Annotated in this window: 108 protein-coding genes, 1 other RNA gene and 1 riboswitch (1 of these 110 only partly in view); of the genes, 69 read left to right on the top strand and 40 right to left on the bottom strand. The window is 57.4% G+C overall.

Annotation, left to right across the window (positions count from 1 at the left end; genetic code table 11):
- On the bottom strand, positions 1–382 hold the 5' portion of the coding sequence (locus GS630_RS14305) for a DUF3576 domain-containing protein (RefSeq protein WP_171180282.1). It extends 104 nt beyond the left edge of the window; the window shows 382 of its 486 coding nt (coding positions 1–382); it begins with the start codon at positions 380–382; its stop codon lies off the left edge, out of view.
- 282 nt (positions 383–664) lie between these two features.
- Between GS630_RS14305 and GS630_RS14300 the strand changes: the two genes are divergently transcribed.
- Positions 665–1,687, top strand: a complete 1,023-nt coding sequence (locus GS630_RS14300; RefSeq protein ID WP_171620067.1) for a porin — start codon at positions 665–667, stop codon at positions 1,685–1,687.
- Positions 1,688–1,788: 101 nt separating this feature from the next.
- Complete coding sequence (locus GS630_RS14295) at positions 1,789–2,448, top strand: YggS family pyridoxal phosphate-dependent enzyme (protein ID WP_171620065.1); 660 nt, start codon at positions 1,789–1,791, stop codon at positions 2,446–2,448.
- On the opposite strand, the gene GS630_RS14290 is transcribed toward GS630_RS14295, so the two are convergent.
- Together GS630_RS14290 and ribA are read right to left on the bottom strand one after the other, a co-directional pair.
- Complete coding sequence (locus GS630_RS14290) at positions 2,432–2,932, bottom strand: L,D-transpeptidase (RefSeq protein ID WP_171180275.1); 501 nt, start codon at positions 2,930–2,932, stop codon at positions 2,432–2,434. The two genes, GS630_RS14295 and GS630_RS14290, sit on opposite strands and share 17 nt — an antisense overlap.
- Complete coding sequence (gene ribA, locus GS630_RS14285; RefSeq protein WP_171620063.1) at positions 2,929–4,020, bottom strand: GTP cyclohydrolase II; 1,092 nt, start codon at positions 4,018–4,020, stop codon at positions 2,929–2,931. The genes GS630_RS14290 and ribA overlap by 4 nt, the downstream gene beginning before the upstream one ends.
- A gap of 162 nt (positions 4,021–4,182) precedes the next feature.
- On the opposite strand from ribA, the gene GS630_RS14280 reads away from it, so the two are divergent.
- The 6 genes from GS630_RS14280 (at position 4,183) to GS630_RS14255 (ending at position 8,624) form a co-directional block, all read left to right on the top strand.
- On the top strand, positions 4,183–4,869 hold the full coding sequence (locus GS630_RS14280; RefSeq protein ID WP_171180271.1) for a response regulator transcription factor: 687 nt from the start codon (positions 4,183–4,185) through the stop codon (positions 4,867–4,869).
- A gap of 263 nt (positions 4,870–5,132) precedes the next feature.
- Entirely contained in the window at positions 5,133–5,873 is a 741-nt protein-coding gene (locus GS630_RS14275; protein ID WP_371809140.1) for a hypothetical protein, read from the top strand.
- Positions 5,874–5,994: 121 nt separating this feature from the next.
- Positions 5,995–6,783, top strand: a complete 789-nt coding sequence (locus GS630_RS14270) for an exodeoxyribonuclease III (RefSeq protein WP_171180266.1) — start codon at positions 5,995–5,997, stop codon at positions 6,781–6,783.
- 75 nt (positions 6,784–6,858) lie between these two features.
- Positions 6,859–7,773, top strand: a complete 915-nt coding sequence (trxA, locus tag GS630_RS14265) for a thioredoxin (RefSeq protein ID WP_171180264.1) — start codon at positions 6,859–6,861, stop codon at positions 7,771–7,773.
- A gap of 27 nt (positions 7,774–7,800) precedes the next feature.
- A complete protein-coding gene (locus tag GS630_RS14260; protein ID WP_171180262.1) occupies positions 7,801–8,442 on the top strand; it encodes an LON peptidase substrate-binding domain-containing protein in 642 nt (213 codons plus the stop codon).
- Positions 8,439–8,624 carry a Trm112 family protein gene (locus GS630_RS14255; RefSeq protein ID WP_171180252.1) on the top strand — a complete coding sequence of 62 codons (186 nt, stop codon included), beginning with the start codon at positions 8,439–8,441 and terminating at the stop codon, positions 8,622–8,624. The genes GS630_RS14260 and GS630_RS14255 overlap by 4 nt, the downstream gene beginning before the upstream one ends.
- On the opposite strand, the gene GS630_RS14250 is transcribed toward GS630_RS14255, so the two are convergent.
- Positions 8,621–9,883, bottom strand: a complete 1,263-nt coding sequence (locus GS630_RS14250) for an FAD-dependent monooxygenase (protein ID WP_245222917.1) — start codon at positions 9,881–9,883, stop codon at positions 8,621–8,623. The two genes, GS630_RS14255 and GS630_RS14250, sit on opposite strands and share 4 nt — an antisense overlap.
- A 52-nt stretch (positions 9,884–9,935) precedes the next feature.
- Between GS630_RS14250 and GS630_RS14245 the strand changes: the two genes are divergently transcribed.
- The 4 genes from GS630_RS14245 (at position 9,936) to GS630_RS14230 (ending at position 16,117) form a co-directional block, all read left to right on the top strand.
- Complete coding sequence (locus tag GS630_RS14245) at positions 9,936–11,264, top strand: amidase (RefSeq protein WP_171620059.1); 1,329 nt, start codon at positions 9,936–9,938, stop codon at positions 11,262–11,264.
- Positions 11,265–11,372: 108 nt separating this feature from the next.
- Positions 11,373–12,554, top strand: coding sequence for an aminotransferase class I/II-fold pyridoxal phosphate-dependent enzyme (locus tag GS630_RS14240; RefSeq protein WP_171712070.1), 1,182 nt, complete (start codon positions 11,373–11,375; stop codon positions 12,552–12,554).
- 14 nt (positions 12,555–12,568) lie between these two features.
- Positions 12,569–15,481: a DNA translocase FtsK gene (locus tag GS630_RS14235; RefSeq protein ID WP_171180246.1), complete on the top strand. Its 2,913-nt coding sequence runs from the start codon at positions 12,569–12,571 to the stop codon at positions 15,479–15,481.
- A 39-nt stretch (positions 15,482–15,520) separates the two neighbouring features.
- The gene (locus tag GS630_RS14230) at positions 15,521–16,117 is read left to right on the top strand and encodes an outer membrane lipoprotein carrier protein LolA (RefSeq protein ID WP_171180238.1); all 597 of its coding nucleotides are present in this window, start codon (positions 15,521–15,523) and stop codon (positions 16,115–16,117) included.
- A gap of 16 nt (positions 16,118–16,133) precedes the next feature.
- Here the strand turns inward: GS630_RS14230 and GS630_RS14225 are convergent, their stop codons facing one another.
- Entirely contained in the window at positions 16,134–16,715 is a 582-nt protein-coding gene (locus tag GS630_RS14225; RefSeq protein ID WP_171180236.1) for a lytic transglycosylase, read from the bottom strand.
- A gap of 61 nt (positions 16,716–16,776) precedes the next feature.
- Positions 16,777–17,658, bottom strand: coding sequence for an AEC family transporter (locus tag GS630_RS14220; RefSeq protein ID WP_171180233.1), 882 nt, complete (start codon positions 17,656–17,658; stop codon positions 16,777–16,779).
- An 80-nt stretch (positions 17,659–17,738) separates the two neighbouring features.
- On the opposite strand from GS630_RS14220, the gene hspQ reads away from it, so the two are divergent.
- Positions 17,739–18,065, top strand: a complete 327-nt coding sequence (gene hspQ, locus GS630_RS14215) for a heat shock protein HspQ (protein ID WP_171180231.1) — start codon at positions 17,739–17,741, stop codon at positions 18,063–18,065.
- A gap of 35 nt (positions 18,066–18,100) precedes the next feature.
- Here hspQ and GS630_RS14210 read toward each other — a convergent pair whose 3' ends face one another.
- From GS630_RS14210 to GS630_RS14200, 3 genes are all read right to left on the bottom strand, one after another.
- Positions 18,101–19,678, bottom strand: a complete 1,578-nt coding sequence (locus GS630_RS14210) for a gamma-glutamyltransferase family protein (RefSeq protein WP_171620055.1) — start codon at positions 19,676–19,678, stop codon at positions 18,101–18,103.
- 212 nt (positions 19,679–19,890) lie between these two features.
- Positions 19,891–20,340, bottom strand: a complete 450-nt coding sequence (locus GS630_RS14205; RefSeq protein ID WP_371809139.1) for an ATP-binding protein — start codon at positions 20,338–20,340, stop codon at positions 19,891–19,893.
- A gap of 21 nt (positions 20,341–20,361) precedes the next feature.
- Positions 20,362–20,700 (bottom strand): STAS domain-containing protein, encoded by a 339-nt coding sequence (locus tag GS630_RS14200; protein WP_171180223.1) that lies wholly within the window; start codon positions 20,698–20,700, stop codon positions 20,362–20,364.
- Positions 20,701–20,803: 103 nt separating this feature from the next.
- Between GS630_RS14200 and GS630_RS14195 the strand changes: the two genes are divergently transcribed.
- From GS630_RS14195 to rarD, 13 genes are all read left to right on the top strand, one after another.
- A complete protein-coding gene (locus GS630_RS14195) occupies positions 20,804–21,976 on the top strand; it encodes an acetyl-CoA C-acyltransferase (RefSeq protein ID WP_171236065.1) in 1,173 nt (390 codons plus the stop codon).
- Between the two features lie 73 nt (positions 21,977–22,049).
- Complete coding sequence (locus GS630_RS14190) at positions 22,050–22,505, top strand: GAF domain-containing protein (RefSeq protein WP_171180220.1); 456 nt, start codon at positions 22,050–22,052, stop codon at positions 22,503–22,505.
- A gap of 99 nt (positions 22,506–22,604) precedes the next feature.
- A complete protein-coding gene (locus GS630_RS14185; RefSeq protein ID WP_171180218.1) occupies positions 22,605–23,147 on the top strand; it encodes a GNAT family N-acetyltransferase in 543 nt (180 codons plus the stop codon).
- Positions 23,148–23,292: 145 nt separating this feature from the next.
- On the top strand, positions 23,293–23,862 hold the full coding sequence (locus GS630_RS14180; RefSeq protein ID WP_171180216.1) for an XRE family transcriptional regulator: 570 nt from the start codon (positions 23,293–23,295) through the stop codon (positions 23,860–23,862).
- The gene (locus GS630_RS14175) at positions 23,862–24,485 is read left to right on the top strand and encodes a LysE family translocator (RefSeq protein ID WP_171620051.1); all 624 of its coding nucleotides are present in this window, start codon (positions 23,862–23,864) and stop codon (positions 24,483–24,485) included. The genes GS630_RS14180 and GS630_RS14175 overlap by 1 nt, the downstream gene beginning before the upstream one ends.
- Before the next feature lie 4 nt (positions 24,486–24,489).
- Positions 24,490–24,870, top strand: a complete 381-nt coding sequence (locus tag GS630_RS14170) for a GFA family protein (protein WP_171620049.1) — start codon at positions 24,490–24,492, stop codon at positions 24,868–24,870.
- 16 nt (positions 24,871–24,886) lie between these two features.
- Positions 24,887–27,334: an FAD-dependent oxidoreductase gene (locus tag GS630_RS14165; protein ID WP_171620047.1), complete on the top strand. Its 2,448-nt coding sequence runs from the start codon at positions 24,887–24,889 to the stop codon at positions 27,332–27,334.
- A gap of 18 nt (positions 27,335–27,352) precedes the next feature.
- On the top strand, positions 27,353–27,829 hold the full coding sequence (locus GS630_RS14160; protein ID WP_171180209.1) for a cupin domain-containing protein: 477 nt from the start codon (positions 27,353–27,355) through the stop codon (positions 27,827–27,829).
- Between the two features lies 1 nt (position 27,830).
- A complete protein-coding gene (locus tag GS630_RS14155; RefSeq protein ID WP_171180207.1) occupies positions 27,831–28,898 on the top strand; it encodes an alcohol dehydrogenase family protein in 1,068 nt (355 codons plus the stop codon).
- Positions 28,895–29,788 carry a homocysteine S-methyltransferase family protein gene (locus GS630_RS14150; protein ID WP_171180205.1) on the top strand — a complete coding sequence of 298 codons (894 nt, stop codon included), beginning with the start codon at positions 28,895–28,897 and terminating at the stop codon, positions 29,786–29,788. Before GS630_RS14155 ends, GS630_RS14150 begins: the two co-directional genes overlap by 4 nt.
- Before the next feature lie 8 nt (positions 29,789–29,796).
- Entirely contained in the window at positions 29,797–30,774 is a 978-nt protein-coding gene (locus GS630_RS14145; protein ID WP_171236059.1) for a GlxA family transcriptional regulator, read from the top strand.
- Between the two features lie 90 nt (positions 30,775–30,864).
- Positions 30,865–33,318 carry an FAD-dependent oxidoreductase gene (locus GS630_RS14140; protein ID WP_171620045.1) on the top strand — a complete coding sequence of 818 codons (2,454 nt, stop codon included), beginning with the start codon at positions 30,865–30,867 and terminating at the stop codon, positions 33,316–33,318.
- A 265-nt stretch (positions 33,319–33,583) separates the two neighbouring features.
- Positions 33,584–34,489, top strand: coding sequence for an EamA family transporter RarD (gene rarD, locus GS630_RS14135; protein WP_171620043.1), 906 nt, complete (start codon positions 33,584–33,586; stop codon positions 34,487–34,489).
- On the opposite strand, the gene GS630_RS14130 is transcribed toward rarD, so the two are convergent.
- Both GS630_RS14130 and GS630_RS14125 read right to left on the bottom strand, forming a co-directional pair.
- On the bottom strand, positions 34,480–35,190 hold the full coding sequence (locus GS630_RS14130; protein ID WP_171180197.1) for an SGNH/GDSL hydrolase family protein: 711 nt from the start codon (positions 35,188–35,190) through the stop codon (positions 34,480–34,482). The two genes, rarD and GS630_RS14130, sit on opposite strands and share 10 nt — an antisense overlap.
- Positions 35,191–35,192: 2 nt before the next feature.
- A complete protein-coding gene (locus GS630_RS14125) occupies positions 35,193–35,603 on the bottom strand; it encodes a nuclear transport factor 2 family protein (protein ID WP_171180195.1) in 411 nt (136 codons plus the stop codon).
- 92 nt (positions 35,604–35,695) lie between these two features.
- On the opposite strand from GS630_RS14125, the gene GS630_RS14120 reads away from it, so the two are divergent.
- The 3 genes from GS630_RS14120 (at position 35,696) to GS630_RS14110 (ending at position 37,824) form a co-directional block, all read left to right on the top strand.
- Positions 35,696–36,343 (top strand): RluA family pseudouridine synthase, encoded by a 648-nt coding sequence (locus GS630_RS14120; RefSeq protein WP_171620041.1) that lies wholly within the window; start codon positions 35,696–35,698, stop codon positions 36,341–36,343.
- A gap of 134 nt (positions 36,344–36,477) precedes the next feature.
- Complete coding sequence (locus GS630_RS14115) at positions 36,478–37,149, top strand: OmpA family protein (RefSeq protein ID WP_171620039.1); 672 nt, start codon at positions 36,478–36,480, stop codon at positions 37,147–37,149.
- A gap of 132 nt (positions 37,150–37,281) precedes the next feature.
- A complete protein-coding gene (locus GS630_RS14110) occupies positions 37,282–37,824 on the top strand; it encodes an NADPH-dependent FMN reductase (protein WP_171180188.1) in 543 nt (180 codons plus the stop codon).
- Positions 37,825–37,916: 92 nt separating this feature from the next.
- Here GS630_RS14110 and GS630_RS14105 read toward each other — a convergent pair whose 3' ends face one another.
- A complete protein-coding gene (locus GS630_RS14105) occupies positions 37,917–38,951 on the bottom strand; it encodes an FAD-binding oxidoreductase (RefSeq protein WP_171620037.1) in 1,035 nt (344 codons plus the stop codon).
- Positions 38,952–39,006: 55 nt separating this feature from the next.
- Between GS630_RS14105 and mnmD the strand changes: the two genes are divergently transcribed.
- The gene (gene mnmD / locus GS630_RS14100) at positions 39,007–39,672 is read left to right on the top strand and encodes a tRNA (5-methylaminomethyl-2-thiouridine)(34)-methyltransferase MnmD (RefSeq protein ID WP_171180184.1); all 666 of its coding nucleotides are present in this window, start codon (positions 39,007–39,009) and stop codon (positions 39,670–39,672) included.
- Positions 39,669–40,538 carry a DMT family transporter gene (locus GS630_RS14095; RefSeq protein ID WP_171180183.1) on the top strand — a complete coding sequence of 290 codons (870 nt, stop codon included), beginning with the start codon at positions 39,669–39,671 and terminating at the stop codon, positions 40,536–40,538. Before mnmD ends, GS630_RS14095 begins: the two co-directional genes overlap by 4 nt.
- Here the strand turns inward: GS630_RS14095 and GS630_RS14090 are convergent.
- The gene (locus GS630_RS14090) at positions 40,512–42,485 is read right to left on the bottom strand and encodes a lytic transglycosylase domain-containing protein (protein WP_171620035.1); all 1,974 of its coding nucleotides are present in this window, start codon (positions 42,483–42,485) and stop codon (positions 40,512–40,514) included. The two genes, GS630_RS14095 and GS630_RS14090, sit on opposite strands and share 27 nt — an antisense overlap.
- Before the next feature lie 134 nt (positions 42,486–42,619).
- Between GS630_RS14090 and dapA the strand changes: the two genes are divergently transcribed.
- Positions 42,620–43,492 carry a 4-hydroxy-tetrahydrodipicolinate synthase gene (gene dapA, locus GS630_RS14085; RefSeq protein WP_171180179.1) on the top strand — a complete coding sequence of 291 codons (873 nt, stop codon included), beginning with the start codon at positions 42,620–42,622 and terminating at the stop codon, positions 43,490–43,492.
- A gap of 133 nt (positions 43,493–43,625) precedes the next feature.
- Here the strand turns inward: dapA and GS630_RS14080 are convergent, their stop codons facing one another.
- The 6 genes from GS630_RS14080 to GS630_RS14055 form a co-directional block, all read right to left on the bottom strand.
- A complete protein-coding gene (locus GS630_RS14080; RefSeq protein WP_171620033.1) occupies positions 43,626–44,498 on the bottom strand; it encodes a DmsC/YnfH family molybdoenzyme membrane anchor subunit in 873 nt (290 codons plus the stop codon).
- Positions 44,498–45,247 (bottom strand): 4Fe-4S dicluster domain-containing protein, encoded by a 750-nt coding sequence (locus GS630_RS14075; RefSeq protein WP_171180175.1) that lies wholly within the window; start codon positions 45,245–45,247, stop codon positions 44,498–44,500. Before GS630_RS14075 ends, GS630_RS14080 begins: the two co-directional genes overlap by 1 nt.
- A gap of 91 nt (positions 45,248–45,338) precedes the next feature.
- Positions 45,339–48,158 (bottom strand): molybdopterin oxidoreductase family protein, encoded by a 2,820-nt coding sequence (locus GS630_RS14070; RefSeq protein ID WP_171712068.1) that lies wholly within the window; start codon positions 48,156–48,158, stop codon positions 45,339–45,341.
- A 90-nt stretch (positions 48,159–48,248) separates the two neighbouring features.
- A complete protein-coding gene (gene pta, locus GS630_RS14065; RefSeq protein ID WP_171620031.1) occupies positions 48,249–49,256 on the bottom strand; it encodes a phosphate acetyltransferase in 1,008 nt (335 codons plus the stop codon).
- A 21-nt stretch (positions 49,257–49,277) separates the two neighbouring features.
- On the bottom strand, positions 49,278–51,053 hold the full coding sequence (gene xsc, locus GS630_RS14060; protein ID WP_171180169.1) for a sulfoacetaldehyde acetyltransferase: 1,776 nt from the start codon (positions 51,051–51,053) through the stop codon (positions 49,278–49,280).
- A gap of 123 nt (positions 51,054–51,176) precedes the next feature.
- Positions 51,177–52,637, bottom strand: coding sequence for a PLP-dependent aminotransferase family protein (locus GS630_RS14055; protein ID WP_171180166.1), 1,461 nt, complete (start codon positions 52,635–52,637; stop codon positions 51,177–51,179).
- Between the two features lie 133 nt (positions 52,638–52,770).
- On the opposite strand from GS630_RS14055, the gene GS630_RS14050 reads away from it, so the two are divergent.
- Positions 52,771–53,079, top strand: a complete 309-nt coding sequence (locus GS630_RS14050; RefSeq protein ID WP_171180164.1) for a helix-turn-helix transcriptional regulator — start codon at positions 52,771–52,773, stop codon at positions 53,077–53,079.
- Positions 53,072–54,103 (top strand): permease, encoded by a 1,032-nt coding sequence (locus GS630_RS14045; protein ID WP_171620029.1) that lies wholly within the window; start codon positions 53,072–53,074, stop codon positions 54,101–54,103. Before GS630_RS14050 ends, GS630_RS14045 begins: the two co-directional genes overlap by 8 nt.
- A 56-nt stretch (positions 54,104–54,159) precedes the next feature.
- Here GS630_RS14045 and GS630_RS14040 read toward each other — a convergent pair whose 3' ends face one another.
- Positions 54,160–54,549 carry a hypothetical protein gene (locus GS630_RS14040; RefSeq protein WP_171236042.1) on the bottom strand — a complete coding sequence of 130 codons (390 nt, stop codon included), beginning with the start codon at positions 54,547–54,549 and terminating at the stop codon, positions 54,160–54,162.
- 50 nt (positions 54,550–54,599) lie between these two features.
- Positions 54,600–55,361, bottom strand: coding sequence for a DUF1013 domain-containing protein (locus tag GS630_RS14035; RefSeq protein ID WP_171180158.1), 762 nt, complete (start codon positions 55,359–55,361; stop codon positions 54,600–54,602).
- 130 nt (positions 55,362–55,491) lie between these two features.
- On the opposite strand from GS630_RS14035, the gene GS630_RS14030 reads away from it, so the two are divergent.
- Entirely contained in the window at positions 55,492–56,121 is a 630-nt protein-coding gene (locus GS630_RS14030) for a ribonuclease T2 (protein WP_171712066.1), read from the top strand.
- Here the strand turns inward: GS630_RS14030 and GS630_RS14025 are convergent.
- A complete protein-coding gene (locus GS630_RS14025) occupies positions 56,118–56,606 on the bottom strand; it encodes a hypothetical protein (RefSeq protein WP_171236039.1) in 489 nt (162 codons plus the stop codon). The two genes, GS630_RS14030 and GS630_RS14025, sit on opposite strands and share 4 nt — an antisense overlap.
- A gap of 206 nt (positions 56,607–56,812) precedes the next feature.
- Between GS630_RS14025 and GS630_RS14020 the strand changes: the two genes are divergently transcribed.
- Positions 56,813–57,310: a lactoylglutathione lyase family protein gene (locus tag GS630_RS14020; RefSeq protein ID WP_171620026.1), complete on the top strand. Its 498-nt coding sequence runs from the start codon at positions 56,813–56,815 to the stop codon at positions 57,308–57,310.
- A gap of 69 nt (positions 57,311–57,379) precedes the next feature.
- Here the strand turns inward: GS630_RS14020 and recR are convergent, their stop codons facing one another.
- The 4 genes from recR to GS630_RS14000 form a co-directional block, all read right to left on the bottom strand.
- Positions 57,380–57,973, bottom strand: a complete 594-nt coding sequence (gene recR, locus GS630_RS14015) for a recombination mediator RecR (protein WP_171180150.1) — start codon at positions 57,971–57,973, stop codon at positions 57,380–57,382.
- Between the two features lie 61 nt (positions 57,974–58,034).
- Entirely contained in the window at positions 58,035–58,388 is a 354-nt protein-coding gene (locus tag GS630_RS14010; RefSeq protein ID WP_171180148.1) for a YbaB/EbfC family nucleoid-associated protein, read from the bottom strand.
- Positions 58,389–58,475: 87 nt separating this feature from the next.
- Positions 58,476–59,345: a TauD/TfdA family dioxygenase gene (locus GS630_RS14005; protein ID WP_171180146.1), complete on the bottom strand. Its 870-nt coding sequence runs from the start codon at positions 59,343–59,345 to the stop codon at positions 58,476–58,478.
- Positions 59,346–59,432: 87 nt separating this feature from the next.
- Complete coding sequence (locus GS630_RS14000) at positions 59,433–61,196, bottom strand: DNA polymerase III subunit gamma/tau (protein ID WP_171620024.1); 1,764 nt, start codon at positions 61,194–61,196, stop codon at positions 59,433–59,435.
- A 172-nt stretch (positions 61,197–61,368) separates the two neighbouring features.
- Between GS630_RS14000 and GS630_RS13995 the strand changes: the two genes are divergently transcribed.
- Positions 61,369–61,869, top strand: a complete 501-nt coding sequence (locus GS630_RS13995) for a protein-tyrosine phosphatase family protein (RefSeq protein WP_171620021.1) — start codon at positions 61,369–61,371, stop codon at positions 61,867–61,869.
- Between the two features lie 2 nt (positions 61,870–61,871).
- Here GS630_RS13995 and GS630_RS13990 read toward each other — a convergent pair whose 3' ends face one another.
- Positions 61,872–62,279: a hypothetical protein gene (locus tag GS630_RS13990; protein ID WP_171180140.1), complete on the bottom strand. Its 408-nt coding sequence runs from the start codon at positions 62,277–62,279 to the stop codon at positions 61,872–61,874.
- A 90-nt stretch (positions 62,280–62,369) separates the two neighbouring features.
- Positions 62,370–62,592: riboswitch (cobalamin riboswitch) on the bottom strand.
- Positions 62,593–62,724: 132 nt separating this feature from the next.
- Here GS630_RS13990 and GS630_RS13985 point away from each other — a divergent pair.
- Positions 62,725–63,582 (top strand): hypothetical protein, encoded by an 858-nt coding sequence (locus tag GS630_RS13985; protein WP_171620019.1) that lies wholly within the window; start codon positions 62,725–62,727, stop codon positions 63,580–63,582.
- A 36-nt stretch (positions 63,583–63,618) separates the two neighbouring features.
- Here the strand turns inward: GS630_RS13985 and rsgA are convergent, their stop codons facing one another.
- The 3 genes from rsgA to GS630_RS13970 form a co-directional block, all read right to left on the bottom strand.
- Positions 63,619–64,647 carry a ribosome small subunit-dependent GTPase A gene (gene rsgA, locus GS630_RS13980; RefSeq protein ID WP_171712064.1) on the bottom strand — a complete coding sequence of 343 codons (1,029 nt, stop codon included), beginning with the start codon at positions 64,645–64,647 and terminating at the stop codon, positions 63,619–63,621.
- A 158-nt stretch (positions 64,648–64,805) separates the two neighbouring features.
- Positions 64,806–64,904, bottom strand: an RNA gene (ffs, locus tag GS630_RS13975) — signal recognition particle sRNA small type.
- 39 nt (positions 64,905–64,943) lie between these two features.
- Entirely contained in the window at positions 64,944–66,797 is a 1,854-nt protein-coding gene (locus GS630_RS13970; protein WP_253740680.1) for a bifunctional 2',3'-cyclic-nucleotide 2'-phosphodiesterase/3'-nucleotidase, read from the bottom strand.
- Positions 66,798–66,995: 198 nt separating this feature from the next.
- On the opposite strand from GS630_RS13970, the gene nudC reads away from it, so the two are divergent.
- Complete coding sequence (nudC, locus tag GS630_RS13965) at positions 66,996–67,979, top strand: NAD(+) diphosphatase (protein WP_171620015.1); 984 nt, start codon at positions 66,996–66,998, stop codon at positions 67,977–67,979.
- Between the two features lie 37 nt (positions 67,980–68,016).
- On the top strand, positions 68,017–68,484 hold the full coding sequence (locus GS630_RS13960; RefSeq protein ID WP_171620013.1) for an SRPBCC family protein: 468 nt from the start codon (positions 68,017–68,019) through the stop codon (positions 68,482–68,484).
- Between the two features lie 155 nt (positions 68,485–68,639).
- Here the strand turns inward: GS630_RS13960 and GS630_RS13955 are convergent, their stop codons facing one another.
- Positions 68,640–69,473 (bottom strand): prephenate dehydratase, encoded by an 834-nt coding sequence (locus GS630_RS13955; protein WP_171180131.1) that lies wholly within the window; start codon positions 69,471–69,473, stop codon positions 68,640–68,642.
- A gap of 120 nt (positions 69,474–69,593) precedes the next feature.
- On the opposite strand from GS630_RS13955, the gene GS630_RS13950 reads away from it, so the two are divergent.
- The 5 genes from GS630_RS13950 (at position 69,594) to GS630_RS13930 (ending at position 75,958) form a co-directional block, all read left to right on the top strand.
- Positions 69,594–70,106: a cytochrome c family protein gene (locus GS630_RS13950; protein ID WP_171180413.1), complete on the top strand. Its 513-nt coding sequence runs from the start codon at positions 69,594–69,596 to the stop codon at positions 70,104–70,106.
- A gap of 170 nt (positions 70,107–70,276) precedes the next feature.
- Positions 70,277–72,181 (top strand): extracellular solute-binding protein, encoded by a 1,905-nt coding sequence (locus tag GS630_RS13945; RefSeq protein WP_171620011.1) that lies wholly within the window; start codon positions 70,277–70,279, stop codon positions 72,179–72,181.
- Between the two features lies 1 nt (position 72,182).
- Entirely contained in the window at positions 72,183–73,277 is a 1,095-nt protein-coding gene (locus GS630_RS13940) for a microcin C ABC transporter permease YejB (protein WP_171180127.1), read from the top strand.
- A complete protein-coding gene (locus tag GS630_RS13935) occupies positions 73,278–74,384 on the top strand; it encodes an ABC transporter permease (RefSeq protein WP_171236028.1) in 1,107 nt (368 codons plus the stop codon).
- Positions 74,381–75,958 carry an ABC transporter ATP-binding protein gene (locus GS630_RS13930; RefSeq protein ID WP_171620009.1) on the top strand — a complete coding sequence of 526 codons (1,578 nt, stop codon included), beginning with the start codon at positions 74,381–74,383 and terminating at the stop codon, positions 75,956–75,958. Before GS630_RS13935 ends, GS630_RS13930 begins: the two co-directional genes overlap by 4 nt.
- Before the next feature lie 24 nt (positions 75,959–75,982).
- Here the strand turns inward: GS630_RS13930 and GS630_RS13925 are convergent, their stop codons facing one another.
- Together GS630_RS13925 and hemN are read right to left on the bottom strand one after the other, a co-directional pair.
- On the bottom strand, positions 75,983–77,911 hold the full coding sequence (locus tag GS630_RS13925) for an elongation factor G (RefSeq protein WP_171180121.1): 1,929 nt from the start codon (positions 77,909–77,911) through the stop codon (positions 75,983–75,985).
- Positions 77,912–78,122: 211 nt separating this feature from the next.
- Positions 78,123–79,478 carry an oxygen-independent coproporphyrinogen III oxidase gene (gene hemN / locus GS630_RS13920; RefSeq protein ID WP_171180119.1) on the bottom strand — a complete coding sequence of 452 codons (1,356 nt, stop codon included), beginning with the start codon at positions 79,476–79,478 and terminating at the stop codon, positions 78,123–78,125.
- Between the two features lie 61 nt (positions 79,479–79,539).
- Here hemN and fnrL point away from each other — a divergent pair, with 61 nt between their 5' ends.
- Positions 79,540–80,283, top strand: coding sequence for a transcriptional regulator FnrL (gene fnrL, locus GS630_RS13915; RefSeq protein WP_171180117.1), 744 nt, complete (start codon positions 79,540–79,542; stop codon positions 80,281–80,283).
- A 72-nt stretch (positions 80,284–80,355) separates the two neighbouring features.
- Complete coding sequence (locus GS630_RS13910; protein ID WP_171620007.1) at positions 80,356–80,610, top strand: GlsB/YeaQ/YmgE family stress response membrane protein; 255 nt, start codon at positions 80,356–80,358, stop codon at positions 80,608–80,610.
- Positions 80,611–80,654: 44 nt separating this feature from the next.
- Here GS630_RS13910 and GS630_RS13905 read toward each other — a convergent pair whose 3' ends face one another.
- Positions 80,655–81,494: a universal stress protein gene (locus GS630_RS13905; protein ID WP_171180113.1), complete on the bottom strand. Its 840-nt coding sequence runs from the start codon at positions 81,492–81,494 to the stop codon at positions 80,655–80,657.
- A gap of 201 nt (positions 81,495–81,695) precedes the next feature.
- Here GS630_RS13905 and ccoN point away from each other — a divergent pair, with 201 nt between their 5' ends.
- The 10 genes from ccoN to nusG all read left to right on the top strand — a co-directional run bounded on the left by ccoN (position 81,696) and on the right by nusG (position 90,764).
- Positions 81,696–83,303, top strand: coding sequence for a cytochrome-c oxidase, cbb3-type subunit I (gene ccoN / locus GS630_RS13900; RefSeq protein WP_171095983.1), 1,608 nt, complete (start codon positions 81,696–81,698; stop codon positions 83,301–83,303).
- Between the two features lie 14 nt (positions 83,304–83,317).
- Positions 83,318–84,046, top strand: a complete 729-nt coding sequence (gene ccoO / locus GS630_RS13895) for a cytochrome-c oxidase, cbb3-type subunit II (protein WP_171180111.1) — start codon at positions 83,318–83,320, stop codon at positions 84,044–84,046.
- Positions 84,047–84,056: 10 nt separating this feature from the next.
- Positions 84,057–84,242 (top strand): cbb3-type cytochrome c oxidase subunit 3, encoded by a 186-nt coding sequence (locus tag GS630_RS13890; protein ID WP_171236024.1) that lies wholly within the window; start codon positions 84,057–84,059, stop codon positions 84,240–84,242.
- On the top strand, positions 84,239–85,102 hold the full coding sequence (gene ccoP, locus GS630_RS13885) for a cytochrome-c oxidase, cbb3-type subunit III (protein WP_171180109.1): 864 nt from the start codon (positions 84,239–84,241) through the stop codon (positions 85,100–85,102). The genes GS630_RS13890 and ccoP overlap by 4 nt, the downstream gene beginning before the upstream one ends.
- 417 nt (positions 85,103–85,519) lie before the next feature.
- Complete coding sequence (gene ccoG / locus GS630_RS13880) at positions 85,520–86,947, top strand: cytochrome c oxidase accessory protein CcoG (RefSeq protein WP_171180107.1); 1,428 nt, start codon at positions 85,520–85,522, stop codon at positions 86,945–86,947.
- Positions 86,948–86,949: 2 nt separating this feature from the next.
- The gene (locus GS630_RS13875) at positions 86,950–87,408 is read left to right on the top strand and encodes a FixH family protein (protein WP_171236022.1); all 459 of its coding nucleotides are present in this window, start codon (positions 86,950–86,952) and stop codon (positions 87,406–87,408) included.
- Between the two features lie 3 nt (positions 87,409–87,411).
- The gene (locus tag GS630_RS13870; RefSeq protein WP_171180103.1) at positions 87,412–89,589 is read left to right on the top strand and encodes a heavy metal translocating P-type ATPase; all 2,178 of its coding nucleotides are present in this window, start codon (positions 87,412–87,414) and stop codon (positions 89,587–89,589) included.
- A 5-nt stretch (positions 89,590–89,594) separates the two neighbouring features.
- Entirely contained in the window at positions 89,595–89,753 is a 159-nt protein-coding gene (gene ccoS, locus GS630_RS13865) for a cbb3-type cytochrome oxidase assembly protein CcoS (RefSeq protein WP_170596844.1), read from the top strand.
- A 91-nt stretch (positions 89,754–89,844) separates the two neighbouring features.
- Positions 89,845–90,042, top strand: coding sequence for a preprotein translocase subunit SecE (gene secE, locus GS630_RS13860; RefSeq protein ID WP_050605011.1), 198 nt, complete (start codon positions 89,845–89,847; stop codon positions 90,040–90,042).
- Positions 90,043–90,230: 188 nt separating this feature from the next.
- Complete coding sequence (gene nusG / locus GS630_RS13855) at positions 90,231–90,764, top strand: transcription termination/antitermination protein NusG (RefSeq protein ID WP_170427716.1); 534 nt, start codon at positions 90,231–90,233, stop codon at positions 90,762–90,764.
- Between the two features lie 114 nt (positions 90,765–90,878).
- Here nusG and GS630_RS13850 read toward each other — a convergent pair whose 3' ends face one another.
- The 3 genes from GS630_RS13850 to GS630_RS13840 all read right to left on the bottom strand — a co-directional run bounded on the left by GS630_RS13850 (position 90,879) and on the right by GS630_RS13840 (position 94,019).
- Complete coding sequence (locus GS630_RS13850) at positions 90,879–91,643, bottom strand: hypothetical protein (RefSeq protein ID WP_171180101.1); 765 nt, start codon at positions 91,641–91,643, stop codon at positions 90,879–90,881.
- On the bottom strand, positions 91,640–92,407 hold the full coding sequence (locus GS630_RS13845) for a hypothetical protein (protein WP_171180099.1): 768 nt from the start codon (positions 92,405–92,407) through the stop codon (positions 91,640–91,642). Before GS630_RS13845 ends, GS630_RS13850 begins: the two co-directional genes overlap by 4 nt.
- A gap of 412 nt (positions 92,408–92,819) precedes the next feature.
- On the bottom strand, positions 92,820–94,019 hold the full coding sequence (locus GS630_RS13840) for a peptidoglycan-binding domain-containing protein (protein WP_171180096.1): 1,200 nt from the start codon (positions 94,017–94,019) through the stop codon (positions 92,820–92,822).
- Positions 94,020–94,473: 454 nt separating this feature from the next.
- Between GS630_RS13840 and rplK the strand changes: the two genes are divergently transcribed.
- From rplK to rpoC, 7 genes are all read left to right on the top strand, one after another.
- Positions 94,474–94,923: a 50S ribosomal protein L11 gene (gene rplK, locus GS630_RS13835; protein WP_010440985.1), complete on the top strand. Its 450-nt coding sequence runs from the start codon at positions 94,474–94,476 to the stop codon at positions 94,921–94,923.
- Between the two features lies 1 nt (position 94,924).
- The gene (gene rplA / locus GS630_RS13830; protein ID WP_171180094.1) at positions 94,925–95,623 is read left to right on the top strand and encodes a 50S ribosomal protein L1; all 699 of its coding nucleotides are present in this window, start codon (positions 94,925–94,927) and stop codon (positions 95,621–95,623) included.
- A 204-nt stretch (positions 95,624–95,827) separates the two neighbouring features.
- Positions 95,828–96,850 (top strand): Hint domain-containing protein, encoded by a 1,023-nt coding sequence (locus tag GS630_RS13825; RefSeq protein WP_171620005.1) that lies wholly within the window; start codon positions 95,828–95,830, stop codon positions 96,848–96,850.
- 331 nt (positions 96,851–97,181) lie between these two features.
- Positions 97,182–97,700 (top strand): 50S ribosomal protein L10, encoded by a 519-nt coding sequence (rplJ, locus tag GS630_RS13820; RefSeq protein WP_170387618.1) that lies wholly within the window; start codon positions 97,182–97,184, stop codon positions 97,698–97,700.
- Positions 97,701–97,779: 79 nt separating this feature from the next.
- On the top strand, positions 97,780–98,154 hold the full coding sequence (gene rplL, locus GS630_RS13815) for a 50S ribosomal protein L7/L12 (RefSeq protein ID WP_008204003.1): 375 nt from the start codon (positions 97,780–97,782) through the stop codon (positions 98,152–98,154).
- Between the two features lie 250 nt (positions 98,155–98,404).
- The gene (gene rpoB / locus GS630_RS13810) at positions 98,405–102,541 is read left to right on the top strand and encodes a DNA-directed RNA polymerase subunit beta (RefSeq protein WP_171180091.1); all 4,137 of its coding nucleotides are present in this window, start codon (positions 98,405–98,407) and stop codon (positions 102,539–102,541) included.
- Between the two features lie 50 nt (positions 102,542–102,591).
- Positions 102,592–106,833: a DNA-directed RNA polymerase subunit beta' gene (gene rpoC / locus GS630_RS13805; protein ID WP_171180089.1), complete on the top strand. Its 4,242-nt coding sequence runs from the start codon at positions 102,592–102,594 to the stop codon at positions 106,831–106,833.
- 95 nt (positions 106,834–106,928) lie between these two features.
- Here the strand turns inward: rpoC and GS630_RS13800 are convergent, their stop codons facing one another.
- Positions 106,929–107,426 (bottom strand): DinB family protein, encoded by a 498-nt coding sequence (locus tag GS630_RS13800; RefSeq protein WP_171620003.1) that lies wholly within the window; start codon positions 107,424–107,426, stop codon positions 106,929–106,931.
- 223 nt (positions 107,427–107,649) lie between these two features.
- Here GS630_RS13800 and GS630_RS13795 point away from each other — a divergent pair, with 223 nt between their 5' ends.
- Together GS630_RS13795 and GS630_RS13790 are read left to right on the top strand one after the other, a co-directional pair.
- The gene (locus tag GS630_RS13795; RefSeq protein WP_171180087.1) at positions 107,650–108,261 is read left to right on the top strand and encodes a hypothetical protein; all 612 of its coding nucleotides are present in this window, start codon (positions 107,650–107,652) and stop codon (positions 108,259–108,261) included.
- 87 nt (positions 108,262–108,348) lie between these two features.
- Positions 108,349–109,218, top strand: coding sequence for a DMT family transporter (locus tag GS630_RS13790; RefSeq protein WP_171180085.1), 870 nt, complete (start codon positions 108,349–108,351; stop codon positions 109,216–109,218).
- Here the strand turns inward: GS630_RS13790 and GS630_RS13785 are convergent.
- Both GS630_RS13785 and GS630_RS13780 read right to left on the bottom strand, forming a co-directional pair.
- Positions 109,203–110,009, bottom strand: a complete 807-nt coding sequence (locus GS630_RS13785; protein ID WP_171180082.1) for a putative rhamnosyl transferase — start codon at positions 110,007–110,009, stop codon at positions 109,203–109,205. The two genes, GS630_RS13790 and GS630_RS13785, sit on opposite strands and share 16 nt — an antisense overlap.
- 4 nt (positions 110,010–110,013) lie before the next feature.
- Positions 110,014–110,820, bottom strand: coding sequence for a putative rhamnosyl transferase (locus tag GS630_RS13780; RefSeq protein WP_171180079.1), 807 nt, complete (start codon positions 110,818–110,820; stop codon positions 110,014–110,016).
- A 389-nt stretch (positions 110,821–111,209) separates the two neighbouring features.
- Between GS630_RS13780 and rpsL the strand changes: the two genes are divergently transcribed.
- From rpsL to fusA, 3 genes are read left to right on the top strand one after another with little or no spacing between them, the layout of a single operon-like run.
- On the top strand, positions 111,210–111,581 hold the full coding sequence (gene rpsL / locus GS630_RS13775; RefSeq protein ID WP_005621086.1) for a 30S ribosomal protein S12: 372 nt from the start codon (positions 111,210–111,212) through the stop codon (positions 111,579–111,581).
- A gap of 15 nt (positions 111,582–111,596) precedes the next feature.
- Entirely contained in the window at positions 111,597–112,067 is a 471-nt protein-coding gene (gene rpsG, locus GS630_RS13770) for a 30S ribosomal protein S7 (protein ID WP_010441203.1), read from the top strand.
- Between the two features lie 18 nt (positions 112,068–112,085).
- The gene (gene fusA / locus GS630_RS13765) at positions 112,086–114,203 is read left to right on the top strand and encodes an elongation factor G (protein WP_171180077.1); all 2,118 of its coding nucleotides are present in this window, start codon (positions 112,086–112,088) and stop codon (positions 114,201–114,203) included.
- Positions 114,204–114,318: the final 115 nt, after the last annotated feature.

The following is a 114,318-nucleotide window of genomic DNA, read 5'->3' as shown; positions in this document are numbered from 1 at the left end:
GCAGAGCAACGGACAACGACCTGGCTGCCAGCGCAGGGTCACTGATGTGAACGGTAGCCCGGTATGAACGCCCTCCACCCGGCGGTGTGCCGTAACCCGTTACAATGACACCGGTAAACGGATCGACTTCTTGCACGGGCAGGAAACTCAGCACATCAAGTGAAGCCGCCCAAAGGTAGCGATTCACATTGGTCACCTGCTCGGCTGTGCTGCGGTCGAAAATGTCCCAAATTGTCGAACGGTTAGGATCGTTCAACTCGCGTTCATCTGAATTGCCGCCGGCGAGGTTGGGCGTATAGGTCGTCGAGGCGCTTTGATTCTGTCCACATGCCGAAACAGCGGCGGTCAGCATGATCAATCCCAAAATCGTCGGCAGGCGCATTGTAAACCGGTCCTGTTTCACTTGTTCTACGGTATTCAGGGGATACTCCTAGCCAAGGACCCCCTCTGCAACAACCCTATTCTTCTGAAATCCTGGCGGGTGGCCGGTATTGGGGGGTGAGCGGACTGTGGCATCCTTGCACCAATCTGACCCCAATGACGCCGCAGCGTTTATGCCAAGCTTGCGCAAAGGGGGCAAAAAGAGCGAAACGGTGTCCGTGCTGAGACATATGCCGAGGCATGTGTCGAGTAGATAACTCTTTTTGAAACCGAGGGAAACAAGATGAAAAAAGTTCTCTTCGCATCGACGGCGCTGATCGCGACCGCAGGCGTTGCAGCAGCTGAAGTTAACTTCAGCGGTTACGGCCGTTTTGGTATTGGCTACGTTGAAGATCGTGTCGGTGCCGTTACGAACATCTCCACTTCGGGTGGCGTGATCACCACCATCAACACCGCAGTTGTTGACACCGACGACGCAATCCTGGTTTCGCGTTTCCGTCTGAACATCGACGGTATCGTTGAAACCGACGGTGGCGTTCGCTTCGAAGGTCGTGTTCGTCTGCAAGCTGACGAGGACAGCAGCACCGGTGAAGCAAACTCGGCCGGCCTGAACGGCGCGCGCTTCTCGGTCATCTACGGCGGTCTGCGTGTTGACGCTGGCAACGTTGCAGGTGCCTTCGACAACTTGGCAAACTACTACGGCAACGAAGTTGGTCTGGAACTGTTCGCAGGCCAGTATTCGGGTGTTAACTACAGCTTCCTGGGTTACTCGTCGACCGGTTCGGGTTCGAACGCCGTGTTCTTCCAGTACGCTGTTGGTGACTTCGCCTTTGGCGCGTCGTACGATCAGGCGACCATTGGTATCAACGGTGTTGCCACCGATGCTGACCGCTGGGACATCAGCGCGACCTACACCTTCAACAACATCACCGCCGCTGTGGCCTATGGTCAGACCGACGCTGGTGTTTCCGGTGTTAGCGATCCGAGCCTGACCGTTCTGACCCTGGGTGCAGAATTCGGTGACTTCTCGGGTACTCTGTTCGTTGCAGACGACGCAACCGAGATCGCAGCAACTGACGGCACCGCATGGGGTCTGTCGGCAGCCTACAACCTGGGCGCTGCAACCACCCTGCTGTTCACCTACGGTGACGGTAACGCTGATGCCGACCTGCAGCAGGTTGCAATCGGTGCGATCTACGACCTGGGTGGCGGTGCATCGCTGCGCGGTGGTATCGGTGTGAACGACTGCGACATCTGCGCAGACTCGACCATCGTTGCTGACTTCGGTGCTCAGTTCAACTTCTAAGCTGATCTGAACCGTAAGGTTTAAGGGCGGGTCTTCGGACTCGCCCTTTTCTTTTGTGCCGACTTGGTGTTTTTCTGCGCCAAAGACAGATTGAGGATCCCATGTCGCTGCAAGATATCACCGCTCGTATCGCCAAAGCCGAGGACAGGTCGGGGCGTCCGACAGGCTCTGTTAAACTCATCGCCGTGTCGAAAGTTCAGCCGAATGAACGTGTACAGGCGGTCCTGGAGCAGGGGCACAGGTGTTTCGGCGAAAATCGGGTGCAGGAAGCCGCCGGGAAATGGCCGGCCTTCAAAGAACAGTTCGATGGGGTCGATCTGCACCTCATTGGCCCGTTGCAGACCAACAAAGCTCGGCAGGCGATGGAGCTGTGCAACGCGATCCACTCTTTAGATCGCCCCAAACTGGCCAAGACGCTGGCGCGATTGGCGCAAGAGATGGGGTCATGCCCGGATATGTTCATTCAGGTCAACACGGGTGAGGAGCAACAAAAGGCCGGTATACTTCCCGCGGATGCTGACGGGTTTATCGCCGAGTGCACGGCCTTGGATTTGCCGGTTCGCGGATTAATGTGTATCCCTCCCGTAGACGAAGAGCCGACGCTGCATTTCGCTCTTTTAGCCAAAATCGCCGCGCGCAACGGTCTGGAGGGATTGTCGATGGGGATGAGTGGCGATTTCGAGCAAGCTATCGCTTTGGGTGCAACCCATGTCCGCGTTGGCTCGGCCATTTTTGGCGAACGCGTTAAACCTCAGGAATAATCAGGCGGGTTCCCAAGGCAATGCGCCCCGCGATCCAGTGCAAATGGTCCCGACGAAAAGCCACGCATCCTTCGGTTGGATAGCCCGGCCTGCGCCATTGGTGTAAGAAGATTGCTGATCCATCGCCGGGGACGGCGTTGGGCCAGTTCCAGTCTGTCAAAAGAACCAGATCATAAAGCGGGTCGGATCGACGAAGTTTTTCGTGACTAAAGGCGTATGGCGCAGCAACCATGTGGTTGTAGTTGCTGTCAGATACGTCATCCGACCATAAATCCTGCGGGCCAATCGGTCGCGCCCAGTAATTCGGTCGTGCAATCCGGTCTGCGCGGTAAAGCATTCCGATAATCCGATGCGCCCCAGTGGGTGTCGCACCATCACCTTCTCGCTTTGATTTGCTCAAACCGCCTTTTCCAATGGAACAAGGGAAGGTTCTGCCCAGAAACCGAATACCGCGCGGTGTCAGCACAAGGTCACTGGGGGTCAAAGCAGATGCCCCGACTTCGCAGCCTTTGTCGCCAGATAGCCCCGGTTATGCGCTGTTTCACCCACTTTCAGGGGCACGCGTTCGGTCACGGCAATCCCTGTCCGCTCCATCATTGCGATCTTGGCCGGGTTGTTGGTCAACAACCTGACCGAGTTGAAGCCCAGTGATTTCAAAATGTCCGAGCCCAGCCGGAAATCGCGTTCATCATCTTCAAAACCCAGCCTGTGGTTTGCTTCGACCGTGTCAAACCCCTGATCCTGCAGGAAATAGGCCCGCATCTTGTTGGCCAATCCGATGCCGCGACCTTCCTGATTGAGATACAGCAAGACACCAGCGCCTTCAGATCCCATCTGTGCCAATGCTCCGCGCAACTGCGGCCCGCAGTCGCATTTCAGACTGCCCATCAGGTCGCCTGTAAAGCAGGCAGAATGCAATCGGGCCAATACCGGCTTGTCCCGATCCGGGCGGCCAATTTCGACGGCATAGTGTTCTTCGCCACCATCTTCTGGCCGGAAAACGTGCAGGCGACCGGCCTCTGACACTTCCATCGGCAATCGGGCGGCAACCACTTCGTGCAATGCGCTACGATCTGCCAGATGCGGTGCGGCGCGCGTGTGATCAATGCAGGTCAGGCCATGCGTGGCAGCAAACGAACGACCTTCTTCTATCGAAACAACGACCGCCGCTGGAAGAATCCGCGCGGACTTTGCCAGCGCGATTGCGATACGATGCAGATTGGCATTGCCCTGCCGCTCGGTCATCAGCGGGCCTTTCATCGGCGCACTCAGGTCGTCCGAAGGGTCAGCCACTGCCTGAACCCAGGTGATATCCGCATCTGCGGGCACCACAACACGTGCTAAATCCCCGTCATAGGCCCGCGCTTTGAGCGTTTCGGCCCTACGCCCGGTTATCGCCACAACCGGTGTCCCTAATGCCTTCAGGTCAGCCAGGCGCTGCGGGCTCAGCGTCTCTGCCGACACTGCAAGCACGCTATAACCGCTGTCGTCGGTCAGTGCCACGGGAACACCCATGCGCAAGTCAGCCCGGGCTCGGGCCAGCAACTCAGTGATATCGGGGGCGAGACTCATCTAGGTTACCCTATTACGTTCAACCCTTCTCCTAGCTCTTTCGGAACGAAATGTGAAACATTTCTGCGAACTCTGACACGAAGGCGTGAGACCGTTGCAGCAAATCTTGTTGATTGCATCTTTCGCGCGCAAGTGATGGAAAAGCGTTTGGAGGACCGGGAAATGGCACAACTCAAAAAAATCCTGTTGGTGGACGATGACGAGGATCTGCGCGAGGCTCTCAGCGAGCAACTTGTAATGACCGAGGATTTCGATGTGTTCGAAGCCTCTGACGGAGCCTCGGCGATGGAACGTGCGCGTGAGGCGATCTATGACTTGGTCATTCTGGATGTTGGCCTGCCCGACACGGACGGGCGCGAGCTGTGCCGCCTGATGCGCAAGCAAGGCGTCAAAAGCCCCATCCTGATGCTGACCGGCCATGACAGCGACGCTGATACCATTCTGGGTCTTGATGCTGGCGCGAACGACTATGTCTCCAAACCTTTCAAATTCCCCGTACTTCTGGCCCGCATCCGTGCCCAGCTGCGCCAGCATGAGCAGTCGGAAGATGCCGTCTTTGTGCTTGGCCCCTATACGTTCAAACCGGCGATGAAGATGTTGATCACCGAAGATGACCGTAAAATTCGCCTGACCGAGAAGGAAACGAACATTCTCAAGTTCCTGTACCGCTCGACCGACGGCGTCGTGGCGCGAGATGTTCTGCTGCACGAGGTCTGGGGTTATAACGCCGGTGTGACAACCCACACGCTGGAAACCCACATCTACCGTCTGCGTCAGAAAATCGAGCCCGATCCGTCCAATGCGCGCCTTTTGGTCACAGAATCCGGTGGATATCGGCTGGTGTCTTAACTCGTTATGGATTGATGTGGATCAAAGTGATACTGTGAAGTCATAATTAGGTTACTCCCAACCCGCGCATGTCCGGGTCATGACATGCACCTCCCTGTTGGACTGCCGGGCCGAATGGCCCGGCTTTTTTTGTGGGGTGGTTGGCAAGATGGCTGCTTTGAGCCCAGCAGAGACATCTCCAAACCCTCACGTTACAATCGATCGCAATGGAAATGGAACGCCATACCGGAAAAGTATCTAAGATTGTCCGAAGCAGGATTGTTGTGCCGACACAACTGTCGGCCAGTGAGCGGCGAACACTGTCGCACAAACTGTATTCAGTACATCAAAAGATCTTTGCGGGTGTTTCCGCCGAAGAGTTTCATCAGCACGTGATAGAACCACCGGCAGAAACAACATCCATCCAGCTTTACTGCGCGGCAGACCAACGTGTTATTGGTTATTGTGCAGTTCACCGTTATCGACGCCAAGTGCATGGGCGCGGCGCCATAGTACTGCGGGCAGAGGCTGGGTTGGAACCTGGGTTTCGCGGGCGCGGCGCAACCTACGGCTTCGGGATCGTACGTGCTTTAACTGAAAAGCTCAGCCATCCATTCACCCCGGTGTACTATCTCGGCACGCTCGTTCACACGTCGAGCTATCACCTGTTCTGCAAGTATTTTCGGCGAATTTTCCCGCACCCGGACATTAAACAGCCCGCTGATATTCAGGAAATCGCGCGCCAGCTCATAGAAAGTTTCTCTGATCCGGCAGTTCGTCCAGAAGACCCGTTTGTGCGCGACGTCGGCTGGGTCACTATCGAAACACCGCAAGAAAAACGTCTCAATGAACAGCTTGATCCATCAGACGTGCAGTTCTTTAAGCGACGCAATCCAGGTTTCACGAAGGGTCATGGCCTTGTCGTTCTAGTTCCGATGACCTGGGTCAACCTTTTAGGAGCACTTCTTTCACTTCTTTACGAGCGCGCGCGCATCGCTTCCGGACTTCATAAACCCGACCTTTGATTGAACGGCGGCTTCGTCCGCATAGCGGTCGCTCATTGACCTGGCTTTTTGGGGCCTTTTCCCATGGCACCCCATCCCACACCACGCTAACCTCCGTCCAACCGCGACAAAGGAATCCCCCATGCCCTTCACCCTTGCCACCTGGAACATCAACTCGGTCCGCCTTCGCGAGCCTATCGTATTGAAATTGTTGCAGGAAGAAGCGCCGGATGTTTTGTGCCTGCAGGAGTGTAAATCACCTGTCGAAAAGATCCCGACCGAAGGGTTTGCCGAGCTGGGCTATACCCACATGGTTGCACGCGGTCAGAAGGGCTATAACGGCGTCGCGATCCTGTCGCGCCTGCCGATGGAAGAGGTGGGCGACAAGGACTTCGCCGGTCTTGGCCACGCCCGCCATATTGCCGGGCGGTTGGAGAATGGTGTCACCATCCACAACTTCTATGTCCCGGCAGGTGGTGACGTGCCGGATCGGGAGGTGAATGAGAAATTCGGCCAGAAGCTCGACTACCTCACCGAAATGCGCGACTGGTTCCATGCGGAGAAGCCCGAGAAATCCATACTGGTCGGCGATCTGAACATCGCACCGCGTGAAGACGATGTCTGGTCGCATAAACAACTGCTCAAGGTTGTCTCGCACACACCGATCGAGGTTGAGCACCTGGCCGAAACACAGGACGCAGGTGGTTGGGTCGACATTACGCGGCAGGATATACCTGAGGGTCAGCTGTACAGCTGGTGGTCTTATCGGGCGCGCGATTGGGACGCAGCCGATAAAGGGCGGCGGCTGGATCATGTCTGGGCCACGCCGGATATTTCCAACGCGGGCCATTCCAGCCGCATCCTGCGGGACGCGCGCGGGTGGGAAAAGCCCAGCGATCATGCTCCGGTCTTTGCGACCTTTGACGTCTGAGATGTAACTCTGCCCTTGGTTTCTGCGGCAAGCGATTGCATATAGGGCGCAAGTTCGAACGAAAGAGTGATTGCCATGGACCTTCTGAACGGCGCAGATTCCCCCGCCACCGATCTGATCAAAGACGGGAGCGAGGCCACTTTCATGGCCGACGTGGTCGAAGCTTCGCAGGAAACGCCAGTAATTGTTGACTTCTGGGCACCCTGGTGTGGTCCGTGCAAAACGTTGGGCCCGATGCTGGAAGAGGCTGTTACCGCCGCGAAAGGCGCGGTGAAGATGGTCAAGATCAACGTGGATGAGGCGCAGATGATCGCCTCGCAAATGCGGATTCAGTCGATCCCAACCGTCTATGCCTTTTTCAAGGGCCAACCGGTCGATGGGTTTCAGGGCGCGCTGCCAGGGTCCGAGATCAAGGCGTTTGTCGACCGTGTGATCGAAGCGGCTGGCGGTGAAAGCCCGGGCGGCCAGTTGGATGATGCAGTGCAAGCCGCCGAGGAAATGCTGACCGAAGGCGCGGCTGCGGACGCGGCGCAAACTTTTGCGGCCATTCTGGGTGAAGACCCGAACCACGCAGCAGCCTATGGCGGTTTGGTGCGGGCACATATCGCAACCGGCGATCTGGAACAGGCCGAGGCGATTCTGAATGGCGCCCCAGCTGAGATTTCGACATCCGCCGAGCTGGAGGCTGCACATGCACAACTTGCGCTGGCCAAACAGGCCGCGGATGCAGGCCCCGTCGCCGAGTTGACGGCTGCTGTTGAGGCTGATCCAGGCAACCACCAAGCCCGGTTCGATCTGGCCCAGGCCCTGCATGCGAACGGCGATGTGGAAGAGGCTGTGGCGCAACTGTTGGAGCTGTTCCGCCGGGATCGCGAATGGAATGACGGCGCGGCCAAAACCCAGCTTTTTACTATCTTTGATGCACTCAAGCCCAATGATCCGATTGTTCTGAACGGTCGCCGCAAACTCAGCTCGATGATATTTGCCTAATCCCCGATCAGAGCTAGAATTGGGTACATGATTCATCCCGCCGACTTGCCGGATACGGTATCCGTTTTTCCATTGCCCGGGGCACTGCTATTGCCCCGGTCGCCTTTGCCTCTGCACATCTTCGAGCCGCGCTATCTACAGATGCTGGACGATGCGCTGAAAACCAAGGAAAGGCTGATCGCGATGGTTCAGCCGAACCCATCGGTCAGCGACGAGAACAAGCTGCACCGTATTGGCTGTGCGGGGCGGGTGACGCAGTTTTCCGAAACAGAAGACGGCCGGTATCTGATCACGCTGACCGGAGTGTCCCGCTTCCGAATTGTGTCAGAGTTGGACGCGTTCACACCCTATCGCCGGTGTGCTGTCTCGTGGGATGGATTTGATCGCGATCTTGGTAAGGCCGAGAAAGACGACGGGTTCAATCGCCCGAAATTCCTGACCCTTCTGGAACGTTTCTTTTTGTCCCGGCAATTGTCGACCGATTGGGAGTCAATGAAAGACGCTGAAGATGAGTTGCTTGTGAACTCATTGTCTATGCTTTTGGATTTCGATCCCGAAGAAAAACAAGCTCTTTTGGAGGCCCCCTGCCTGCGCACCCGGCGCGAGACGCTGGTGACGCTGATTGAATTCGCCATGCGCGGCGGATCAAACGAGGAAAAACTGCAATGACTGACACTGACCACGCTTTCGACCGCCGTATGCTCGAAGCGCTGATCTGCCCGCAGACACACACAACGTTGCGTTATGACGCAGAAAAACAAGAGCTGGTGTCCAAAGCTGCCGGGTTGGCCTTTCCCATCCGCAACGGGATCCCGGTCATGTTGATCGATGAGGCGCGGCAGCTCGACTAGATAGCTCGCCCTTGCAACAGCTTGGGCAGATCTCCGGTCAATCCTGCGGCCTCACGAACGAAGCCACGGCGCAATCCGGGCAATGACCCGACAATTCCCATTCCAATATCCCGCCCGAGGCGCAGCAGGGGGTTATCGTTGGAAAACAGCTTGTTGAAGACATCCGTCGCCATCGCAAGCGAGGCGGTGTCAAAGCGGCGCCATTCCTGATAGCGCTCCAACACTATGACCGAGCCGATATCCTCGCCGCGCCGCCCGGCCAGTGTCAGAACCTCGGCCAATGCGCCGACGTCGCGCAGGCCGGCATTTAGCCCTTGGCCTGCAATTGGGTGCATCCCGTGCGCGGCATCGCCGACCAGTGCCATGCGGTCACTGATGAAGGAATTGGCGATGGTCAGGTTCAGCGGGTATGTGAAACGGTCGCCTGCCAGACGGATATCACCCAGGAAATCGCCGAACCTTGGGCGTAGCACTTGCAGATAATCTTCTTCAGACATGGCGTTGATCCGTGCTGCAGCCTCGGTACGCTCACTCCAGACGATAGAGCTGCGGTTTCCGGTCAGCGGCAGAATCGCAAGCGGACCGGGGGGCATGAAGAACTGATGGGCAATGCCATTGTGCGGCAGATCATGTTCGATGGCACAGACCAGCGCGGTCTGACCATAATCCCAACCGGTGCGTTTAATACCCGCCCGTGACGCGGTGTCACTGCGGCGGCCGTCGCACCCAACCAGCAGGCCGCCGCCCACGGTTGTGCCGTCGTCCAACGTTAAGGTCACTTCGGTGGCGTCGGCTTGTTGGGATACAACTGTCTTACCGCTTATCTGGGAGATGCGCGGCGCCTCTGCCATTGCGTCCAGAAAAGCGCGGCGCAGATGGCGGTCTTCGACCATATACCCCATCGGGCCTTCTTCGATCTCGGCATGATCAAAATGCATGAAAAACGGCGATGGCCCTGTTCCGGCATGGCCATCTGTGACCTTGATTTCCAGCATTGGCTGAGCGTGTTCAGCAACGCGATCCCATACGCCGATCGCATCCAGCAGCCGTTGCGACGCCAGGGCCAGCGCATAGGCACGACCGTCAAATGCCGCATTCTTGCGAACCTTTTCCGCCAGCGCATCAATCACCGTGACCGAGTGCCCGGTTTGTGCCAGTGCCAGCGCCAAGGCTGGGCCGTTCAGCCCGCCGCCCACAATCAGAATGTCAGATGCCTGTGTCATGCCCTGCAATATGCGCGCCCTTTCGGGATTGTCCATGTGCAGTCCTGTCGCTACCGTCACCCAAAGCCGAAAAATCAGGAGGGGTGAGATGCAGGATTGGTTGACCATGACCGCGTGTGATTTGGGCCGTGGCATTGGGATGGGTCAGATTGACCCGGTTGAGCTGACGGAAACCTACCTGTCAGCCATCGACTCTCATCCGCATCGGGACCGCATCTATGCCCGCGTCACCCACGACCGCGCCCGGTCCGAGGCTGAAGCAGCCCAGCAACGCGCCAAACTGGGCCTGCGTCGGTCTTTGCTGGACGGCGTTCCGATCAGTTGGAAAGACCTATTCGACACAGCGGGCACTGTGACCGAGGCGGGTTCGGCGCTGCTAAAAGATCGTGTGCCGGATGCGGATGCGCTGGTGTTGCGCAATGCGACTCAGATGGGCACCGTCTGTCTAGGCAAAACGCATATGAGTGAGCTGGCATTCTCTGGTCTGGGTCTTAACCCGATTACCGAAACGCCGCCTTGCGTTCATGATGAAGCCGCTGTCCCCGGTGGGTCGTCTTCAGGGGCTGCGGCTTCGGTTGCGTGGGGTTTGGCGGCTTGTGGAATTGGATCGGACACGGGCGGGTCGGTGCGTATTCCGGCGGCGTGGAATGACCTTGTGGGATTGAAAACCACTGTCGGGCGGCTGAGCCTGGAAGGTGTGGTGCCGCTCTGCTTGCGGTTTGATACGGTCGGGCCTCTGGCGCGGTCAGTCGCGGACGCAGCGCATATGCTGGCTCTGCTTGAGGGTGGAACGCCAGCCGATCTGCGCGGTGCGTCGCTGAAAGGCCGGCGCTTTGCCGATTTGCAGAACATCGCCAAGGACGATCTGCGTGACACACCGGGTAAGGCATATGAGGATGCCCTTGCAAAACTTGCGGATGCGGGGGCTGAAATCGTGCCTTTAGAGGTGCCTGCGCTGAACGAGGCCATGACCCTGACCAGCATCGTTTACACGACCGAGGCCTATGGGCTGTGGCGCGATGTGATCGAAGCCAATCCCGAAGCGATGTATCCTGAGATTCTTGAACGGTTCCGTATTGGCATGGGATTCTCTGGCCCCGACTATGTGGCCGCCTGGTCCAAGCTCAAGGCTTGCCGCACCGCATGGGACGCAGCAACCGCCGGTTTTGATGCGGTTCTGGCCCCCACGGCCCCGATTCTGCCGCCTAATCTGGAACGGTTGATGAGCGACCACGACTACTACGTGACCGAGAATCTACTGGCCCTACGCAACACGCGGATTGGCAATCTGATGGGTCTTGCAGCGCTGAGCCTACCCACCGGAACCCCCAGTTGCGGGTTGATGATGTTGGGTTATCCCGGCTCGGAAGAGGCCCTTTTGCGGCTGGGCTCAGCAGCAGAAGCGGTACTGGCCTGAATGCCACAATCCCCTGATTCGGAACCTCTTTGTCTGGACGAAGAGGGGCCCGGGCTGTAATCTGCCAAAAAAACGGGGCGTAAATGACCCCGATATTGAGGCAGTACTATGGATTTCCCCGAGCGGTTTTCGAACCTACCGGCTTATGCATTCTCGCGTCTGCGCGCCCTGTTGGATCATCACCAGCCGGGCGGTGACGTCGTTCACATGACGATTGGCGCACCCACACATGATTTTCCGGCCTGGGTGACGGATGTCATCATGGAAAACGCCTCTGGGTTTCAGGGCTATCCGCCAAACGAAGGTTCAGAAGACCTGCGTGGTGCGATCACGGATTGGATTCATCGCCGCTATGGCGTTCAGATGGACCCGGATGCCAATGTGATGGCGCTGAACGGCACCCGTGAGGGGCTTTACAACGCCGCTATGGCGCTGTGTCCGGAACAGAAGAACGGCCAGCAACCGATCGTCCTGTGCCCGAATCCGTTTTATCAGGTCTACATGGTCGCTTCGCTTTCGGTCGGGGCGCAGCCCTATTTTGTACCCGCCACCGACGCAACGGGTCATCTGCCAGATTATGCCGGCCTGCCCGCGGAGGTGCTGAATCGCACCGCTGTGGCCTATATCTGTTCGCCTGCCAATCCGCAGGGGGCTGTTGCTTCGCGTGACTACTGGGGCGAACTGATCCGTTTGGCCGAGCAATACGATTTCCGCATTTTTGCCGACGAATGCTATTCTGAGATTTACCGGGACAAGGCCCCGACGGGCGTTTTGACCGTCGCGCAAGAATTGGGCGCTGATCCTGAACGGATCACACTGTTCAACTCGCTTTCCAAACGTTCGAACCTGGCCGGGTTACGGTCGGGGCTGATCGCGGGCGGGCCGGAGACGATCAAACAGGTCAAGCAATTGCGCACCTACGCCGGGTCGCCTTTGCCGCTGCCCTTGCAGGCTGCCGCGGCAAAGGTGTGGGCAGATGAAGAACACGTCCGCGAGAACCGCGCGCTCTATCAGGAAAAATACGCAATCGCGGATGAAGTCTTCGCGGGCGTGCAGGGATACATGTCGCCTGAGGCTGGGTTCTTCTTGTGGCTGCCGGTCGACAATGGCGAAGACACCGCATTGAAGGTCTGGAAGGACACCGGGGTTCGGGTCCTGCCGGGCGCATATCTTTCACAAGGTGATCCGGGGAATAGCCCGGGCAAAGGCTTTATCCGGGTTGCATTGGTAGCCCCAAAAATAGAGTTGCAGCGTGGTCTGATCACACTCCGCGACTGTATCTATTCGTGAGGTACGAGGGCAAAATGGCATCATATAACGCGCGCAATCGCGATCCATTGTTGGACAGCACCACGCAAGCCGCCTTGGAGCGGCGCAGCAAGGAACTGATCGGCATCGCCCTGATCCTGCTGGGTTTGGCTGCGGCGGCGATGATCTGGTCCTACACGCCCGATGATCCGAACTGGATGGTGTCGACCGACGCGCCGGTGCAGAACTGGATGGGGCGTATAGGCGCATCGATCGCAGCGCCCCTTTTCATGATTGTGGGCTGGGGAAGCTGGGGTGTTGCCCTTGTTCTGATCGGCTGGGGTATGCGTTTTGCGGGTCATTTCGGTGAAGACCGCGCCATTGCCCGGTTGATTTTTGCCCCGATATGGATTGCCGTTGTTTCGGTCTACGCTGCGACCCTTGTTCCCGGTGCCGAATGGCGCGCGACGCACAGCTATGGTCTGGGTGGTCTGTTCGGCGACACGGTTATGGGCGCGTTGCTGACGCTTTTGCCGATCTCGTCGCATTTTCTGGTCAAGCTGATGTCGCTGGCCATGGCGGTCGGGATGATCGCGCTGGGTATTTTTGTTCTGGGCTTTACCAAAGCCGACGTGAAACGCGGCTTCCGTGCGTTCCTTTTGGGTTTGGTGATGGCCTACGACCTGCTGATGAATCTGCTGGGCCGTGGTGCCTCGGCTACTGCACAGGCGGCTCGGGATCGACAGGCGCAATGGAAAGAGCACCGCGCCGCGCGGGTGGAACCTGTTTTGAATGATGACATCGCCTTCGGCGATCCCGTCTTTGAAGAACTGGAAGAAGAGCCCGAACCTGCGCCCAAAACCGGCCTGCTGGCGCGTATGCCGTCGTTGATCCGCCGCCCGGAACCGATGCCTGAGCCCGAGTTGGTCGATCCCGAACCGATTGCGGGCTTTGACGAAATGCCCGGCGAAGATCGCATCCGCTCAAAAATCTCGGCTGCTGTGCGCAATCGCAAAGTAGCAACAGGTGAGATGACGCCCGAGCCGGATCCGAACCTGCCTTTGACCAAAGGCCGAGGCCGTCGGCCCGACCCGTTGATCCTGAATGCGCATCAGCCGGATGAATTGCCGGCCGAGCCACCGGTTACCGCCAGCGGGTTGCCGCCCGAACCCCCGATGACAGCAGGTGCTGCACCCGAGTGGCATGATCCGGCCCCGGTCGAGTATGCGCCCGAAGCGATCCAAGGCCATTATGCACCGGACCCCGAACTGGACGATGAACCGCTTGTTGAGGATATGGCGGAACCCGTGCCGCAGTCGCGCCCTGCGATGAAGATCCCAGTGGCGGAGCCGCGCAAACCCGTGGTCGCGCAACCGGTGCGCCGCGCACCGCCGCCGTCGCGCCGCGCACAGGCCGAGGCACAACCTGCGTTGTCTTTTGAAGAAAAGCACTCGGATTTTGAACTGCCCCCGCTGGGATTGTTGTCAAACCCAGCCAGCATTCAACGCCATCATCTGAGTGATGAGGCGTTGGAAGAAAACGCGCGGATGCTGGAGAACGTGCTGGATGACTATGGCGTCAAAGGTGAGATCGTCAGCGTGCGCCCCGGTCCCGTTGTCACCATGTACGAACTGGAACCGGCACCGGGCCTGAAGGCCAGCCGTGTGATTGGTCTGGCCGATGACATTGCGCGTTCCATGTCGGCGCTGTCGGCACGGGTTTCGACCTTGCCGGGCCGTTCTGTCATCGGCATTGAACTGCCGAACGAAAACCGCGAGATGGTGGTTTTGCGCGAAATCCTCGCCAGCCGTGACTTTGGCGACGGCAACCACGCACTGCCGCTGGCGCTGGGCAAGGACATCGGTGGTGAATCCGTTGTGGCCAACCTGGCCAAGATGCCTCACCTGCTGATCGCAGGTACGACCGGCTCGGGTAAGTCGGTGGCGATCAACACCATGATCCTGTCGCTGCTGTACAAGCTGTCGCCGGATGAATGCCGCCTGATCATGATCGACCCGAAGATGCTGGAATTGTCGGTGTATGATGGCATCCCGCATCTGCTGTCCCCTGTCGTCACCGACCCGAAAAAGGCGGTCGTGGCCTTGAAATGGGTCGTGGGTGAGATGGAAGACCGCTATCGCAAGATGTCCAAAATGGGCGTCCGCAACATCGCGGGCTACAATGGCCGTGTGAAGGACGCGTTGGACAAAGGCGAAATGTTCAGCCGCACGGTGCAGACCGGGTTTGATGATGAGACCGGCGAGCCGACCTTTGAAACCGAAGAATTCGCCCCCGAGGCGATGCCTTATATCGTTGTGATCGTCGACGAAATGGCCGACCTGATGATGGTCGCAGGCAAGGAAATCGAAGCCTGCATCCAGCGTCTGGCGCAGATGGCGCGGGCCTCGGGCATTCACCTTATCATGGCCACGCAGCGTCCGTCGGTTGACGTGATTACCGGCACGATCAAGGCAAACTTCCCAACGCGAATTTCGTTCCAGGTGACATCGAAAGTCGATAGCCGCACGATCTTGGGCGAGATGGGTGCCGAACAACTGCTGGGGCAGGGCGATATGCTGTACATGGCGGGTGGCGCCAAGATCACCCGCTGCCACGGTCCTTTTGTGTCTGACGAGGAGGTCGAGGAAATCGTCAACCACCTGAAGCAGTTTGGCCCGCCCGATTACATGAGCGGCGTGGTCGATGGCCCGGCCGAGGAAAAGGCAGAAAACATCGATGCCGTTCTGGGTCTGAATACCGGTGGCAACACGAACGGTGAGGATGCTCTGTACGATCAGGCAGTGGCGATTGTGATCAAGGATCGCAAATGCTCGACCTCGTATATCCAGCGGAAACTTGCCATTGGCTACAACAAGGCTGCCCGGCTCGTTGAGCAGATGGAGGACGAAGGCGTTGTTTCTGCGGCAAATCATGTCGGTAAACGCGAAATCCTAGTCCCTGAACAGTAAGATATTTAATAACAAGGGCAGAAGGCCTATCTGTACGGCATGAAACAGATTGCTTTTGCCCTTGCTTTGACACTCGCCGCACCTGCCGCATGGGCGGCGGATAAGCTGCCGCTGTCGCAGATTTCGAATTACCTTAATGGATTGAAAACGGTTGAGACGACCTTCACGCAAGTGAACGACGATGGATCGCTGAGCACCGGTAAGCTGTGGATGCAGCGCCCGGGCAAGATGCGGTTCGAATACGATCCACCCAACAGTGCGGTCGTGCTTGCGCGTTCCGGCAGCGTACAGATCTTTGACCCGAAATCTAACCAACCGCCCGAGCAATACCCGCTGAAGCGGACACCCCTTTCCATAGTACTGGCGCGGAATGTGAACTTGGGGCAGGCCAATATGGTCGTGGGGCACAGTTTTGACGGCACCGCCACTGTAGTCACGGCGCAAGACCCAAAGAACCCAGAAGCAGGACGGATTGAGCTGATGTTCACAAACGACCCGGTCGAACTGCGCAAATGGGTCATTCACGACAATGCGGGGGGACAGACAACTGTTCTTCTGGGTGCTCTGACTGAAGGCGGACGCCTAGATCAGGGTTTGTTCTCGAACAGTAAAAGGGTCGGGTCAGGCAATCGCTGACCCGAGCCAAACTTTGTCAGTACCGGCAGTTTGACAACTGCGCCTGATATAGCTGCGCACGCGCGTCTACATCATTCGCAACGTTCAACAGCCAGGATTTGCTGTTGTAACTGCCGCGTGCGAAACCGGTATGGCCTTCGTGATAAGCCAGGTATTGATTGCGCGTATCGGCCGGGTGAATGCCGTTACGTTCGTAGCTTTTGTTCATATACCAGCCGATAAAGTCTGACGCGTCGCGAATCCGATCCCGCTTGGCGCGGCGTTTTCCGGTTTCACGCTGGTACTGTTCCCAAGTGCCATCCAACGCCTGACCATAGCCATAGGCACTGCTTTGACGCCCCATCGGGATCACACCCAACACATATCTGTGTGGGGTGCGCGCATCGTGGCGATAGCGGCTTTCCTGATAGATCGTGGCCATCTGAACGTGTACGGGAACACCCCATTTACGTTCCGTGTTCTTGAAAGCCCTGATATAGTCGGGTTTTTCGCGCGCAATGCTGCACGCGTCATTTAATTTGCTGGGCGGCTGTTTGGAGCCGCCCCCACAGGATGCCAGAAGCAGCACCCCGAAGAGTACGATAAGAATTCTGCTCATGTGCCTCATGCCTTTTTTTGGGCATTCTAGCGCAGATTGAGCGATTTTGAAATCACAATCGTTACAGAACGATAGCAAGGATAGCGGGCAGTGCCGCAACGGAAAGTACGGTTGACACCATCACCATCCCGGCGACGGCATCCGCGTCAGCTTCGAAGCGTTCCGCCAGAAGATAAGAGGTTACCGCGACAGGGGTGCACATCTGCAGAACCAGCACACCGAAGGCAATTGCATCCAACTCAAATACAACGGCGACCCCCCAGCCGAGGATGAAACATACCAGCAGCTTGAGAAACGACAGCCATACAGCCTGACCCAAACTGCGACTGGTCAGGCGTGCGATAGCCACTCCAACGGTCACGAGCATCATCGGAACAGCCATTTGCCCTAGCAAATCCAAAGTGTTGGTCAAAAAAAGCGGAGTTTCCCAGCCCTGCCACAAAAACAGGGCCCCCAAAAGCGTTGCCCAAACCATGGGCTGACGGATGACCTGACCAAAGGCGCCTTTGCCCGCCACAAGGTAGATGCCGTAAGTAAACGAAAACAAAGCGGTCACCGACAGAAAAATTACGGCATAGCCTAGACCGGCCTGGCCAAACGCGAAAATACACAGCGGCAGTCCCAGATTACCGGTATTCCCGAATATCAGCGGAGAAAGATACGTACGCTGTTCGAGTTTCAGAACACGAACGACGCCCCAAAACACAAATGCCAGAATAATGTTTGCGACGATCGTGGCAGCGGTGAAGCGCGTCAGATCGCCTCCCGGAATCTCGGTCTGCATCAAGGCAACGAAGATCAGGCTGGGGACAGCCAGGGTCATTGCAAAGCGGGTAACAAACTGAAGACGATACTCGAATCCAAGTTTGACCCAGACAAAACCGATCCCCGCCAACAGAAAGACCGGCGCCGCAATTTCGAACACTGTCAATATTAGGTTCACAGACTGTTTCCCTGAGTTTCACATCAATGATTGGCTTTTAGGGCCAGAAACGGGTAGTAAATGCTTTGGGGGCTGAAACAATGCTAAAGACACGTGCAAAATACGGCTTAGGCCAGGTGGTTCGTCACAAAAAACACCCTTTTCGAGGGGTGATTTTTGACGTGGATCCAGAATTTTCGAACACCGAGGAATGGTATCAGGCCATTCCCGAAGACAGTCGTCCGCGGAAAGAACAGCCGTTTTACCACCTGCTGGCTGAGAACGACCAATCCTTCTATGTTGCTTATGTTTCAGAACAAAATCTGGTTGCGGACTATTCCGGAGAGCCGGTCGAGCACCCTGATATCCCCAATATGTTCGGTCCGTTCGAAGACGGAGCATACCCCCTGCATTTCCAACTGAACTGAGGTTCTCCAACCACGCGATCGTGGTTGCGCGTTTATCAGTAGCCAAGCGCGCAACCGTCCTTGCGTGGGTCGCTGGCCCCCTCCAAAATACCATCTTCGCGGATTCGGATCGACTGCGCACCCCCAAGCGGCGTTTCCGGTCTTTCGATAGTGTGTCCGATTTCCGATAATTGTTTCGCAACCCCTTCAGGGTAGCCGCGTTCCAGTTTCAGAACCGATCCGTCGAAAAACGCACGGGGGGCGTTGATGCTCTCTTGCAGTTCAAGTCCGAAATCCCTGAGGTTTGAAACAAATCTAGCGTGGCCTGTTGGCTGGTAGGCTCCGCCCATCACGCCAAATGGCATCATAATGCGGCCATTCTCGGTCAGCATCCCTGGAATGATCGTGTGCATCGGACGCTTGCCACCGCTCAGTTCGTTCGGGTGCCCCGGCTCCAGCGTGAAGCCTGCGCCACGGTTCTGAAGCAATATGCCGTATTTTTCCGAGGCGATCCCCGACCCAAAGCTGTGGAAAATCGAATAGATCAGCGAAACCGCCATCTGGTCGCGATCTACGACGGTTATATACACGGTGTCCTTGTGAACAGCCTCGGTCAGTTGAGCCGCCGAAGGCATGGCGCGTTTCGGATCAATAAGCGCGGCAAGTTTTGCGGCTAAGTCCGGGTCAAGGAAACGCTCGGCTTTGGACACATGGTCCGGGTCCGCGATGAACCGGTTGCGCGCGTCATAGGCCAACTTGGTGGCCTCAGCCTCGATATGGACCCGTTCAGCGCCAAAGGGGTCCATGTTGGCCAGATCCAAATGTTTCAGAATATTGAGCAACAAAATTGCAGTTGCGCCTTGGCCGTTTGGCGGATGCTCAACCAGTTCGATCCCGTTATAGGCCCCTCGCATGGGCTGCGTTTCTGTAAATTGCGTGTTTTGAAAGTCGTCGGCGGAATGCACACCGCCCTGCGCTGACACGGCAGCGATCATGTCTTCGGCAATTGCGCCCGAATAAAACGCATCGCGTCCTTCGCGCGCGATGCGCCGCAACACTTCAGCCTGACCAGGTGCGCGAAAAACTTGACCGACATCAGGTGCTTGCCCATCGATCAGGTAATGGTCGCGCGCGGCACCTTGCAGCGTTGCAGCTCCAATCTTCCAGTCAAACGCAACGCGGGGCGCAACCGGAATGCCGGCTTCCGCGTAGTGAATTGCGGGGGACAGGATTGCCTCCAACCCCAAACGGCCTTCGGCCTCTGCCAGATGGCAGAACGCATCCACGGCACCCGGAATTGTAACGGCGTCCGGTCCGTTCAGTGGCACAGAGGACAGACCAAGATCGCGCAAAGGCTGTGCTTGCGAGCCGGCTGGTGACCGCCCCGAGCCGTTCAGAGCGCGGACCCGGTTCTCTCCAGCGCGGTTGAACAGAACAAAACAATCGCCACCCAGTCCGGTCATTTGCGGTTCGCAAATTCCCAAAAGGACCGCTCCGGCAATTGCTGCATCCATTGCGTTGCCGCCCCGTTCCAAAATGTCGATTGCGACTTTGGCCGCCAGCGGATGAGAGGTTGCGCACATCCCTTGTGTCGCAAAGACTTCTGACCGGCCTGGTTTGTGCAAATCCCGCATGGTTTCTTTCTCCTTGGAACAGGGGAAAGCTATTCACTGATCGGGGATTGTCCAGAAATTTCAGGGGAGAAGTTCCTCGGCGCCTTTCACTGGGTGGGGGCTGTGATAATTGGCGCCGAGGGAAGCTATCTGAGCTACGAGTCACTGTATGGCGGTTGTTTGCGGCGCGACAATGTTTCGAAAATGGCGTTATTGTGACCAATTGGGCCTGATTAGGCGTTTTTGTCGAAATTAAACCGCAGCGAAAGCCGATTACACCCATCTCGGCGCTCATATTGGATGTCACTGGTGAGTTGGTGAATCAGGAACCAGCCAAACCCCCCTTCCGGCAAATCTTGCGTTGTTTTCCCCAGCGGCGCGGGCGTTCCGTCCGGCATTTGTAGGCCAGGCAGCGGGTGCCCGGTATCCGAGATCAAGATGTCCAGCCGATTCCGATCAAGTCGACAAGTCACCTGCACCTTAGCCGGAGCAATGCCCTTGTAAGCATGTTCCACCACATTGTTGATTGCTTCGGCCAATGCAATCTTCACATCGTCAGATTTATCAGGCGGCAAACCATGGTTTGCCAGACCGCTGCTAAGCCGCGCGATACCTGCGCTGGCTTCGGCGTCTGTTGCGGGGAAGCTTAGTTCCAGGCAGGTCTCGTTACAAATTGGCTTCACGCCCATTCACTCCTGCCTTGGTCACGCATCCGGGTCCGACAGTGCGTCGTCCAGTGTTTCAAACAGCCGGAAAACGGTGTCCATCCGGGTCAGGCGAAAGACTTTCTGGACCACGGGTTGCGGTCCGGCCAGATCCAGCCTGCGGTCTTTGCCCAGTTGCTTCATCGACGCCACAATCGCGCCCAGACCGCTGGAATCGATAAACTCAACCCCCGACAAATTCAGCACAACCCGATCTGCGCCGTTTTCGGTTTCCGCGCGCATGTCTTCCTTGAACTGAATGGCCATCGCGGCATCGATCCGGTCGGAATGCACGGTTATGACCTGTATTGGGCCGTGTGATGTGCTGGTCAGCCCCATGGCTCGGGCGCCCTCCAAACTGAAAAATGAGTCGTAGAAATACGCTAGACGCCAATTCTTACCATTCGGTATTCAAGAACCCGAAAGCAGGAGGAAAACCCGGATGAAAGATGTTGTGATTACAGGAGCCGCCAGAACGCCGATGGGTGGCTTTCAGGGCATGTTCGACGGCGTTGCCGCCGCCGACCTGGGGGGGGACGCAATCCGGGCTGCGTTGCGCCAGGCCGGGGCCCAGACCGTCGACGAAGTTCTGATGGGATGTGTTTTGCCTGCGGGGCAAGGCCAAGCCCCCGCGCGGCAGGCCGGATTTGCAGCTGGTTTGGGCGAAGAAGTTCCTGCGACCACGTTAAACAAGATGTGCGGCTCAGGCATGAAAGCGGCGATGGTCGCCTTTGACCAGATCGCGTTGGGCCATGCGGATACAATGGTTGCTGGCGGTATGGAGAGTATGACAAATGCTCCTTACCTGCTGCCCAAGATGCGCGGTGGCGCCCGAATTGGCCACGGTCAGGTGGTCGACCATATGTTCCTGGACGGGCTGGAAGATGCCTATGACAAAGGTCGTCTGATGGGCACCTTTGCCGAAGACTGTGCCGAAGCGTATCAGTTCACACGCGAAGCGCAGGATGAGTACGCACTGCAATCTTTGTCGAATGCCCTGACCGCACAGGAAAACGGGGCCTTTGATCAGGAAATTGCGCCTGTCACAGTTCGCACGCGTAAGGGCGAGATTGTCCAGGACTGTGATGAGCAACCGAAATCTGCCCGCCCTGACAAAATCCCGACCTTGAAACCCGCGTTTCGAAAGGACGGCACGGTGACGGCTGCCAACTCCTCTTCGATTTCGGATGGCGCCGCAGCGCTTGTCCTGGCCTCGGCCGAAGCAGCCGAAGCGCAAGGATTGGCGGTGCGCGCACGTATTCTGGGTCATGCAAGTCACGCGCAAGCGCCCGGGCTTTTTACCACTGCGCCGGTTCCGGCCGCACAGAAACTTTTGTCCCGCATCGGTTGGAGCAAGGATGACGTTGACTTGTGGGAGGTTAACGAAGCCTTCGCGGTTGTGCCGATGGCGTTCATGCATGAGATGGGTCTGCCGCGCGACAAAGTGAATGTGAATGGCGGGGCCTGTGCGTTGGGTCATCCTATTGGTGCCTCGGGCGCGCGCATCATGGTCACATTGCTGAACGCTTTGGAGAAGCGGGACCTCAAACGCGGCGTGGCGGCAATCTGTATTGGCGGCGGCGAAGGCACAGCGATAGCAATCGAACGCGTTTGACCCTTCATCTTTTTCCAAATACTTCGAGGGTGCGGGGGCATGGCCCCCGCGCGGCCCCTATGGATAAGAAACAATGAAAGTCGAATACGATACCCTGACCAAGACAATCGCGGCCTTGACTGAAGGCGAAACGGATCTGGTCGCTTTGATGGCCACGGTCGCGTGCGAGGTGCATCATTCCGATGACCGCTTTGACTGGACAGGGTTTTATCGGGTCGTTGACCCTGGCTTGTTGAAAATCGGCCCTTATCAAGGCGGGCACGGTTGCCTTGTCATCCCATTTGACCGGGGCGTCTGTGGTGCCGCCGCAAGGACAGGTGAGGTGCAGCTTGTGCCGGATGTCGACGCCTTCCCCGGCCATATTGCGTGCGCCTCTTCAACTCGGTCCGAGTTGGTTTTACCCGTTCGCAACGCAGCGGGTGAGGTGATCGCGGTTTTTGACATCGACAGCAATCAACCGGATGCGTTTTCGGTCGATGACGCGGAAAATCTGTCGACGATTCTGTCACAGACCTTCGCTTCAGCGTAGCAGTTTTTGGATGGGTTCAGACTCGTTCAATGGTGGCTGTGTTTTGGTTCTTCTCGGCATCTGATACAGTGTAGCTGCCGAATTTGAGTTGGAGCGGGCATGACACCAAACCAGTTCTCCACACCGCGCCTTTTGGTCAATCATTGGACGGAAGAACTTCAGGTCCCGTTGCTGCGGCAGAAACTCGAAAGCGAGCTCAGCACATTGCTGACACCCAATGTCTTGAAGTGCTTGCCGCCATCCATGCAGTTGCAGGATCGGGACATTTCGCACTGGATCGACGCCCGTTGCGTTGAAAGTGATGTTCTGGTGGTGCGGCAAAGACAAGATGGTCATCTGATCGGACTTACGATTCTGGCTACTGAGTTAAGTCTCAATGCAGTCCCAAATATTCATCTCGGCTATCTGATCGCAGAAAACGCCTGGGGCAATGGCTATGCCTCAGAGCTTTTGGATGGGCTGATCGCTGCGTTGACACCGGGCCCGGTCACACGCCTTGTTGCCGGGGTAGGACGTGATAACCCGGCTTCCACCCGCGTTCTTCAAAAATCAGGCTTTGTGTTGCTTTGTGAAAATGCGCCGGCAGATACCGAGATGTATGTCTGCCAAACCGGTAAACCGACAGAGCCGTCGGCTGTTTAGTTTCCAAAGGCAGATTACCTGCGATGCAAGCCCGAGTGCGCATCGATCCGGAATGAGGGGTGCATGAAAAAAGGCTTGGATTTTTCACTAAATTGCCTCATCGTGAAAAAAGGATAAAAAATTTCACGAGATTCGGAGTGTCTGTGTGAACAACCAAGCCCCACAAAGCGCGACATTGGGTGCTGACTTGCGTGCCTTGCGCAAGGCGCGTGGGTTAACCCTGACCGAGATCGCGACACGGCTGGAGCGCTCGGTCGGTTGGCTCAGCCAGGTTGAACGGGACATGTCCGACCCTTCCATCTCGGATCTGCGACAGATCGCAGAATGCCTTGGTGTACCTATGTCGATGCTGTTTGCTCATGCGGCGGTTCCGGTTGATGAGAAGGGATATGTTGTTCGTGCGGGAACGCGCCGGCCCATGGGGTCGGGGGAAGAAGGGTTGATCGAAGAACTGCTTTCGCCTGATCTGACCGATGATTTCGAAATGGTGCATTCCACGTTCGAGCCCAATTCGAAGATGCAGACGCCCGCTAATCGCCCGACGCAGGAAGTGGGCTACATGATTTCGGGCCGGTTGGATCTGACCATCGGGTCGCGCGTATTTACCGTTGGCCCGGGTGACAGCTTTCGGATCAAACACGAAACTTACCAATGGTCCAACCCCTATGATGAGCACGCAGTGGCAATCTGGGTCATTGCTCCGCCGGTGTATTGATGAGCTTTGAAGCCTGGACCATATTCGCGCTGTTTTGGGTGGTGTTCGTGACCACGCCGGGTCCGAATGCGGTTAATTGTATCTCGAACGGGATGAGTTTGCCCTTCCCAAAGGCGATGTTGGGTGTTCTGGCAATCCTGACGCAAGCAAGCGCGTTTCTGATCCTGTCGGCGCTGGGCATCACCGCACTGATCGCCGCGTCACCGACCGGGTTCTTCGCGGCCAAACTTGTGGGGGCCGCTTTCCTGATTTGGGTCGGCATCCGAGGCTGGATGAACGCTACGAAACCAGCGCCGGCCTCTGAACGACCTGCTCGGCATGTCTATTTTCACGCGCTGGCAGTGGCGACGATCAATCCCAAAAGCGTGGCCGGATACCTCGCGGCCTTTTCGCAATTCGTGCAACCTGACGTGCCGATCTGGCAGCAAATGGGGGTTATCATGCCCACCGCGCTGATCATCACCACGCTCAGCTATACCGGCTTCACCTTGTTGGGTGCGCTGATGGGCAAGGCGGCACTAGGGGCTGTGTTCAACATCTGGGTTCGCCGCGTGATGGCAACCTGTTTCATCATCTATGGCGTGTTGCTGGGGGCCAGCTCCACGCCCACAGCAAGGGGGTAGTCTAATGCATACTGGTTCCTGCCTGTGCGGCGCAGTTGCGTTTACGATCGATGGAGAGCTGTCGCCGCCCTCGGCCTGCCATTGCGGCCAGTGCCGCAGGCAGTCGGGCCATATCTGGTCCTCGACCTCGACCCAGCAGGACAACCTGAGCTTTACCGCCAGTGACACGCTGCGTTGGTTCCGTGCGTCAGATATCGCGCGGCGTGGCTTTTGCAGTGAATGTGGCTCTTTCCTGTTCTGGCAGCACAATGCCGAAGACACGATTTCGATTTCCATGGGTGCGCTCAGCGAACCTACGGGCCTGAAACTCTCAAAGCACATCTTTGTCGCTGACAAAGGTGACTACTACGACATCTCAGACGATCTGCCCCAGCGGGCACAGTAACAGAGGATCAAAACACATGAGTGACTTTCCAACCAAAGCCCGTGTTGTCATCATCGGTGGCGGCGTCGTGGGCTGCTCGTCCCTTTATCATCTGGCCAAGAAGGGCTGGACCGACTGCGTTCTGCTGGAAAAGAACGAGCTGACTGCTGGCTCGACTTGGCACGCGGCGGGCAATGTGCCGACCTTCTCGACCTCATGGGCGATCATGAACATGCAGCGCTACTCGACCGAGCTGTATTCGCGCTTGGCTGAAGAGGTCGACTACCCGATGAACTATCACGTTTCGGGTTCCATCCGTCTGGCGCATAGCAAAGAGCGGATGCAAGAGTTCGAGCGCGCCATGTCCATGGGCCGCTATCAGGGCATCCCGATGGAGATGTGGACCCCGGAACAGGCCAAGGAGCACTATCCGTTCCTCGAGACGCATGACCTTGAGGGCGTTTTGTATGATCCCACCGACGGCGATATCGACCCGGCGCAGCTGACGCAGGCACTGGCCAAAGGCGCGCGCGATCTGGGTCAGAAGATCATCCGCTTCTGTCCTGCGACCGGTGTGACGCAGCATGACGATGGCACCTGGACCGTGCATACGGACAAAGGCGACATCGCCTGTGACTACGTAGTGAACGCCGCGGGTTACTATGCACAGCGCGTGGGTGAGATGTTCAAGCCATTCGGCGGCCGAACTGTGCCTGCCATGGTGATGAGCCACCAATACCTGCTGACTGATGAAGTCCCCGAAGTTGAAGCGTGGTCGAAGGAACACGGCGGCAAGCTGCCTCTGCTGCGGGACGTCGATGTCTCCTACTATCTGCGGCAGGAGAAGAACGGCTTCAACCTCGGCCCCTACGAGCCCAACTGCAAAGGCCACTGGATGACCGAAGACGATCCGATGCCCGAGGATTTCAGCTTCCAGCTTTGGAATGACGATCTGGATCGAATCGAGGACATCGTCACCGACGCAATGGAGCGGGTGCCGCTGATGGCAACGTCGGGCGTAGGCCGGGTGATCAACGGCCCGATCCCCTACGCGCCGGATGGCCTGCCGCTGATTGGTCCGATGCCGGGTGTGAAAAACGCGTTCGAGGCGCACAGCTTTACCTTTGGCATCGCGCAGGGCGGTGGCGCGGGCAAGGTGCTGGCCGAGTGGATCGTTGATGGCGCGACCGAGTGGGACATGTGGGCCGTCGATCCGCGCCGTTACACCGATTACACCGATCAGGACTATTGCAACCAGAAAGGCATGGAAGTCTACGGCAACGAATACGCCATGCATTTCCCGCACCACGAATGGCCTGCCGCGCGTGACAAAAAGCTGTCGCCGGTACATGACAAGGTCAAAGCGCTGGGCGGCGTGATGGGTGTGTATAACGGCTGGGAACGTGCCAACTGGTTCGCGCAGCCGGGCGATGATACATCTTTGGAGGCGACGCATACCTGGGGCCGTTCCGGCCCGTGGGAGCAGCGGATCAAAGAAGAATGCGAGGCGGTGCGCGACCATTGCGGCGTGCTTGACCTGCCAGGGTTCTCGCGTTTCATGGTCAAAGGCGAAGGCGCGGCCGAGGCACTGCGTGGCCTAGTAGCTGGAGGATTGCCTAAAGTGGGCCGTATCAATCTGGTCTACATCTCGGATGACCGCGGCCGCATCCTGACTGAGATGTCCTGTCTGCGTTTGGGTGAAGATGAGTTCGTCATGATCACTGCCGCGACCGCGCAATGGCATGACCGCGATATTCTGGTGAACGCAATGCCTACCAGCGTATCGGTTGAGGACGTCACCACAACCCGCGACACGCTGATCGTCACCGGCCCAAAGTCGCGTGAGATTCTTTCGGGCCTGACCGATGCCGATCTGTCCTCGGGCTGGCTGACCCATCAGGCCGCAACCGTGGCTGGCCAACCGGCCCACCTGATCCGCGTTTCTTTTGCTGGTGAGTTGGGGTGGGAGGTTCATGCGCTCAACGCGGATATGCCTGCGATCTACGACGCGATCCTTGATGCGGGGGCCAAGCCGTTCGGTATGTACGCCCTGAACTCGCTGCGCATCGAAAAGGGTTACCGCGCGTGGAAAGGCGACTTGTCGAGCGATTACTCGCTGCTCGAAGGGGGGCTGGAGCGGTTCGTCAAACTGGACAAACCGCAGGACTTCCCCGGCAAGGCCGCGATCCTGAGCGAGAAGCAGCAAGGCGTGAAGAAGTCGTTCGTCACCCTGACTGTTGAGGCTGGCGATTGCGACGCGCCATACATGTCCTGCATCTGGCAGGGGGACGAGATCGTCGGTGAGACGACGTCGGGCGCATGGGGGTACCGTGTCGGCAAATCCATCGCTCTGGGCATGATTAAGGCTGAGCTTGCAAACCCGGGTACCGAGCTTGAGGTCGAAATCTACGGCCAAAAGTGCCGCGCTGTGGTAGAGCAGGATCAACCGCTTTGGGATCCCGAGAACGAGCGGTTGCGCGCTTAACCCCTTGCGGAGACCGCCATGAGCAAACGATACGCCAAACTGGGGCCCGGCGAGGGCCCCAACTATGACTGGGAAAATGACCATACCTTCGTGAAGGTGTCAGGTCAGGACACAGACGGCGCATACACGCTTATGGAAGACAATCTGAAGGCCAGCTTCGCGCTTGGCCTTCATCGCCACGATACGCACGCCGAAACCTTCTATTTTTTGGAAGGTGAAGTTGACTTCTATGTCGACGGCGACTGGCATCGATGCGGGCAGGGCACCACGATGCACGTTCCGCCCGGAGTACCGCACGCGTGCCGCATTGCAGTTGATACACCTGCCAAAATGCTCATGATCTTTCAGCCGTCAGGGTTTGATGGGTTCCTTGCCGAACTCGCGAAGATGACCGAGGCAGACTTTGCCGATGAGGCCAAAATGGCGAAGGTCAACGCAAGGTACGATATCGTTCCCATGGGGCCTGTTCCCGCGCACCCGGATGATGAGGTCTGAGATGGCTATCCCCAACACCATGTCTGGCGTTTATCTGACCGGTCACGGTGGACCCGAAGTCTTGGAGTGGCGCGAAGATATTCCGGTGCCAAAGCCCGGTCCGGGCCAGGTGCTTGTTCGGGTTGCCGCGGCCGGTGTGAACAATACGGATATCAACACGCGTGTCGGCTGGTACTCGTCGGATGTGACCGGCGCTACGGATACCGTGGAGCAAGACGTCGAAGCCGGTGGGTGGGGCGGTGCCTTGCACTTCCCCCGCATTCAGGGTGGGGATCTGTGCGGCATTGTCGAGATGGTGGGCGAAGGAGTTCATTTCAGCCCGGGCCAACGCGTAACCTGCCCGATCAACCTTCCGCGCCCGCGTCCCGGACATCCTCGGGGGTTCGTTGCGCTGGGGTCAGAGATCGACGGCGCGTTTGCCCAGTATTGTCTAGTAGAGGCGGATGATCTGTACGACGTCAGCACCTCGCCCTTGTCGGATGTTGAAATTGCAGCCATACCCTGCGCCTTTGGAACCGCCGAAAACCTGCTGACCCGCGCAGGCGTGACTGCAGGGCAAAAGGTCTTGATCACTGGTGCGTCAGGTGGTGTCGGTCTGGCCGCTGTACAGCTCGCGTCACTGCGCGGGGCCACTGTATGGGGCGTAACGGGCGCTGCGAAAGCCAAGGTCGTCATGTCCCAGGGGGCAAGAGCTACGTTTGACCGTAGTGAACCGCTGCCTCAAGACATCTTTGATGTGGTCATTGACGTCGTTGGTGGTCCTGCTTGGGCATCGCTGATCCTTGCCCTGAAACCCGGAGGGCACTACGCCGTGTCGGGTGCAATCGCAGGCCCAATTGTTCAGGCCGATCTGCGGGATATCTACTTGCGCGACATCACAATTCACGGGTGCACCCATCAAAGCCCTGAAGTCTTTGGACGTCTTGTCGAATTGATGAATTCGGGACGGATCAAACCGTTGATCTCTTGCACCTATCCGTTAAAGGATATCGCCCAGGCGCAAGCGGACTTCCAATCCAAGACCTTACCGGGCAAGCTGGTTCTTTTGCCTCAAGGAGCGATAGCATGACAGATATCACCCTTTTGGATGGTTCGATCGGGCAGGAACTGGTTAAGCTCAGTGGCAATGCTCCAACGGCGCTTTGGTCAACCCGTGTCATGATTGAACACCCCGAATTGGTGCGCGAAGTTCACGCCGAATATTTTCGGCGCGGGGCCACCATTGCGACCACCAACACATATGCGGTTCACCGGTCGCGACTGCGGTTTGAAAACATCGAAGATCAGCTTGAGGCCCTTGTTGATACAGCCGTCTCGCAAGCACAAGCGGCTTGCGAGGGTCGGCAAGGGCGCGTTGCCGGATCATTGGGGCCTTTGCTGGCATCGTACAGACCTGACCTGAAGCCCGACCCAATCGATGCTGGTGAGAAATTTGCGGAACTGGTTGGCCTTATGGCGGATCACGTAGATCTGTTTCTGATCGAGACGGTGTCATCAGTACTTGAAGCCGAAGGTGCGCTACGGGGTACGTCGGAATGTGGCAAGCCGGTATGGCTTTCTCTTTCAGTAAATGATGACGACGGTCGTTTCCTCAGGTCGGGAGAGCCCTTGGCGGATATTGCTCCGCTTATCAAAGAGTTTTCCCCGGATGCGCTGTTGATCAACTGTTCGCGTCCCGAAGCGATCCCGGCCGCGTTGGAGATCCTGTCCGGCATGTCTCTGCCATTTGGGGCCTATGCCAATGGGTTCACGCATATCTCGGACGGGTTCCTCGAAGATGCGCCGACAGTGGACGCATTGGAACAACGTCACGATCTTGGCCCGGACGCTTATGCAGATCACGCGATGCGTTGGATCGGTCAGGGTGCTACTATTGTTGGCGGATGCTGCGAAATCGGCCCGGATCATATCGAAACACTGGCCAACCGTTTGCGGGCGGCCGGGCACAATATCGTCTGAGCACACAGATGACAGCAGAAGCGACACAGAGAAGCCCAAAGCAGACGATCCAGCATTTCGACATACTGGTCGCGCCCGGTTTTGTGCTGCTTGAGCTAGCCTCGCTGGTGGATGTTCTGCGTGTGGCGAACCGTGTTTGTGCTTCTCCACCTTTCACATATTCGTACCGGTCGCTGCGCGGTGGCGATGTGGCCAGCAGCAGTGACGCGGTTGTTTCGACCTCAATTGTGCCGCAGCAGCCCAAGGCGGACTATCTATTTGTCATCGGCAATTCCGACCCGGATCAACCCGACCTGTCGCTTGGGCGCACTGTCTCGGATTATACGTACCGTGGTGCACAGGTTTTTCTGCTGTCTGAAGCCGCCAGCCGTTACATAGATGAAAAAGGCACCGAAGACCTGGCAACCCATTGGGAAAATGCCTCTTTCCTGCGTGAGCGCGGCGCCCGGTTTGAGGCGAAACTTCTGATTGCCACAGAGAACGGACCTGTGGTCACATGTGCGGGCATGGGTGCGACTGCGGACATCGCACTGGCTGTCATCGGGCGGCACATCTCGGGGCCGGCGAAAATGACCGTCGCGGATATCATGCTGCATGAGCAGATTCGCGACTTTTCTTCCATGCAGCCGTTTTCCGGGGCAAAAACCTCGGCCACCGGAGATGCAAAACTGGATCAGTGCATCAAACTGATGCAAGAGAACATCGAAGATCCGCTGCCCATCCAGCAGATTGTCGAGGATCTGAACCTGTCGAATCGGTCGTTGGAGCGTAAGTTCAAATCCTTTTTGGGCACCACGCCCAATGGGTTTTATCGTGAAATGCGTCTGGCAAAGGCCAACAACTTGCTTATGAACACCACGATGAGCGTGCGCGAAATCGGTATGGCTTGTGGGTTTCCAAACGGATTTTCTTCTGTTTACAAGAGCTTCTTCGGGGTTACTCCGTTTGTCATGAGGCGGGACAGGCGTCAGACCAACCAAAGATGATTTTCACGAATTTGGTGACGTTTTTGGTGCATTTCCTGTCGACCTCCTATGGCATCCTTCCGCAGACCAAACACTATCGGAGTCGTCATCATGGTTGATCTTCCCAGCAAGGCCCGCGTGGTCATAATTGGCGGCGGTGTCATCGGATGTTCTGTTGCCTATCACCTGACCAAAAAGGGCTGGAAGGATGTTGTTCTTCTGGAACGAAAACAGCTAACCAGCGGTACCACATGGCACGCGGCGGGTTTGATCGCACAACTGCGTGCCACTGCGAACATGACCAAGCTGGCGAAATACAGCCAGGAACTTTACGGATCTCTGGAAGAAGAAACCGGCGTTGCCACGGGCTTCAAACGCTGTGGATCAATCACCGTGGCTTTGACCGACGAGCGCAAGGAAGAGATTTACCGTCAGGCGGCCATGGCGCGCGCCTTTGGTGTCGAGGTCGAAGAAATCTCGAACGAACGCGTTCAGGAGCTGTATCCGCATATCAATCTCGATGGCGTCAAAGGGGCCGTTTACCTGCCGCTGGACGGCCAGGGTGATCCCGCCAATATCGCACTGGCGCTGGCCAAAGGTGCACGGCAACGCGGCGCCGTCGTGAAGGAACGGGTTAAAGTCACTGACATCGTCAAGCAGGGCCGTTCTGTCACCGGGGTGGATTGGGTCGCGGATGACGGCAGCGCTTCGGGCCATATCGAATGCGACATGGTGGTGAACTGCGCCGGGATGTGGGGCCACGAGGTAGGCCGCATGGCGGGTACCAACGTGCCGCTTCATGCGTGCGAGCATTTCTATATCGTGACCGAAAATATCGACGGTCTGACCCAACTGCCAGTGCTGCGTGTGCCTGACGAATGCGCGTATTACAAAGAAGATGCAGGTAAAATCCTGCTGGGCGCGTTCGAACCCAACGCGAAACCGTGGGCAATGGACGGCATCCCGGACACGTTCGAATTCGATCAACTCCCCGAAGACTTCGACCATTTTGAGCCGATCCTCGAAGCTGCGTGTGAGCGGATGCCGATGCTGGCCGAAGCCGGTATCCACACTTTCTTCAACGGCCCGGAATCGTTCACACCTGACGATGCCTATCATTTAGGCCTTGCGCCCGAGATGGATAATGTATGGGTCGCTGCGGGCTTCAACTCGATCGGTATTCAGTCTGCCGGTGGCGCGGGTATGGCGCTGGCTGAATGGATGGACACAGGCGAGAAACCCTTTGATCTGGGCGATGTGGACATCAGCCGGATGCAGCCGTTCCAGGGCAATAAAAAGTACCTCTTCGAACGCTCGAAAGAGACGCTGGGGCTGCTGTATGCCGACCACTTCCCCTATCGTCAAAAAGCCACTGCGCGCGGTGTGCGTCGAACGCCGTTCCACCACCACCTTTTGGAACAGGGTGCTGTCATGGGCGAGTTGGCTGGTTGGGAGCGCGCCAACTGGTTCGCGGGTGAAGGGCAAGAGCGCGCATACCAGTATAGCTGGAAGCGTCAGAACTGGTTCAAGAACTCGGCTGCTGAACACCGCGCCGTGCGCGAAAATGTCGGCATGTATGACATGTCGTCTTTCGGCAAGGTCCGCGTCGAAGGTCCCGACGCCGAAAAGTTCATGAACTATATCGGTGGTGGCGACTACTCGGTACCTAATGGCAAGATTGTCTACACGCAGTTTCTGAACCGTGCCGGCGGGATCGAAGCCGATGTGACTGTCACACGCCTGAGCGAAACCGCATATCTGGTCGTGACTCCTGCCGCGACACGTCTGGCAGATCAAACCTGGATGATGCGCCACGCGGGCGATTTCAACGTCGTGATCACCGATGTCACAGCAGGTGAGGGTGTTTTGGCCGTTATGGGGCCCAACTCGCGTGCTCTGCTCGAGAAAGTGTCGCCCAACGATTTCACCAACGCGGCCAACCCCTTCGGCACTGCGCAGGAGATTGAGATCGGAATGGGCCTGGCGCGTGCTCATCGCGTCACCTATGTGGGCGAGCTTGGATGGGAGATCTATGTTTCTGCGGACATGGCAGGCCATGTATTCGAAACCCTCCACGAGGCCGGACAGGATATGGGGCTGAAGCTGTGCGGGATGCACATGATGGACAGCGCCCGTATCGAAAAAGGCTTCCGCCATTTCGGGCACGACATCACCTGCGAGGATCATGTGGTGGATGCGGGTCTTGGCTTTGCGGTCAAGGTCGACAAAGGCAGTGACTTCATAGGGCGTGAGGCCGTGATTGCCCGCAAAGAAAGTGGCCCCAAGAACCGGTTGGTGCAATTTAAGCTGACAGATTCCGAACCTTTGCTGTTCCACAACGAGCCGATTGTCCGCGATGGTGAATATGTGGGCTATCTGAGCTCGGGCAACTATGGCCACACATTGGGCGGTGCCATTGGTCTGGGTTATGTCCCATGCGAAGGCGAAAAGGCTGCGGACGTTCTGGCATCCACTTATGAGATCGATGTCTGTGGGGTGAAGGTTAGAGCAGAAGCTTCGCTTAAGCCGATGTACGACCCAAAATCCGAGCGCGTGAAAGTCTGACAATGGCGAGGGGGCACTGCCCCCGCCGCCCTTCTCGGGCGACTCCCCCGAGGTATTTGGGGCCAGATGAATGTAGGATCCCTTGTTCATCTGGCCTAAAAATACCTCGGAGCGCGAGGCAGCGCCTCGCTGCACTAACATGGGTTTCCAAGCGACGTCTGAGATCGACCCATCACTATTCGTTATGTACGACTTCACGGTTTTCAGAGTTTTCAAGTTGACCTGAACTGCCGTAAGTGTGTCCGGTACTTACCGGAGACTTACTGTGGCAAATACGCCTCCTGCTTCTCAGAATGCAGATACCCCGAAGGGCCTTGCGCTTGCGGTTACCGCCTATGTTTTGTGGGGGTTTCTGCCGCTTTACCTGAAAGCGCTGGACCATATCGGGCCGGTTGAGGTTGTGGCCCATCGCATTATTTGGTCGGTTCCGGTGGCCGGGTTGCTGTTGGTTATTCTCGGGCGCACTAGGGACCTTAAGGCGGCTCTGACCAATCCGAAGATGTTGGGGATGGCTGCATTGACGGCAGCGCTGATCTCGGTGAACTGGGCGATTTATGTTTGGGCGATTTCGACTGGGCACGCGTTGGATGCAGCCCTGGGATACTATATCAACCCGCTTTTCAGCATCGCGCTTGGCGCGATTTTGTTGCGCGAGCCATTGACGCGGACGCAATTGGTGGCCGTAGGTCTGGCCGCTTTGGGTGTGTTGGTTTTGGTCCTGGAAGCGGGTCGACTACCTTGGGCTGCGCTTGGTCTAATGGTCAGCTGGGGATTTTACGCTTTTTTCAAACGATCTCTGCCAATTGGACCCAATCAAGGATTCTTGCTTGAGGTGCTGATCCTTTTGATCCCGGCTTTGGTCTACGTCACATTTCTGGGTGTGCAGGGTACGGGAAAATTTGGCGTGGCTCTTTCCGATACCTTGCTGTTGTCCTGCGCCGGAATCGTGACGGCCGTGCCGCTGCTGGTTTATGCAAACGGTGCCAAGCTGGTGCGGCTGTCCACGATGGGTATCCTGCAGTACATCGCGCCGACCATGATCTTTGTGACGGCAATCACTGTGTTTGGCGAAAAGATCGACACCGGTCGGATGATCGCTTTCCCGCTAATCTGGGCGGCGTTGATTGTCTATTCGATCCCGATGATCCGGCAGGCGCGGGCTCAGGCCTGACGCAACAGTTGCGCTGCGGCGTCTGCCCAAAGGGCGTAGGCGTGTGGACTGGGATGATAGCCGTCCGGGGCAGCAAGCGCCGGGTCATCCGGCAGATCGAGTTTCAGATGCCAGACATGGGGGTGAGCGGACACAACCTGCTGCAGCGCCTGATCCAGCCGGGCCGCCTGACGGCCAAGGACCCAGGCCAAAGGATGGGACAAGGCCGGGAACCTGTTCATTTGTGGAACTCCGGTTACGACAATGCGTCGTGCTCCCAGATCGTTGGACAAAGCATTGATAAGCTGCGTTTGGCGGTGCGCAAATTGTCGGGATGTAACGGCGCGGGTCACATCATTGACGCCTAAGGCCGTGACAACTGCGTCGAACTCCCCCTGCACGCTTTTCAGGCGGTCGAGTGTGTCCAGTGTTGTGTGCCCCGTGGCCGCTTTCAATTGCCACTCGACCGAATAGTGTTTGGCCAGCCGGTCAACCAGCTGCCCTGACAGAGCCTGCGCTTGGGTTCCGGCCCCAACGCCAGCAGCCGAGCTGTCGCCGCAGATGAGCAGGCGCAGGCGTGGTCCGCGACCTGATCTGCCCGTTCGCGGACCAGCCGGTTCAGGCAACATCTGAGCGTTGCGGCGCACAGAAAGACCCTGTGCCGCCAAAACCGGCAGCAGGGGAATGCGCAGGACCTGATCGGCTGCAATCAAACCGCGCATAGTCAGCTCAGGGCGTCTTTGAACTTAAGAAAGCGTGCGTCGGTCATCACGCGCGCCATCATCGCTTCTCGTAACGCACCCACTGTTTTGTAAGGGCGCATCACGACCTCGAAGGTCTGAATCAAGCCTTCGTCGTTCAGCGTGATCAGATCCACCCCGATCCCGTCAAGATCGCCGACCTTGCACTGGAATTCCAACGCCCAGTCTTTTCCTTCGCCCATGATGCGGCGATAGCGGAAGTCTGAAAACACCTGACCAACATGTCCCAGAACGGCGGTCACAGGCGCACGCCCGGTCCAGGTGCTGTAATAGGTCGGGGGCAGGAACTGAACGTCCTCGGCCAACAGCGCGTGGATCAGGGATTCATCGCCTTTGGCTACAACCTCTTGCATTCGTTCGATGGTCGGGTGCATGTCGTTTCCTCCTGTGCCGAAGGTCACTGAACATTGCCCAACAGGCAAGGACGACGTTGCGGGAGGTCACGGGCTGCGATAGGCAGGCTCCCATGAGCGAGACTTATGCCCCCCCTCAAACCCCGCTGGATGTCTTGCACGAAGACGCCCAGTTGATCGTGGTGAACAAACCGTCTGGCCTGCTTTCGGTGCCGGGGCGTGGTGAACACCTGGCCGATTGTCTTTTGACTCGGGTGCAGGCGGCTTTTCCCCAGGCATTGCTGGTGCATCGGTTGGACCGGGATACATCAGGGGTCATGGTTTTTGCCCAAACGCCCCATGCTCAGCGCAATCTGAGCATGCAGTTCGAACAGCGCCAGACCCGCAAAACCTATGTCGCCCGTGTCTGGGGTCGGCTGGAGCCAAAGACCGGCACAGTGGACCTGCCTTTGATTGTGGACTGGCCCAACCGGCCCCGACAAATGGTCTGCCACGACACCGGAAAGCCTGCGCTCACCGATTGGCGCGTCGTAAAACATGAGGGCGACACAACGCGTGTGCGCCTGTTTCCCAAAACCGGTCGGTCTCATCAGTTGCGGGTTCACATGCAGGCGTTGGGTCATCCGATTCTGGGCGACCCGTTTTATGCAACGGGTGCTGCGGCGGATTTCCCAAGATTAATGCTGCATTCGGAAGAACTGCGCCTGAAACACCCAGAAGGCGGGGTTTCGATGAAATTTCGTGCCGGGGCCGATTTTTGAAGAATTCGCATCCCAGTTGGCGGCTAATTGCCGATCTCACTGGATTGTTGCTTGAGATCCAACACCCTGACCGTGATATACTGGGGAAAACCAAAAGCGCCTGACAAACGGGTGTTTGAGCAGAAGGTGATATCATGACGATTTCCAAGTTTATTCTGGCCACGGGGCTGAGTTCGGCTCTTGTTCTGTCGGCTTGCACAGATCCGGGTACGTTGTCGGTGCAAAGCGATCCGAACCAAAATACCAAGCAAGGCGCCGTTCTGGGCGGTCTTGTCGGGGCGGGCATCGGGGCGATTGCCAACAACTCGAACCCCGGTCTGGGCGCGCTGGCAGGGGCCGCAATTGGCGCTGCTGGTGGCGGTCTGATCGGCAACCAGCTGGACAAACAGGCGGCAGAGCTGCGTCAGCAATTGGCAAATGACGGGATCACCATCGTTAATGCGGGTGACCGGCTGATTGTGACTGTTCCTAACGATATTACCTTTGACACCGACAGTTCGACCGTGCGCCCGGCGCTGCGATCGGATTTGGTGAAAGTGGGTCAAAATCTGGTCAATTACCCCAATTCGAACGTGCAGATCATCGGTCACACAGACAGCGACGGTGACGCGGGTTACAATCAAGGGCTGTCTGAGCGTCGCGCCAATGCGGTTGCGGATGTTCTGCAGGCTAATGGTGTCAGCTATAATCGCATCACAACAATCGGTCAGGGCGAGAACAATCCTGTGGCATCGAACCTGACACCGGAAGGCAAGGCGCAAAACAGGCGGGTTGAAATCGTTGTTGTGCCCAGCGGAAACGCGTAACGCGGATTAAACATTTTGCACGGGGTCGCCTTTGGCGGCCCCGTTTGCGCATTGACTGTGCGTCAAATGGGGTTTGGAACAGATCAAACTCGGGCTAGTTTTCAAAAAGTCACTGAAATGGAGTTCCCCTAGATGTCTCAACCCACTCTCCTTGGTCTGTCCGGGTCCCTGCGTCAGGATGCGACCAACCGCAAGCTTTTGCGGGAAGCGGCCCGGTTGTTTGATCCGGCCCACTTTGTCGAAGCAGACCTGAACTTGCCCCTTTATGACGGGGATCTGGAAGAGGGTGAGGGCATACCGGCAGCGGTGCAGTCTCTGGCAGATCAAATCGCACAGGCTGACGCGGTAATTATCTCGACGCCGGAGTACAATAAGGGTCCATCTGGCGTTCTGAAGAACGCGCTGGACTGGGTCAGCCGCACTCAGGGTAACCCTTGGGCCGACAAACCGGTTGCGGTCATGTCGGCGGCAGCGGGTCGTGCAGGCGGTGAGCGGGCACAGATGATCCTGCGGTCGTTTATGGTGCCCTTTCAGCCACGCATTCTGCAGGGGCCTGAAATCCATCTGGCGAACAGTTCGAACGAGTTTGACGAGCACGGAAAACTGGCCTCTGACCGCTATGAAAAGTCACTGCACAAACTGATGCAGAAACTCCGTGCCGAGGCTGGTTTTTGAAACTGGCTCGCGTATTGGGCATGGCACGTTCGGGCTGGCTAGCCTCAAAGGGTGGTGTTGGGTATATGCGTCCATCTCGTAGAGTGCATCGATTACAATGAGGCGTCGGGTCGGAAATCTTCGGGGATTTCATCCCGGTTTTCCAGCATCAGATCAGCCATGACCTCGGCGATCTTGGGGGCCATGCCAAACCCGATCTTGAACCCGCCATTTGCGATGAACTGCCCCTGATGCAATGGATGTGCGCCCAGCATTGGCGCGCGGCTTTTACTGCGGGGGCGGACACCAGCCCAGCGTTCTATTACCTCGGCCCCGTGCAGCAGCGGCAGGGCACGCGTGGCGCGGTCAATCACGTCGTCCAGAGCGCTGTCTGTGCTGGTCGGATCGTCATACTCCCGCTCCGAGGTTGATCCGATCGCCAGTGTTCCGTCCGCGTGGGGCACAATATGTATAGCATCGGCAAAGAGCTGCGGGACCTCACCCGCGTCAAAGCGCAACAGGGCAGCTTGCCCTTTGACGCCGTTGCCAACGGTCTTGCCGTAGGCATCGTTGAGCTCTTTTAACCCGGCAAGGCCAGTTGCGTGTACAACCTGTCCTTTGTTTTCCGCATCATTGACAACGTGAACGCCCATAACCTCAAGGGCGGCCACAAGCGCGGCGCAGGCTCGCCGGGGGTGCATCCGTGCGGTCAGAGTGTCCCGGATGACAAATCCGGTGGGGCTGGGCGGGCACCACGCTCCAGCCTGCGCGGTGGTGATCACGCGCCATTCGGCCTGACCTTGCCAAAGTCTATCTGCCGTACCTTCGCGCTGCCGCGCAAGGTCAAGGCTGCGGGTATCCAAGATGGGTTGAAGGCGACCCAACCGACCATAACCGGAGGAAACGCCGCCGGTTTCTTCGACTTGCCGCCAGAAAGCTTCAGCCACGATCAGGCTTTCGAACTGAAAGGCTTTCTTGGCGTTCCAGTTTTCAGGTACATGCGGGGCCAATGCGCCGACCAGACCGCCGCTGGAGCCGGCTCCGGGGCCGAATGGATCGACAACCTGCACTTTCGCGCCGCGCCGGGCGCAGGTCCAGGCAATGGACAGGCCGAAAATGCCTGCACCGCGAACTGTAACATCGACCATTGCCAATTCCCTTTTCCTTGTTCAGTGTCGCGCCGCTTAGCTACAGGATTCCCCGATGGCAGACCAGCGTGCCAAATTGACTTGGACCGAGGATCAGATACCGGTCTCGGATCGTTTCGATGATCCCTATTATTCGCTGCAGAACGGGCTGGAAGAGACGCGACACGTGTTTTTGGCTGGCAATGATTTGCCTGCGCGCTTCACACCTGGATTTCACATTGCCGAGCTGGGTTTTGGCACGGGCCTGAATCTGCTGACCGTTTGGTCTGAGTGGGAGAAATCAGGTCAAACAGGACCCTTGCGGTTTACCAGTTTCGAAGCTTTTCCCATGGCCGCGAAAGATATGCAGCGTGCGCTTGAAGCCTTTCCCGAATTGCAAGCGTGGAGCAGCCGGTTTCTTGCGCATTGGACGGGCCGCGATTGCACGCTTGAAACCCTCGCGTTTGAGCTGATCATCGGAGATGCTCGTGAGACTTTGCCGAAATGGGCCGGAATAGCAGATGCCTGGTTTCTTGACGGGTTTTCGCCCGCCAAGAATCCGGAACTATGGGGTGCAGACCTGATGCAGGAGGTTGCAAACCACACCGTTACAGAGGGGACCGCCGCCACATATACCGCCGCAGGCTTTGTGCGCCGAGGGTTGGAGGATGCCGGGTTCGACATCACCCGCGCGCCCGGCTATGGCCGCAAGCGACATATGACGCGGGCATTCAAAGCATGACACAAAAGAACAACGTTGGCGCAGGCATCGCCTTAATGGTGGGCGCGACAATTGTCTTTGCCCTACAGGACGGAATCTCGCGCCATTTGGCCGGGACCTACAACACCTACATGGTGGTTATGATCCGCTATTGGTTCTTCGCGGCGTTTGTCATAGCGATAGCCGCGCGCTCTGCAGGCGGTTTGAGGGCCGCGACGCAAACAAATCAGTTGGGTCTGCAGATCACCCGGGGCGTGTTGTTGGCCGCAGAGATCTGCGTCGCGGTCTTCGGCTTCACTGTGCTTGGACTGATCGACAGCATGGCCATTTTCATATGTTATCCTTTGCTTGTCGCCGCACTCAGCGGGCCGGTTCTGGGCGAACAAGTCGGATGGCGGCGGTGGAGCGCGATTGGAGTGGGGTGTATCGGCGTTCTGATCATTTTGCAGCCCGGCGTTGGGGTATTTGACCCATGGGCGATCATTCCCCTGATTTCCGCCCTGATGTTTGCGATCTACGCCTTGTTGACACGTTATGCCGCGCGTCAGGACAGCACAGCCACCAGCTTTTTCTGGACCGGCGTCTCAGGCGCAGTTGCAATGACTCTGGTCGGTATGTGGTTTTGGGAGCCGATGGTCCCCGCCGACTGGGGCTGGATGGCGTTGCTGTGTGTAAGTGGTGCATCCGGGCACTGGTTGCTGATCAAGTGCTACGAGATGGCCGAGGCCAGCGCGGTGCAGCCCTTCGCCTATTTCCATCTGGTCTGGAGCGCGATTCTGGGGATCTCGGTCTTTGGCGAGATGCTGCGCCCCGAAGTTGTCGTAGGCGCAGCAATTGTTGTGGCCGCAGGGCTGTTCACCTTATGGCGCGAACGCCGCCAGAGATGATCCGATCAGCTCCTGCGAGAACGGGACCGGAAGCGCGGGCTGCCCCAATCGGGCCCGGTAAACCGGCAGGCTTTCGGTCACGCGCATCACGTAGTTACGGGTTTCACTGAACGGAATTGTCTCGATCCAGTCGACGATATCGATCTGGCCCGCGCGGGGGTCGCCAAAACGTTCCATCCACGAGATCGGTCGCCTTGGCCCCGCGTTGTACCCGGCCGCCATCATCACTACGTTGCCGTTGAAATCAGCGGCCAGTCCAGAAAGGTAGTTGGCCCCCAGCTTGGCGTTGTACTGCCAATCCGTGGTCAATCGGCCGGTTTTGTGGCCACTGAGAATGCCCAGCTCACCTGCGACCAGCTTGGCTGTTGCAGGCATCACCTGCATCAGGCCGCGCGCTCCCGCGCCACTAATGACGACAGGATCAAACTCGCTTTCGCGTCGCGCAATCGCCAGCGTCATTTCCTTGGCCATAGGCAGGCGCATATCGGCCACCGGATGCATCGGGTAATATGCTGCGGGCAAAACAGTGCCTGTGGTCGCTGCCCGCTTGGCGATCATAACCGCCAGGTGCGGCTGTTTCAGCTCGATGACCAAGTCGCCAAGTTGATTGGCCTGTACCGGATCAAGGCTTTCAACCAGATGGGTCAGGAACCTCTCGGACAGGTTCGCCTCTCCGGCCTTCAGCAGCAGCAAGCCTGCTTCCAAAACACTGGAATCGGCAAATTCTGCCTGCCGCCAATGCGGTGCGCGGCGTGGGTTGGCCAGCTCTGTGTCAAACGGCCTTCCTATCTGTTCCGCAGCAAGCAAGCCGTAGAACGAAGTCTGGTAGTCGGCCCCTGCGGCATACGCGTCATATGCTTTGTCCGCATCCCCCAACGCAGCATAAGCCCGCCCAAGCCAATAGCCGCCGCGCCCCTTCGAGATTGGGGACCGGACCGCGTCCGAGAAGTTTTGGAAATGCCGTACAGCCGTGGCTGGGTCATTCAGCTTACGCAGCGCCAGAAACCCTGCCAGCCACTCCAGATCCGCATATCCATAGCCCATTTCAGGTGTCATGTGGTGATTGGCGGCGACGTCGTAAGCTCGTGCCAATCGTCCAGACCGCATCTCAAGCCGTGCCAGACGGCGGCGCCCTTCGGCCCATTTGTCGGGTTCGCCCAAGGCATCCGGGCCAGTCGAACGCGCCAGCATAAGGTCAATGGCACTGTCATCCAGTTCCTTCCTGTCCCGCCAGACAAACCGATCAAAGGCAAGCCCAGGCGCACCCTTTAGCGATTTCGGAACCGCCGCGACTTTGCTGTCCACACCAGGCTGGCGCTTTTGCAAGGCGATCCGCGCCTCTGCCAACTTGCGCTGGTCGGCATTGACCAGCGACAGCATTTGGCCGGAACTGACCAGATGACCATCCCACAACATTCGGTCCAAACGTGCGGTGTGATGCGGTTTCAACAGCTTCGCAAAGTTTTCCAGATACGTCTTCTGCAACCCCGAACCCATCGGCATGGTCCGCCACGCGGTGACGATATCCGCTTCGGCGTCTCCGACGCGCCCCTTTGCTTTCAGAGCGATTGCATAGTTCAAAGCACCTTCAGCAGTCTGAGGGGGCATGTCAGAATAAAACTTCAATACCCTGTCAGGATCGGCGCCGGTAAAGACCGGTTCGCTTTTGCGGCGCAACCATGCAAGTCCGGGCCAGTCCGGACGGCGTTCAAGAAACACCAGCACATCGCCCGAGCTGCCGAACCCTTCGCGCAGCCAGTGCCAGACGATGATATCGCGCGATACGGACCCGCGCTGGCCAGACACACGCAGCGCGGCGTTCCAGTCGCCCTTGCGCATTTCATAAAGACCTGCGCGCAAATCACCTGCGGCATCCGCCCGCGCAAGCTGCGGTGCCGTCACTGAATACACAATCACAGCAATCAACAATGCCAGAAAGCGTGTCATCCCTTGCATTTCCCAACCAACCGAGGATAGAGCCTGTGAGGATAAACCGTGCGTCGCCGGGATCAACTCACAAAGCTGGAAACGTGAGGGACCGAGGCGCAAAAACCGCAAATTGCACCTTAAAGGAGCGTGTCATGTTCAAAGGCTCAATGCCAGCCCTCGTCACCCCGTTCAATAACGGCGAGTTGGACCTGAAGACGCTCAAACACCTTGTGGATTGGCAGATCACCGAAGGCTCGACCGGTCTGGTGCCGGTCGGAACCACGGGCGAGAGCCCCACGCTCAGCCATGATGAGCATGAAACGGTGATCGAAGAGGTTGTGAAAACAGCGGCGGGCCGCGTTCCGGTCATCGCCGGGGCCGGATCGAACAATACGGTCGAGGCTATTCGGTTCGTGCAGTTCGCCGAAAAGGTCGGCGCGGACGCAGCGCTGGTCGTCACCCCCTATTACAACAAGCCGACCCAAAACGGCCTGATCGCACATTTTCAGGCTCTGCACGAAGCTGCGAATATTCCGATCATCATCTACAACATTCCCGGACGGTCCGTTGTCGATATGACACCCTCTACAATGGGTGAGTTGTCGAAGCTGCCACGCATCGTTGGAGTCAAAGACGCCACGGGCGATCTGGCCCGTGTCAGCCAACAGCGCGCGACCTGTGGCTCAGATTTCTGCCAGCTTTCCGGTGAAGATGCGACGGCGCTTGGTTTCAATGCTCATGGCGGTGTTGGCTGCATCTCGGTCACCGCAAACGTAGCCCCCAGGCTCTGTGCCGAGTTCCAACAGGCCACACTGACCGGGGACTATGCAAAAGCGCTGGCCTATCAGGACAAGTTGATGCCGCTGCACGAAGCCATCTTTATCGAGCCGGGCCTTGTTGGCGCCAAATACGCACTCAGCAAACTTGGTCTCTGCAGCACCGAGGTCCGTTCACCTTTGACCGAGCTTGAGGACAGCACCAAGGCCGCAATTGAAGCCGCAATGGCACATGCCAGCCTGATCTAAGATGGACCCGAGATGACAAAGGGCGGCCTCGAAGCACGAGAGCCGCCCTTTTCATTTTACGGGTCCAGACTTCATCTGGCTATAAATACCTCGGGGGAGGCGCGGCTTGCCGCGTCGGGGGCAGAGCCCCCTTTTAGCGTTTCCCGTAGTATAGCCCTACGACATGTTCTGCCTGCGCAAAGAACAACCAGCGGGACGTCGCCACACCCGCCAGATGCGACGCTACGGCCAGCAACGCAAAGACGTGATTGAACGGTAAAACCAGCAGCAACACCGGCAGCACAAAGGCCAGAACAAACGAGATGATCCGCAGCTTCTCGGCATGTTTGCGACCGACTACGTACACAAATTCCCGCAGCAGATAGTTGGTTCCGGTATGCGGTGGTTCAAAGGCGCGGACAGATCCGCGCGCGCCAAGACCAGTCGCGGTGCCCAGATCGGTTCCCGAGGATGCAAAGGCCTGATCCCCTTTGCGCCAGTACAAGATCTGTACAAGCGCGGCGATCAGAAGCAGTGGAATAGCAACGCTTGTTTGACCAGCCAGCAATGCACCACCCGCCAAGCTAAAGCTAAGGAACATCACTGGGGTCAGGTTCATGTTCCAGCGCGGGATGGTTTTGAGCTGTGTGTAGATCATCGACGTGGTGAAAACAGTTGCCAGCGAGAACAGCGCACCGATCAAGCCCAACAGGCTCCATTTCTGATCCAGAAATACCAGGCCAAGCGCGTAGAGGCCCATGAAAATCAGGGCCAGAACAGCGCACCAGCCTTCGCGGCTGAGCCAACTGGTCTTCCATTGGGTAAAGGCTTTCCAAGCGCGCTCCGGGTGGCCCAGATGGAACGTTGATGCCATCAGCCCGCCGACAGCCAACGCATAGGCGATGGCAAAGAAGACAAAAGCTATCCAGCCCGAGACGGCTGGAAACCCGAGGCCCAGGAAGACCAACAGGCCAAAACCCAGTCCGGACAAAGTGGTGAAGATAATGACGGAGGGTGCAGGATGCATCAGAGTTTCTCCAGCGTCTTGTCGAGCCAGCCGAGGAAACCTTTGGGTTCTTCAGCGACCGGCGCCAACAGGGGTGCCAATATGTCGATTTGGTCTTCAACCGTATCCTTGGGGCGCGGCGGCAGGTATTTGTTAACGGGTTTGGTGCCCATTTCGGGCATCAGATCCATGCCACCCCGGTCTGCAACCAGCTTGCTGACGTCGCTGTCAGGATCGCCCAGATCGCCAAAGTGCCGAGCACCAGCGGGGCAGGTGCGTACACAAGAAGGGACACGATCCACCTCTGGCAGGTTTTCGTTATAGATTCGGTCAACGCAGAGCGTACATTTTTTCATGACGCCTTCGGCCTGATCCAGCTCGCGCGCGCCGTAAGGGCACGACCAAGCGCAGAGGCCGCAGCCGATGCAGTCGCTTTCGTTCACCAAAACGATGCCGTCTTCAACACGCTTATAGCTGGCACCAGTCGGGCAGACGGTGACGCAGGGCGCATCTTCGCAATGCAGGCACGACTTAGGGAAGTGGATCAACTGAGCGTGACCTTCCGCAGGTTGCACTTCGTACGAATGCACCCGGTTCAGGAACGTGCCCGAGGGGTTGGCGCCATAGGCGTCCTGGTCGGACAGAGGCGCGCCGTAGTTTTCGGTGTTCCAGCCTTTGCACGAGATCACGCAGGCGTGGCAGCCCACGCAGGTGTCCAGGTCAATGACCAGACCCATCTTGCGCTCGGTGGATGTGGGGAGCTGGGTCATGACTGCCTTGCCTCCGCGATTGTTGTGAGGGCGGGCTGGGGCTCAGCCCCAGACCCCGAGGTATTTTGGGCCAGATGAAAAGCGGATCGGGTCATTTTCCCACCTTCCACGCCAGGTCTTTCGGACCTTGGCCAACTGGTGATTTGATCGGTGCAAATTCCGGCTGGCTTTCTGCATCTGAAGGCGGTGCAGCCTTTTCGAGTTTGACTTTGAGGTCAAACCAAGCGGCCTGACCGGTGATCGGGTCGGAATTGGCCCAGCGCAGACCGTCGCCCTTTGCTGGCAGAAGCTCGTGGATCAGGTGGTTCAGCAGGAAACCCTTGGTGGCTTCGGGCGCGTCCTCCTGCAGGGCCCAAGCGCCTTTGCGTTTGCCGATGGCGTTCCAGGTCCAGACGGTGTTGTCGTTCAGTGCCGCCATTTCCATGACCGGGACCGTGATCTCTCCGTGCGGAGACGTCACCTTGGCCCAATCGCCGTCCTGCAGCCCGTGCTCGCGCATCAGCTTGGTCGGCACGTAGAGCGGGTTGCGCCCGTGCAATTGGCGCAGCCAGGCGTTCTGGGTGCCCCAGCTGTGATACATCGCCATCGGGCGTTGGGTCAGGGCATTGACGGTGAAGCCCTCGTTGCCAGTCTGATCGGTTTCGTACCAGATGGGCATCGGGTCCAGCGTCTCTTTTATGCGCGCGCGCAGATGATCCGGCGGTTGACGTTCGCCATGGCCTTCGGCGGCCAGCTGGAATTTGCGCATCGGTTCGGAATAAAGCTGGAACAGGTAGGGTTGCGGGCTGTCATAGATGCCCATGTCTACGGCCCAGTCCTGATAGGCAGTGTTCCACGGCTTGTAATAATCCGCACCCTGAGGGATGTGGGCCACGTAGAAGCCGCCGTTTTCGATGTAGCGGTTCAACTGGTCCGGGTTGACCTCGCCCCGACCTTCCTTGTCGCCGTTCTCGCCCCGGAACCCAGCCAGCGGGCCGATGCCCGGTTTGCGTTCGTGGTTCACGATGTAATCGGCATAGTCCGTCCACTTGGCACTGCCGTCTTCATTGGTGAAGCCGGGCAGGCCCATGCGGTTGGCCAGATCGATCAGCACCGACTGGAACCCGCGTACGTCGCGATCAGGTTCGATTACAGGCCAGCGGATCGCGTCTGCGGCGGCTTCGGCCTCGCAGATGGGGCGGTCAAGCAGTGAGATACAATCGTGGCGTTCCAGATAGGTGGTATCTGGCAGGATCAGGTCGGCATAAGCCACCATTTCCGAACTGTAGGCATCGGAGTAGATGATGCGCGGGATCACGTAATCGCCGTTCTCATCCTTGTCGGTCAACATCTCCATGACGCCCTTGGTGTTCATGGTCGAGTTCCACGACATGTTGGCCATGTACATGAAAAGCGTATCGATCTTGTAGGGATCACCTGCGTGGGCGTTCGAGATCACCATATGCATCAGCCCGTGGCTGGACATCGGGTTTTCCCATGTAAACGCCTTGTCGATCCTCGCCGGGCTGCCATCAGCCTTGAGTGCCAGATCATCAGGTCCTTGAACAAAGCCCAGATGCGGGCCGTCCAGCGGTGAGTTCGGAGTAACCTTGCAATGTGGTTTCGGGTGCGCCTCGACCGGTTTGGGGTAGGGCGGTTTGAAGCGAAAGCCGCCGGGAACCTCGACCGTGCCCAGCAGGATCTGAAGCACATGCAGCGCGCGGCAGGTTTGGAAACCGTTGGCATGGGCCGAGACGCCGCGCATCGAGTGTATGGCGACGGGCCGGCCGATCATCTTGGTGTGTTTTTCACCGCGGAAATCGGTCCATTCGTGATCCAACTCGAACGCTTCGTCGAAGGCGACGCGGGCCAGTTCACCTGCGATGGCACGGATACGCTGGGCCGGGATGCCGCACTGATCGGCGACATTCTCGGGGGCATATTCATCGCTGAGATACCGTTCGGCCATCAGGTGGAAGACCGGGCGGTGGGTGACGCCGTCTTTTTCGTAAGTGGCCGACAAGTCCGGGCGAACACCGGGCTTGTCAAAGGCAGTCAATTCACCGGTGACGCGGTCGATGACAAGCGGTTTGCCATCCTCATCCCGCAGGAACAAACCCTTGGTCGCGCCTTCGGACGCGTCGATCAGTACCGGTGCGTTGGTGTAGCGGCTGAGGTAGTCGAGGTCGATCTTGCCTGCTTTCATCAACACGTGAATCATAGACAGGATGAACAGCCCATCGGTGCCCGGTGTGATGCCGACCCAGTCATCCGCCACGGCGTTATAGCCCGAGCGGATCGGGTTGACACCGATGACCCGCGCACCTCGAGCCTTGATTTTGCCGATACCTATTTTGATCGGGTTTGAATCGTGGTCTTCCGCCACGCCAAACAACATGAACAGCTTGGTGTGGTCCCAGTCGGGTTGTCCGAATTCCCAGAACGCGCCGCCCATCGTATAGATGCCACCCGCAGCCATGTTTACGGAGCAGAAACCGCCATGCGCTGCGTAATTACATGTGCCAAAATTTTGTGCCCAGAAACTGGTGAAACTTTGGCTCTGGTCGCGGCCGGTGAAGAAGGCCAGCTTTTCAGGATTGTCCTCGCGGATCGGCTTCAACCAGCTGACGGCAAGTTCCAGCGCTTCATCCCAGCTGATTTCCTCGAACTCACCCGAGCCGCGCGGGCCAACGCGTTTCAGCGGCGCCCGCAGCCGCGACGGCGCGTTGACCTGCATGATCCCCGCAGAGCCTTTGGCGCACAGGACGCCTTTGTTGACGGGGTGATCCCGGTTGCCCTCGATATAGGCGACTTTGCCGTCTTTCATGTGCACGTTGATGCCGCAGCGGCAGGCACACATATAGCACGTGGTCTTGCGCACCTCGTCCGAAACTTTCGGAGATGTATCAAGGATCGGCTGCTGATGGGTCATTGGCGGGTCCTGTCGGTTGAGTTGGGAAGAATGTGTCAGTTTCTTCCCAATTTGAGAACACTGTTCCGAAAAACGGTGTGAATAAGTGCGTTACGTCTTTTTGGCTTGCAGGCAGGTCACAGCGATCATTTGAGTCACATCCGCGGCGGAGCATCCACGCGAAAGATCGTTGGCCGGTTGGGCCAGCCCCTGAAGCACAGGACCAATCGCGGTGTAACCTCCCAGTCTTTGAGTGATCTTGTAGCCGATATTGCCCGCATCGAGATTGGGAAAAATCATCACGTTGGCCTGACCGGCGACGGATGATCCGGGGGATTTGCGTTCGCCGACCGAAGGAACAAAAGCGGCGTCAAACTGCAATTCTCCGTCGACGGACAGATCTGGTGCGGTCTGACGTAAAGTGTCCGTGGCTTCGATCACCTTGTCCACGTCCGGGTGTTTGGCGCTGCCTTTCGTCGAAAAACTGAGCATTGCGATTTTCGGATCGATCTGAAGAAGAGTCTTTGCCGAAGCGGCCGAGGCGATGGCGATTTTGCTCAATTCAGAAGCAGACGGATTGATGACCAGACCGCAGTCTGAATAAAGCATAGCCCGTGCGTCGGGTTGGGCATTTTCCGGAGGGTACATCAGAAAAAATGACGAAACCATTCCTGCATCGGGGGCCATTCCGATAACCTGAATTGCAGCACGGACAATATCGCCGGTGGTGTGCACCGCACCGCCAACCGTTCCGGTGGCGCGCCCGCTGCGCACCAGCATGGCGGCATAGACCGGCGCTGTTTCAACGGCAGCGCGAGCCTTGGCCAAGTCGACGCCCTTGTGTTTGCGCAATTCGTAAAATGTTTGGGTAAACTCCTCGGTCAGATCCGAGGTTGCAGGGTCATGCACCGCAACGTTCTGTGAAGGAGCAGCACCTTGGTCTTTCAGGGCTGCTTCGACTTCGGCTTGCGGGCCAACCAGAATAACATCGGCCAGATCGGCCTTTTGGGCGGCAAGCGCCCCCGCAACAACGCGGGGATCACTGCCTTCGCATAAAGAAATCACAGGACGGGTGGCCGGGGCGCGCTGACGCAACAGCTCGATTGGTGTTTGGGTCATGCGCGCTGGCTCCTGTTCTGCTTAGACGGCTTGCTCGCGCATGTCGTCGGCGTCGATACCGGCAACAGCTACAGGCTTTTTCATCGCGTCACGGCGGAAGGGCTCACCCAGTTCTTGGTTGATCAGAGCTTCGATCAGAGTGGTGATGCCGTTTTTCTGGTCTTCAATCGCCTGGTTCAGCGCATCGGTCAGCTCTTCCTGAGTGCGAGCGACAACGCCTTTCAGTCCACAGGCCTTGGCGATACCGGCATAGGAAACCTGAGTGTCCAGCTCGGTGCCGACGAAGTTGTCATCGAACCACAGGGTCGAGTTCCGCTTTTCCGCACCCCACTGGTAGTTGCGGAAAACGATCTGAGTCACGGCGGGCCATTCCGAACGGCCAATGGCGGTCAGTTCGTTCACGGCGATACCGAATGCACCGTCACCAGCAAAGCCGACAACAGGAACGTCTGGCTGGCCGATTTTCGCGCCAACGATGGCAGGCAGACCGTAGCCACAGGGGCCGAACAGGCCAGGGGCCAGGTACTTGCGGCCTTCTTCGAAGGACGGGTAGGCGTTGCCGATGGCGCAGTTGTTGCCGATGTCGGACGAGATGATCGCCTCTTTCGGCAGCGCGGCCTGGATTGCGCGCCATGCCATGCGGGGGCTCATCCAGTCAGGCTTGGCAGCACGTGCACGCTCGTTCCAGGTGGTGCCCGGATCGTCGTCTTCGTGGGTCATCGAGGTCAGTTCCTGTGCCCATGCGGATTTCTTCTGGGCGATACGGTCCTTACGCTCTTGACGGCCTTCGTCACCTGCAGTTTCGCTCAGGCGAGACAGGATGCCGGTGGCCACTTTGGCTGCGTCACCGATGATGCCGACGCTGACGTCTTTGGTGAGGCCGATACGGTCAGGGTTGATGTCGACCTGAATGATCTTCGCGTCTGCCGGCCAATAGTTGATGCCGTAGCCGGGCAGGGTCGAGAACGGGTTCAGACGCGTTCCCAGAGCCAGAACAACGTCTGCTTCCGAGATCAGCTCCATACCGGCTTTCGAGCCGTTATAGCCCAGCGGGCCAGCAAACAGCGGGTGGTTGCCGGGGAAGGCGTCGTTGTGCTGGTAGCCAACGCAGACCGGGGCGTCCAGACGCTCGGCCAGGGCTTTCGAAGCTTCGATGCCACCTTCGGCCAGAACAACACCGGCACCGTTCAGGATGACCGGGTTCTTGGCGTTCGAAAGCATTTCTGCAGCTGCCGCAACCGCATCTTCACCGCCTGCGGGACGTTCGAATTCCACGATCTTGGGCAGCTCGATGTCTACAACCTGGGTCCACATGTCGCGCGGGATGTTCAGCTGCGCCGGTGCGCTGGCGCGCTTGGCGTTCATGATCACGCGGTTCAGAACTTCGGCAACGCGCGAGGGGTCACGCACTTCTTCCTGGTAAGCAACACAGTCTGCGAACATGCGCATCTGCTCCATCTCCTGGAAGCCGCCTTGACCGATGGTCTTGTTGGCTGCCTGCGGAGTGACCAGCAGAACCGGAGTGTGGTTCCAGTAGGCGGTCTTAACAGCGGTGACAAAGTTGGTGATGCCAGGGCCGTTCTGCGCGATCATCATCGACATTTTGCCAGTGGCGCGGGTGTAGCCGTCTGCCATCATGCCGCCTGAACCTTCGTGGGCGCAATCCCAGAAGTTGATTCCAGCTTTCGGGAACAGATCCGAAATCGGCATCATTGCCGAGCCAATGATACCGAACGCATGTTCGATCCCGTGCATCTGCAGAACCTTAACAAAGGCTTCTTCGGTCGTCATCTTCATGTGAGTGCTCTCCAAACAAGTGGGTGAAACCGGGCAGATTGCCCGGGGTTTGATAAGGTTTTGGCGTATGGCCGCGACTGGCGTTAGGGCCAAAACGAAAGCCAGATTAGGTCCAGATGCCGCTTAGGCAGTCCGAATGGCGTCTGCGATCAGTTTGACGCCCGGCGCGATGCGCTCGGTCGAGATCGAGGAGTAACCGAGGCGGTAGAAGTTCTGAGGTCTGTTCCGCCCGGAGAAAAATGGCGCGCCTGGTTCAATATGAACACCTTGGGATTGCAGCTTTAATGCAAGTTGGGTCGTGTCTACTTGTTCGGGTGCTGACATCCACATTGAGGACCCGCCAATCACGCCACGTCCGGCCACGGTCAGCCCGCTTTCTTCTATGGCTGAGTTCATTGCCGTACGCCGCTCTTGCAAAGCTTTGGACATGCGCCGGATCTGCGCGTCGTAGTGACCCAGTGATAGAAAATATGCTGCTGTACGCTGTATGTGACCAGGCGGGTGACGCAGGACCAATGACCGAAGTGCACGTGCTTCACGGATAAAAGGTTCAGAGCCGACCATATATCCAAGTCGCAAACCGGGGAACAGCGACTTGGAAAAACTGCCGACATAAATCACGCGCCCATCCCGATCCATGGATTTGAGTGCTGGGGACGGCGCACCTCGAAAAGCCATTTCAAACTCGTAGTCATCTTCGACAACCATCGCATCCAGTTCGTGGGCTCGATCCAGCAGTTGGTTGCGGCGCTCGATTGGCATTGTCGCGGTGGTCGGGCTTTGATGGCTGGGAGTCGTAAAGATGACATCGGCGTCGTCAGGGATCGCCTCAGGCGGAAGCCCGTTTTGATCGACACTCAAGGGCGTAACCGCGCAGTCCCAATGGTTCAGTAGGCTCCGGAGCGCGTAGTAGCAGGGGTCTTCAATCACGGCGGAACGATTGTGAGTCAGCAAGATTCGCGACGCCAGCCAGAGCGCGTTCTGCGCGCCCAACGTGATCAGTATTTCTTCGGGGCGGGCGGTAATGCCGCGCCTGGGAAGGGTGTGGCGGGCGATGAACTCGACCAGAAGAGGGTCATCCTGATCCACGTAATCACCGGTCAGTGAATCGAAGTCCTTGTGTCCCAACGCGCGCACGGCGCACAAGCGCCAGTTGGCGTGATCAAACAAAGTCCGGTCAGCCTGTCCGTAAATGAACGGATAGCGGTACTCGCGCCAGTCGCTGGGTTTTGGCAGTACGTTGCGGTCCAGAAAACGACGCGCCAGTGCTTTGTCCCAGTCAACGGATTCTGTGCCGCGCTGGACAGGAGAGTATTTAGGTGGGACAGGCGCGTTATGCGAAACGTAGTATCCAGATCGTCCCTTAGCGGTCAGGTAATCATTCGCCAGCAATTCTGTATAGGCCAGTGTCACCGTGATTCGACTGACGCCAAGGTGGGCGGCCAGTTTACGCGAGGAGGGTAGCTTTTCTCCTACGTGAAAGCGTCCCGACAAGATGCCTTCGGCAATCATCTGTTGGATCTGAGCCTGCAGCGTGCCCTGACCGTTGAGTTCAAGAAAGAATGTATCGACCGAAATCCCCATGCTTGCTTATAGGGTGGACCTAAGGGGTGTGCAATCTGGACTTACATGGGCGCGACGTATTTTCCGGGCCTGGGTTGACTAGAGGATTTATTTAAACTAAAAAACCAGAAATCTAGTTTAATGGAGGTGCCGCATGTGGGAAGCAGCAGCTGCCGGATTTTCCGCCATGGGCTCGGAGGCCCGGCTGAAGGTCCTCAAGACCCTGGTACGGGCTGGCGAGGCCGGTTTGACGGTTGGTGAAATACAGAGCAGGACGGGTATCGCCCCGTCGACCTTGGCCCATCACCTGCGGTTTCTTGCGGCCGGTGGTGTGGTTGAACAGGAAAAGATCGGGCGTACCACGATCAACCGGGCCAGTTACGATGAATTGAGAAACCTTGCGCAGTTCATTCTAAGCGAATGTTGCGCCGACGCGGTTGGAGAGGCTGCGAACGATGGCTGAATTAACACAAAACCCCAAAGTGACTGCCAAGGGCGCGATTGAACTGATCAAGACGCCGTGGGCATTGATCGTTGCAATTCTTGCGGCTGTGGCGGTCCTGGATCCAAGTAATCTGCGCGAAGTCATAACGTTTGCCGCCAAGGCTTTGGCGCATACAGGGCAATACATCCTGTTTGCCGTGTTGCTCTTGTCATACCTGAAGGCCACCGGTGCGGAAGTGATGGTTGCGCGCGCCTTTGAGGGGCGCGAGACCCGGATGATCTTTCTGGCCGCACTGTTTGGCGGGCTGGCGCCCTTCTGTTCTTGTGAGGTCATTCCCTTTATCGCGGGTCTTCTGGCCCTTGGGGCGCCATTGTCAGCGGTCATGGCGTTCTGGCTCAGTTCGCCCTTGATCGACCCGCCGACGCTTTTGATTACCGCTGGTGCATTGGGATGGCCCTTTGCCATTGGCAAAGCCGTCGCGGCCGTTGCTTTGGGCCTGTTTGGTGGGTTCGCGGTGCGGCTGCTGATGCGCCATGGTGCATTTGCCCAGCCTCTGCGCGAATACAAACCGGCTGGATGCTGCGGATGCGGTCCAAAACTGGATGACAAGCCAGTCTGGAAATTCTGGCAGGAGCCCGAGCGACGCGTTCGGTTCCGCTCGGAATTCGTGCACAACGGCTTGTTCCTTTTGAAATGGCTGGCTCTGGCCTATGTGCTCGAAGCGCTGTTGGTCAACTACGTGCCTGCCGACCTCATCGCTGGCGCGGTTGGTGGGGAAGGTGTGCTGCCCATCGTTGTCGCCGCTTTGGTGGGAATGCCGGCCTATCTGAACTCGTACGTCGCACCGCCACTGCTGGCCGGTTTGATGGAGCAAGGAATGACAGCAGGGGCGGCCATGTCTTTTATGGTTGCCGGTGCCGTCAGCTCGATCCCGGCGATGGCCGCTGTGTGGTCGTTGGTCAAACCCCGCGTGTTTGCGACCTACCTGAGTCTTGGTGTGGGTGGTGCGATTTTCGCAGGCATCATCTTTCAGATGGTATAAATACAAAAGCCGCCCGACGTGAGGGCCGGGCGGCTTTATTACACGGGTTCAACCCATCAGTTGTCTTCGCACAGGTGTGGCAGTTTGAACCTATACCGGGCCTCGCCACTTTCGACATATACGCGTTTCTCGATACAAGCCGTTGTGCCCACGGTTTGGGAAATTTGCCCTTCGGTCGACGTGATTGAAGTAGCAGATCCATCCGGCAACCGAACCGAGGCGATGACTCCGTTTTTAAGATCTCCGTTCACCGCAGTCGCAGTCAAAACCGGTACTGTCAGGAAGGCTTCGTGCTCGTGTTCACCTTCGTCACCCAGCAGAAACAGGAACGTGACAATAGCGATCATGACAACGCCGCCAGCCAAACCAAGACCCCAGGTTTTGAGGAAGGCATAAATCGAGACGGCGCGATGCGGGCCAAAAACAGCGGATAAAACGTTAAGCATGGCTAGTCCGTAAAAAAGCCCCAGCCGTACCGGCCAGGGCTGATTTTGGATTATGGGCGAAGATCATCTTCGTCTTCGTCATCCGCCCCACCTTTGGGAAGGTTGAAGAAGCTGTCGGCATCGATGACCGGCTCTTCGTCTTTTTCTTCTGCTGGCTCGTCGGACAGCGAGAAGGTTTCGAGCCCTTCAATGGCTGTCGGAATCTTCGGCGCGGCATCCATTTCCAGAGACTGTTCGGTCGAGACCAGTTTGCGACGCTCATCATCGCTCATCACACCGCCTTCGGCTGCTTTCTTGGCGGCTGCTTTCTGAACGGCTGTGTCCAGCTCGGATTGTTTGCAAAGGCCCAGAGCAACCGGGTCGATAGGCTGCATGTTGGTGATGTTCCAGTGGGTACGCTCGCGGATCGACTGGATTGTCGGTTTGGTGGTGCCCACCAACTTGGCAATCTGGCCATCGCTGAGTTCGGGGTGGAACTTGACCAGCCACAGGATCGAGTTCGGACGGTCCTGACGCTTGGACAACGGGGTGTAACGCGGACCACGGCGCTTTTCTTCGCCAGCGGCCGAAGGATTGAACTTGAGCTTCAGCTTGTGAAGCGGGTTGTTCTGCGCCGCGTCGATCTCGTCCTGCGTCAGCTGGTTGTTGGCGATCGGGTCAAAGCCCTTAACGCCAGCAGCGACATCACCATCGGCGATGCCCTGCACTTCCAACTCGTGCATTCCTACGAAATCCGCGATCTGCTTGAAGCTGATCGTGGTGTTGTCCACCAGCCATACGGCGGTTGCCTTGGCCATAAGCGGTTTTGCCATCAGCCCGTCTCCTATACATACATCTGTCCCGTCGCCGGAATGCGGCGGCCCCGGGGATTTGGGGCAGGTTTCCGTTGTCGGGGAACTTGGGGACTATATAGTCCCGCATGTGCAAGAAGGGAAGAGGCGAATGCGCTGGTTCGTATTGTGGGTCTTCAGCGCGGTTGCCGCGCTGGCCGAAGGCGAAAAGGTCGGAGAGTTCGATTACTATGTTCTGTCGCTCAGCTGGTCGCCCAACTGGTGCGCCCGCGAAGGTGATGCGCGTGGGTCTGATCAGTGCGATGCGCGTCATGATCATGGCTGGATTCTGCATGGCCTTTGGCCGCAATTTCACCAAGGCTGGCCGTCGTATTGCAGAACGCCGGAAGCACCGCCAACCCGACGTATGACACGCGAAATGGAAGATATTCAGGGCAGTGCGGGCCTAGCCTGGCACCAGTGGAAGAAACACGGCACCTGTTCCGGGCTGTCGGCAGCCGATTATTTCGCGCTGTCCCGGAGTACCTATGACGCGGTTGAGCGCCCGGAGGTCTTCCGTAAGCTGGACGCATCCGTGAAGTTACCCGCCGAAGTGGTCGAAGAAGCGTTTCTGAAGGCCAATCCCGAACTAGAGCGCGACATGATCACCGTCACGTGCAAGCAAGGCTATATCGAAGAGGTCCGCCTGTGCCTGTCGCGCGACCTTAACCCCGTGCCTTGTGGCCGTGACGTGATCCGCGACTGCACCGCAAAGGACGCTCTGTTCGATCCGATTCGTTAAAGCTTTTTGTTCTGACAATCGCGGGCATAATCCAGTGCTTTGGCGGTGCCTTTGAGATCGATGGCCATGACGACCTCACCAGCCGGATTGTAGACGGTCATTGTCTTGTTCTGGGCGATTGCGTTGACGAAGCTTCTGTCGGTGAAAAACACGGTTGCGCCCGGCACGTCGCGCTCGTTGAACCCGATGGCCGTGGCATCATAGCTTTTGCCGTCCAGATCAAAGCGGATCGGATAGCTCTCACCCTGTTTAATGTCGCCCCACGCCTTGTTGTAGACTGCGAAATACCCGCGATTGCCCAATGCGTCGTAACCCAACCTGACCACCGAGAGATCCTGATACACCGTCTGGATCAGACAGCCATTGCCAAGTGCTGGGTCCATCATGATGTTCCAGCCTTCGACGAAGCCCTTGTCGACAAGTTCCTGCGACAGGGCGGTGGTTGCAGTGAAGGTGGCAAAGGTGAGGGCGAGAAGGCGGGTCATAACGTATTCCAATCAAAGGGATCAAGTCTGAGGCATTCTACTACGCGCGCACGGAAGGCAAAGGCCCTTTTGCTTTTTAGCGACCTTTTTGACTCCGGGTCTTGATCCATGCGCAAGGGTGAACCCTGCTATGATGGCTTGGGAAGCAACTTGAAAACCGATCGCTGACCAATAGTTTTACGACTCAGCAGTTTAAGGAGCATTCTATGTCTCAGTTTCCGAGGACTTTTTCACATATCGGGTTGTCTGTTCCAAACGTGGACGAAGCCGTAAAGTTCTATTCCGAGGTTTTGGGGTTTTATGTCATCATGCCGCCTACGGACGTGGTCGAGGATGACACAGACATTGGCGTCATGTGCACCGATGTTTTCGGCCCGGACTGGAAGAAACTGCGTATCGCACATCTCGCGACAGCGGACCGGATTGGAATTGAGCTTTTTGAGTTTGACGGGAATTACGCGCCCGAAAACAACATCGATTTCCGCAGAAATGGAACGTTTCACTTTTGCATTCAGGACCCTGACGTCGAAGGTCTGGTCGAAAAGATTGTGCAAGCCGGTGGAAAACAGCGGATGCCGATCCGGCACTATTATCCCGGAGAAAAGCCATACCGCATGGTCTATGTTGAAGACCCATTTGGTATCGTATTCGAACTCTACAGCCACTCGTATGAGCTGACCTACTCGTCTGGTGCTTACACCTGAAGCCTGCGAGCATGCTTTGATAAGCGTTAGGGCGACAATGCAGTTGTCGCGCTGGTCCAACACGACCCGCTATATTTCCTTTCGCGCCCTGAGTGCCGCGGTGATTGTCCCGTCATCCAGATAATCCAGCTCTCCGCCAATCGGCACGCCCTGAGCCAGTGAGGTCAGGCGGACCTGCCCCTCCAACTGATCGGCGATGTAGTGGGCTGTGGTTTGGCCATCGACGGTGGCGTTGAGCGCAAGGATAACCTCTGTGATCCCTTCGGCCAGAACCCGATCCTTCAGGCGCGGGATGCGCAATTCGTCCGGGCCAACTCCGTCCAGCGCCGACAGCGTGCCGCCCAGAACGTGATAGCGGCCCTTGAACACGCCAGCGCGTTCCATCGCCCAGAGGTCGGCCACGTCTTCGACGACGCACAGCTCTCCGGTTGCGCGGTCCTCGCTGTTGCAGATGTCACAGATATCGGTGGTGCCCACATTGCCGCAATTCAGGCATTCCCGAGCGGTGATTGCGACCTGCTGCATCGCGTCTGAAAGGGGCGTCAGCAGCAGGGCGCGTTTTCGAATCAGGTGCAACACCGCGCGGCGGGCCGAGCGGGGGCCAAGGCCGGGCAGTTTGGCCATCAGGTCGATCAGATTGTCGATGTCGCTGTTCGAACTCACGGTCTGTCCTGCGTATCGCCGGAGGGAAGCTCCGGCGAATCCAATTGTGAAATGATGAAAATCAGAACGGCAGCTTGATGTCTGCGGGCAGGCCCATGCTTTCGGTCAGCTTGGCCATTTCAGCCTGAGAGCGCTCGGCAGCTTTGGTCTGCGCGTCCTTGATGGCAGCCAAAATCAGGTCTTCGACCACTTCCTTGTCGTCACCGTTGAATATCGACGGGTCGATGTCCAGACCTTTGAGCTCGCCTTTGGCGGTCGCCGTCGCCTTGACCAGACCAGCCCCGGATTCACCGACAACCATCATGTTGTTCAGCTCTTCCTGCATTTCGGTCATCTTTGTTTGCAAGTCCTGCGCGGATTTCATCATCTTGGCCATGTCGCCCAGACCGCCAAGCCCGCCGAGTCCTTTCAGCATAGGTATTCTCCTGTGTCTCTGTTTGGTCTCTAGATACGGCCCGTCGAAGCGCGGCACAAGGGTTGTCCCGCCGGTCGGAGAGGTCTTTCAAACCACGCGGACGTCGTGCAAGCCGTCTGTCTCGGTAACCGAGCAGCAGATCGATTTCAGGGTTCTTGGATGGTCGTAGTCCCAGGGACGACCGCGATGCATTGTTGCGCGCTCGTCCCAGATCAATACATCGCCGACGGACCAATGGTGCGAATAGACGTATTCGGGCTGCGTGCAAAACGCGATGGCTTCGTCCAGTAGGGACTGACTTTGTTCATGCCCCATGCCTTCGATGGCAAAGGCGTGCGAGGCGATGAACAGGGCTTCTTCTCCGGTTACCGGGTTCGGCCAAATCGCGCGCCATGGGCGATCTGGCCATCGCGTCATTTTTGGCAGCGCAGCGAGGTCGGCTGAAATTTTTGAACGGGAATGCGACAACCGGTGCCAGATGATGGCGTCCCTAAGAACGGATTTCAGACGATCTGGCATATGCGCCCAAGCGGCGCGGGTCGATGCGATCTCGGTTTCGCCGCCGGATGGCGGGACGACTTTTGCCGTCAGAATATTGATCAGCGCCGGCGTCGGCAGGAACGTGCTGTCTGTGTGCCACAACATGTTGGCCTGCAAATCCAACAGACGCAGATCGTCTTTCGCACGCAGCCCATCCTTGGTTTTGTTTGTCAGTTCGGGAAGCTGAAACTCAACATCGCGACCCGCTGCCATGGCTTCACGGTTTTCCAATGGCCCAAAAAGTTCGGCAAGGCGAATGTGGTCCGCATCAGATATCGATTGGGCCGGAAACAAAAGCACAGAGCGGGTTTCGAATGCGCGCCGGATTTCCGGAAAGTAACGCTGTTTGGTAACGTCGCGCAAATCTAGGTCGTGAACGACCAATCCGAAACGTGGGTGCAGTGGTGATGTTCGCATGAAATCCCTCCCTGGCATCATGGAAGGGTGTACCTGTTTGAAGGGTCGATCTGCTTCGTTTGCGACACGGGATCGAGCGCTTTCGGGTCAGTCTTCTTCGAACGGGTCCCACTCATCTTCAACTTCAGGAAGCGCTTCGGTCTGGACCTGGGCGGCGCGTTGTTCCGGCGTCTCGATCTTTGTGATCTTTGCCTTGGGGAATTGCGCCAGCACCGCCTGAACCAGAGGATGCTTTTCAGCTTCGGCCTTCAAGGCCAGCTCGGCCTCATCTCGCACTTCGGCAATTGTCGGCGTATCCCCGTTCGAGACGATCGAGACAGCCCACCGGTTTCCGGTCCAGCGTTGCAGGGCAGAGCCCAGCCGGGGCGCAAGGTCTGTCGGTGCATTCGTGGCTGGGGTGAACTCGATCCGACCGGGCTGATAAGACACAAGTCGCACGCCGTTTTCCACTTCAACCAGAAGCTTCACGTCGCGGTTGGCGCGGATCAGTTCGACCACGTGCTCAAAGGTCGGGTACCGGGCCAGGGCCGTCTGAGCATCCTGTGCCAATGCGGCAACCGGCGCGCCGCTTGAACCACGTGGGGCCGAGGCGTATGTGGATGCGGGGGTGGCGCTGGCCTGCGCGGGTGTTGCACCCTGCCGAGACATCAAGGTGCCGCCGCTAGGTCCACCTGCCGGAGGCGGCGGGGCGTCCTGCAGCCGTTTGACCAGTTCTTCAGGGCTGGGCAGATCAGCAACATGGGTCAGGCGGATAACGGCCATCTCAGCGGCCATCATGGCATTGGGCGCGGCCGAGACTTCTTCGAGCGCTTTCAGCAACATCTGCCACATCCGGGTCAGAACGCGCATCGGCAGGGCCTCTGCCATGTGTTGGCCACGGCTCCGTTCGTCCGGAGAAACGGTTGGGTCTTCGGCGGCGTCTGGCGTGATCTTCACGACGGACACCCAATGTGTGATCTCAGCCAGATCGCGCAAGACAGCCAATGGGTCAGCACCTTCTGCGTATTGGCCGCTGAGTTCTGTCAGTGCGCCTGCGGCGTCGCCCCGCAGGATCATGTCCATGAGGTCCAGAACGCGGCCACGGTCCGCAAGGCCCAGCATTGCGCGAACCTGTTCGGCAGTGGTTTCACCCGCCCCGTGCGATATCGCCTGGTCCAGCAGCGAGGTTGCATCCCTTGCAGACCCTTCCGCGGAGCGCGTGATCAGCGCCAGCGCATCTTCTGCGATCTCAGCGCCTTCCGCTGACGCGATCTTTTGCAGAAGGCCGATCATATCCTCGGGTTCGATCCGGCGCAGGTCAAAGCGCTGGCAGCGGGACAGAACTGTGACCGGCACCTTGCGGATTTCAGTGGTTGCAAAGATGAACTTCACATGCTCGGGCGGTTCCTCAAGCGTCTTGAGCAGCGCGTTGAAAGCGCTGGTCGAAAGCATGTGGACCTCATCGATGATGTATATCTTGTAACGCGCGCTGGCGGCGCGATAGCGGACACTGTCGATAATCTCGCGAATATCGTTCACGCCAGTTCGGCTGGCGGCGTCCATCTCCATCACATCGACGTGGCGGCCTTCCATGATCGCCACGCAGTGTTCGCATTGGCCGCAAGGTTCGGTCGTCGGGCCGCCATTACCGTCGGGCCCGATACAGTTCATACCCTTGGCGATGATCCGTGCGGTGGTGGTTTTTCCGGTGCCGCGAATGCCGGTCATGATGAAAGCCTGCGCAATTCGGTCCGCTTCGAACGCGTTTTTCAGGGTGCGCACCATGGCATCCTGACCCACCAGATCGGCAAAGGTTTCCGGGCGATATTTGCGGGCGAGAACCTGATAGGCGGGGCTGGGCGTGTCGGTCATGTTTTCTCGGTCGGATTCGGTGCTTCGGCTCAGCGTAGTGGCCGCTGCCTTCCGCGTCCACCGCGAGGCGCGATGATTTTTGATTTAGATTCTGACCGGATTCGCACTAAGCTGGTCCAACAAAATTTATGGTGCATTTTCGTTAAGAGTTCTTGGTGGAGGACACTGGTTCATGTCGCAACTGGTTATCTATGCCCTGCAAGTCGCGGGGGGTACACTTGCCCTGACATCGATGCCCGGACGGGGCGGGGATTATGAAAGGGATCTGGATACGATTGCCGCATGGAAGCCGGGGCTGGTTGTTTCAATGACAACGGACGTCGAGATGCTCCAAAACGGGGCGCAGGAATTCGGCAGCGATATCCAAAGCCGCGCCAGCCGGTGGGTGCATCTGCCGATCGAAGACTTTGGCGCCCCTACGCCTGCAGTTGAAGAGGCGTGGCCCTCGATCAGCGCGGCCGCCCGGCATGCTTTGACGGGTGGAGGGCGGGTACTGGTGCATTGTCGGGGCGGCTGCGGCAGGTCGGGAATGGTTGTTCTGCGGCTGATGGTCGAATGCGGCGAACAGTCAGACAAAGCCCTGGAGCGTTTGCGGGCGCTGCGTCCTTGTGCCGTGGAAACAGACGCCCAATTGGCCTGGGCAGCACAGAATTTTCAGGCTCAAGTCGTATAGTCTTAGGCCGAAATCTGTTCAGGCGCGTGCACGGGTTTGCGAGGCCGCAGCTTTGCAACCTCGATCATCGCGCAGGGTGGGTCTGTAATGATGCCGGATGGCAAGGCGCTGAACGTGTTTCCAAAGATCAGATCGGCGTAAGCGTTCAGGTCCTGCGGCTCTGCTTCAGGCTGTGTATCGCAAAAGATGCGAATTCTGTCTGATTGCGCTCGGAAAGTTGCGTGGCATCCTTGCGTGCAATGTGACAATTCACTGCCACCTTCAAACTCGAACCCGTCGCTTGTGGCGGCTGTGGCCTGCTTCATCGCCTCGGAAATTGAGCGTGCCAGCCGCGCCAGGGCAGGGCAGGTTTTGCCCGTCCGCTGACACACCGTTGCACTGTATTCATGCGTCTTCGTCTTCCAGATCATCCTGCGCCCTCCGCGCGTGGTGGGCAGGAGAGTTGGGTCAGGTGGGACGGCAACGTGCTGTCAGGACCTGCCCGGACACCCCGCCCGAGTTTCGGTTTCAGTTCCGATGGCAGGTCTCCTGACTTGCGGGTCATGGCTTTGCCGACCTTCCCAGCCTTTGGGGCCAGTGGTGTTTTGGCATCGCTCACCGCTTACAGTTGCGGGGGCAGTCGCGGATTTGGTTTGCGCCCGGATGACCAGACTGAACCGCACCGTGTTCCCTTTTCATCCCGACCCCTTGTGGGGGACAGGAACCATCACACAATCGCTAGCGTCTGATCCGGTTCCGAGTCAAGCTGATCTTTTACCCCGACGTGTGGTCATGCTGGATGGGGGGAACGTTCCCCTTTAGTGTTTAAAAAATTGAAGCCAAGCAATTCAGTTTTTCAGTGCAGGGTCAGGGATCATGTTGGACGCAGAGCAGACGGTGTCGGCTGAAGATTTCCTTTTCCTTTCCGGGTCCACGACCCTTTCAGCACGGTTGTACCGACCGCTGTCAGAGCCTGAAACCGTGGTTGTGCTGAATAGTGCAACGGGTGTGCCGCGCGACTATTATCGCCACTTCGCGCATTGGCTTGCGGCAGAGCGAGGCATGGCATGTCTGACCTATGACTACCGGGATTTCGGGCATTCTCTGACCGGTCGCATGAAAGATGCGCGTGCGACAATGGCGGATTGGGCCTTGATCGATATGCCAGCGGCGCGGGCGGAAATGCGCAGGCGTTATCCCGATGCGCAGCAATGGACCATTGGTCATTCCGTTGGTGCGATGCTGGGGCCTGTTCAGCCCGACATCGACCAAATCGATCGGATGATTTGCGTGTGTTCGGGGCTCGTAACCCTCAGTGATCACCCATGGCCTTACCGTGGATTGGCCGGTGTTTTCTGGTATGGACACGCACCGGTACTGGTCAAAGCACTTGGCTATCTGCCGGGAAAGGCGATCGGGTTTGGTGCGGATTTGCCGGCCTCAGTCTACTGGCAATGGCGCAAATGGTGCACGGCTCCTTTGAATTATGTACCTGAAATCGGACAAAACCTTCCTGAGGCGCGTTGGGACGGCTCCGGTAGACCCGTGGATTTGTTCACTTTCGAGGACGACCAGATGGTCCCGCCCGAAGCTGTCTGGCGGCTTGCCGACCTTTATGGCGCCGAGGCTAAGCGGCACCTGCTTAGGTCTGATGACTTCGGATTGTCAGAGATTGGCCATATCGGAGCTTTTGCTCGGCGTAATGCGGCAGTTTGGCCGAGCCTGATCGCGTGATCAGGCTCGACTTTTGAATTACCGAGCACCTTTCGCTTAGCGCCCTTTATGCAGTTTTCGATCCTTCATGACACCCCGCACCATCTTACCGAACGCTTTGTCCCGTGCCCGGGATTGGGCGACGGTTTCCGAGTTGCGCTGATCTTCGCGCCGAAGCTTTCGCCATCGATCCAAGCGGGCAGGGTCAAGCACGCCTTGTTTGATCGCCCGCTGTACGGCACAGCCTGGTTCGGATTCGTGCTGACAATCTGAAAAACGGCAGTTCAGGCCAAGTTCGGTGAGGTCCGAGAACACCTCGTCGATACCGTCCTGAGCTTCAAGCAGACGCAATGCGCGCATTCCAGGCGTATCAATCAGCCAGCCGCCGTTGCGCATCCGATGTAACGCGCGCGCCGTGGTTGTGTGCCGACCGCGAGCGTCGTTCTCGCGAATACCTGATGTCGCCAGATCCTGATCGGTCAAGCCGTTGGACAATGTTGTCTTGCCAACACCTGACGACCCAACCAGCGCTCCGGTCTGGCCTCTGGGGCACCAGGATAAGACCTTTTCCATATCCGTTAGGTCCAGCGCGTTGATCGCCAGAACTGTCAGAAACGGGTCCAGAGCCTGCACCTGTTCCGAGAAACGATTGGGGTCATCCGATTGGTCAGCCTTTGTCAGGACAACAACCGGGTAACATCCTGCCTGATGTGCAAGTGCCAGATAACGCTCTAGCCGGGGCAGGTTGAAATCAGCGTTGCACGAACTGACGATGAACAGCACATCGACATTGGCAGCGATCAGTTGCGTCGCAGCGCCTGTACCGGCGGCGCGCCGGTGCAACAGGCTGCGCCGGTCGAGTAGATGTTGCACGCGATTGTCGTCGTCCGTGAGAACCCAGTCTCCGACGGCATAGCTGCCGGTCGATTGATCAAGGGTCAGCAATGGAGATTCGCCCTGCGGATTCAGCCCGATCAGGCGGTCCCTATGAACGGAAGCGATGCGAAAAGGCGTGCACGAAGGATGAGCCGCGTGTTGCGCGGCAAAGTGAGAGGACCATCCAAGGTCCGAAAGTGAAGAATTCATTGGTCTGCCTGTTGTCAGAAACAGCAATCCCGACGGATGGCGATCGCGCATCCCCGGGTCATGTGTTCAGGCAGTCAGCAAGTAGTGTGAGATCAGAACCGCGCTGCCCGAAGGGTTTTTGTTACAATCATAAAGCCCTCCTGTGGCTAAGGTTCATGAAGTGAGAGGTTGGACATCGACCCAAGCGGGGCTCGTTGTGGCTGCTTCCTTCCGGACCTGACCAGGTTGGCGAGGCGCTCGCCCGCGCCAACCTCTCGAGTCTGGATATAGGGAAGGTGTGGGCAAAAGACAACCCGTCAGAATGTCAGGCGAATACGTTCGAACCCATTGGAATCTGATTCCAGCAGTCTGGCTTTGAACGGGCGCAATTCGTTAATGTGTTTTAACGCACCCGGACCGGTTCGAAGCACGGATTGTGTACCTGTTTGGGGTGCCAGCACAAAAGGATAAGGTTGCTGCGCGATTGGATCAGGCGGAAGGCGATCGGACAGGTAATCCCGCACCAAATCCTTGATGTCCAGCGACGGCAGATTGATGCGTTGGGCCGTGGAAGCGGCGGGGAAATGCCCACCACCGCTGACGCGGTAATTGTTGCTGGCCAGCACTAATCTCTGTTCAGGAAGAACCGGCTGGCCTGCGTATTTCAGGTCGCGAATCCGTCTGTTAGCAGGATCGATCATGCGCCCCTCGGCGTTGAAGCGCCCTGGTTGCGACGGATCAATTTTATAGGTCAGGCCAAAGATGACGTCGAAATTGTACCCGGCGCGTTTGGGGTTGATCAGATCCGTTTCGACATCACAGGCAAGCTGGTTGAACATGCTTGCCGACATTTCAAGCCAGTCCAGCACATCTGCGCCGCTGATCTGGATGGCACGCAATTCGTTGGGAAACGGATACAGATCCGCAACATGGCGCAGGCATATTTCTCCTGCCGGAACATCCGTAAAGTGCCTGGGGCCTGCGCGGCCGCCGCTTTTACCGGGAGCCACGACTGACAAAAGCGGTAATTCGCCCGGGGCGGATCCATGCAGGAAAGGACGCAGAGCTGCAGCCTGTGCCGCGGCAACCAGGGCCAGCCCGCGATCTGGTGCGCAGAAGCTGAAATAGCTGTGCATGGTGTCAGCCACGTGCGCCACAGGTTTGGCCACTGCGCGACGGGTTTGACGATGGGCATTGGCAACAAGGCGCACCAAGTCATCGTCTTCATCGACCTCAGCGCCATTTTCACAGACAGGGTGCAGTTCAACGTGGCAATCCGTAACGCTGAACCCGGCATCTGGCCGAGGTGTAACAACCAGATCGATTACGCCAAGATACGACCCCGCGGAACCGGCCATGACAACCGGTGTTTCATGTATCAACCCTTTTTCCTGATCGAGATACGAGGCGTCGCCGTGGCCGCCGCCTGGAAAGGTCAAGTGAGTGTGCCCGGCGACAATTGCGTCGATTCCATCTATAGCTGCCAGGGGGATGACGGCGTTTTCCATGCCTTCAGAAGCATCCGCCGGACCCAGGCCTGAATGGGCCAACATCACTATCAGATCACACCCTTGATTGCGCAGAAGCCCAGTCAGGTCGCGCGCGGTTGAGAAGATACCGCTGGCTGTTACCTCTCCGTTCAGGTGATGTTCTTCCCAGCGGACGGTCTGGGGGGGAAGACCAGAAATGAGGCCGATGCGAATGGGTGTCTCGGTGCCGTTCACAGATACGGTTCGGTCCAGGATTGCATGGCTATGCCAGATCTGATTGCCGCCCGAGCGAAGCAAGTTGCTGCACAAAACCGGGCATGGCGCTTGTGCGAGGATGTCGTCCAAGGTTGGCAGCCCAAAGCCAAAATCATGGTTTCCAAGGCCGATGGCGTCGTAACCAAGCGCCGCGAACGCCTGCATCATCGGATGCGGTGTGTCGTTACGAACAGCCCATTCGCCCAGAGGTGTACCCTGAATAGAATCTCCGTTGTCCACCAAAAGGACCAACGCGTCATGGGCTTGTTGACGGGCGTTTCGGATCAGGCTGGCGGTGCGCGTTAACCCAAGCGTCGGGTCCTGGGTGTCTGTGTAATAGTCAAAACCTGTCAGGTGCATATGCAGGTCAGTCGTTGCCAGAATGCGAACACGCCCGTAGTTTTTCGCGGGGCGTACCTGCTTCAATGGGTTTTGCTTCACTTCGGATAGTCTGCTTTTGAAAAGGGTTATTGATTAAATAGCACAGAGCGCAACTTAAATGATTTTTCCGAGGCCACCATGCGGCTTTTCGACGGCGGCGATGTGTAGCGCAAAGGATTGAATTGCCATTGCAACGCAGGCTGTGACATGACAGCCCTGTGCCCCGAACCAAAAGGAAACCCAATGAAACACGCAGAGCAGGTGACGTTTGGCGGCTCGGGTCTGGATCGGGCGGCCCATATTCGCGGGAGCGCTGAACTTCTGGCAGAAGCGACAAACAACCCGGCCGCGCAATGCATGATGGTGTGGCGCGGCAAAGTTCTGGTTGAAGGTGACGGGCTGGATCAGCTTGCTTTGCTGCCGATGACGCATTCGTTGGTCAGTGACGGCCCCGAAGGCGTAGTTGAGGCCCCGGTTTTTTTGGGTTTGACCGCCGAAGATGCGCCTTTGTTTGCCTTGGATATCTCGGCCTGGACGGCCGAAGGTCTGGACCTGACCGGACTAGGGGAGTTCGTAGACAAATCTGAGCAGCAGCACCCGGATTTGCCGGATGGGTATGTTTTTGCCGAGTTGCGCCGGATCATGACGCGATTGTCAGCGCGGGATGCGGAACTGGCCGCGATGGCTAAGGCAGTGATCGGCTGGCACGAAACGCATCGATTTTGCGCGCGTTGCGGTGCAGCCAGTGAGATGTCGCAAGGCGGTTGGCAACGCAGTTGTCCATCATGTGGCGGGCAACACTTCCCACGTACCGACCCTGTTGTGATCATGTTGATCACATATGGGGAGAATGTGCTGATGGGGCGGTCTCCGGGTTGGCCCGAGGGGATGTTTTCGTTGCTGGCCGGCTTTGTCGAGCCCGGAGAAACCTTGGAAGCTGCCGTACGCCGCGAGGTAATGGAAGAGGCGGGCGTGCCGGTCGGGGAAGTATCCTATCTGTCCAGCCAGCCCTGGCCATTCCCGGCTTCGTTGATGTTCGGCTGCGCGGGTGAGGCACTATCGTGTGACATCGCTATTGATCCCGTCGAGATCGAAGAGGCGATGTGGGTGAGCAAATCCGAGATGATGCAGGCCTTTGCCGGGGACCATCCAACTCTGTTGCCCGCTCGCAAAGGTGCAATCGCACATTTTCTTCTTGAGAACTGGCTTGCGGATACGCTGGACTGACGAAATATTGGCGCGGCCATAAACATCGAAGGGTATCATGCAGTTTTCAGCCCGTGAGGATATCGAAGCCCCAATCAACGCGGTATTCGACATGGTGTCGGATTTCGAGCGGTTCGAACGCATGGCCATGCGCCGGGGGATCGACGTAAGGCGCTCAGATGCCGAGGCGATCTTTGCTGCGGGAACTGAATGGCAGACAGAGTTCAAGCTGCGCGGCAAGTTGCGCCAGATGTCGGTGATCATGGCGGGCTACGACCGGCCTTCGCAAATGCGTTTCGAGGCCAACAGCAAGGGCATGACCGGCCTGACAAGTGTGGATTTTCTGGCCCTGTCACCGCGCAGAACGCGCCTGAGCCTCGAGATGTCACTGGCGGCCAAAACCTTGCCTGCACGCCTGTTGTTGCAATCTGTAAAGTTGGGCCAATCCCGGTTTCGCAAACAGCTGCAATCCCGGCTGAGTGAATTTGCACGCGAGTTGGAGCAGCGCCATCTGCATGGCGCATAACAAAACGCTTTAGCGCCGTTACATAGTGCGATTGAGCAGATGAGGCAGGTTGTCGAGTTGAACGGCCACACGCACTAGCGTGATGATCGCTTGCTAGGAGGCTAGGCGCAGCAACCTGCGCCAATCCGAATTTGCCCAATCGAAGGAATTGTTACCTATCCGCGCGGTTGCGCGGCTGGGTAAACGCCCAGGATTTCAACGTTGGTCGTGAAATGCTCTAACTCGTCCATGGCCAGTTGCACATTCCGGTCGTCGGGATGCCCGACGATATCTGCATAGAACTGTGTCGCGGTGAAGGATCCGTCGACCATATAGCTTTCCAGCTTGGTCATGTTGATCCCGTTGGTAGCAAAGCCGCCCATCGCCTTATAAAGCGCCGCCGGGATATTGCGGACCTGAAACACAAAGCTGGTGATCATGCCATGTTCGCCGCGACGTGTCAGATCGAACTGGCGGGACATCACAAGGAAACGGGTCGTGTTGTCGTCACTGTCCTCGATGTGGCGGGCCAGCACATTCAGGTTGTAGATCTCACCAGCCAATTCGCTGGCCAGCGCTGCAGAGTGGAGGTCGCCCACCTCAGCCACTTCGCGTGCCGCGCGGGCGTTGTCGGGGCTGACACGCCCGCGAATGTCGTGCTTTTTCAAGAACCCCGCGCATTGCGGCAGCAGCACCAGATGAGAATGTGCCTCGGTGATATCTTCCAGTTTTGCGCCGGGGACGCCCAACAAGTTGATATGTACCCGCACAAATGCCTCGCCGATGATATGCAAGCCGCTATGAGGCAACAGCCGGTGAATATCGGCGACCCGTCCGTAGGTTGTGTTTTCGACCGGAAGCATCGCCAGATCGGCCGCGCCGGAACGAACCGATTCGATCACATCTTCGAAAGTACGGCAGGGCAGGGCCTCCATATCGGGCCGCGCGTTGCGGCACGCCTCGTGACTATAGGCGCCCGGTTCACCTTGAAATGCGATGCGATTGGTCATTTGGTCGATTCCATGCAACAAGTTCGCGATTTGGTCGTTTCGTCGCGGTGTCTATACCTTGCCTCTCGTAAGGGGAAGCCTTAGACAGCAGCCCAGACAGCTGAAATGGACTCGCGATCAATGTTCGACACGATGACAGTTACCAAGGCCGCTGCAGGCCTGTTCGGCACTTTCCTGGTGCTGCTTCTGGCCAAATGGGGGGCGGATGTCCTCTATTCTTCCGGTGGCCATGGCCACGCTGAGGCCGCCTACATTATCGAAACCGAAAGCTCGGGCGAAAGCGCCGACGGTGAAGAAGTGGTCTTCGAAGACCTGCTGGCCGCCGCTGACGTTGAGAAAGGTGCCAAGGTTTTCCGCAAGTGCACCGCGTGCCACAAGCTGGAAGACGGCGCAAACGGAACGGGCCCATACCTGTACGCTGTTGTGGACCGCCCTGTTGCATCGGCCAAGGGCTTTACAGGTTACTCGGCCAGCATGCAGGCCCACGGCGGCAACTGGACGCCTGAGGCGCTGGATGCCTTCCTGGAACGCCCAAGCGCCTACATCTCGGGCACATCGATGAGCTTTGCGGGTCTGAAAAAGCCGCAGGATCGCGCAGACGTGATTGCCTATCTGCAGACAATCGGCAACTGATTGCCAGTCAGATCAAAGCTTTCCAAAGCCGCTGCCCCATGCAGCGGCTTTTTTTGTCTGAAGGAAACTTCACAAAGCGCTCACGCATTCTAAACTTGAATCTGTCAGCGTTGGCACTTTAGCTAGCGGTTACGACATTGATGATGACAATGACCCAAAGGACGAGCCACATGATATCCCTGATGCCCGCTGCACGTGATCTTAAGATACGGCCTTGGGCTGGCATATTGGGGCTGTGCATGGCTTTGATCACTCCGCAAATCGTGCAGGCTTTGGACGATGGTGTTACCAGCAGTCATGGCTACTCATATTTCGGCAATCTGGATTATCCCGCTGATTACGCTCACCTGAACTATGTGAACCCGGATGCTCCTAAAGGTGGTGAGCTTTCTTTGGCTGCCTCGGGCACGTTCGATTCTCTCAATCCCTATTCCCGCAAGGGGCGCGCTGGCGCTTTGACGACGCTGCAATATGATCGCTTGTTTGAAAGTGCGGATGACGGTGTCGGGCAATATTACGGAGTATTGGCAGAAAGTCTGGAGTATGACGAAGGGCGGAACTACGTCATCTTTCACCTGCGACCCGAAGCAACCTTTTGGGATGGAACGTCGGTGACGGCGGAAGATGTCGTCTATAGCCACCGCCTGTTCATCGAACAGGGTCTGCCCTCTTACGCGCAGGCCGTAGGTCGCATGGTGACGGGGGCCGAAGCGCTGGATGAACATACGGTTAAGTTCTCGTTTAACCCCGAAGTCACACGCCGTAGCCTGATCGAAACAGTAGGCTCGACCCCCGTATTTTCAAAAGCGTGGTTCGAAGCGGATGAGTCCAGGCGCCTGGATGAGCCTCGCCTGGAAGTAGCGGTTGGATCAGGTCCGTATAAGCTTGACAGCTACGACATCAATCGTCGGATCGTTTACAAGCGCCGTGATGATTATTGGGGCAAGGATCTGCCGTTTAATGTTGGCCGGAACAACTTCGACACAATCCGCGTCGAATACTTTGCTGATCAGACCGCGGCGTTCGAGGGTTTCAAAGCCGGTGAGTACACGCTGCGTATCGAAAGCGACCCCAAGCTTTGGGCGACGGGGTATGATTTCCCCAAGCTGAGCGAAGGCGTGGTGGTTCGCGATGAGATCGTGGATGGTAGTCCGCCGACCCCATCGGGTTTTGTTTTCAATCTGGGAAAACCGCAGTTTGCTGACAAGGATGTCCGCAAAGCCCTTGCCTTAGCCTTTAATTTCGAATGGGCAAACGAGTCTTTGCTGTTCGGGCTGAATGCGCCACGCAATTCCTTCATTCAAGGCACCCCGCTTGAGGCAAAAGGTCTGCCTGAAGGTGATGAGCTGGCGTTTTTGCAAGCGTTGGGTGACGTTGTGCCCGGAGACTTTCTGACAGAGCCTGCTGTCTTGGCCCACGAGTCAAATCCTGCGCGTCTGAACGATCGGAGAAATCTTCGCAAAGCAGCGAAAATACTGGACGAGGCCGGTTGGCCTGTTGGTGATGGCAATGTGCGGCGCAATGCCGAAGGGCAGACATTGAAGGTGAATATTCCCTATCCTTCAAACCTGCCAACATCGACAGCAACCATGATCGAAACCTACGTTCAGAACTTGCAGTCTATTGGTGTCGACGCTTCGGCTGAAAAGGTTGACCCGGCGCAGTACACCCTTCGCAGCCGCGAGAGGGACTACGATATGGTCTATTCCACACGTTACGGTTCATTCCTGTCCACAGGCGGCGGGTTAAGCCAGATGTATGGATCGGAAGAAGCTGCATTCAGCCTCTTTAACCCCGCCGGATTGGCTAGCCCCCTGGTTGACGCAATCATTGAAGCGTCTTTTGAAACCGACAATCAGGCAGATCAGGACACGGCACTTACTGCGCTTGATCGCGCCCTGCGTTATGAGTTCTTCGTGGTCCCTGTGGGATTCATCGCTGACTACTGGACGGCATATTACGATATGTACGAATACCCCGAAAACCTGCCGCCCTATTCGTTGGGTCATCTGGATTTGTGGTGGATCAATCCGGAAAAAGAGGCTGCGTTGAAAGCGAAAGGCGCACTGCGATAACATGGGCGCCTATATTCTAAGACGCTTGTTGCTGATCATTCCAACCCTTTTGGGCATCATGATCGTCAACTTCACGCTGGTACAATTCGTGCCGGGTGGACCGGTCGAACAGATCATCGCGCAGATCGAAGGTCAGGGGGATGTTTTTGCAGGATTTGCGGGCGGGGGTGATGCTGGCGCAGGTTCTGAACCCGCTGGTGGTGTTTTCGACGACAAATATGTCGGCGCACGGGGTCTGCCGCCCGAATTCATCGCTGAACTTGAAAAAGAATTCGGTTTCGACAAACCGCCTTTGGAGCGGTTCCTGATTATGATGGGCAACTATCTGACGCTGGACTTCGGCGAGAGTTATTTCCGTTCGATCAGTGTGATTGATCTGGTGCTTGAAAAGATGCCGGTTTCAATCTCATTGGGTCTGTGGTCGACCCTGATTGCTTATCTGGTTTCTATTCCGCTGGGCATTCGCAAAGCGATCAAAGATGGATCACAGTTCGATACCTGGACCAGCGGGGCGATCATTGTGGCCTATGCGATTCCGGGCTTTCTGTTTGCCATCCTGCTTCTGGTGTTGTTCGCGGGTGGGTCGTATTGGCAGATCTTCCCTCTGCGTGGGCTGACCTCGGACAATTGGGAGAGCCTGAGCCTCTTCGGCAAGATAGCGGACTACTTCTGGCATATTGCGCTGCCGACCATTGCGCTCACGATCTCGGCTTTTGCGACACTGACATTGCTGACCAAGAACTCGTTTCTGGATGAAATCAAGAAACAATATGTCATGACGGCCCGCGCAAAGGGGCTGAGCGAGCGAAAGGTGCTGTATGGTCATGTTTTCCGCAACGCGATGCTGATCGTGATCGCGGGCTTTCCTGCTGTGTTCATCGGCGTGTTCTTTGGTGGGTCGATCATCATCGAGACCATTTTCTCGCTGGACGGTCTGGGCCGTCTGGGATTCGAGGCAGCCGTGGCGCGCGATTACCCGGTGATTTTCGGCACCCTCTTCATCTTCGGCCTGATGGGGCTGGTCGTTGGTATCATTAGCGATCTTATGTATGTGCTGGTCGATCCGCGCATCGACTTTGAAAAGCGGGAGGGGTAAATGGCGCTCTCCCCTCTGAACCAGCGTCGCTGGAACAACTTCTGTCGCAACCGGCGCGCGTTCTGGTCGCTCATCATATTCTCGGTTCTGTTTGGCCTTTCCCTATGCGCCGAGTTTATCGCAAATGACAAACCTATCCTCGTGAAGTACCGGGGTGAGTTCTATACGCCGATCTTCAATTTCTATGCGGAAACGGAATTTGGTGGCGATTTCCAGACGGAAGCCATTTATCGCGATCCCGAAGTTCAATGCCTGATCGACAGTGGCGGACTGGAAGAGTGTTTCGACGATCCCGAAGGCATTATAGAACAAATCGACGCCGGGACATTCCAGTCGGAAGGGTTCGAGCGTGGCTGGGCGCTTTGGCCGCTGATCCCATACTCCTTCAACACATCGGTAGACCGACCTGGGGCTGCGCCTTTGCCGCCTAACGGTCAGAATCTGTTGGGCACGGATGACACCAAACGCGATGTGCTGGCACGCGTGATATACGGGTTCCGGTTGTCGATCCTGTTCACACTGCTTGTGACCGGTGCCGCCAGCCTGATCGGCATTTTCGCTGGTGCCATTCAAGGGTTCTTCGGCGGTTGGTTGGATCTGATCTTTCAACGGATCATCGAGATCTGGTCAGCGACGCCTTCGTTATATGTGATCATCATCATGTTCGCTGTTCTGGGCCGAAGTTTCTGGCTGCTGGTAGCGTTGATGATCCTGTTCAGTTGGACAGGACTGGTCGGTGTCGTACGCGCGGAATTCCTGAGGGCCCGGAACCTTGAATATGTGCGCGCGGCGCGTGCGCTGGGCGTCGGCAACATGACCATCATGTTCCGCCATATGCTGCCCAATGCAATGGTGGCCACTCTGACGTTCATGCCCTTCATTGTCACCGGAACCATCGGCGGTCTCGCCTCGCTGGATTATCTGGGCTTTGGATTGCCATCTTCGGCCCCGTCTTTGGGAGAGCTGACCTTGCAGGCAAAACAAAACCTGCAAGCCCCGTGGCTGGCTTTCACTGCCTTTTTCACCTTTGCCATCATGCTGTCGCTGCTGGTCTTCATTTTCGAGGGCGTGCGGGATGCGTTTGATCCTAGAAAGACCTTCTCATGAGCTTGCTGGATGTGAACAACCTCAAGGTCTCGTTCCGGCAGGACGGTCAGGTCAGTGCTGCTGTCAAAGGCGTGTCTTTTACCGTGGATCGGGGTGAAACCGTTGCGTTGGTGGGCGAATCCGGCTCAGGCAAATCCGTAACGGCTTTGTCGACAGTGTCGCTGCTGGGTGACAGTGCGCTGGTTGAAGGATCGGTGACCTATGATGGGCAAGAGATGATTGGCGCCTCGGAACAACACCTGATGGATGTACGCGGCAATGACATAAGCTTCATCTTTCAGGAGCCAATGACCTCGCTGAACCCGCTGCACACGATTCAAAAGCAAATGGCGGAATCGCTGGCGCTGCATCAGGGGGTAACCGGTGACGCGGCGCGGGGGCGGATTTTGGAGCTACTGACCAAGGTTGGTATCCGCGACCCCGAGGACAGGTTGGACAGCCACCCCCACCAGTTGTCTGGTGGACAAAGACAGCGGGTGATGATCGCAATGGCGCTGGCCAACAAGCCGGACATTTTGATTGCCGATGAACCGACAACGGCGTTGGATGTGACCATTCAGGCGCAGATACTCGAGTTGTTGGCCGAATTGCAGAAATCCGAGAATATGGGGATGCTGTTCATCACCCATGATCTGGGTATCGTACGCCGGATTGCCGACCGCGTTTGTGTGATGAAGGATGGTGAGATTGTCGAAACCGGTGTCACGCAGGACATCTTTGACAACCCACAGCATCCCTATACCCGGAAACTTTTGGCCGCGGAACCTTCGGGTCAGCCCGAACCGGTTGCCTCAGACGCGGAAGAGGTCGCGCGCACCGATCACCTGAAGGTCTGGTTCCAAATCCAGCGCGGATTTCTGAAGCGTACTGTTGGCTATGTGAAGGCGGTGAATGACGCCACGCTGAGTGTACGCGCGGGTGAGACTTTGGGAATCGTCGGCGAAAGCGGTTCGGGCAAGACTACGCTGGCGCTGGCGATCATGCGCCTCATTGCGTCCGAAGGCGGCATCACCTTCCGCGATCAGGATGTGCGAAGATGGTCTACCCGCGAATTACGCAGATTGCGCAAAGATATGCAGATCGTGTTTCAAGACCCGTTCGGCAGCCTTAGCCCACGCATGACCTGTCAGCAGATCATCGCGGAAGGTCTTGCCATTCACAACATTGACCCTCACCGCGCCCCGCGTGAGCTGGTCGCCGAGGTGATGACCGAAGTGGGGCTGGATCCTGCGGCGATGGACCGGTATCCGCACGAGTTCTCAGGCGGACAGCGCCAGCGTATCGCCATTGCGCGCGCGATGGTTTTGCGGCCCAAACTGCTGGTGTTGGACGAACCGACCAGCGCGCTGGACATGACGGTGCAGGTTCAGATCGTTGATCTGCTGCGCGATCTGCAGAAGAAATACGGGTTGGCCTATCTGTTCATCAGCCACGACCTGAAAGTCGTACGGGCGATGTCGCACAACGTGATCGTCATGCGAAATGGGGATGTGGTGGAAATGGGTGCGGCCGAGGCATTGTTCGAAAACGCCCAGACCGACTATACCCGCGAGCTGATTGCAGCGGCGGGCTGAGATCAGCCCGCCTTCCTCTGGCCATTACGCGCTTGCCTTTTCTTTGGTCGCAGCTTTCGGTACTGGCCCGCGCAGTTCTTCGTAGTGATCAAAGGTCAGCTTGACCCACCCGGTTCCGCGCGTGGCACTGGCAAGGGTGCGATGCAGTTCATCCTCGGTCACGGCGGGGATCTGGGCGTTGAAGATCTCCCATCCCGACGCGTTTGGGTTGCCTTCAAATCCTAGAACCTGCCCTTGCAGCGAACTGATCGTTGGCACGAGATCGCCCACAAAGTCCGATGGCAGGTGAATCTCGGCGTTCAGCATCGGTTGCAAAACCACTGGCTTGGCCTGAGGTAGCGCTTCACGCACCGCGTTCTTTCCTGCGGTTCGGAACGCATAATCCGAACTGTCCACGTTATGGTGTTTACCGTCGCTCAGCGTGACTTTGACGTCGACCACGGGGAAACCCTCGGGGCCTTGCTCCAGCGCGTCCTTGGCACCGTGTTCCACGGACGGGATATAGTTCCTGGGCACAGCACCGCCTTTAACCACCTCTTCGAACTGGAACCCCGACCCGCGAGGCAGGGGTGCGACCGAGATCACCACATCCGCAAACTGTCCGGCGCCGCCGGATTGTTTGCGATGACGGTGCCGATGTTCGATGGGCGCGCGGATGGTTTCGCGATAGGCGGTTTCGACCTGATCCGCTTCAATCTCGATCCCAAAATCCTCGGCCAGCTTCGCGGTCACACGGCGCATGTGTTGCGGGCCTTGCGATCCAAGGATCGAATGGCCGCTCAGTTCATCCTGTTGCAGGTGCAGACCGGGGTCGATTTCGGCCAGACGGCTTAGGGCGTTGGACAGGCGCACATCGTCCCGCTCATGCGCGGGTGAGACGATCTGACGATGCGCGACCGGGTGCGAGGCCGCCCATTCCGGCAGTTCAGTCGCAGAATTGCTGTCGTAGATATAGCCGGGGTTGAGGTGGTCGGATTTGACCGCCAGACCAATCTGCCCGGCTTCCAGCGTTGCGATTTGGGTCTTGGCATCAAGCGTTGTCAGATTGCCAACGGTCTCACCGCCCAAAGCTTCATGCGCTTTGACGCCATCCCCAAGCCCGCGCAGAACAACGATCTTTCCGATGTGCTTTTTGACATCTGCAAAACCGGCAATGGCTCGGGCACTGTCGGCGGCTTCGTCCCGCCCGGCGGCGATATCAAATTCAGGCGCTTCGTGCCGCAGCGCCTTCATCAACCGCGTTAGCCCGTTACCATGGCTCGCGGCACCCAGGCATGCTGGAATCAACTGGTGGTTTTGCAAGACTTGCGCGGCCAGGTCATAAACCTCGTCGCTGGGGGGCTGCTTGTCTTCGATCAGCTGCTCCAACAGATGGTCGTCAAAATCAGACAGAGTTTCCAGTAACTCGGTGCGCGCTTCCTGCTCTCGGTCTTCCACGGATTGAGGCAACTCGATCAGGGCCGAGGGTTGGCCCTCTTGATACTTCCAGGCCCGTTCAGAAATCAGATCAACCGCGCCGATGATCGTGTCTCCTTCGCGGATTGGCACCTGACGCAGGGCGATATGATGGGTGCAGTACGTTTGCAGTGCTGCGATGATGTCGCGGATGCGCCCATTGGGATTATCCATGCGGTTGATGAATAGAAAGCAGGGGATGCCCGCTTCTTCCACCAGTCGAAGGTAAGGGGCGCACAGAACGGCAGCATTGGGATCGGGGGGCACAACCACGACCGCCGCGTCCGAGATGGCCATTGCAGGCCCGACATAGGCCAGCGCATCGCCGCCGCCATCTACGTCGATCGAACACCAAGGCTCGTCCAGGTAAGAAAAACCGTGCAAATGCACGGTTCCGGAAACATCGAATGTTGTGGGGCGCCCGTCGAGGCGGCTGATGGCCTCGACCAGGGTAGTTTTGCCCGATTGGCTGGGCCCGAGGACGGTGAAAACGCGCATTAGTGTTGTCCCTCTTTCAGGTTGCAGAATGGCTGCACGAAAGGGGCGTCCGCCGCTTTTTCGTCGGCAAGGACCGTCTGTATTTGCCCGCCTCAGGGCGCAGAATGGATGGCCAGTCTGCCCCTTGAGTGTGGAGAAAAGCGCAGGCGCGCGTCAAGCCCCCGTTGTGCCCAGTGGCCTGCGGGCCCGGCGAGGCCCGCAGAAGAAGAGATCAGATCGCCGAGCTGTGGCCTGCCTTGCTCAGGTCATAGGCGTCAAAGCTGCGGGCGATCATCCGGGTCAGGGCGCGTGCCTCGGGCGGGATGAAAAGCCCGTCTTCGGTGATCCGCAACAGCCCGTCGAATGCGGCATTGGCGGAATGATACATGTCATTCAACGCGGCGGCCGAGATGTCGTGGTCGCGCAGGATTTCGGCACTGTTGATCTTAAAATCGCACATCAGCGCCTCGATCAGGCGCGCGCGCAAAATGTCCTGACCCTTGAACAGGTGCCCGCGGGCGGTCGAAAACTGCCCGTCGCGAACCGCTTTGGCATGGGCCGAGGTGGCCGAGGCGTTCTGCGCATAGCCTTGCGGAAAGCGCGAGATCGAACTGGCCCCGACGCCAATCAGAACATCGGCCTGATCGTCGGTATACCCTTGGAAGTTACGCTTTAGACGTCCCGCGTGCAGGGCACGGGTCAGACCGTCATCTTGTATGGCGAAATGGTCGATGCCAATTTCGGCATAGTTGTCCCACAGGAACAGACGGCGGGCGGTATCGAACAGCTCGAGCCGTTGTTCCGGCGTGGGAAGCGCGTCGGACGGGATCATCTGTTGGCGCTTCGCCATCCAAGGCACATGTGCGTAGCCATACAAAGCCACGCGATCCGGGCTGAGCGACAGCAGCTTCTGCACGCTTTCGGTCATCCGGGCCTTTGTCTGATGCGGCAGGCCAAAAAGGATATCTGCGTTCAAACTGGTAATGCCACGTTCGCGGATCATGTCGATGGCGTCGCGGGTGGTGTCGTAGCTTTGGATGCGACCGATGGTTTTCTGAATTTCGTCGTCGAAATCCTGCACCCCGATCGACGCACGGTTCATACCTGCCTCTGCCAGCGCATCCAGACGGTCTTCATCAATTTCGTTCGGATCAATCTCGACCGAAAATTCGGCATCAGGCCCCATGGGCACAATACCCAGGATATATTGCGCCAATTCGCGCATCAGCTGCGCGTTCAGCAAGGTTGGCGTACCGCCACCCCAGTGCAGGCGCGATAGCACCACGCCTTTGGGCAGGCGTGCTGCAAGCAGGTCTAACTCGGCCTTCAGAACGTCCACATAGGCGATCACAGGGTTGTCGGTTTGGGTTCCCTGTGTCCGGCAAGCACAGAACCAGCACAGTCTACGACAGAATGGAACGTGGATGTACAGGGAAATGGCACTGCCGGGTTTGATCCCCGAAATCCAGTCACCAAACAAGTCTGCTCCCACATCATTGCTAAAGTGGGGGGCGGTGGGGTAGCTTGTGTAACGCGGTACTTTCGCGTCAAAAAGTCCAAGCTTTGCCAATTGTGGTTTCACTATCATGGCGATACCCTTAGGCGACAGATGACTTGGTTACTTTGATGGAGATCAAGTGGGGACCCGCATGACAATAAAAGCACAGTTTGATCATTCCAATTGCGAAGACTGCCCGATTCGGCATCGCGCAGTTTGTGCTCGTTGCGATGCGGATGAGCTGGAAGAGCTTGAAAGTATTAAGTATTACCGCAGTTTCGAGGCGGGCCAGACCATCATATGGTCGGGCGATCAGATGAATTTTGTGGGCTCGGTCGTGGCCGGGATCGCTTCGTTGACGCAGACCATGGAAGATGGTCGGACCCAGATGGTGGGTTTGCTGTTGCCAAGTGATTTTGTCGGCCGCCCCGGGCGCGAAGTTGCGCCTTACGATGTGCAGGCGACCACAGATGTCGTCATGTGCTGTTTCCGCAAGAAACCGTTCGAAGAGTTGATGGCAACTACACCACATATCGCCCATCGCCTGTTGCAGATGACGCTGGACGAACTTGATGCTGCCCGCGAATGGATGCTGGTGCTTGGGCGCAAGACCGCGCGCGAAAAAATCGCCAGCCTGTTGTCGATCATTGCGCGCCGGGATGCGTCGATTAGCCAGAAGGGTCTGGCAGGGCCGATTGTGTTTGACCTGCCTCTGACCCGAGAGGCCATGGCAGACTATCTGGGCCTGACCCTTGAAACCGTGAGTCGCCAGATTTCGGCCTTGAAAAAGGAAGGCGTGATCACACTGGAAGGCAAGCGCCATGTGACCATTCCGGATATGGGCCGTCTCATGGAAGAAGCTGGCGACGACTCGGATGGTGGCTTTTTGGTCTGATCCTTGTGCGCGATGGGATAGGATAAACGCCGTGACCTTGGATCGCGGCGTTTAACAACTCAGGAGCATCGCATGGTTTTTAGCAGCATCTTGGCAATGATTTTTATCGGCGCAATCGCCGGATGGCTTTCGGGAAAGATCATGGAGGGCCGCGGATTCGGTTTGCTGGGGAACATCATCGTCGGAATTGTCGGCGCGTTTCTGGCAGGCATGATTTTCCCCGCGCTAGGCTTTTCTGTGGGCGGAGGGTTCTTTTCCTCGGTCTTTTTCGCGACCGTGGGGGCCGTGATCCTGTTGTTTGTGATCGGCCTTATCCGAAAGGCATGACAAAAGCCGCCGACTTGGGCGGCTTTCGAACTTTTTGGCAGAGTTCAGTGTGCCAGGAAAACGGGAACTGAAGATTGTTCCAGCATGTTGCGGGTTGCACCGCCAAGTATTGCTTCGCGGAAGCGCGAGTGACCGTAGGCACCCATTACGATCAAGTCAGATTCCGTGTCCGACGCATGACGGTTCAGAATATCTGACACGCGCGTCATGGTCTTGCTCAGCACATCGATCTCACACTTGACCCCGTGTCGGGCCAGCATCTGAGACAGCATTCCGCCCGGATCCGACCGGTCAGGGCCGTGGCGCGGAGGATCAATGACAACGATGCGGGCCAGTTCCGCCTGTTTCAGGAAGGGCAGAGCGCGCCGGACGGCGCACATCGCCTCGACGCTTTCATTCCAGGCGATCATTACATTGCGTGGCACTTTCATTGGCGGAGTGTCGTCCGGAACCACCAGAACCGGGCAATGGCCTTCAAACATTGCGGACTCGATGATGGGTTCAGCTTCGGCCCCGCGATCTTTTCCATAGGGGTGCGGTAAAACCACAAGATCCGAAAACCGGGCCCGATGCGCGACATGGCGTCCGATGTCAGCGATCTGCGCTACACCATGTTCAGCAGACCAGCGAACGCCGGATTTACCCAAATAGTCTTGGGCAAATGCCAGCACCTCCTGCGCCTCGGTGTTGGCTCGGCTGAGCGTCTCCTGAACGATCAGGGCGTTCGCTCCGGCATAGTAATAGCCGGTCTGGCTGCGATCGACACCAAGGCACAGCGCCTCGGCATGGGCATCCTGCGACTCTGCCAGCGCTATAACCTGAGCCAATGCAGGCTCAGCCGTTTGCGTTTCGGTCATGACAGTGAGAATAGATTTGTACGCCATTTCGACCTCTTAGTTCGGGCATATGGTCTCATGTGACCGGTTGGCCCCTTTCATCCTTTATGCGTGTCACAGAAAACGCGGAACTGTCTTGATACAGATCAAAGCAATAGCGGCTGTCGTGCTTCAGAACGGCAGCCAGTCAAATAGGTTTCGCGTGTCAAAAGAATCAAAACCGCGCGAAGCACGGCAAAGGGACGCAATATGTCGAATTACATCAAGCTGATCGTGCTTGGTCTGGTCGTGGTGTTTGCCGCCATCGGATCAAATTATGCACGCGATTTGGCGTATCAGGTGCATGCGATTCTGGTGATGCTTATCGCCGGTGGATTGTTCATCTGGACGCTTCGAAACACAGAAGAGCCAGATATTCTTGTCGATCGCTCGGGCGAATACATGGATGACGTGATCCGCTACGGCGTGATCGCAACGGCCTTTTGGGGTGTGGTAGGGTTCCTGGCTGGAACCTTTATTGCGTTCCAACTGGCGTTTCCGGTGCTCAACTTCGAATGGGCCCAAGGGTATCTGAACTTTGGACGTTTGCGTCCGCTGCACACCTCGGCGGTGATTTTTGCATTTGGCGGTAACGCGCTGATCGCAACGTCGTTCTACGTGGTGCAGCGCACCAGCGCCGCGCGTCTGTGGGGTGGAAACCTCGCATGGTTCGTGTTCTGGGGCTATCAACTGTTCATCGTGCTGGCCGCGACCGGTTACATTCTGGGCGGTACTCAGTCGAAAGAATATGCCGAACCTGAATGGTATGTGGACCTGTGGCTGACCGTTGTTTGGGTCGCTTACCTTGCTGTCTATCTGGGCACGATCATCAAGCGGAAAGAACCCCACATCTATGTGGCAAACTGGTTCTATCTGGCGTTCATCGTGACCGTTGCGATGCTGCACCTGGTCAACAACATGACCATTCCGGTCAGCATCTGGGGTTCGAAGTCGGTCATCGTCTGGTCGGGTGTTCAAGACGCCATGATCCAGTGGTGGTATGGCCACAACGCTGTGGGCTTCTTCCTGACCGCGGGCTTCCTGGGCATGATGTACTACTTCATTCCGAAACAGGCCGAGCGTCCGGTCTTCTCGTACAAGCTGTCGATCATCCACTTCTGGGCACTGATCTTCCTGTACATCTGGGCTGGTCCGCACCACCTGCACTATACCGCGCTGCCTGACTGGGCCTCGACGCTGGGCATGGTGTTCTCGGTGATCCTGTGGATGCCGTCCTGGGGTGGTATGATCAATGGCCTGATGACCCTGTCGGGTGCATGGGACAAGCTGCGCACCGACCCGGTGATCCGGATGATGGTGATCTCGGTCGGCTTCTACGGCATGTCCACCTTTGAAGGCCCGATGATGTCGATCCGCGCAGTAAACTCGCTGAGCCACTACACCGACTGGACCATTGGTCACGTGCACTCGGGCGCGCTGGGTTGGAACGGCATGATCACCTTTGGTGCGCTGTACTTCCTGGTACCTGTCCTGTGGAAGCGCGAGCGTCTGTACTCGCTGCAGATGGTCAGCTGGCACTTCTGGCTCGCCACCATCGGCATCGTGCTCTACGCCGCTTCGATGTGGGTCACCGGTATCATGGAAGGCCTGATGTGGCGTGAAGTGGATGCCAACGGCTTCTTGGTGAACTCGTTCGCCGACACCGTGGCCGCCAAATTCCCGATGTATGTGGTGCGTGCGCTGGGCGGTGTCCTGTTCGTCGCTGGCTCGGTCATCATGTGCTACAACCTGTGGATGACTGTACGTAAAGCGCCGGCCAAAGAGGCCAGCCTGACCGTCGCAGTCCCGGCTGAATAAGGAGGGCCGGAGCAATGGCAATTCTCGACAAACACAAGATCCTCGAGACCAACGCGACCCTCCTGCTGATCTTCAGCTTCCTGGTCGTAACCATCGGTGGCATCGTTCAGATCACCCCGCTGTTCTACCTTGAGAACACCATCGAAAAGGTGGAGGGCATGCGCCCTTACACCCCACTCGAAATGGCGGGTCGTGAGATCTATCTGCGTGAAGGCTGCTATGTCTGCCACAGCCAGATGATCCGCCCGATGCGGGATGAGGTTGAGCGCTATGGCCACTACTCGCTGGCGGCTGAGTCGATGTATGACCACCCGTTCCAGTGGGGGTCCAAGCGTACCGGACCTGATCTGGCGCGTGTTGGTGGCCGTTACTCGGACGACTGGCATGTGCGCCATCTGCGCGATGCACAATCGGTGGTGCCGGAATCGGTGATGCCCAAGTATGGCTTCCTCGAAACCCGCAAGATCGACGGAGAGTATATCGGTGACATCATGGCTGCCAACGCTTTGGTGGGAACGCCCTATACCGAAGACATGCTGGAGAACGCCGTGGCAGATTTCCGCGCGCAGGCCGATCCGGACAGCGACTATGACGGGTTGCTGGAACGCTATGGCGATAAAGTCAACGTGCGCAACTTCGACGGCCAGTCTGATCTGACCGAAGCCGACGCGCTGATCGCTTACCTGCAAATGCTGGGCACGCTGGTCGATTTCTCGACCTTCACCCCGGACGCAAGCCGCTAAGGAGGGTGTGATGGAAGAATATACACTCCTACGGCAGTTCGCGGATAGCTGGATGCTGCTTTTGTTGTTCGTCTTCTTTATCGGCATCATCATCTGGGTATTCCGCCCCGGTGCCAGCAAAGAATACAACGACACCGCCAACATCCCGTTCCGGCATCAAGACAAACCCGCCACATCCAAGGAGGCGCGGCAATGAGCAAGACACCTGAAAAACAGCCGGGTGATCCGAATACAACCGGTCATTCCTGGGATGGGATCGAGGAATTCGACAACCCGATGCCGCGCTGGTGGCTATGGACGTTCTATGCGACCATTTTCTGGGGTCTGATCTATACGATCATGTATCCGGCATGGCCGCTGGTTCAATCTGCAACAGCAGGGGTTCTGGGGTGGTCCTCGCGTGAGCTGGTTCAGCAGGAGCTGGTTTCGTTCGAAGAGGCAAACGCCCCTTGGAATGCCAAGCTGGTAGAGACATCGCTCGAGGATATCTCGAAGGACCCCGAGTTGCAGCAATACGCCGTGAACTCTGGCGGGGCCGTATTCCGCACCTGGTGCGCACAGTGCCACGGTTCCGGTGCTCAAGGCGCGCCCGGCTTCCCCAACCTGTTGGACGATGCATGGCTGTGGGGCGGTTCGCTTGAAGATATCGAGTACACCGTTGCCTATGGTATCCGGAACGAAGAAAGCGACGATGCGCGCTATTCTGAAATGCCGGCCTTTGGTGAGATTCTCGAAAGCGAAGAGATCACCCAGGTTGTCCAATACGTCATGTCTCTGACCAATGCGCAGACCGACGACGCGGCGGCGCAAGCGGGCAAAGTTGTCTTCGATGACAACTGTGCTGCCTGCCACGGCGAAAACGGCCAGGGCGACGTATTCCAGGGTGCTCCGAACCTGACGGACGCAATCTGGCTTTACGGCGGCAGTGAAGAAGCTCTGACTGAAACGGTCACATACAGCCGCTTTGGCGTGATGCCCCCGTGGGAAAATCGTCTGACCGACGCGCAGATCCGCGCTGTCACGGCCTATGTCCACCAGTTGGGTGGTGGTCAGTAAGTTTAAAGGAACACTTTCGGGCGGTTCGCTGCCCGAAAGTTGTGGCACCGGCTGTTCCATCTGTTCGCGCGTTTCCTGAACAGCCGGTGCCTTATTTTCCAACAAACCACCTTACAGACCTACAGCCCGCTTTCGTGGGGCTATTGGGGGCGTTCTTACGGCCCGAGTCTCAGGCTGCGACAATTGGTCGGCCTGAAGCGCGTGGTTTATAAGCGTCGTGATCGGTATCGCGACAATAGCCGGTTTTCTGTTAGAATACGTGAATAATTGGTTAAAAAAACGTCTACTCCGACATCTCAGAGGTCGGTTCATCTTCAAAAGATGTGTGTTCGATGCGCGTTTTGACCCATGTCAAAGTTCGCTTGCCCGTGATCTGGAACAAGACGCCTTCAGAAGACCCATTAGTGGAGCCAGCCAGTGAGCGATTCCGATCCTGCCCCCAGCCTTTACGCAGCCAGAGAGCCGATCTTTCCAAGACGTGTCTCAGGGCCGTTTCGGAACCTGAAATGGATCATTCTTATAGTGACACTGGGCATCTACTACGTGACCCCGTGGATCAGGTGGGATCGCGGCCCCAGCCTGCCGGATCAGGCGGTACTGTTGGATCTGGCGAACCGACGGTTTTATTTTTTCTGGATCGAAATCTGGCCACATGAATTCTACTTTGTCGCCGGTCTGCTGATCATGGCCGGCCTTGGCCTGTTTCTGTTCACTTCGGCCCTTGGGCGCGTCTGGTGTGGCTATGCCTGCCCGCAAACAGTCTGGACCGACCTTTTCATACTGGTCGAGCGTTGGATCGAAGGGGATCGAAATGCTCGTCTGCGCCTGCACCGCCAAGAAAAGCTGGATTTCCGCAAGGCTCGCCTACGGATCACCAAATGGATCGTTTGGTTCTTGATTGGCTTGGCGACGGGCGGGGCCTGGGTATTCTATTTTGCAGACGCCCCGACGCTTTTGATGGATCTGGTCACTGGCAACGCGCATCCGGTCGCGTACACAACGATGCTGATCCTGACGGGCACTACCTTTTTCTTTGGCGGTTTCGCCCGCGAACAGATCTGCATCTACGCTTGCCCATGGCCCCGCATTCAAGCGGCAATGATGGACGAAGACACACTGGTTGTCGGTTACCGCGAATGGCGGGGCGAGCCACGCGGCAAGGGTAAACGGACTGCAGATTCCGAATTGGGGGATTGCATCGACTGTATGGCCTGCGTGAATGTCTGCCCTGTTGGGATCGACATTCGCGATGGACAGCAGCTTGAATGCATCACCTGCGCCCTGTGTATTGATGCCTGTGACGACATGATGGCCAAGATCGGTAAGCCGCGTGGGCTGATCGATTACATGGCCCTCAGCGATGAAACGAGAGAGCGGTCCGGCCAGCCGCCCAAAAGCGTGTGGAAGCATATCTTCCGGGCCCGCACGATCATGTACACGTCCCTGTGGTCGCTGGTTGGCTTTGCCCTGCTCTTTGCGCTGTTCATTCGCTCGGATATCGATTTGACTGTTGCGCCGGTCCGCAACCCGACATTTGTAACCCTGTCTGATGGAACGATCCGCAACACTTATGATGTGCGGCTACGTAACAAACATGGCGAAGATCGTCTGTTCACCCTGTCTCTGACCGGAGATCCGGCTATGCGGCTGGAAATCGAAGGCACGAACCTGCACACTGTGAATGTGCCGGCAGATACAGCACAATTGACTCGTGTATATATTATCTCGTCCCGCGACACGGGCCCAGCCGGAGCGGATTCAACGCCGGTCCGCATCTGGGTTGAAGATCTGAGCAGCGGTGAGCGGGCCTATAAGGACACCACGTTTAACGGACGGGGGAATTGATCATGGCGGAACGGAAATTCACCGGAAAACACGCTTTGGCGGTGTTTGTGGGCGCCTTTGGCGTGATCATCGCCGTGAACCTTGTTCTGGCCTACAGCGCGGTCAAAACCTTTCCGGGGCTTGAGGTCAAGAATTCATACGTGGCCAGTCAGGAGTTCAACGAACGTTTGAAAGAGCAACAAGCGCTGGGGTGGACCGTACGGGCTGAAACCAAGGGCGGGTTGCTGATCCTGCACATCACCGATGAAAGTGGTGCGCCGGTTCAGGTCAGCGAGTTGCAGGCTGTTGTGGGCCGCGCGACTCATGTCCGCGAGGATTTCGTGCCGGATTTCACCTTTGACGGAACGGCCTACGCCACGCCGGCCACGTTGGGCGAGGGCAACTGGAACATTCGTCTGGTGGCGCGGGACAGTGATGGCGCGGAATTTTCGCAGCGCGTTCCGCTGTATGTGAAGGGGTAAGCGATGACGGCGCAGCTTTCTTCCGGCACCGCAGCCTGCCCGGGCTGCCTTGCAGCCCCGGCGGAACCCGCCCGGTCGATTCCGGAGGATGTGCAGATAGCCCTGTCTTTGCCGGGTATTCACTGCTCGGCCTGTATTGCGACCGTCGAAAGGGAACTGAACGCGCATCCCGGTGTTGAAAATGCACGGGTGAACCTAACCCTGAAACGCGCGATGATCAAAGCAACGCCTGAAACACGTGCTGTCGATCTGATCCCAGTGCTTGAGAAAGCCGGTTTTGAAGCGCACGAGCTTGATCCGGGCGCCTTGTCGGCCACTCAGACGGACAAGGCAGGGCGTGACTTACTGATGCGCCTGGCGGTGGCCGGGTTTGCTTCCATGAACGTCATGCTGTTGTCGGTTTCGGTCTGGTCCGGGGCCACTGACGCCACGCGGGACATGTTCCACTGGATTTCTGCCGCGATTGCTCTGCCTGCCATCGCGTTTTCAGCCCAGCCCTTCTTTGCCAATGCGTGGAGCGCCTTGCGGGTGCGCCGCCTGAACATGGATGTGCCAATTGTGTTGGCGATCTTGTTGGCGCTGGTCACATCGCTTTGGGAAACCGCGTTGAGTGGCGAACATGCCTATTTCGATGCGGCCCTGACCCTGACCTTCTTCCTGCTGGCCGGTCGTTATCTGGATTACCGCACCCGTGCCGCAGCCCGATCCGCGGCCGAAGAACTGACCGCGCTTGAGGTGCCGCGCGCGATCCGTTTGGTGGATGGCGTAGAAAATGAAATTGCAGTTGCTGATCTGAAAGTAGGCGATTTGATCCTTGTGCGCCCCGGCGGTCGGATGCCAGTGGACGGTGAGATTGTGTCGGGCCAGTCCGAACTCGACCGCTCGCTACTGACCGGAGAAACGGTGCCTGTATTTGCCGAAATCGGCCAGTTGGTCAGTGCAGGTGAGGTCAACCTGACTGGTCCTTTGACATTGCGCGCAACTGCGGTGGGCGAGGATACGTCGCTGCACCGCATGGCGGATCTGGTGGCCATCGCTGAATCCGGTCGGTCGCGTTATACTTCTTTGGCCGACAAGGCGGCCAAGCTTTATGCGCCGGGCGTTCACATCCTATCAGCGCTCAGCTTTCTGGGCTGGTACATTTATTCCGGCGATATCCGCACGGCGTTGAATATCGCGGCGGCGGTTCTGATTATCACCTGCCCATGTGCTCTGGGTCTGGCCGTTCCAGCGGTGACAACGGCGGCGTCTGGCCGGTTGTTCCGCAAAGGTATGTTGATCAAACATGCAACCGCGTTGGAGCGTTTGTCCGAGGCTGACACGGTGGTGTTCGACAAAACAGGCACTCTGACATCCGGTTCGCCGGAACTGGTCAACTTAGGGGATCATTCCCGCGCGAAGGTCGAAGTTGCCCTGGCGCTGGCCGAGGCGTCCGCACACCCATTGTCTGTGGCTTTGGCGAAAGCCGCGCGTGAGGCCGGGATCAAGCCTGCCAACGTGCGGGGCGTCGTTGAGGTTCCGGGTTACGGCACCGAAGGTGAATACCGTGGTCAACGCGTGCGTTTGGGCCGGGCCGCTTGGGTCGGCGCAGAGCAGGGCAGTGAAACCTCAGCCTGGCTGGCTATTGGCGATCATGCGCCTTTGGCCTTCCGGTTCTCGGATGCGTTGCGCCCGGGTGCGGCCGAGGCGGTCGACGCGTTGCGTGCCGCTGGCAAGCATGTGGTCCTGATGTCCGGCGACTCGCAGGGGGCCGTGCGCGCGTTGGCTGAAAAACTGGGGATCACAGATTGGATTGCCGAAGCTTTGCCGCAGGACAAGGCGCATCGCATTCAGGACCTCAGCGATAAGGGTCACCATGTCCTGATGGTGGGCGACGGTCTGAATGACACGGCGGCCTTGGCGGCGGCGCATGTTTCGATCTCACCGGCGTCAGCGTTGGATGCCGCACGGGTGGCGTCGGACATTGTGTTGTTGGGCAATGACCTTTCCCCCATCGCGGATGCTTGCGACACGGCGGTCAAAGCGACAAAACGCATTCGCGAAAACTTCCGCATCGCGACTGTCTACAACGTGATAGCCGTTCCATTGGCAGTGATTGGGCTTGCAACTCCATTGATCGCGGCGCTTGCGATGTCGACCTCGTCCATCACCGTGTCGCTCAATGCCCTGCGGTTGAGGTGAACCGGATGGAAGTTCTTGCCTACCTGATCCCGATTTCACTGTTGCTGGGCGGCGTTGGCCTGGTGGCTTTTGTCTACACTGTCCGGTCGAACCAGTATGAAGATCCTGAGGGCGACGCGCGCCGGATCCTGAGCGATGAATGGGACGATAAACCCAAACCCTGACCGCTCAGGGCAGAGTTGATCCAACTGCCCTTGAAATTGCCGCAATGCCCGGTTATGTCCGGGCCATCCGCTAGCAGAGAGAACACGCCAAATGGCCACCACCAACCCGATTCAGTTCATTCAGCAAGTCCGTGCCGAAGTGTCCAAGGTCGTCTGGCCGACCCGGCGCGAGGTGCTGTTGACCACGGTTATGGTTTTCATCATGGCGGCGCTTACGGCGGTCTTCTTTGCTTTGGTCGATCTGGGTATCCGGGGTGGCCTTCAGCTGATTCTGGGCGCGTTCAGCTAAGCGTGGAAACGCGGCTGCCCCCTTGCACAGCGGGCAATGTCAGAGTAGTTGACGCAGGACTATTCGGAATGGGCGTGTGGCGATTCGGGCTGCGCGCCGCTTTTTATTCCGGATAACGTGACAAGATTTTAATGACGGGTGTATCCGGCAAATCCGATACCCCGAAGACAGACAAGGACGACAGGTTCATGGCGAAACGGTGGTACTCGGTCAGCGTTCTTTCGAATTTCGAAAAGAAGATCGCAGAACAGATCCGCACGTCGGTGGCTGAACAGGGCCTTGAAGACGACATCGACGAAGTACTGGTGCCCACCGAAGAGGTGATCGAAGTGCGCCGCGGCAAGAAGGTCACGACCGAACGCCGCTTTATGCCCGGCTACGTTCTGGTGCATATGGAAATGTCAGATCAGGGCTATCACCTGATCAACTCGATCAACCGCGTGACCGGTTTCTTGGGCCCGCAAGGCCGCCCGATGCCGATGCGTGACGCCGAGGTGAACCAGATCCTCAACCGCGTTCAGGAAGGTGAAGAAGCGCCCAAGCTGATGATCACCTTCGAGGTCGGCGAGAAGGTCAAAGTCAACGACGGACCGTTCGAGGATTTCGACGGCATGGTCGAAGGTGTGGACGACGAAAACCAGAAACTGAAGGTCTCGGTTTCGATCTTTGGTCGCGAAACCCCGGTCGAGCTGGACTTTACGCAGGTTACGAAGCAGGGCTAATCGCTCTTCGCTTATTTTCGACGCCGCGCTGCCACGGGCAGCGCGGCGTTTTTTTTTTGACGATCGTTTATCAATCAACACCAAACAGCGATCCAGCCACACGGCCAGCCGTTTTTACGGCCGGCCCGGAATAAGCTCTTGTTCTTGAAGCACTGTCAGAATGTCGAGGATTGTCGAAGGGCTGACGTCCACTGAGCCTTCAAGGAGAACGCCAAGACCACCTTCTCCGATCTCGCGCGGGCCGCCTTTGTCGTAGGTTGGGTCAAGTGACGCAAGCTCTGCCGGCAGTTCCGGGCACAGCGGAGTGTCGTTCAGTGCAAGATCCACTGCAGCCAACATCAACTCCTTCACCGAGTCTAATGTGTCGTCTTCCAGCAGTTGCTCTCGCTGTTCTTCGGGGGCCGTAAGGGTAAGATCAATAAGCTTGAAATAGGCGCAGTTGTCCCGCACTTCGACAGTTGCTTCGGTGGATAGGCTTGCCAGTATCGCTCTTTTTTCTTCACCGCGTTCAAAGTTGCGTTCACCGGTGCGGCTGCATTCAAAAATCGTGATGGTCACGTCCCCATCCAGATCTATTACTTGGTCTTCGGCCTTAAAGCTCAAATCATCAAGTCTGACTTGCAGACCACAATTGTCGACGATCGCATTGTCAGCCAACCGCTCGGGCACAACCTTTTGAACTTCGCGCAGGTCGAGAAGGGCACCGACCCCGATCCGAGTGGGCGCAGCGGCGGTGAGGTTCAGATCAAGAGTATACGGCAGTTCGGTATCGCGAACCGGTAGTGTCGCGTCGATGACAAAGTCTACCTGCTGCGCGTCAGGGGCGCGAGGGCCCAGAACTGCTGCGATAAGGGCTGGAAGAATTAACCAAAGTCTCATTCAGCAAACTCCAACACACCAAGTTCTTTCAGCCCTGCAAGGACTTTCACTATCGTCTCGGCGCTTACATCGGCCGAACCGACAACAGCAGCGCCCAATCCTCCTGGCGCGATTTCGCGCGTTCCGCCGGATTCGTAATTCGGATCAAGTACAGAGAATTCTTCAGGTAATGGCGGACAAACCGGATTGGCCGCCAAAAACTCGCCGCCCTTTTCAAGGACAGCTTCATTTATTCGGTTGGTCAGCCCAAAAAGGTCGGTAACAGCTCCGATGAACCCACGCGGTCTGAGGTCAGCGCTTTCGATACTGAACGTAAGGCATTGGCCTTTAACCTCTGCCTTGGCGACAGCAGTTGCATCAACCGTGGCCCCGAAATACCGAAAGCCGGGTTCTTCATTTCGTTTGCACCGCGTAAACTGGGCGCGGGCTGAGCCTTCTACTTTAACGGTTTCACCTATTGCAGTGACATCTCGGATCTCGAGGTAAATCTGGCGTTTACAGCTTTCTTCCAAGGGGCCAGTCAGTATCTGAGGTGCCTTTTCCTGCAATCCACGCAAATCCATGAACGCTCGCAATCGCAGGCGGGTTGGGCTGGATTCCTCTAGACCGCCGTAGACGGTGAAGGGAACGGGAATATCGCGCAAAGGAACTTCCTTGGTCAGCTTGACTTGAAAGCGACCGGCATAGGTGGCGGGGTCAATTCCTGCCGTGTTGCGTGAAGCAGTGTTTTGGGGTGCTTCGGATTGGGCAGTTGTCTCGGACACTGCACCCTGATCCTGGGCGTTGCTGCCGCATCCGGGCACAATTGCGAAAAGAACACAAATCAGTAGCCCTTTGTTTAGTCGAGATGATGCCAACTCAGACCGCCCCTTCTATATCCAACCTGCCCTAAGATAACCGTCGGGGGTTCATAAGCAACTTATGTCTTTGAGAAATCTGTTTTACTTCTTACGCGGTTGTTGGTGTTCGGGAATGGTCAGGGCGCAAAACGGTTGTGTTGCGGTAATTCTTTAGTTGGTTTCCGACGTCTCGGGGCGACGCATACTGATCAGATGAGGATCAGATCAAACTGCGCATTAGTCAGATCAACAAGGTCCGCAAACATGCAAAAAACGCCGCGAAGCATCAGGCACCGCGACGTTGTTTGATGACGAATTACGTTTCATTCTTCTCGCTCTACTGCGCCTGAACCATAGCTGCGCGCAGCAGTTGTGGGCGGTCGGTCTGTGACGGTAGGAAAACAGCTTGCGATCCGGCATCCAGTGCCGAAAGGCTCGCATCGTACCACTGCATCGCCAGATCACGACGTTCTGGCACACCGAAGCCTTCGCGCAGGTGGTGGCCAATAAGCTCTCCGTAGGCGGGCTCACCCATTGCAACCAGCATCAGCGCAGACCCGACTGCGGTGTCCATATTGTCCTGACGGTAGCCGATCGCGAGGCAGACCTTGCTTGTTGCCGCAAGATCTTCGGGGCTAAGGCCGGAATCCAGCGCAAGCTTGCGCATCTGAGTTTCTGCATCAGTTTTTGAGTTTAGAGACAAGGCGACCACTTGCGGTGCCAACATATCGCCATACGAGTCGCACTGGGCCGTTACCTGATCCGGCGTCAGCCCTTGGATGTCCTGCATAAGCTCCTCGCCGCGGGCCATGGCATAGCTTCGGGCGAGGCAGAACTGCTCGCTGAGTGCAAAATCAGGATCAGACATGTTCGACAAAGTTGTATAACCGCCATTGGTCGATGTTTGAAGCATCACCCCGCTACAGCGATTGGCTAGCGATGGACCTCCGGTTCCTCCGGAAAACAGGCTTGGCAGGCTGGCAGATTTTGTCTCTGCGGTCTCGGTCTCCTGAGGGGTCGCGACTGGCGTGGTCGGTGCCGGTGCCTGAGGGGCTGCAGCCACGGCTGATCCGCTATGGAGTTTTTGGCGATAAGCCATAAGCAGCGGTTGGCCCGAAAGTTGCATAGTGGCTTGTCCGCCGCTTGTCGCCCAGTAATAGGCTTGCATCAGGAAATCATATTGATAGGGCTGGAAGTCATGGCCATTCACAGGATAGCCCATTGAAGCCTGGTAGCGTTCGATCGCCGATCGGGTGCCACGGCCGACCTGACCATCGACACGCCCGGCATTGTAGCCAAAATAGTTGAGCGCTGTTTGGGTTTGCGCACCTTGCGTGGTCGACGGAATGCCCGGTCGGTATGTCCGGGTGGATGACCGCGCTTTCTTTTTCTGCTGGTCCTTGCCTATCGCATATCCCACGACCCCGCCGACAACGGCTCCGCCGAGGAAATCGCCAGCGTCTGCTTGTGCTGTCTGAGGCGCGGTCGCAGCGAAAGAGACCGCGATGACAAGTGTTGCTGCTAATCGGAAAATCATAATTAACCTCCACCAAAAATAACTATTTTCACTAAGTATAACACAGCTGGGATCCGCACGGGTGTCCAAGCCCACGACCGTCTGAAGCTTGGGTAGTTTGCCCGCTGGTTTGCAGGTTGTGCGGCAGTGCTTTTTTCACTGCAGTTAAAGGCATTAACACTTTATTGCATTGTTGGGTGCTTAACGCCTGGCATCTCATTGAGGCGATCGGAGCGGACTTGTATCGGACGCTCGGCAAAGCCCAAGCCTTGCTTTGGACGCGAGGGTATTGATTCTATGATTTCCAATTGGAATCCAGACCACTTGCCAAGCTTCACATTCCCCTGTACACGCCGCCTCTATCGTCTTCGGGCGAGATTCTCTCGTGGGAGGTTTCTGGGATCGCGATCCCCGACCGGACCACGCAACATAATCTGGGCGGGACGCGTCCTGCCTAAGTTGAAAGGAAAACCAAATGGCCAAGAAGCTTGCTGGTACAATGAAGCTGCAGGTTCCTGCAGGTCAGGCGAACCCGTCGCCGCCAGTTGGTCCGGCGCTGGGTCAGCGCGGCATCAACATCATGGAATTCTGCAAGGCGTTCAACGCCAAGACAGCAGACATGGAGCCCGGCGCTCCTTGCCCGACCGTGATCACCTACTATCAGGACAAGTCCTTCACCATGGACATCAAGACGCCGCCCGCGTCTTACTACCTGAAAAAAGCAGCTGGTCTGAAGCCGGTCGGCAAGCGTAACCGCCCCCGTGGCGCGGAAAACCCAGGTCGTGAGACCGTGGCTACCGTGACCAGCAAGCAGGTTCGCGAAATCGCCGAAGCCAAAATGAAAGATCTGAACGCCAACGACGTCGAAGGCGCAATGCAGATCATCCTGGGCTCGGCCCGCTCTATGGGTATCGAGGTGAAGTAAGATGGCAAAACTCGGTAAACGTACCCGCGCTGCGCGCGAAGCTGTCGCCGGCAAGGAAAACCTGTCGGTTGAAGAAGCTGTTGCTCTGGTCAAGGGCAACGCAACCTCGAAATTCGACGAGACCATCGAAATCGCGATGAACCTGGGCGTTGACACCCGTCACGCAGACCAGATGGTTCGCGGCGTTGTTGGCCTGCCGAACGGCACTGGTAAAGCGATGCGCGTTGCTGTTTTTGCTCGCGGCCCGAAGGCTGACGAAGCGAAAGAAGCTGGCGCAGATATCGTTGGCGCAGAGGACCTGATGGAAACCATTCAGGGCGGCACCATCGAATTTGATCGCTGCATTGCCACCCCGGACATGATGCCGATCGTTGGTCGTCTGGGTAAGGTTCTGGGGCCCCGTAACCTGATGCCGAACCCCAAAGTTGGCACCGTGACCATGGATGTGAAAGCAGCCGTGGAAGCAGCCAAGGGCGGTGAAGTTCAGTTCAAGGCGGAAAAAGGCGGTGTTGTGCACGCTGGCGTTGGCAAAGCGTCGTTTGACGAAGCCAAGCTGGTCGAAAACGTTCGCGCCTTTGTCTCGGCTGTTGCCAAGGCCAAGCCGTCGGGCGCCAAAGGCACCTACATGAAGAAAATCGCGCTGAGTTCGACCATGGGCCCAGGCGTGACGCTGGATGTTGCGGAAGCTTCGGGCGAATAAGCGCTTGGAAACGTAAGAATTGTGGACCCCGGTGGATTATTCCGCCGGGGTTTCTTTGTTTTGCAGGTCGTGCTTTCAAATTTGTGAAGAACAGTCTCTTTCAAATCGGTTCAATGATTTGATAGCGTCCCGCAGGTAAGCTTGCCGTGACAGTCTTGAGGCAGGGTCAATTGGCGCGCGTCAAACACTTGGTTGGAAGTTAATATGGTCGAACGAGTATTCTTTGCGCAGGACAACGAAAGTCTGGTCGTAACCTCAAGCAGTAACGGGTCGATTGTCGGAGACGGCATCATAAACAACTCTGACACACCGAATGGCACGGTTTTTGTGTACTCGTCGGGTATGGGCGCAACCATCACCCTGGATGACACGCTTGACGTTGATGTCTTCAACGATGATGACACGGCAAACCACACGATCATTGATGGCGGCGGCATTGTTGCAAACGGGCAGGGCGTTGAATCTGAATCCGTGATTACAGTGCGGGCTCTGGATGCAGGGGGAAGCCCAACCGGACCTGAGATCGACATATACGTATTCTCTCAAGGTGGCGTGACGCAGGATGTATGGGGATATGCATCTTCAGCCCCGTTGCAGGATGGTGTCTCTTACGTAAAGGTCGGCGGGTCCAACTTAGGGGCATCAGATTACGCCGATTATATCACCTGCTTTGGAGAAGGCACTTTGATCCGAACGGAGGCTGGCGATTTGCCAGTCGAAGATCTGCGGGTCGGCACTAAGGTCTGGACCCGCGATGCCGGGTTCCAAGAGGTTCTTTGGGTTGGCCATACCGAGGTGGCCGCCAAAGGTGCGTGTGCCCCGGTTGTGATCCAGGCTGGTGCGATTGGAAACTCCGGCACGTTGGTTGTGTCACAGCAACACCGGGTTTTGATTGATGTGCCCGCGGCGGAAATGCTGTTTGGTCAGGCCGAGGTTTTGGTCGCGGCCAAGCACCTGTGCGGCATGCCCGGTGTATCGATCCGCGAATCCGGGACAGTGAGATACACGCATTTCATGTTTGATCGTCATCACATCGTGCAATCGAACGGCGCTCTGACCGAGAGCTTTTTCCTGACCAAAAATTCGGTCAGCACGCTGTCATCCTCGCAACGCAGTGAAATCCTGTCTCTGTTCCCGGCGCTGCAGAACGCGGATGCAGGGTTTGATTGCACTGCGGCCATGACCATCGGGTCAGGCGCGGCGTCAGTGTTGCGTGCTTACATATAATCCCTGCATCGGTTGGGTCAGATGCGAGGGCGCTTGAAATCGGGGCGAACCCTCAATTTACCCCTTGGAAACCCCGCCCTTCTGCCCTAAGTAGACCTGCGGAATAAAGCGTGCGATTCGTCGTGCGCTTTCTTTCGTTTCGTCCAAGACGGTGGGTGGGTCCATTTGGTCCCTTAATTCCCTGCCTGAGACGGGTAAGACCAAAGAATTCTGAGGGTCCCACCCTCGGGCGCATTTTGGCCAATCCCGTAACAACGGACCTGAACGCCGGAGCGAAGGCTGCGGCAAATATGAGCCGGGGTGAGGTATCGCCCCTAACTTGGAGAGAACTGTGGATAGAGCCCAGAAAGAGAAAGTGGTCGAGGAACTCGGCCAAATCTTCGAAAGCTCTGGCGTCGTAGTGGTTGCTCACTACGCCGGTCTGACAGTTGCCGAGATGCAGGACCTTCGCGCACGTGCTCGTGACGCGGGTGGCTCTGTGCGTGTTGCCAAGAACAGGCTCGCCAAAATCGCCCTTGAGGGTAAGCCGTGTGAAAGCATGGCCGACCTGCTGACAGGGATGACCGTTCTGACCTATTCCGAGGACCCCGTGGCAGCAGCCAAGGTGGCCGAGGACTTCGCCAAGGATAACAAGAATTTTGAGATCCTCGGCGGTGCAATGGGTGAGAACGCTCTGGACCGCAAAGGCGTCGAAACAGTTTCGAAAATGCCGTCTCGCGAGGAGCTTATTGCTTCGATCGTGGGCTGCATTGGCGCACCTGCTTCGAACATCGCCGGCGCGATTGGCGCACCTGCAAGCAACATCGCAAGCATCCTTTCCACCATCGAAGAGAAGGCGGAAGCTGCGTAAGCGGTTGGCACTGAATGATCTGCGTAGGGTGAATACCCTGACGTTGGAACACACACTGTAAACGGAAAGAGCTGATAAAATGGCTGATCTGAAAGCACTCGCAGAAAGCATCGTGGGTCTGACCCTGCTGGAAGCACAAGAACTGAAAACCATCCTCAAAGACGAATATGGCATCGAGCCCGCAGCAGGCGGCGCAGTTGTCATGGCAGCAGGCGGCGACGCCGGCGGCGCAGCTGAGGAAGAAAAAACCGAATTCGACGTCGTTCTGAAGAACGCCGGCGCATCGAAAATCAACGTCATCAAAGAAGTTCGCGGCATCACCGGCCTGGGCCTGAAAGAAGCCAAGGAACTGGTCGAAGCCGGCGGCAAGATCAAAGAAGGCGTGGACAAAGCAGAAGCAGAAGACGTCAAAGCCAAGCTGGAAGCAGCTGGCGCCGAAGTCGAGCTGGCCTAAGCTTAGTCTCAGGTGCGTCGCTGATGCGCCGAAAAATTTGGCTGGGTCCGGAGAAATCCGGGTCCAGCCGAACCTGTCTTAGAAAGGGCCTCAACGCATGGGGTGTTTTCTAAGACACGGTTTTCGGATCGGGAGGCCGCCTTCGGGACGGTGGCCATGAATTGATCCGGACGTGTTGTCTCGATTGTGCAAGATGCCGGGGCCCGACGGTGTCTTTGCCCGCTGAGAACATCGAAAGGTGACATCTGACATGGCTCAAACGTTCCTTGGCCAGAAACGTCTTCGTAAATACTACGGCAAAATCCGCGAAGTGCTGGAGATGCCGAACCTTATTGAGGTACAGAAATCTTCTTATGATCTTTTCCTACGCTCCGGCGATGCAGAGCAGCCAACAGACGGCGAAGGCATCAAAGGTGTGTTCCAGTCGGTTTTCCCGATCAAGGATTTCAACGAAACCTCCGTTCTGGAGTTCGTGAAATACGATCTGGAAAAACCCAAATACGACGTCGAAGAATGTATGCAGCGTGACATGACTTACAGCGCGCCGCTGAAGGTCACTCTGCGTCTGATCGTGTTTGATGTCGACGAAGACACCGGCGCGAAGTCGGTAAAAGACATCAAGGAACAGGATGTCTTCATGGGCGACATGCCTTTGATGACGCCGAACGGCACCTTTGTCGTGAACGGGACCGAGCGTGTGATCGTATCCCAGATGCACCGCTCGCCCGGTGTGTTCTTTGACCACGACAAGGGCAAGACCCATTCCTCGGGCAAGTTGCTGTTTGCCTGCCGCATCATCCCGTATCGCGGCAGCTGGCTGGACTTTGAATTCGACGCCAAGGACATCGTGTTCGCCCGTATCGACCGCCGCCGCAAACTGCCTGTGACAACCCTGCTTTATGCACTGGGTTTGGATCAGGAAGCGATCATGGACGCGTATTACAACACCGTGTCCTACAAGCTGGACAAGAAGAAAGGGTGGATCACGCCGTTCTTCCCCGAGCGTGTGCGTGGGACCCGTCCGACCTATGATCTGGTTGACGCCAAATCCGGTGAAGTGATTGCCGAAGCAGGTAAGAAAGTCACTCCGCGCGCGGTCAAAAAACTGATCGACGAAGGCACCGTAACCGACCTTCTGGTTCCGTTCGATCACATCGTTGGCAAATTTGTCGCGAAGGACATCATCAACGAAGAAAACGGCGCGATCTATGTCGAAGCCGGTGATGAACTGACCCTGGAATACGACAAAGACGGTGACCTGATTGGCGGTACTGCCAAAGAACTGATCGATGCGGGCATCACCGACATCCCGGTTCTGGATATCGACAACGTCAATGTTGGTCCGTACATGCGCAATACCATGGCTCAGGACAAGAACATGAGCCGCGAAACCGCGCTGATGGATATCTACCGCGTCATGCGTCCGGGCGAACCGCCCACCGTTGAAGCTGCGTCGGCCCTGTTCGACACCCTGTTCTTCGACAGCGAGCGTTATGACCTGTCCGCCGTTGGCCGCGTGAAGATGAACATGCGTTTGGCACTGGATGCGCCGGACACCCTGCGCACCCTACGCCGTGAAGATATCGTGGCCTGCATCAAGGCGCTGGTTGAACTGCGTGACGGCAAAGGCGACGTGGACGATATCGACCACCTCGGCAACCGTCGTGTGCGTTCGGTTGGCGAACTGATGGAAAACCAGTACCGCGTTGGCCTGCTGCGCATGGAGCGCGCGATCAAAGAGCGTATGTCGTCGGTTGAAATCGACACCGTCATGCCTCAGGACCTGATCAACGCGAAACCTGCTGCGGCTGCTGTCCGCGAATTCTTCGGCTCGTCGCAGCTGTCGCAGTTCATGGACCAGACCAACCCGCTGTCAGAAGTTACGCACAAACGCCGCCTCTCGGCGCTTGGCCCCGGTGGTCTGACACGTGAGCGTGCGGGCTTTGAGGTGCGCGACGTACACCCGACCCACTATGGCCGGATGTGCCCGATTGAAACGCCGGAAGGTCCGAACATCGGTCTGATCAACTCGCTGGCCACCTTCGCCCGCGTGAACAAGTACGGCTTCATCGAAACACCGTATCGCGTTGTCAAAGACGCCGAGGTGACCGATGAGGTTCACTACATGTCCGCGACCGAGGAAATGCGTCACACCGTGGCGCAGGCGAACGCGACGCTGGATGCCGATGGCAAGTTCATCAACGATCTGGTGTCGACCCGCCAGGCCGGTGACTACACCCTTGCCCCGCGCGAGAATGTAGACCTGATCGACGTGTCGCCGAAACAGCTGGTCTCGGTCGCTGCATCGCTGATCCCGTTCCTTGAAAATGACGACGCCAACCGCGCTCTGATGGGCTCGAACATGCAACGTCAGGCGGTTCCGCTGCTGCGGGCCGAAGCACCGCTGGTCGGTACCGGTATCGAGGAAAAGGTTGCGATCGACTCGGGGGCTGCGATTCAGGCGAAACGCGCCGGTATCATCGACCAGGTCGATGCCCAGCGTATCGTTATCCGCGCCACCGAAGATCTGGAACTGGGTGACGCTGGCGTTGACATTTACCGTCTGCGCAAGTTCCAGCGTTCGAACCAGAACACCTGCATCAACCAGCGTCCGCTGATCAAGGTGGGTGACACCGTCCAGAAGGGCGAGGTTATTGCAGACGGTCCGTCGACCGACATGGGTGAACTGGCGCTTGGTAAGAACGTGGTCGTCGCGTTCATGCCGTGGAACGGTTACAACTACGAAGACTCGATCCTGATCAGCGAACGTATCGCGCGTGATGACGTCTTTACCTCGGTCCATATCGAGGAATTCGAAGTCGCCGCCCGTGACACTAAGCTGGGTCCGGAAGAGATCACCCGCGACATCCCGAACGTCGGTGAAGAAGCGCTGCGCAACCTCGACGAGGCGGGCATCGTTTACATCGGCGCGGATGTTGAGCCGGGCGATATTCTGGTCGGCAAGATCACTCCGAAGGGCGAAAGCCCGATGACCCCGGAAGAAAAGCTGCTGCGCGCCATCTTCGGTGAAAAAGCATCTGACGTGCGCGACACCTCGCTGCGCGTGAAGCCGGGCGATTACGGTACAGTCGTCGAAGTCCGTGTCTTCAACCGTCACGGCGTCGAAAAAGACGAGCGTGCGCTGCAGATCGAGCGTGAGGAAGTCGAACGTCTGGCCCGTGACCGGGACGACGAGTTGGCGATCCTGGACCGCAACATCTATGCGCGTCTGCAGGGCTTGATCCTAGGTAAAACCGCTGTCAAAGGGCCGAAAGGCGTCAAGGCAGGGTCGGTGATCACCGAGGAGCTGCTGGAAACTCTGACTCGTGGTCAGTGGTGGCAGCTGGCGCTGGAAGGCGAGCAGGACGCGCAGATCGTCGAAGCTCTGAACGAGCAGTACGAAGTGCAAAAGCGTGCTCTGGACGCCCGTTTCGAAGACAAGGTCGAAAAAGTCCGTCGTGGCGACGACCTGCCGCCGGGTGTGATGAAGATGGTCAAAGTCTTCATCGCCGTGAAGCGTAAGCTGCAGCCAGGCGACAAGATGGCCGGTCGTCACGGGAACAAAGGTGTGATCTCCAAGGTTGTTCCGATGGAAGACATGCCGTTCCTGGCCGATGGTACCCCGGTTGACTTCTGTCTTAACCCACTTGGCGTACCTTCGCGTATGAACGTTGGTCAGATCCTTGAAACCCACATGGGTTGGGCTGCACGCGGCCTGGGTCTGAACATTGATGAGGCTCTGGGTGAATATCGCCGCTCCGGCGATCTAACCCCGGTGCGCGAAGCGATGAAGCTGGCCTATGGCGAAGATGTCTACGAAGAAGGCATCACCGGTCTGGACGAGGATGGCCTGATCGAGGCAGCGGGCAACGTGACCCGCGGTGTTCCGATCGCAACCCCGGTCTTCGACGGCGCCAAAGAGGCTGACGTCAACGATGCGCTGGTGCGTGCGGGCTTCTCGGAAAGCGGTCAGTCGGTTCTGTTCGACGGTCGTACCGGTGAGCAATTCGCGCGTCCGGTGACCGTGGGCATCAAGTACCTGCTGAAACTGCACCACCTTGTGGACGACAAAATCCACGCGCGTTCGACCGGGCCGTACAGCCTGGTGACCCAGCAGCCGCTGGGTGGTAAGGCGCAGTTCGGTGGTCAGCGCTTTGGTGAGATGGAAGTCTGGGCTCTGGAAGCTTACGGCGCCGCCTACACCCTGCAGGAGATGCTCACCGTGAAATCGGATGACGTCGCCGGCCGGACCAAGGTCTATGAGTCGATCGTCAAGGGCGAGGATAACTTTGAAGCGGGCGTACCGGAATCGTTCAACGTTCTGGTGAAAGAAGTCCGTGGCCTCGGCCTGAATATGGAACTCCTGGATGCGGAGGTTGAGGAGTAAGGGCGCTGCCCTTTCTCCCGTCCCCCCTTCCGCAAGATTTGAGGTAACAAATGAACCAGGAAATCACCAACAACCCGTTCAACCCGCTGACGCCCCCGAAGGTCTTTGACGAGATCAAGGTCTCGCTGGCGTCGCCCGAGCGGATCCTGTCTTGGTCCTATGGCGAGATCAAGAAACCCGAAACCATCAACTACCGGACGTTCAAGCCTGAGCGTGACGGTCTGTTCTGCGCGCGTATCTTTGGCCCGATCAAAGATTACGAATGTCTGTGCGGCAAATATAAGCGGATGAAGTATCGCGGCGTTGTCTGCGAAAAGTGTGGCGTGGAAGTCACCCTGCAGAAAGTCCGCCGCGAGCGTATGGGCCACATCGAACTGGCCGCGCCCGTCGCACATATCTGGTTCCTGAAGTCGCTGCCGTCCCGCATCGGTCTGATGCTGGACATGACGCTGCGCGATCTGGAACGCGTTCTGTACTTTGAAAACTATGTCGTCATCGAACCAGGTCTGACTGACCTGACCTACGGCCAGATGCTGACCGAAGAAGAGTACATGGATGCGCAGGATGCCTATGGCATGGACGCGTTCACCGCGAATATCGGTGCTGAAGCCATCCGCGAGATGCTGGCCCAGATCGATCTGGAAGCCGAAGCCGAGCAGCTGCGCGCTGATCTGGCCGAAGCAACCGGCGAGCTGAAGCCCAAGAAGATCATCAAGCGTCTGAAGGTTGTCGAATCCTTCCTCGAGTCGGGCAACCGGCCCGAGTGGATGGTGATGACTGTGATCCCCGTCATTCCGCCGGAATTGCGTCCGCTGGTTCCGCTGGATGGTGGCCGTTTCGCGACTTCGGATCTGAACGATCTGTATCGCCGCGTCATCAACCGGAACAACCGTCTGAAGCGTCTGATCGAGCTGCGCGCGCCTGACATCATCGTCCGCAACGAAAAGCGGATGCTGCAGGAATCCGTTGACGCGTTGTTTGACAATGGCCGTCGTGGCCGCGTGATCACTGGCGCCAACAAGCGTCCGCTGAAATCGCTGTCGGACATGCTGAAAGGCAAGCAGGGCCGCTTCCGTCAGAACCTTCTGGGTAAGCGCGTCGACTTCTCGGGCCGTTCGGTCATTGTGACCGGTCCGGAGCTTAAGCTGCACCAGTGTGGTCTGCCCAAGAAGATGGCGCTGGAACTGTTCAAGCCGTTCATCTACTCGCGCCTTGAAGCCAAGGGTCTGTCTTCGACCGTGAAACAGGCGAAGAAACTGGTCGAGAAAGAGCGTCCCGAAGTGTGGGATATTCTCGACGAGGTGATCCGCGAACACCCTGTCATGCTGAACCGTGCGCCGACGCTGCACCGTCTTGGCATTCAGGCGTTCGAGCCGGTCCTGATCGAAGGTAAAGCGATCCAGCTGCACCCGCTGGTCTGTTCGGCCTTTAACGCCGACTTCGACGGTGACCAGATGGCCGTTCACGTGCCGCTGAGCCTTGAGGCGCAGCTGGAAGCCCGTGTTCTGATGATGTCGACGAACAACGTTCTGTCGCCTGCAAACGGCGCACCGATCATCGTTCCATCGCAGGATATGATCCTGGGTCTCTACTATGTGACCCTGGAGCGCGAAGGCATGCCGGGCGAAGGCAAGGTCTTTGGTTCGATCGAAGAAGTTCAGCATGCGCTGGACGCGGGTGAGGTGCATCTGCACTCGAAAATCACCGCGCGGATCACGCAGATCGACGACGAAGGCAACGAAGTTCAAAAGCGCTATGAAACCACTCCGGGCCGTCTGCGTCTGGGTGCTCTGCTGCCGATGAACAACAAAGCGCCGTTCGAACTGGTCAACCGCCTGCTGCGGAAGAAAGAAGTGCAGCAGGTGATCGACACCGTCTACCGTTACTGCGGTCAGAAAGAGTCGGTTATCTTCTGTGACCAGATCATGTCGATGGGCTTCAAAGAAGCGTTCAAGGCGGGCATCTCGTTCGGTAAGGACGACATGGTCATCCCAGGCGACAAGTGGGGCATCGTTGATGACACCCGCGGTCAGGTGAAGGATTTCGAACAGCAGTACATGGATGGCCTGATCACTCAGGGCGAAAAGTACAACAAGGTTGTCGATGCCTGGTCGAAGTGTAACGATCGCGTCACCGACGCGATGATGAGCACGATCTCGTCGTCGGATCGGGCAGAGGACGGTTCCGAGCAGGAACCGAACTCGGTCTACATGATGGCTCACTCGGGTGCGCGTGGCTCGGTCACTCAGATGAAACAGCTGGGCGGTATGCGCGGCCTGATGGCCAAGCCGAACGGTGACATCATCGAGACGCCGATCATCTCGAACTTTAAAGAAGGCCTGACCGTTCTCGAGTACTTCAACTCGACCCACGGTGCCCGTAAGGGTCTGTCGGATACCGCTCTGAAGACAGCGAACTCGGGTTACCTGACCCGTCGTCTGGTGGACGTGGCGCAAGACTGTATCGTTCGTGAGATCGACTGTGGCACCGAGCGTGCGATCACAGCCGAAGCCGCTGTGAACGACGGTGAGGTTGTCGCCTCGCTGGCCGAACGTGTGCTGGGCCGTGTCGCTGCTGACGATGTTCTGCGTCCGGGCACCGATGAGGTGATCGTGGCTGCAGGTCAGCTGATCGACGAACGTATGGCCGACACCATCGACGAAGCCGGTGTTGCCTCAATGCGCATCCGCTCACCTCTGACTTGTGAGTCCGAGGAAGGCGTCTGTGCAACCTGCTACGGTCGTGACTTGGCCCGCGGTACCATGGTGAACACAGGTGAAGCTGTCGGCATCATCGCCGCTCAGTCGATCGGTGAACCCGGTACGCAGCTGACCATGCGGACTTTCCACATCGGTGGTGTTGCGCAAGGTGGTCAGCAGTCGTTCCAGGAAGCCAACCAAGAAGGTGTTGTCGCGTTCGAGAACCCGCAGATCCTGGTCAATGCCGCAGGCGAAAGCCTGGTCATGGGCCGGAACATGAAGCTGGTGATCAACGACGAGCATGGCGAAGAGCGTGCCAGCTTCAAGTTGGGCTACGGCTCCAAGCTGTTCGTCAAAGACGGCACCAAAGTGGCCCGTGGCGACAAGCTGTTCGAATGGGATCCCTACACCCTGCCGATCATCGCCGAGAAAGCCGGTACCGCGAAATACGTTGACCTTGTTTCGGGCCTTGCTGTCCGCGACGAGACTGACGAAGCAACCGGCATGACCCAGAAGATCGTGATCGACTGGCGCGCGGCCCCCAAAGGCAGCGACCTCAAGCCCGAGATCATTCTGGTCGGTGAAGATGGCGAGCCGGTCCGCAACGACGCGGGCAACCCGGTTCACTATCCGATGTCGGTGGATGCGATCCTGTCGGTCGAAGATGGCCAGCAAATCGAAGCCGGTGACGTTGTCGCGCGTATCCCGCGTGAAGGTGCCAAGACCAAGGACATCACCGGTGGTTTGCCGCGTGTGGCCGAACTGTTCGAAGCCCGTCGTCCGAAAGATCACGCGATCATCGCAGAAGCCGATGGTTACGTGCGCTTTGGCCGCGACTACAAGAACAAGCGCCGTATCAGCATCGAACCGGCGGACGAGTCCATGGAGACCATCGAGTACATGGTACCCAAGGGCAAGCACATCCCGGTCGCCGAAGGGGACTTCATCCAGAAGGGTGAATACCTGATGGACGGTAACCCGGCTCCGCATGACATCCTGTCCATCATGGGTGTCGAAGCGCTGGCGGATTACATGATCGACGAGGTGCAGGACGTGTATCGTCTGCAGGGCGTGAAGATCAACGACAAGCACATCGAGGTCATCGTGCGCCAGATGCTGCAGAAGTGGGAGATCCTGGATTCAGGCGACACCACCCTGCTGAAAGGCGAGCATGTCGACAAGCAGGAGTTCGACGCGGCCAACGAGAAGACCCTCTCGCGCGGTGGTCGTCCGGCACAGGGCGAACCGATCCTGTTGGGGATCACCAAAGCCTCGCTGCAGACGCGTTCGTTCATCTCGGCGGCGTCGTTCCAGGAAACCACCCGTGTGCTGACCGAAGCTTCGGTTCAGGGCAAGAAGGACAAGCTGGTTGGCCTGAAAGAGAACGTCATCGTTGGTCGTCTGATCCCCGCCGGTACCGGTGGGGCCACTCAGGCCGTCCGCCACATCGCGCAGTCGCGTGACAACGTGGTCATCGAAGCCCGCCGGGAAGAGGCCGAAGCCGCCGCTGCTCTGGCCGCGCCGACTTTCGACGACGACATGGTTGGTGATGAGCTGGACGTTCTGGTGGAAACCCCGGAAAGCCGCGAGTAAGCTCACAGTATAAATTTGAAAAAGGCCCTGCAAAACGCGGGGCCTTTTTTCTTGGATAAGTGTCAACGTTGGCCCACGGCAATTGAAAGCAATTGCTAAGGCATTAGCGGTATATCTGTAGGCTCTGGCGCGGCCCCTGCGGCGGTGAGCATGGCATGTATTTGCCACCGGTGATGGGCTTGGTGATTAAAGAACTGAACAACACAGACGGCCTTAGGCATTTCGATTTTGGATAAGCTGCCAGGTGGGTACCACCTGACAAAACCATTGAGATCTTCACAGGTTGTGCCAGAAGCCCATCCTTGGATTTCCGTATCGCGCTGCGTGCGTAAGTCTTTGAATTCAGACCAATCTGAAGGGCTGGTCAGTGAATGGGTGATTGTTTCCTGTGGGCGTTCGTTTCCTTTGATGCGCTCAAGCATAAGGGCATCGGCCCAATAGAGGTGGTTCATAGTTGCAGCGATGGATTTGAAGAACGCGCCTCGATCCTTCCAGCGCTGAGCTTCGGTCAAGCCGTCCGATGCAGTGATGAGCGAGATATTTTGCCATCTATTGTAGCGCGCCATAAGTCGGCAATAAGCGGCTGAAATCATCTTTCATGGCCTCAGAGTTATTGTGGAAGTATTGGGAAAATTGAGCGCTTTACATTGGAACAAGGCAAATTGCGCTGGGGCCCGCACACGCTATCACGTCGTTGGGTGACTATGAAATTACAGATGTCACCGGCTTTGCGTGAGCTTTTTCTCAATCAAGCCTGTCAATGCGCTGCATAACCAAGTCCTGTTTTCGGTTCGCGCTTGTTAACACGAAAGCAGATTGCGTTGTGGCAAGACAGCACGACAATTTGATCCAACACTGCCTTCAAGCACGGTGCTTCGTTCTTGCGGACCCACAATCTCTAGCTTAGCTCCGACCAGAGATATTATTTTGATTTTGAATTGGCTCATGGGCACAGAACACAACTCTTTCGAAGATCGCGTTGCGCGGATCAGGCAGCGCTCAGACGAGAATGCAAGAAACGCACCCCGGCCCAGAGCCGAGAGCTTCTGGCGACGCCTGGCCTATCCAGGTGCATTTGTCGGGGCGTTTTTGCTGGGGATCTTTGCCGTTTTTCTGACCCGCTACATTCAGTATCAATCCGTCGGCATACCAGTTCAACGACAGGTTGATACGCAGGATTTCGTCAGCCTCGGTCTTGCGGGTGGGGCCTGCATCATGGTGACGCTTTTTCTGAAAGGTAAGCTTCGAGAATTTGCAGGTGCGCTAACGGTTGGCGCGTTGCTGACGACATTCACCTTTCACAACCTGGTTTGGAACTACCCGGTATTTTTTGAGCAAACCTACGGAAAAGACTGGGTGGATTTTGTCAAAGACACGACGGAACCTTCGAGCTTGAACGTCTTCGGAATTATTTTGCCTTTAGGCTGACATCTGGATGGTGGCGGCAAGCGATATTGACATCCAAGGTTATACCCTGGCCAATACAGGCGTTTGCCAGCCCGGAGCCCAATCCTTATGACCCCGAACACCAAAGGTGCCTTGCTAATGATGGGCAGCATGGCGGCATTTACCCTGAACGATACGCTGGTGAAGGTCGCGTTACAGGAATTGCCGCTTTTCCAGTTGGTTGCACTAAGGGGTGCTTTGGCCGTTATGCTGGTTTATCTGCTGGCGCGGTCTCTGGGGGCGCTGCACCTGAATTTTTCGCGGCACGACAAGTGGCTGGTCGCCCTGCGTAGCTTGACCGAACTGGCTGCCACTTTCTTTTTTTTGACAGCGTTGAAGAATATGCCGCTTGCCAACGTGACGGCCATTTTGCAGGCGCTGCCACTGACTGTCACGCTGGGCGCGGCGTTGGTTTTCTCAGAGCAGGTCGGCTGGCGGCGTACCTTGGCGATTGTTGTGGGGTTCATTGGTATGGTGTTGATCGTACGGCCGGGCCCGGACGGGTTCAGCGTGTATTCTGTCTATGCCCTGATCGCAGTGGCGTTGATTACGGTTCGGGATCTTGTTACCCGACGCATGTCCGCCGATGTGCCGTCGATGGTTGTGACCCTGGCAACCTCGGGCTCAATCGCAGTTGTCGCGGCGATTGCTTCGGTTTTTGAAGGATGGGCGCCGGTCTCGGCTGCAGCAGGGTCTCTGGTCGCCGTCGCTGCCGTCTTTGTGCTGATGGGATATCTTTTAAGCGTCATGGTCATGCGTCAGGGGGATGTTGGATTTGTTGCCCCGTTTCGGTATTCCAGCCTGCTCTGGGCGTTGGGGCTGGGGTGGGTCGTTTTTGATGAATGGCCAGATGCGGTGACGATGCTAGGTGCAGCGCTGATCGTAGGCGCAGGGTTGTTCACACTCTTCCGCGAGCGGGTTCGTCAAGGTGCAGCGTGAACCTGCCTGACATAGGTCTGGTCAATGGCAAAGCGGGATAGGAATTCGGCTTTTTGTGGTGGTGAAAGCGGACTTAGGTCGGCATTCGTGCTTCTTGTGCGGGGAGAGTCATTGAATCGGTTCAAGCCACGCACCCACATCGGGCCATCGGGGCGGGTGACCACAGGCATAGCCCGGTTCATCCTGTTGTGGGCAAAATTCATGATTGATTTCCGGTTGCCGCCCTGCACAAACATGCCAAGCCCGGCTGTCATCAGCGGGCGATGCACGCGAATGGCCTGAATCCCTTGGGCATTTGCGCGGGCCAGATACCCGAAGTTGAAATCAATCGCCACCATAGTGCGGCTCTGCAAGAGCGCTGCGCAATCAACTGCCGTTCCCCGCAGTCTTTCGACAAAGTCCACGGCCACTGCATCATCATCGTCGTGACGAAACTGCAGGCAAGGCGCGTCGAGATTTTGACGTGCCGCATTCAGAACCTCTTGCATGACCTTCCTGTGCCGGCCCGGAGGTCTGGCGACAATTTCTACCTGTTTCAGGTCAGCGGTCAGGTCGTTCAGGCGATCGAAGGCGGGTTTGGGCAGGCATTCACCAATGACGATCCGCAGATGAAAGTCTTGGTCGGTTTGCTGTCGCAGACCGGGCAGGGCGATGGTTTCAAACAAACGGAACCGCTCTTCCAACCGATCGTGGTGATACAGGAACTGCCGCCGTTCTTCGACAGAGGCATGCATGGTCTGAAACCCACCAATGGCGGGATAGGAAAAGCGGCAAAGACCGAGGACCTGCATCTGCTCAAGTCCCAACAGGGGTAGTTTCGACCTCTTCAGGGTCGATAGAGAAACGTGTACGCAAATCCATTGCCTGTTCCCCAGTGACGGGCAACAAATCACGCGTATCCTTCCGGGCGTGGTCCGAGTCGTTGAACCCGTGCAGCATCCGCACCCACATTGGTGCGTCCGGGTAGCTGACGACTGGCATGAACCGCGCCAGTCTGTTGTGCAGTCGGTCAAAGATTGTCCGTTTACTTCCGCCCCGAACATACATACCCAAGCCGACCCCCAGCAGCGACCGATAGACCTGCGCGACGTGTAACTCATTTTTGTCACGCCGGGCGACGTAACCGAGGTTGTAGTCTATCGCGACCGACTCGCTCTGCTGTACCAGTCCTGCATTTTCGCGAATTGCAGAGCGTAGCTTTTCTATGAAATCGACCGAGACCGCGTCATCGTCGTCATGCCGAAACTGAAGGCAGGGTTTATGCGGGTCTGTTCGGGCGGTGTTCAGAACCTCCCGCATCACTCGCTTATGATCTGCGGCTTCCTTTTCGATGATGCGGATCTGTTTGATCCCAGCGGTCAGATCTCGTAGCCGTTGCGCATAGGGTGGCGGCAGGCATGTTCCCGTAAGCACCAGCAGCTCAAACGCCTCATCGGTTTGGGAGCGAAAGCCGGGCAGAGTGATGGTTTCAAACAGGCGAAAGCGTTCCTCCATCCTGTCGGTGTCATACAGAAACCGTCTTTGATCTTCGATTGAGTCTTGGCTGAGCCGAAAGCCGCCAATCGAAGGATAGGAAAAGCGGCACAGGCCAATCACTTGCATCTGTTGTCCATCACCTGGTATTCCGCACGACTATGCCCCCGCCGTGAAATGGCTGCAACGGGGTGGTAGCGTCTTATGTTGAAGTCTCCGACGCCCTAATCCCTGCCCGCCCGAGGCTGCCGGTATAGTGCTGTTGACACTTGGGTCGACTCCGCCTATTACGCGCGTCATCTCGGTACCGGGGGCCGCCCCAAAACCGATTTCAGTAATGAACTGGTCAAGACCCGGACAATTTTGCAGTTCGCGTCCTCTGATAACCAACCGCGACGTTCACCTCGGAATGGGAACGCTCGCGGATTTTGCGCTTGTGGACGCATGAGTGCAACGAATTTAGCCGCACGCAGCCCGCGTGCATGTCATGTGTGTTGCAAAACGGGGAAGAAACCGGAATGCCAACTATTCAACAGCTGATCCGCAAACCGCGGCAGCCTAAAGTAAAACGCTCGAAGTCCATGCACCTGGAGCAGTGCCCGCAGAAGCGCGGCGTCTGCACCCGCGTGTACACCACCACACCGAAAAAGCCGAACTCGGCTATGCGTAAGGTTGCCAAAGTGCGCCTGACCAACGGGTTCGAGGTCATCTCGTACATCCCCGGTGAAAGCCACAACCTGCAGGAACACTCGGTTGTTCTGATCCGTGGCGGCCGTGTGAAAGACCTTCCCGGTGTGCGTTACCACATCCTGCGCGGTGTTCTGGATACTCAGGGCGTCAAAGACCGTAAGCAACGTCGTTCGAAATACGGCGCGAAGCGTCCCAAGTAAGAAGGAGAGGCTGATATGTCACGTCGTCACGCCGCCGAAAAACGCGAAGTCCTGCCTGACGCCAAGTTTGGCGACAAGGTACTGACCAAATTCATGAACAACCTGATGATCGACGGCAAGAAGTCGGTCGCAGAGCGCATCGTTTACAACGCGTTTGACCGCGTTGAGAACAAGGTAAAGCGCGCTCCTGTCGAAGTGTTCCACGAAGCGCTCGACAACATCAAACCGTCGGTCGAGGTTCGCTCGCGCCGGGTTGGTGGTGCAACCTATCAGGTTCCGGTCGAAGTGCGCCCCGAGCGCCGCGAAGCGCTGGCCATCCGCTGGCTGATCACTGCTGCGCGCGGCCGCAACGAAAACACCATGGAAGAACGCCTCGCCGGTGAACTGCTGGACGCTGTACAGTCCCGCGGTACTGCCGTGAAGAAGCGCGAAGACACCCACAAGATGGCCGAGGCAAACAAAGCCTTCAGCCACTACCGTTGGTAATTCAGAGGCTTATCAAAAATGGCACGCGAATATCCGCTCGAACTGTACCGTAACTTCGGTATCATGGCGCACATCGACGCAGGTAAGACCACCTGCTCGGAGCGTATCCTGTATTACACTGGTAAATCCCACAACATCGGTGAGGTGCACGATGGTGCAGCCACCATGGACTGGATGGAGCAGGAGCAGGAACGCGGCATCACCATCACCTCGGCTGCGACCACCACCTTCTGGGAACGCACCGAAGACGGTCAGACCGCCGATACCCCCAAGCACCGCCTGAACATCATCGACACCCCCGGCCACGTTGACTTCACCATCGAAGTTGAACGCTCGCTGGCGGTTCTCGACGGTGCTGTCTGCGTTCTGGACGCAAACGCCGGTGTTGAGCCCCAGACCGAAACCGTGTGGCGTCAGGCTGACCGCTACAAGGTTCCGCGTATGGTTTTCGTCAACAAAATGGACAAGATCGGCGCAGACTTCTTTAACTGCGTTCGCATGATCGAAGACCGCACCGGCGCACGCGCTGTTCCGGTTGGTATCCCGATCGGCGCCGAGTCCGAGCTTGAAGGTCTGATCGACCTGGTCACCATGGAAGAATGGCTGTGGCAGGGCGAAGATCTGGGCGCTAGCTGGATCAAAGCTCCGATCCGCGACAGCCTGAAAGACATGGCTGACGAATGGCGCAGCAAGATGATCGAAGCGGCCGTCGAAATGGACGACGACGCGATGATGGAATACCTGGAAGGCAATGAGCCCGACGTTCCGACCCTGCGCGCCCTGCTGCGCAAAGGCACCTTGGACATCGCGTTTGTTCCGGTTCTGGGTGGTTCTGCGTTCAAGAACAAAGGTGTTCAGCCGCTGCTCAACGCTGTGATCGACTATCTGCCCAGCCCGCTGGACGTTGTTGATTACATGGGCTTTAAGCCCGGCGACGAGGAAGAAGTTCGTGACATCGCACGTCGTGCCGATGACGCAATGGCGTTCTCGGGTCTTGCGTTCAAAATCATGAACGACCCCTTTGTTGGCTCGTTGACCTTTACCCGGATCTACTCGGGCACCATGAACAAGGGTGACTCGATCCTGAACTCGACCAAAGGTAAGAAAGAGCGCATCGGTCGTATGATGATGATGCACTCGAACAACCGGGAAGAGATCGAAGAAGCGTTTGCAGGCGACATCATCGCGCTGGCGGGTCTGAAAGACACCACCACCGGTGACACACTGTGTGATGCGAAGGATCCGGTGGTTCTGGAAACCATGACCTTCCCCGATCCAGTGATCGAGATCGCGGTTGAGCCCAAAACCAAGGGCGACCAGGAAAAGATGTCCCAGGGTCTGGCCCGTCTGGCCGCTGAAGACCCGTCTTTCCGCGTGGAAACCGACCTGGAATCGGGTCAAACCATCATGAAAGGCATGGGCGAACTTCACCTGGACATTCTGGTTGACCGTCTGAAGCGCGAGTTCAAGGTTGAAGCGAACATCGGTGCACCGCAGGTGGCCTATCGTGAAACCATCTCGATGCCGGTCGAGCACACCTACACCCACAAGAAACAGTCGGGTGGTTCGGGTCAGTTCGGTGAAGTTAAGCTGGAAATCCAGCCGACTGAGCCGGGCGAAGGGTACTCGTTCGAAAGCCGCATCGTTGGTGGTGCTGTTCCGAAGGAATACATCCCAGGTGTTGAAAAAGGCATCAACTCGGTCATGGACAGCGGCCCGCTGGCTGGTTTCCCTGTGATCGACTTCAAGGTTGCCTTGCTGGACGGTAAGTTCCACGACGTTGACTCGAGCGTTCTGGCGTTCGAAATCGCGGCCCGTATGTGTATGCGTGAAGGTATGCGCAAAGCAGGCGCGAAACTGCTGGAACCGATCATGAAGGTCGAAGTGATCACCCCGGAAGAATACACCGGCGGTATCATCGGCGACCTGACCTCGCGTCGTGGCCAGGTGTCTGGTCAAGAACCGCGCGGCAACGCAATCGCGATCGACGCGTTCGTTCCGCTGGCGAACATGTTCGGCTACATCAACACTCTGCGTTCGATGTCGTCGGGCCGTGCCCAGTTCACCATGCAGTTCGACCACTACGATCCGGTTCCGCAGAACATCTCGGACGAGATTCAGGCGAAATACGCATAAGCGAAGATTTGAGGGAGCTCCGGTGCGGGGCTCCCTTCATTACCGAAAAAGGAGGCCATCATGGCAAAGGAAAAGTTTGAGCGTACAAAACCGCACGTCAACATCGGCACGATTG

Origin of the sequence: Ruegeria sp. HKCCD7303 (assembly GCF_013111185.1) — a bacterium.
Lineage (GTDB): Bacteria > Pseudomonadota > Alphaproteobacteria > Rhodobacterales > Rhodobacteraceae > Ruegeria.
Note: the sequence above shows the minus strand (reverse complement) of the source record. Positions and strands in the feature narration are given on the sequence as shown.

What these genes read in the sequence shown, in the direction of transcription:
- GS630_RS14175 (WP_171620051.1), top strand. Translation starts at nt 23,862, where the DNA reads ATGAGCTTTGAAGCCTGGACCATATTCGCGCTGTTTTGGGTGGTGTTC.
- GS630_RS14150 (WP_171180205.1), top strand. Translation starts at nt 28,895, where the DNA reads ATGACAGATATCACCCTTTTGGATGGTTCGATCGGGCAGGAACTGGTT.
- GS630_RS14230 (WP_171180238.1), top strand. Translation starts at nt 15,521, where the DNA reads ATGAAACAGATTGCTTTTGCCCTTGCTTTGACACTCGCCGCACCTGCC.
- nudC (WP_171620015.1), top strand. Translation starts at nt 66,996, where the DNA reads ATGAAACACGCAGAGCAGGTGACGTTTGGCGGCTCGGGTCTGGATCGG.
- GS630_RS14030 (WP_171712066.1), top strand. Translation starts at nt 55,492, where the DNA reads ATGCGCTGGTTCGTATTGTGGGTCTTCAGCGCGGTTGCCGCGCTGGCC.
- GS630_RS14245 (WP_171620059.1), top strand. Translation starts at nt 9,936, where the DNA reads ATGCAGGATTGGTTGACCATGACCGCGTGTGATTTGGGCCGTGGCATT.
- trxA (WP_171180264.1), top strand. Translation starts at nt 6,859, where the DNA reads ATGGACCTTCTGAACGGCGCAGATTCCCCCGCCACCGATCTGATCAAA.
- GS630_RS13955 (WP_171180131.1), bottom strand. Translation starts at nt 69,473, where the DNA reads ATGACCAATCGCATCGCATTTCAAGGTGAACCGGGCGCCTATAGTCAC.
- GS630_RS14045 (WP_171620029.1), top strand. Translation starts at nt 53,072, where the DNA reads ATGGCTGAATTAACACAAAACCCCAAAGTGACTGCCAAGGGCGCGATT.
- GS630_RS14020 (WP_171620026.1), top strand. Translation starts at nt 56,813, where the DNA reads ATGTCTCAGTTTCCGAGGACTTTTTCACATATCGGGTTGTCTGTTCCA.
- GS630_RS13995 (WP_171620021.1), top strand. Translation starts at nt 61,369, where the DNA reads ATGTCGCAACTGGTTATCTATGCCCTGCAAGTCGCGGGGGGTACACTT.
- GS630_RS14240 (WP_171712070.1), top strand. Translation starts at nt 11,373, where the DNA reads ATGGATTTCCCCGAGCGGTTTTCGAACCTACCGGCTTATGCATTCTCG.
- GS630_RS13785 (WP_171180082.1), bottom strand. Translation starts at nt 110,009, where the DNA reads ATGCAGGTCCTCGGTCTTTGCCGCTTTTCCTATCCCGCCATTGGTGGG.
- GS630_RS14170 (WP_171620049.1), top strand. Translation starts at nt 24,490, where the DNA reads ATGCATACTGGTTCCTGCCTGTGCGGCGCAGTTGCGTTTACGATCGAT.
- GS630_RS14070 (WP_171712068.1), bottom strand. Translation starts at nt 48,158, where the DNA reads ATGACCCATCAGCAGCCGATCCTTGATACATCTCCGAAAGTTTCGGAC.
- hspQ (WP_171180231.1), top strand. Translation starts at nt 17,739, where the DNA reads ATGCTAAAGACACGTGCAAAATACGGCTTAGGCCAGGTGGTTCGTCAC.
- fnrL (WP_171180117.1), top strand. Translation starts at nt 79,540, where the DNA reads ATGACAATAAAAGCACAGTTTGATCATTCCAATTGCGAAGACTGCCCG.
- GS630_RS13840 (WP_171180096.1), bottom strand. Translation starts at nt 94,019, where the DNA reads ATGATTTTCCGATTAGCAGCAACACTTGTCATCGCGGTCTCTTTCGCT.
- GS630_RS13780 (WP_171180079.1), bottom strand. Translation starts at nt 110,820, where the DNA reads ATGCAAGTGATTGGCCTGTGCCGCTTTTCCTATCCTTCGATTGGCGGC.
- GS630_RS14125 (WP_171180195.1), bottom strand. Translation starts at nt 35,603, where the DNA reads ATGCACCCGACCATCGAACGAATGCAAGAGGTTGTAGCCAAAGGCGAT.
- rsgA (WP_171712064.1), bottom strand. Translation starts at nt 64,647, where the DNA reads ATGAATTCTTCACTTTCGGACCTTGGATGGTCCTCTCACTTTGCCGCG.
- GS630_RS13950 (WP_171180413.1), top strand. Translation starts at nt 69,594, where the DNA reads ATGTTCGACACGATGACAGTTACCAAGGCCGCTGCAGGCCTGTTCGGC.
- ccoP (WP_171180109.1), top strand. Translation starts at nt 84,239, where the DNA reads ATGAGCAAGACACCTGAAAAACAGCCGGGTGATCCGAATACAACCGGT.
- GS630_RS14120 (WP_171620041.1), top strand. Translation starts at nt 35,696, where the DNA reads ATGAGCGAGACTTATGCCCCCCCTCAAACCCCGCTGGATGTCTTGCAC.
- secE (WP_050605011.1), top strand. Translation starts at nt 89,845, where the DNA reads ATGGCCACCACCAACCCGATTCAGTTCATTCAGCAAGTCCGTGCCGAA.
- GS630_RS14095 (WP_171180183.1), top strand. Translation starts at nt 39,669, where the DNA reads ATGACACAAAAGAACAACGTTGGCGCAGGCATCGCCTTAATGGTGGGC.
- GS630_RS13940 (WP_171180127.1), top strand. Translation starts at nt 72,183, where the DNA reads ATGGGCGCCTATATTCTAAGACGCTTGTTGCTGATCATTCCAACCCTT.
- rplA (WP_171180094.1), top strand. Translation starts at nt 94,925, where the DNA reads ATGGCAAAACTCGGTAAACGTACCCGCGCTGCGCGCGAAGCTGTCGCC.
- GS630_RS14110 (WP_171180188.1), top strand. Translation starts at nt 37,282, where the DNA reads ATGTCTCAACCCACTCTCCTTGGTCTGTCCGGGTCCCTGCGTCAGGAT.
- rpsL (WP_005621086.1), top strand. Translation starts at nt 111,210, where the DNA reads ATGCCAACTATTCAACAGCTGATCCGCAAACCGCGGCAGCCTAAAGTA.
- GS630_RS13930 (WP_171620009.1), top strand. Translation starts at nt 74,381, where the DNA reads ATGAGCTTGCTGGATGTGAACAACCTCAAGGTCTCGTTCCGGCAGGAC.
- GS630_RS13790 (WP_171180085.1), top strand. Translation starts at nt 108,349, where the DNA reads ATGACCCCGAACACCAAAGGTGCCTTGCTAATGATGGGCAGCATGGCG.
- GS630_RS14225 (WP_171180236.1), bottom strand. Translation starts at nt 16,715, where the DNA reads ATGAGCAGAATTCTTATCGTACTCTTCGGGGTGCTGCTTCTGGCATCC.
- GS630_RS14195 (WP_171236065.1), top strand. Translation starts at nt 20,804, where the DNA reads ATGAAAGATGTTGTGATTACAGGAGCCGCCAGAACGCCGATGGGTGGC.
- GS630_RS13985 (WP_171620019.1), top strand. Translation starts at nt 62,725, where the DNA reads ATGTTGGACGCAGAGCAGACGGTGTCGGCTGAAGATTTCCTTTTCCTT.
- GS630_RS14210 (WP_171620055.1), bottom strand. Translation starts at nt 19,678, where the DNA reads ATGCGGGATTTGCACAAACCAGGCCGGTCAGAAGTCTTTGCGACACAA.
- ccoS (WP_170596844.1), top strand. Translation starts at nt 89,595, where the DNA reads ATGGAAGTTCTTGCCTACCTGATCCCGATTTCACTGTTGCTGGGCGGC.
- GS630_RS13890 (WP_171236024.1), top strand. Translation starts at nt 84,057, where the DNA reads ATGGAAGAATATACACTCCTACGGCAGTTCGCGGATAGCTGGATGCTG.
- GS630_RS14165 (WP_171620047.1), top strand. Translation starts at nt 24,887, where the DNA reads ATGAGTGACTTTCCAACCAAAGCCCGTGTTGTCATCATCGGTGGCGGC.
- ccoN (WP_171095983.1), top strand. Translation starts at nt 81,696, where the DNA reads ATGTCGAATTACATCAAGCTGATCGTGCTTGGTCTGGTCGTGGTGTTT.
- GS630_RS13825 (WP_171620005.1), top strand. Translation starts at nt 95,828, where the DNA reads ATGGTCGAACGAGTATTCTTTGCGCAGGACAACGAAAGTCTGGTCGTA.
- GS630_RS13910 (WP_171620007.1), top strand. Translation starts at nt 80,356, where the DNA reads ATGGTTTTTAGCAGCATCTTGGCAATGATTTTTATCGGCGCAATCGCC.
- GS630_RS14255 (WP_171180252.1), top strand. Translation starts at nt 8,439, where the DNA reads ATGACTGACACTGACCACGCTTTCGACCGCCGTATGCTCGAAGCGCTG.
- GS630_RS14000 (WP_171620024.1), bottom strand. Translation starts at nt 61,196, where the DNA reads ATGACCGACACGCCCAGCCCCGCCTATCAGGTTCTCGCCCGCAAATAT.
- GS630_RS13800 (WP_171620003.1), bottom strand. Translation starts at nt 107,426, where the DNA reads ATGATTTCAGCCGCTTATTGCCGACTTATGGCGCGCTACAATAGATGG.
- GS630_RS14300 (WP_171620067.1), top strand. Translation starts at nt 665, where the DNA reads ATGAAAAAAGTTCTCTTCGCATCGACGGCGCTGATCGCGACCGCAGGC.
- GS630_RS14115 (WP_171620039.1), top strand. Translation starts at nt 36,478, where the DNA reads ATGACGATTTCCAAGTTTATTCTGGCCACGGGGCTGAGTTCGGCTCTT.
- xsc (WP_171180169.1), bottom strand. Translation starts at nt 51,053, where the DNA reads ATGAAGATGACGACCGAAGAAGCCTTTGTTAAGGTTCTGCAGATGCAC.
- nusG (WP_170427716.1), top strand. Translation starts at nt 90,231, where the DNA reads ATGGCGAAACGGTGGTACTCGGTCAGCGTTCTTTCGAATTTCGAAAAG.
- GS630_RS14130 (WP_171180197.1), bottom strand. Translation starts at nt 35,190, where the DNA reads ATGCGCGGTTTGATTGCAGCCGATCAGGTCCTGCGCATTCCCCTGCTG.
- GS630_RS14145 (WP_171236059.1), top strand. Translation starts at nt 29,797, where the DNA reads ATGACAGCAGAAGCGACACAGAGAAGCCCAAAGCAGACGATCCAGCAT.
- GS630_RS14055 (WP_171180166.1), bottom strand. Translation starts at nt 52,637, where the DNA reads ATGGGGATTTCGGTCGATACATTCTTTCTTGAACTCAACGGTCAGGGC.
- GS630_RS13905 (WP_171180113.1), bottom strand. Translation starts at nt 81,494, where the DNA reads ATGGCGTACAAATCTATTCTCACTGTCATGACCGAAACGCAAACGGCT.
- pta (WP_171620031.1), bottom strand. Translation starts at nt 49,256, where the DNA reads ATGACCCAAACACCAATCGAGCTGTTGCGTCAGCGCGCCCCGGCCACC.
- GS630_RS14190 (WP_171180220.1), top strand. Translation starts at nt 22,050, where the DNA reads ATGAAAGTCGAATACGATACCCTGACCAAGACAATCGCGGCCTTGACT.
- GS630_RS14140 (WP_171620045.1), top strand. Translation starts at nt 30,865, where the DNA reads ATGGTTGATCTTCCCAGCAAGGCCCGCGTGGTCATAATTGGCGGCGGT.
- dapA (WP_171180179.1), top strand. Translation starts at nt 42,620, where the DNA reads ATGTTCAAAGGCTCAATGCCAGCCCTCGTCACCCCGTTCAATAACGGC.
- GS630_RS14270 (WP_171180266.1), top strand. Translation starts at nt 5,995, where the DNA reads ATGCCCTTCACCCTTGCCACCTGGAACATCAACTCGGTCCGCCTTCGC.
- GS630_RS14260 (WP_171180262.1), top strand. Translation starts at nt 7,801, where the DNA reads ATGATTCATCCCGCCGACTTGCCGGATACGGTATCCGTTTTTCCATTG.
- GS630_RS14200 (WP_171180223.1), bottom strand. Translation starts at nt 20,700, where the DNA reads ATGGGGCTGACCAGCACATCACACGGCCCAATACAGGTCATAACCGTG.
- GS630_RS14280 (WP_171180271.1), top strand. Translation starts at nt 4,183, where the DNA reads ATGGCACAACTCAAAAAAATCCTGTTGGTGGACGATGACGAGGATCTG.
- mnmD (WP_171180184.1), top strand. Translation starts at nt 39,007, where the DNA reads ATGGCAGACCAGCGTGCCAAATTGACTTGGACCGAGGATCAGATACCG.
- GS630_RS14295 (WP_171620065.1), top strand. Translation starts at nt 1,789, where the DNA reads ATGTCGCTGCAAGATATCACCGCTCGTATCGCCAAAGCCGAGGACAGG.
- GS630_RS14080 (WP_171620033.1), bottom strand. Translation starts at nt 44,498, where the DNA reads ATGCATCCTGCACCCTCCGTCATTATCTTCACCACTTTGTCCGGACTG.
- GS630_RS14040 (WP_171236042.1), bottom strand. Translation starts at nt 54,549, where the DNA reads ATGCTTAACGTTTTATCCGCTGTTTTTGGCCCGCATCGCGCCGTCTCG.
- rplL (WP_008204003.1), top strand. Translation starts at nt 97,780, where the DNA reads ATGGCTGATCTGAAAGCACTCGCAGAAAGCATCGTGGGTCTGACCCTG.
- GS630_RS13875 (WP_171236022.1), top strand. Translation starts at nt 86,950, where the DNA reads ATGGCGGAACGGAAATTCACCGGAAAACACGCTTTGGCGGTGTTTGTG.
- GS630_RS14250 (WP_245222917.1), bottom strand. Translation starts at nt 9,883, where the DNA reads ATGGACAATCCCGAAAGGGCGCGCATATTGCAGGGCATGACACAGGCA.
- GS630_RS14025 (WP_171236039.1), bottom strand. Translation starts at nt 56,606, where the DNA reads ATGACCCGCCTTCTCGCCCTCACCTTTGCCACCTTCACTGCAACCACC.
- GS630_RS14185 (WP_171180218.1), top strand. Translation starts at nt 22,605, where the DNA reads ATGACACCAAACCAGTTCTCCACACCGCGCCTTTTGGTCAATCATTGG.
- GS630_RS13990 (WP_171180140.1), bottom strand. Translation starts at nt 62,279, where the DNA reads ATGATCTGGAAGACGAAGACGCATGAATACAGTGCAACGGTGTGTCAG.
- fusA (WP_171180077.1), top strand. Translation starts at nt 112,086, where the DNA reads ATGGCACGCGAATATCCGCTCGAACTGTACCGTAACTTCGGTATCATG.
- ribA (WP_171620063.1), bottom strand. Translation starts at nt 4,020, where the DNA reads ATGAGTCTCGCCCCCGATATCACTGAGTTGCTGGCCCGAGCCCGGGCT.
- GS630_RS14075 (WP_171180175.1), bottom strand. Translation starts at nt 45,247, where the DNA reads ATGACCCAGCTCCCCACATCCACCGAGCGCAAGATGGGTCTGGTCATT.
- GS630_RS13945 (WP_171620011.1), top strand. Translation starts at nt 70,277, where the DNA reads ATGATATCCCTGATGCCCGCTGCACGTGATCTTAAGATACGGCCTTGG.
- rpsG (WP_010441203.1), top strand. Translation starts at nt 111,597, where the DNA reads ATGTCACGTCGTCACGCCGCCGAAAAACGCGAAGTCCTGCCTGACGCC.
- rplK (WP_010440985.1), top strand. Translation starts at nt 94,474, where the DNA reads ATGGCCAAGAAGCTTGCTGGTACAATGAAGCTGCAGGTTCCTGCAGGT.
- GS630_RS13925 (WP_171180121.1), bottom strand. Translation starts at nt 77,911, where the DNA reads ATGCGCGTTTTCACCGTCCTCGGGCCCAGCCAATCGGGCAAAACTACC.
- GS630_RS14005 (WP_171180146.1), bottom strand. Translation starts at nt 59,345, where the DNA reads ATGCGAACATCACCACTGCACCCACGTTTCGGATTGGTCGTTCACGAC.
- GS630_RS14050 (WP_171180164.1), top strand. Translation starts at nt 52,771, where the DNA reads ATGTGGGAAGCAGCAGCTGCCGGATTTTCCGCCATGGGCTCGGAGGCC.
- rpoC (WP_171180089.1), top strand. Translation starts at nt 102,592, where the DNA reads ATGAACCAGGAAATCACCAACAACCCGTTCAACCCGCTGACGCCCCCG.
- GS630_RS14035 (WP_171180158.1), bottom strand. Translation starts at nt 55,361, where the DNA reads ATGGCAAAACCGCTTATGGCCAAGGCAACCGCCGTATGGCTGGTGGAC.
- hemN (WP_171180119.1), bottom strand. Translation starts at nt 79,478, where the DNA reads ATGATAGTGAAACCACAATTGGCAAAGCTTGGACTTTTTGACGCGAAA.
- GS630_RS13935 (WP_171236028.1), top strand. Translation starts at nt 73,278, where the DNA reads ATGGCGCTCTCCCCTCTGAACCAGCGTCGCTGGAACAACTTCTGTCGC.
- GS630_RS14155 (WP_171180207.1), top strand. Translation starts at nt 27,831, where the DNA reads ATGGCTATCCCCAACACCATGTCTGGCGTTTATCTGACCGGTCACGGT.
- rpoB (WP_171180091.1), top strand. Translation starts at nt 98,405, where the DNA reads ATGGCTCAAACGTTCCTTGGCCAGAAACGTCTTCGTAAATACTACGGC.
- GS630_RS13850 (WP_171180101.1), bottom strand. Translation starts at nt 91,643, where the DNA reads ATGAGACTTTGGTTAATTCTTCCAGCCCTTATCGCAGCAGTTCTGGGC.
- GS630_RS14105 (WP_171620037.1), bottom strand. Translation starts at nt 38,951, where the DNA reads ATGGTCGATGTTACAGTTCGCGGTGCAGGCATTTTCGGCCTGTCCATT.
- GS630_RS14160 (WP_171180209.1), top strand. Translation starts at nt 27,353, where the DNA reads ATGAGCAAACGATACGCCAAACTGGGGCCCGGCGAGGGCCCCAACTAT.
- GS630_RS14090 (WP_171620035.1), bottom strand. Translation starts at nt 42,485, where the DNA reads ATGACACGCTTTCTGGCATTGTTGATTGCTGTGATTGTGTATTCAGTG.
- GS630_RS14010 (WP_171180148.1), bottom strand. Translation starts at nt 58,388, where the DNA reads ATGCTGAAAGGACTCGGCGGGCTTGGCGGTCTGGGCGACATGGCCAAG.
- GS630_RS14235 (WP_171180246.1), top strand. Translation starts at nt 12,569, where the DNA reads ATGGCATCATATAACGCGCGCAATCGCGATCCATTGTTGGACAGCACC.
- GS630_RS13960 (WP_171620013.1), top strand. Translation starts at nt 68,017, where the DNA reads ATGCAGTTTTCAGCCCGTGAGGATATCGAAGCCCCAATCAACGCGGTA.
- ccoO (WP_171180111.1), top strand. Translation starts at nt 83,318, where the DNA reads ATGGCAATTCTCGACAAACACAAGATCCTCGAGACCAACGCGACCCTC.
- GS630_RS13870 (WP_171180103.1), top strand. Translation starts at nt 87,412, where the DNA reads ATGACGGCGCAGCTTTCTTCCGGCACCGCAGCCTGCCCGGGCTGCCTT.